Here is a 115343-nt window from a genome sequence, read left to right on the forward strand (position 1 = left end):
TGAGATTCGGGGTCGAAGATGCGGATACTGTCTACATCATTGCCAAACAGTTCAACACGGTAAGGCTTTTCATTGCCGAACGAATAAATATCGAGGATACCGCCGCGCAGTGCAAACTGGCCTGGCTCGTACACAAAATCGGTACGCACAAAGCCGTACATCACAAACAGTTCCAGTAAGCTGTCGAGGTTAATGGTATCGTTTGTTTTAATGTGGATGATATTGCCGCTGAGTGTTTTGGGCAGCACCACTTTTTCAAACAATGCTTCGGGATAAGTAACGATGATTTTCTTGGCTGCTTCACGATCGCCTGCAGATGCCGTAGCCAGCCTGGTAAGGGCCTCGGTACGCAGCATTACATGCGAGCTGTTGAGCAGCTTAAAGTTCTTCCTGTTTTTAAAAGAAGACGGGAAATAAAACAGGTCTAACGCGCTGGTAAGGTTTTCGAGCGTATTGTGAAAATAAGCCGCTTCTTCGGCATCATTTAATACCACCAGGTGGTTCAGTTGCTGTGTGTGGGCATGGGTAAATACCGATGTTACCACAAATTCTGCACTGCTGCCCTGTAAGTTTTTGAGAAAGATTTTCTGCGGATCGGCATACGTCAGCCTGTCCGCCAATTGAAAAAGGCGGGAATTCTGCTGATATTTTTCCAACAACACTCCAAGATTCATAACGCGATGGCGAATTTACGCATAAAGCACCAATCAGCAAAAGCCAGACCGCAGCCCCCCTTTTCGTGAATCTTCAGGCGTCAGTCGTCAGTGAGCTAAGCGAAGACTTTTCGAGAATCGACAGTCGGGACGATCTGGGCGGGTATTAAAATTGCGCCCGCCTATCGTGCGAATGTTGCCGGTGAGGACACCGGCAACGGCGGCTGTTTTATTCACTATTAACTATTCACTATTCACCCCGATGGCCTGACACTCACCACTGACTACTCACCACTCACTAATTGACGGCTCACGATGTTTCCTTATCTTCATAACAAACCTTGCGAAATGCTAGAGCCATGGCGTACCGGGATTGTGACCAAAATAGAACAGGCAGCAGCCAGCACCAGGCGTTTTTTTATACAGGTACCCGAACTGGACGTGTTTCATTTTAAACCCGGCCAGTTTGTAACACTCGACCTGCCCATCCACGAGCAGCGCAACAAGCGGTGGCGCAGTTACTCCATCGCTTCCTCACCCGATGGCACCAATACTTTTGAACTCGTGATTGTACTGTTGGAAGGCGGTGCAGGCACCAACTACCTGTTCAACCAGGTAACCACCGGCAGCGCGCTCAGCTTCCGCGGACCGCAAGGCGTTTTCTGCCTGCCCCAGCAGCTTGATAAAGACCTTTACTTTATTTGCACGGGCACAGGCGTGGCGCCCTTCCGGGCTATGTTGCAGCATATTGCCCGGCACAAAATACCACACCAGAACATCTACCTTATATTCGGCTGCCGCCTCACCTGCGATGCCTTGTACCGCGACGAATTAAAGCAGCTGGAACAGGAGATAGACGGCTATTACTACCTGCCCACCTTCTCCCGCGAGCCGGAAGAAAACAGGGAAGTACGCCGCGGTTATGTACACGCCATTTATGAAGAACTCATCAAAGGCATGCAGCCCCCGGGTTACTTCTTCCTCTGCGGCTGGAAAGACATGATCGACGAAGCCCGCGAACGCCTCCACACCCTCGGCTACACCAAACACGACATCCACCTGGAATTATACGGATAAAAAAATGCACGGAGTTCATCCGTGCATTAATAATTCGCTCTTATAAAACCTCCGCTTCGATAATAAATCTTCGCTCCAATCGCTAACAGCTAAAAGCTATCCGCTAATAGCTATTGCTGTAACTCGCTCCGATAAAGCTCGAAGCTCGTAGCTAGCAGCTCGAAGCCACCTCTATTGTATGGCTGCCAGTACAATCTCTTTCACTTTGCTCATAGGAATACGTTCCTGCAGCATGCTGTCCCTGTGACGGATGGTTACGGTCTGGTCTTCCTTGGTCTGGTGATCAATGGTTACACAAAACGGCGTACCTACTGCATCCTGCCTGCGGTAGCGTTTACCGATGGCATCTTTTTCTTCGTAGAAACATTTGAATGAATATTTACAATCATTCATCAGTTCTGTTGCTATTTCAGGAAGACCGTCTTTTTTAGTGAGTGGCAGAATGGCCAGTTTGGTAGGCGCAATCTTCGCCGGTATATGCATTACGGTGCGGCTGTCAGTAGTACCGTCATCCTTGGTAATCATTTCCTCTTCGTAGGCTTCGCTCAGTATCAGCAGGAACATCCTGTCCAAACCAATAGAAGTTTCTACCACGTACGGAATGTAGTTGCCGTAAGGCTTACCATTCTCGTCAAGGTCGTTATCAAAGTACTGCTGTTTCTTTTTGCTGTATTCCTGGTGGTTCTTCAGGTCAAAGTCAGTGCGGGAATGAATGCCTTCCACTTCTTTAAAGCCAAACGGGAATTCATACTCGATATCCAGTGCGGCATCGGCATAGTGCGCGAGTTTGGCGTGATCGTGGAAACGGTATTTTTCTTTAGCGATACCCAGGCTCAGGTGCCATTTCAGGCGTTCTTCTTTCCAGAAGTTGTACCATTCTTTCTGTGTGCCGGGGCGTACAAAGAACTGCATTTCCATTTGTTCAAATTCGCGCATGCGGAAAATGAACTGGCGGGCCACAATCTCGTTACGGAAAGCCTTACCGGTTTGTGCAATGCCAAAAGGAATTTTCATACGTGCTGTTTTCTGCACGTTCAGGAAGTTCACGAAAATACCCTGGGCAGTTTCAGGGCGCAGGTAAATGGTATCTGCTTCTTCAGAAATAGAACCCAGCTTGGTATCGAACATCAGGTTAAACTGGCGGATCTCCGTCCAGTTGCAGGTACCGCTGATACCGCAGCTGATTTTGTTTGTTTCAATCAGTTGTTTCAAACCGGCATAGTCATCCTTTGCCAGCAGCTGATCCATTTCAGCCAGCAGGTCACCGGCTTTTTTCTCGCCTTCATCACCCTGTTCTTTCAGTTTATCTGCAAACGCTTCAATCAGGTGATCTACCCGGTAGCGTTTTTTACTGTCCTTGTTATCAATCATCGGGTCGCTGAAATTATCAACGTGCCCGCTGGCCTTCCAGGTAGTGGGGTGCATAAAAATAGCAGCATCGATACCAACAATGTTATCGTGCAACTGCGTCATGCTTTTCCACCAGTAATCGCGGATGTTTTTCTTGAGCTCGCTCCCGTTGGGACCGTAATCATACACCGCACTTAAACCATCATAGATTTCACTGCTCGGAAATACAAAGCCATACTCTTTGGCATGCGAAATAATCGCCTGGAATTTGTTTTCTTGAATACTCATAGCAGCCGCAAAGATAGGCGTTTACCACACTTCTGCACCAACCTTTATCCCTGCTTTTTTAGCCGAAAATGCCCTTTACCAGGCGAAAGGCCGCCCAGAAATTCACCAGGTTGGCCAATAGCAAAATGATAGCTGCTGCCAGTACTACCGTGTTGATGGTTTTACTTTTCATATCAAATAAGGCCAGCAGCGCGCTCACCATACCGGCTGCAAACAGCACCGGTACGTCTTTCAACTGCGGGTGCCTGCTGCCCTGCCACAATAGTATAAATGCCAGCAGGTAAGCAGCAAACAGCCAGATAGTTATTTTAAAATAGGGATTCATCGTATTTCCTAAATTTGTTAAAGAGGCACAGGTGTTTAAACGCGGGAAATCACTGCTAGTCTTACAAATAAAGTACCGCTTTATGAAAAATAAACTAATCAAGCTCTTTAGCGTGGCCTTATTGCTTACAGCATTTGCAGTGAATGGTAATGCACAGCGTGTTTTTGTTTCCGTACGGCCCGCAGCACCGGTTATTGTACACCCGGCACAACCCTCACCAAGACATATATGGATAGAAGGCGAATATGTATGGCGTGGTAACAATTACATATACCAGCCCGGTTACTGGACGGTTCCCCCTCCCCGCTACCGCGTGTGGCACCCTGGTTACTGGCGCCAGACAAGAGGTGGCTGGTACTGGGTGCCAGGCTCATGGAGAAGATAGTTTAGTTTGAATAGTCTGATGTTTGCGTTTTGTAAGCCGGGTTATTATTGATCCGGCTTTTTTTGCGCCCCTGCTTCACCGGGATCAACCAGGGTTTCTACTTCTATCTGCCGCACATATACCGCGTATTCGTTGGGATGAATATGCCGCCCTATGTAATGCGTATATGCCCTGGTAAACGCTGCGCCAAAGTATAAAATGGTAGCGGAATAGTATACCCATAACAGGATGATCACCACAGAGCCGGCAGCGCCGTAAGTGCTGCTCACCTTGCTTTTGGCAAGGTAATAGCCAATCCCGAACTTCCCGATCATAAACAACACCGCGGTGGTTAAAGCCCCTACCCACACATCTTTCCATTTCACCCGCGCATCGGGCAGTACTTTAAAAATAATCGCAAACAAAAAGCTGATGGTGGCAAAGGTGATGATGTAATTGATGATGTATGCTGTATGCAACTGCACCTGTGGCAGGTAATGGGTAAGATAATCAAACAGGGTATCGAGCAATGTATTTATTACCAGCGATACCAGTAAAATAAACCCGATGCCTATCACCATCGAAAAGCTCAATGCCCGGTTCAGCAGCATTTTTATCCAGCTCTTTTTCGGTTTGGTTTTCAAACACCAGATTACATTGATCGAATACTGAATCTCCGTAAAAACACCTGTGGCGGCCAATACCAGCGACACAATACCCACCACACTGGCCCAGGTAATATCGTGCGAAACAGTTGCATTGCGCAATACCACCTGTATCTGCTGTGCGGCCTGTTCGCCCACAAAATCGCGTATCTGTTCATACACTGTGCCTTCTACCGCTTCATGCCCGTAAAACACATCGCACAGGCTGATGATCACGATTAACATGGGTGCCAGTGAAAAAATGGTGTAGTAGGCCAGCGCTGCGCTCATGCGCATCACGCGGTTATTGGAGAAATCGTTGATGGCCTGCCAGAATATTTTGCCGATGTCTTTTATGCCCAAACGCATATCACAGGTGCTTTAATTGCAGGCTTGCTGCAGTGGTACGGAATAAGGTGTTACAGTAATTTCTCGTTGTTTCTGTGCCGGCTGGCATCACGTATATTCTTCTTCTCAAAGTTCTTTTCCAGCGCAGCAGTTAAATCAACACCGGTTTGGTTGGCCAGGCAAATCAATACCCACAATACATCTGCCATTTCATCGGCCAGCTCCCTGCCTTTGTCAGATTCTTTGAACGATTGCTCGCCATAAGTGCGCACCATCAGGCGCGATAACTCTCCCACTTCTTCCATTAATATGCCAAGATTGGTGAGCTCGCCAAAGTAACGCACACCTACTGTTTTAATCCATGTATCTACCTGCTGCTGTGCTTCCTGGATGGTCATACCGTATAGGTTAAGACCGCTAATATCGGTTCATTTTGCTGCATTTCACAACTATTCCCTGTTCTTTGAATCAATAAAAATAGTCACCGGCCCATCGTTCAGCAGCGACACTTTCATGTCTGCACCAAAAATGCCGGTCTGTATGGGTTTGCCCAGCTCCTGCTCCAGGCAGGCAATGGTTTTCTGGTACATGGGCACCGCAAAACCGGGTTTGCTGGCGCATATATACGATGGCCTGTTGCCCTTTTTAGTGCTGGCATGCAGCGTAAACTGGCTCACCAGCAATAGTTCGCCGCCGTCTTCCTTTACGCTTACATTCATTACCCCTGCAGCATCGTTGAAAATACGCAGGTTCACTATTTTGCTGCACAACCAGCTAATGTCCTCTTCTGTATCTGCATCTTCTATGCCCACCAGCACCAGCAATCCTTTTGCTATGGCACCTGTTTGCTGCTCATCTACCACAACCGATGCCGAGGTTACCCGTTGAATAATCACGCGCATAACAATAATTTTTCAATACCCGGCACACTGCCTGGCAGGCTGCGCCGGTTTCTGTTCCGTATCTTTATGCAATGAAGATAGACATATCCCCCGAAATCAGTTTTCAAACCGCACGCAGCGGCGGCAAGGGCGGACAGCATGTAAACAAGGTAGAAACCATGGTGGAAGGCCGCTGGTATATTGCCACATCGGCCCTCGTGAGCGACTGGCAAAAACAGGTGCTCACCGAAAAACTGGCCAACCGCATTAACAGCGAAGGTGCGCTGCTGGTTAAATCGCAGGCCGAACGCACCCAGCTTGGCAATAAGGAAACCGTGCTGCGCAAAATGAACCTGCTGGTGAACCAGGCACTCGAAAAAAAGAAAAGCCGCATCGCCACCAAACCTACCAAAGCCTCCAAAGAACGCCGCATTGAAAGCAAAAAGAAAGACAGCGCCCGCAAGGAAGGCCGCAAAAAAGGCAATTGGCTGAACGGGTAAACACCGCGCAGGCTTTTTGTTAAATGGTGTTTTACCACTGCCGGCCGGTGTGTTAACAGAACTTTCAATCCCTTACTTTTGAACAAAATCGACAGGATTTGAGCAGCATCAAAAAATTAGCGAGCCAAACAGTGTACTACGGGTTAAGTAACATTCTGAGCAAACTGCTCAATTATTGTTTAACCCCCTTTTACCTGGGCGTATTATCTAAAACGGCATTTGGTGAAATGAGCAATGTGTTTGCCTGTATCCCTTTTGCCAACATCATCTTAACCTACGGCATGGAAACGGCCTTTTTCCGTTTCGCCAAAAAAGAAAACGCCACCAGCGTACTAAGCACTTCCACCATATCCCTGCTTTGTTCTACGCTGTTAAGCCTGCTGCTGTTTATGCTGCTGAAAGGCGCAGTGCTGGGCTCTTATACGGGCCAGTTATCCGGCCTGGCTGGTCATGGTGATTCGTACAACTACATCATTTTTATCATGGCTTTCGATACGCTCTCGGCCATTCCGTTTGCCCAGCTGCGTCTTGAAGAAAGGCCATTGCGGTATGCCGCCATCCGCGTTGCAGGTGTGGCCACAACTGTATTCTTTAATATCTTTTTCCTGACCATTTGTCCCATGCTGCACCACAAGGGCATGCACTTTTTTCCTGATGTAAACAACAGCAGCAACCCACTGGGTTATGTATACCTCAGCTATATGCTGGGCAGCGGCATTACTTTATTGCTGTTTATTCCGCAGATAGCACGTATTAAATGGCAGGCAGATGCCAACCTCTGGAAAAATATGGTGAAATACGCGCTGCCACTGGTTATTGTGGGCATGGCTGGTATGGTGAACGAGGTGTTTGACCGTGCCTGGTTTCTGCCGCAGTTTTTACCCGGCAACAGCATGACGGAGAAAAAAGAAACCATCGCCCTGTACAGCGCCAACTATAAACTCTCGATACTCATTACCATGTTTATCCAGGCGTTTAAGCTGGGTGCAGAACCTTTTTTCTTTAAACAGGCAGAAGGCGATAACCCGCAGAAAATGTATGCCCGCATCATGAAACTGTTTGTAGTGATGCTGTGTTTTATGTTCCTGTTTGTAGGCCTGTTTCTGAACGTATGGAAGATATTTTTACGCCAGCCCTTCTACTACCAGGGATTGCGCATTGTACCCATACTGCTTATGGCCAATATGTTTCTCGGCATTTACTACAACCTTACCATTTGGTTTAAACTCACCGACCGCACCCGCACCGGCGCCATTATCACAGTAGTTACAGCCGGTCTTGCCTTCGTGTTCAACTACTGGTGGATACCCATTATGGGTTACTACGGCGCCGCACTGGCTACCATGGTTTGCTACTTTATACAGATGGCAGTGTGTTACATATGGGGACAGAAATACTATCCCATTCCCTACCACCTGCCACGCATTGTAAGCTACATGGGTATTGCGTTTGCAACCTATTATGTGTTCACTTTTATCAATACCCATTTTATTACACCGGGTGATATTTATGCAGCCAAACCCATGTCGTTACTCGTGGGTTTACTGTTTTTTGCTGCATACGCCGCGTTTATACTAAAGATGGAAAAACGTGAATTTGCACGCCTGCCCATTATTGGTAAATACTTAAGATAATCGTTATACTACCGGTGGCGGCTCCCCACCGCCACCGCATAACGGGTCAAACGCGCATCCCGCCTCACTTCTAACCGCCCCGGCAGTTCTGGTACGTATTTTGGTTTTTATACACCAAACTATTGTATAACAAACTTCCCTGCATGAAACGTCTATTGCTTTCCTATGCTGCCCTGTGGCTTGCACTCGGGGCTTTTGCACAAAACACTGATACCGTAAGTGACAAACAACTGAAGGACAGGGTGTTGAACGAAATACAAACCAGCTTCGACAAGCGCAACAAACTGCTCGATTCTACCGTGTTTCACCTCGATGAACGCGTGAACGTATTGGACAAATCCATCAAGGATTCCAAAGACGTAAAAGAAAAGGCCGACAAACTGCTGCAACGTGTGCAGATACTGGAAGACAAGCAGAAAGCCATTGATCAGAATGAACTGAATATTTTCCAGGCCAACTACCAAAGCGCTGTGGTTAACCTTGTATCTATGGACAGGGAGATAAAACCGCTCGTGCTTTTCAATTCTACCAAAGAATTCTTCGGCTCTCTCAGCGAGGCAGGCAACCCGCTGAATTACCCGGGGTTTAAAGAATGGTACCAATCCTTCAACAATTACCTGCAGAAGAATAAAACACAAAGCCCCATGCTGGCCGTAACATCTAACCTGCTCACGTTTACCGGCGATGTAAGTAAAGGCGTACCGCTTACCGGGCCTATCACTTCGGCACTTTTCTCCAGTATGACCAGTTACATCGATAACATTGGCAAAAAAGAAAAAGACCTGAAGGCGCAGAGCGAAAAAATGATGACGCTCACCATGAAGATCAGCCAGTTTGACTACGACAAAGACCAGATAGAACACGAATGGGAAACTATTACGAAGGAACTGAAAGACCTGCAGAAAAAATACGACCAGTCCATCGCCGATAACCTCGGCATTCTCAAAATAAACAATGCCGATTTCGGTGCCAGTTTCTCTAAGGAAAACGATGCAGAAAAGCGCTACCAGTACCTTACCAGTATGCGGCAGAAAGCAGCTGATTTTGTCGCTGCTGAGCGTGCCGGCAATCCCAAGGAATGGAAACAGAAGATATTCTTCCAGATGAATGCCGTGCAGTCGCTGAAACTGCGTTTTGGTCAAATCACGTTCCGCATCAGCGAGAACATTGTCAAATATGCTGACCTCTTTACCAAATACCGCAACGATGAACAGCTGGGCGGCAAGGTAAAAGACCTTGAATTAAAACTGAAAGACCTCCAGGAAACGTTTGACAAAACCTTCGATCCGCTGGATTACATCAATTCCGCGTCAAAAATGTACAAGGTGAGTTAGCGGGCGCGTAGCTTATAACTGTCAGCCTTTAATCCCGGATCATGATTCGCCGGCTAAAAATTTTCTTTACAATTTAACCCCACTCCCCTACTTTTGCACCCCACTACTTGATGAGACAATTGACTTTAACATGGATGTGGCGAAATTGGTAGCACTACGCTACCGGTTTTCGCCACTCCGAATCTGCGGGCGTGGCGAAATTGGCAGACGCAACAGACTTAGGATCTGTCGCCGCGAGGCGTGTAGGTTCGACCCCTATCGCCCGCACTTGAGGGGATCTTTCGATCCCCTCTTTCATTTATATCTAAGAATAATAATCCCTTTGAACTAATTTTCTGATAGTTATGCATTAAAAAATCTAATGCGGTCGGGGTTCGATAACTACTGTTTTTATAGTATGATTGCTATCGAACCCCTGATTTATCAGCGTATGCTTCTGCATAATGGTAGCCCCTTCGTATATGCTTTTTAAGTCAGTCAGTCTATCCACATTCTTCATCAGAACCCGGTAAATATCTTCCTCTTGCCTGCTAAGCCTATCCACCTGGCTGGAAAGAGATGCCTGCGTCCGGGTCAGGTCGTTGTACCAGCGTTGATAGGTATCGTGCGTTATCAAATTTTTTATTCGCGCCTGTAATTCCTCACCTCCGGTGATAGTGCATAGGAACTTTGTCCCCCATGCGGTTAAGCTCCTGCAAAAAATCCTTGTTTTCTTTTGAGGGATGCAGCTCTTTTCGCTAAATCAAACAGGTTACCGCTTTGACCGGTGCCGAAATCTTTCCAGGTGTTCTTGATTATATCTACACTGAAGAACGCTGTACTCTCCAAATGTTTTATCGGTGAAATATATTTTCTAATTTGGCTGTTCACTTACATTCAGTTTGCGCCTGAATACACCAGCAGGGCAGATTTAAATCAGAGATTCAAGGCGCTCAAATCAAGCTTTACAGCAATTCCGAAAATGAAAGGAAAACTACCGGTATAACGTATACCAGATGATAGAATAAAATGAGTGATTTCACGGGTATAAAAGTTTGAAGTACCTGCTATCTTTAGCAGCATAAAAGCAAAACTAACTATGAAAAAATGGACATGGCTAACCGTTCCAATTGTTGTATGCGCAATCTTGTTCGCTTGGCCGGAAAAACACTACTGTCGAAGTTAACAATGGTAACGTACAAGCGAAATTATCAGAGCTACTAACCCCAAACACCGCGAGAAAAATTCTACTTTCAAAACAGCAGGTTATAAAGGACAACAACTTTCATTTGCTAATTTCCATGGTCAAAAAGTATCAACAGCCCTTCCAGCATGGGATGATGCAATTTCCTTCAAAAATGATTCTTCCATTTGGTTAGAGATGCCCTTCAAATTTTCAAATTCAAACTCCCCCAACATCATTTTTAAAGAAGAAAAAAGGAGTTTTTGGGGCCCTTTAGCTGTAATTGATTTTTGTATAAATTACGTGCATGGAAATTTTAGACTATTTGGGTAGCGCTCAACACATGGCAGATTTTGTCAACGCTCACTTTGAGCCTTATTTACTGAATAAATACAGTCGTCTCGCAAAAAATTCTCCAGTGATTTCGCTGGAAGCGAACAAGGTTGCAAGCGTTATTGACCTTACATTCCTTGCTAGGCCGATTTTGGAACTGTATGCTTTCATAGACGAAAAGACAACCGCCATTCATGTTATTACTCAATTTAATAAGATTTTTTTTAAAGACTTGTTGGCGAAAATGGATCATTTGATTCATCCGGATTTTGAAACATTGCAATCTGGAGATTTTGATTTTATAGAGTTCAGGTCAAATTCTTTGAAGGTATATGTTTTCCGTACCCATCGAATTGCAAACGAGGTTTGTATCACTATCTCAAACGTTGAACGAGCTCATTTGATCTCCCAGGAAGTACTTAGATAACATTATTGTGCTTCGCCAAAGAAGCCTGCAAAGGATGAAGGGTGGCCCGAACATTTTTGGGGCCACCCTTTCTTTACTTTTGAATTCTACCCAGACCGGTGCAACGATGTTGCTATGTCTCAATTCACTTATTCTCGGATAATCTATTATGCCGATTTTGATTGCCTAAATATTTGTTTTTTAGATTCACATTAATCACTTCAAATACAGAATAACCCATTGCCAAAATTTAATGTTAGAAACAGAATCATCTATATCAATTTAAACTTATATTTATTTTTCTTAATTCGAGTTCTAACAAACCAAACTTATGAGAAAAATGACCACTCAATTTATTGCGTTTGTATGCATTCTTTCGATTGCATTGATCGCGATAGAATGTAAAAAGAGCGATTCAACCGCTACCCCTCCAACGGCTATCAACCCAGTCCAAGCCAAGCTCCATTCAGCATTTGACACGCACAGTGCGGACCAAGATTTTTCTACAAAACTTCGCGGAGATACTAGCTTGAAATGGATGCCCAATTGGGATGGTACGACCTCTTCAAAAAAGGGTGATTCAATTACCTATTTTACACCGTTAATCCCCCAATTATTTATCAATGGTCAAGAAAATCGCTCGATAACTTTTAAGGTAGAGAATACAGCGAAGTATTTAATCGCCTATACTTATGATACAACATGCCAAATATTTCTTGGCACATATACTTCGCTGGATTCTGCCAACACGAGTTATGACAGCCCTGACTTCTTCAACGCATTTAGTGGAACACTTACCATAAGAGATCTTGCTACCAACCTAAGCTCCTATTATATATATTCAAATGGAAAAGTGACTGGCCGGTCTGCCGGCCGTAATGGCCGATATATAGAGAAGAGTGCGAATGCCTTCTAAATTAACACTTGCGGAGTTCCCACTACAACCACACAATGCGGCAATGCCTATGACCTAACGTTCACCACAATTCAAAAGTCTGTCAGCAGGTATAGGTAGACGATCCAGATGTACCCAGTGGCGGCGGTTGCTCTTGTCCTCTGCAGCAATTGGGCAGTCTAAAGACGTTTCGGGAATGTATCGACATATCGCTACGACTTTAATCGGGTAATTGCTACAGATATCACTCATCTAGTCTATCCACGGCAATACGCTGACTTATGTTTGCACTGATGCCCGATTCCCGTATGTTGCCATACAATTGTTTCACCGATACGTCAACCAGATAAAGGACTTTACGCATGTTAACGCGAATCGCCTGATCATCCGGATCAAGGCTAAAAAATAATTGGTGAATACTTTTACTTGATCGCGGGCCTCTATAGGAATATTATCTTTTCGGTCGGCTGCTTACGGCATCAGCAGATCAAAATAGATAACTGGTTAAAAAAAAGCCGGTCAGATACCAGATCTGCCGGCTATCGCTGATGGGCTGTCCTGACGAATGACCCGCTTTCAGCAAACCAGATTATTGGATGATGATTTTAAAAGTTTGTATACCTGTTTGCGTATCCACGCGCACCAGGTAAATTCCTGTAGATACTGTTGGTATTGTCAGCTGCGCTCGGTTATTACCTGCTGCCAGTGATACAGTCCGGCCAACAAGGGCCTTTCCACTCATGTCATAGAGTGTTATTCTTGCGACGGTTGATGTTTTACTAGAAAGCTGAATAACCAGTTTTTCCTGCTGATGTACAGGATTGGGAAAAACTGTTAACAGCGATATTGACTGTTCTGCAGAATCTTTTGCAGTCACTAATTTACTCGTCGCTACAGTGTTCATTACCCTGGCTTCGGCGCAACCGGCTGTACCGGAGAGTTGGATGCCATTGACATAGGAGGCACTCATTAGTCTGCCGATATAGGAAGTAGACAACCCGGCTGTAGCCACTGTGTCAATGCTTCCATTATCCAACGGCCAATAAAGCACCAGGTTTGAGACGTTGGGATGACAATTTCCCAATACCTTGTCTTTCCAGCTCATTATCGTGGAATCTGCCAATGCCTGTGACCACACCCGCACTTCATCAACGGTTCCGTCCAGGTAAGTTGAAGAATTTGCCACCGTGGAGGAACCTGCCACAAAATCAACAGTCGTAGTAGCACTACTGGTCGGCATTGTAGCGGCAAAAGTGAGTGGTTGGGAAATTCCATTAATGAAAATCTTTAGCTTACCGGCATTGGAACTTTGCGTTCCATCAAATACCGCTGCAAGATGATACCACTGACCGGTAGTGACCGCTCCGGCAGCCGTATATCCATAGCTGGAGCCGTTTCCATTGGCCACAATCATGTATACCCGGCCATCTGTGTTTACAGTCAAAGTGGTTCTGGTAGTGTTGGTTGCATTTTTAGACACAATAGAATTCCACGCGCCGATCGTATTAAGGTTTACCCAGGCTTCCATGGTGAATTTGCTGGCACCATTCAGCTGGGTAACATTGCCTCCGTCAATAATGCCATTGTTTACCCGAACAGCCCCCGCACCGGTACAACTGCTGATATCCGATGCCTGTGAGCTGGCCAGGTAATAACCATTCGTAATGGTGCCTGTATAAGCAGTACCTAATCCGGCCTGCGCCTTTGATGACTGGGTGATGTCATCTAACGGCCAGTAAACTACCAGACTGCTAATATTGGGATGACAGTTTCCTAATTGTCTGTCCTTCCAACCTGCAATGGTTCCTGCCGGTAATGCATCCTTCCACACCCTGACTTCATCGATCATGCCATCTACATAAGTACCGGAAGCCGCAACAGTGGAAGATCCTGCCACAAAATCCACAGCGGTATTTGCCGCGGTTGAAGGCATGGTGGCTGCAAACGTAAGGGATTGAGATACCCCGTTTACATAAATTTTTACCTTGTCCCCGTTTGCACTTTGACTGCCATCAAAAACACCCGCTACATGGTACCATTTGCCGGTTGTGATTACACCGGCTGCTGTATAGCCATAACTGCTTCCATTTCCATTGGCAACAATCAGGTAAACCTTTCCATCTGCATTTACCGTCATCGTGGTCCTGGCCGTGTTGGTAGCGTTTTTGGATACGATAGAGTTCCAGGCGCCAATCGTATTGAATTTAACCCAGGCTTCCATCGTGAACTTCTGCGTACCATTGAGCTCCGTGACATTCCCTCCATCGATAATGCCTGCATTTACTTTTACCGCATTGGTGGTACCTGTGGCAGCTGCGGTCGCCGCATGTTTCCAATAAAACAGGTCTGCTTTACCACCTTCCAGCGTATCAGTCATATGGTAGTGCGTGGCACTATCATGTACCAATGACACCATTTCAACCACTCCATCACTTCTTCTGACGCGATACAGCGTATCTGGACTATTGGCGCCAAAGTCTATGGACAAGGTGATTTTTTGTATTGCCTGGTTGGCTTTACCAGCCGTTGTATCCGTGGTAAGGCCACTGGTGCCAAGCGCATGGCAGCAACCGTTGGATTTAACCAGGCCATTCATCAACATGAAATAACGGGTGTCGACAGCCGGCACCGGTGACATGGTTATTCCCGGTGTGTTGTTGATTCCATCCACGGGCCTAAAATACCCCAGTGCCACATCCCCTCTTAGCCCATTATTGGTACCTGCCACAAGGTTAACTGCTGTTACCGCTTTTACATAAGGGTCGGCTGATGCATCAAAAGCCGCAATGCCGGCTGGCATCGCGTTGGCCGCGGCCGTATCACCGGAAGTATGCAAGCCAGGTATGAAACGCACATCTGTAGTTTGCAGGCGCGATAAGTGAGGCGACAACTGCTTTAACTCCTTTCCCAGACTGGCATACTGCCAATACTGGGGTGTGGGAACTCCATTACTGGTCCAGAAAAAAGTGTTCATATCTTCGCGGATATAGCGAAATATATTTAGCCATTTGGCTCCCATCAACAGATAACTGTACATGCCAACATTGAACTCCGATTCGGAAGGAATATAACTGTACCGCACACCGTTCCAGGTACCCTGGTAGCCCTGCAGGTAAGCACCAAATAAAATAGGCGATTTGCCCGTTCCGTCCCAACCTTCCAGGGCTAGCTTCCTATATGTTACCATATCTCCCAGTATCACACCATACGAAGTACCGGGGCCAGGGGACCGGTTAATGTAAAAATTGTAGAAGTCATAGGTCATAATATCCGGGTGTGCCGTCTGCATGTAGCTACGCAATTGTGATTCCGACCATTGGTTGATATATTGATTGCTATGCACCAGTACATCCGGGTATTTGCTGTGGAAAATATTGAACCAGTTTTTCCAGTAAGTGACGTTGGTAGAACCATTGGCGTCCTCATCACCTATACAAACGGAATAACACTTGTCAACGTTGGCCGTTTGCAGAGAATTAAGTACTCCATTACTTTGCTCAAAGGCAGATGGCCCCCGAAGCGTGCCACTGTACTGGGAATGGCCATAGGTACGGGCAAGGCTCCAGTAAAGACCTGGATCCGCTTGATTGAGCGTGTAATTGTAGTAGGGAGGTTCGTAATAACTGGGTGCGGTGATCTGTGAATTCTGTAATTCTGTAAGCGAGGGGCTTCCACCACCTGTCGTTGGTTCAATATAGTTAGATACCCCCGGTTGTGTAAGCAGCGTGGCTAGTGTGCTGCCGGTAAACGCATTATCAGAGACAAATAAATAGAAGCCATGCATTTGCAATACGCAACAATCCGTACGATTCCAGATTACCACTGAATCGATCTGTACAGAACTGCCCAGATCTATTTGCCACCAGGGCTCCATCTCGGCATTGCCAGTAACGGTTTGCGCAATGGACCCGTTAGCCAGCACGCCATCGGTATTGCCATCAACCGCGCGGTCACTGGTAGTGGTGCTACTAGCTGTTGAAGATTGCGAGGTGCTTTTGCCTGGAGCAATATTATTACCCCCGCTAAAAACTTGTAATTCGGCCAGGTTCAGGTTCTCTGTAAAAGGCAGCTGCAGCCGCAGGTACCTGCCAGTCCTTCCTACCGAAAGTTTAAGATTGGTAAAACCACTTCCCATGGGATTGTGATCGGTATACAGCCAAGATTGCATTTGTATACCTTTTTGAATAATGACCTGGTTTTGATGGGTCATCGTTTGAGCGTGTAATAGACCGCTGGCCATTACCAGTAGTCCAAGCAATAGCCGGGATGGGCTATTGCCATGCCTGCCCTTCAAAGAGAAGCATTGTTTCATATTCTTTGTTTTTTGGTGTGAGATAAGGAGCTAAATCCCGCGAGGGCAATGCGCTATACACACAACCTTACCAGGGCCAGCAAGAGGCCTGGTAGGTATCCTGGAAAGAAAAATGCTTCGCGGAAAAAACGAATTGATGATAGAAAGGGGGGACATAGGATAGCAGTTGAGAAGCAAAGCAACTGCAGCAGGGCCATAGGCTAGCCACAGTTGCTATCAGGGATTAATGTTACTGCCATCCGGGATTCTGGGTCAGGCTTTTATTGAGTTGAAGCTGATCCAGGGGTATAGGAGATAAGTAATCACGGTTCACATTAAAATGGAAACCGCCTGCTAATGGGGCAATGTTTTGATAGATTTCAATGTAACCAGCAGCATCTACCGGGTACTTAGCCAATGCAGAAGCGGCTGCTAAGGTGGTGAACTGGGCCTTTTTCGCGCCCTTTGGCTTCCAACCCACCAATACTTTGTCAGCAGCTGCCCACCGGTTGATATCATCGTGCCTGAAACCTTCGCATGCCAATTCCACTCTTCGTTCACGGCGTACCTCATTGATAATCCCACTCAGTGTCGGAAAGGTCCATTTGGGGTCTGTGATAATACCTGCCAGGTTGAGGTTGGGCATAGCAACCCGCTGGCGCAACTTATTAATACTCTTGTCCAGGTCTGCCTGGGAAATCGTACCCAGTTCAGCCTTTGCCTCAGCGTAGTTAAGCAGCACTTCTGCGTAGCGATACAGAATTAATCCCGTAATGCCAACGTCTTGTGCGTATTGCTGGTAGTAATCCGGATTATGTCCTTTGTACGTTTGATAACCTGTTGGGCAACTTGCTGTGCCGCCGCCATCTAATTCCGGTACCGTAAATAACGTAACAGCACCACTCGGAGCGTTGTTGGTGATAATGTGTTTACCATCCGGCACATAGATCGTCTGGGCCAGGCGCGGGTCACGGTTGGTTACAACCATTGTCAGGGAATCATCTCCTTTATACAGTGCGCTACGGGAAATAGGTTGCCCATCAACGCACAGGTAACTGTCCACCAAGTCCTTCGTAACACCACGGGCAGCACCAGCCAACGTGTACCGCGCCCAGTTCTGTGTGATAATACCTACCTGGTAACGGCGCCAGAACATGACTTCCTTACTGCTGCTAAAATCCGTCTGGTTAAAAAGATTCCAATAGCCATTGGCAGCGCCCACATTGTCAAGGGAAAATACGCCTGCGTCAATTAACGTACCGGCCACCTGTGCAGCCTTGTTTAAATATTTGCTGCCATCTGATCCTGCCACGCCAAAGGGAGTACCGGCATGATATTTTTCCCAGGTACCCTCGTACAGGGCAACCCGTGACGCTAAGGCCATAGCAAGTTCTTTGTACACGCGGGAAGTAGCCGCTTTTGACTTCGCAGGTAAATAGCTGATCGCGCTATCCAGGTCAGCAATGATCGAATCAGCAATAATTGTCCGGCTAACCCTGGCCGCATACAAGGCCGGATCATCCAATTGCAAAACCGGTTGATTTATCCATGGCAAATCGCCAAAGGTTTTGAGCATATTGAAATAAAACTGCGCGCGGAAAAACCTGGCTTCACCCACGTAGGGGGCAACGCTGGTCCAGGGTGCACTTACCCGGCTGTAATGGGTCAGCAAATAATTGATATTACGCAGGCTGGTCCACGTCCATCCACCACCGGAAGGCGGCACCACCGCTTCACCGTTCATAGTGGTATTGTATCCATCCCCCTGTATCTGGTTATCACTGCCCTGGTCTGCATCCAGGCCATAGATCCCAATGGTACCGTAGCCGGTATAAGAAGGAAACTCTGTATTGTAAAAGTTATTGCAGTATAACTGCAGGTCATTGGGTGACTTCCAGAACTCCGCGTCACTTACATTAGACAACGGCGCTCTTTCCAAAAAATCTTTTTTACAGGACGTTAGCGCCAGCGCCAGTGCACCGTAAAACAGTATATTGAGTTTTTTCATAAAATCGTATTTCAAGCATTAAAAGGTTACGTTAACGCCACAGGAAAAGGACCTTTGCAGCGGATAAATCTTACCGTCGCTGATAGATAGTTCCGGATCCATGGTCTTAATCAGCCTGGTAAATGTTGCCAGGTTTTCCACGCCGGCAAAAATGCGCGCCCGTTTGATGTAAGCCGCAGAAGAAAGCCTGATCGGCAGCGTATAACCCAACTGCACATTTTTGATGCGCAGATATGCCGCATTCTGTAAATAGCGGTCTGTAACCTGCTGGTTTTTGGCAATCTCAGTATTCATATATGGCCTTGCGAAATACCCGCTGGGATGATAAGTGGTCCAGGTATTGTTGATCTGCGCGGTAAAAGGCGAACTTTGAAACTCACTACTCTGCATACCCCAGAAATAATTGGAGTTGATAAACGCATCTCGCTTGGCGACACCTTGCGCAAAGGCATTGAAATCAAAATTTTTCCAGTTCAGATCAATACCAAAGCCAAACTGGTAGCGTGGCGTATTGTTGCCAATTACATGCATGTCACCGGAATTGGTAGCTGTGTTGGCTCCATAGTCAATTCGGCCACTCTTGTCGCGGTCAATGTAATGTACATCCCCTTCCTGCCAGCGGCCTGTCCAGAACTGTGCTGGTAAAGCCTGGCCCAGGTTCTTGTTATTGTAAAGCCCGTCAGAACTATAGCCCCAGATCTCGCCCATTTTTTGGCCGGCATACCAGGTGGACAGCAGTTTAGTGGGATTGGGGTACTTCACCACTTTGCCGGTGTAGTCAGATAAGGTGGCCCTGATGCCATATCCTACTTTTCCAATGTGATCACGCCACTGAACTGTAACTTCATAACCTTTGGTCTGAATGGTGGTGTTGTTGGCTTGCGGTACGCCCGTACCCAACACAGCCGGCAGTACCACGGAAGGACCAGCAAAATCTTTTGCATTGCGCACATACCAGTCGTACCGTACGTTCAACCGGTGATTGAGCAAACTGGCGTCCAAACCCAAATCATAAGAAGTGGTTGTTACCCAGGTCAGCTCATTGTTTACCAGCGGGGGCAGACCTACCGAAGCCTGTTGGCTGGTGCCAAACAGCCAGTTATTGCTGGTCGGTGCCGAAGTAGCTAAACTGGGATAGAACGGATACCAGGTAGACACACTGGCCACCCCCAGGAAACTTTGGTCGCCCTGGCTACCATAAGAACCACGGATCTTCAACGCATCGATAGTCTTTGCCACACCACCTTTCCAAAAGCCCTCTTTGTCTATATTCCAACCAGCCGAAACACCCGGGTAGAACTTCCAGCGTACATCCTTTAAAAAACGTGAAGTGCCATCATAACGGCCATTGAACTCTACCAGGTACTTTTCTTTGAAGTTGTAATTGAAACGACCAAAATACCCCTGTACTGCAAGCTCCCTGTTTTCATCACTGATCGTTGCCGTAGGATTGTAGGTAGTATTCAGCGAAGGAATGTCATCAGAGTAAAGATTATTGTTGCTGGCGCCAAAAGCAGTATAAGTTGTCAGTTCGCGCACAAAACCAGCCAGCAGTTTCATGTTGTGATTGCCAAAGCTTTTTTCGTAAGAAGAATAAAGGTTGGCAATGGTATGTTCATTACGGTTGCTGTTCCGGCTAAAACTATTGGGAGTTGATCCGCTCATGGGAGACAAGGTGCCGCTGGGCAGCTTGGTGTAAAGCGTCTTTACCTGGCTGCTTTGGTTGTTAAAGATGCCATCAAAAGTGTAATTGCTTACGATCTCCCAACCCTTAGCGGGTTTTAAGTTCACCTCACCGGTAACGATCGCATCATCTTCTGTTTGAATCACCCGGCCACCATTTTTCATCAATAAAATGTCACCGGGGTCAGAATAGCCGCCGTCAGGGTTTTTCAATGCAACGTTGGGAAACTTACGTGCTATCTGGTGCATGTAGTTACCACCTGTTCTGCCCGCATAGGTATTGGGTGTATTATTGATGGAGCGGGCCAGCATACTGCGCAGGCCAATCGTCATCCAGTTGGTCACGGTACTACTCAGGTTAGCACGTACACTGTAGCGTTTATAATCGTCATTGCCGTAGTTGTACAGACCACTGTGGTCATTGTAACCCAGCCCCACATAATAAGTGGAGTTATTGCCGCCGCCATTAATGCCCAGGTTGTGCTGTTGGCTGGTAGCGAAATCTTTGAAATACACTTTAAACCAATCGTGGTTAGCATTTCCCTCAAACCAGGATCCCCATGCATCCGCACCTGTCTTGGTAGGCACTGTTTCTGTTGAGATTTTGCCAGACTGGTAATCTTTCATGCGCTGGATTACATCATCGGTAAAAGCCAGTCCACGTCCTGCATTGGTGAACGCCTCATTGTAAATCTTTGCAAAGTCCAATGAGTTGACCATTTTAGGCAAACCGATAGGTTGCGCAAAAGCAATGTTATTGGTATAGGTGATGCTTGGTGGTGCATTCTTCCTGCCTTTTTTGGTATTGATCAGGATCACACCATAAGGAGCGCTGGAACCGTAAATGGCAGCAGATGCAGCATCTTTCAATACCGAAATGCTTTCTACGTCTGCCGGATTTACCGAGTTGATATCACCGCCCTGCACCCCATCGATTACCACCAACGGCCCACCCGTTACACCCAAACCAGTATAGCCACGAATGTTAATGGTTTGTGTAGCGTTGGGAGCTCCGCCTGCCGTGGTGGTTACCACATTCAGGCCGGCAATCTCACCCTGTAAGCCTTGCGCAATACGGGTAATTGGCCGGTCGGCCATGACTTTCCCTGACACCTGGTCTACCGCACCGGTGAGGTTAACCTGCTTCTGACTGCCATAACCCACTACTACCACTTCATCAAGCGCCTTGGTAGCAGACTGGATATGAACAGGCGCCATCGCCGCGCTTATTACTGTGGCAATTTGCTCCTGATAGCCTACTTTGCTAAAGGACAGCACATCGCCCTGCCGGGCATCGATTTTAAAGTTCCCTGTTGCATCAGTAACCGTACCTTTCTTGTTGCGGCTATTAAAAACAGAAACAGCATCTACCGCGTGGCCTTCACCGTCCAGTACCTGGCCAGTAGTCGTAAAAGTTTCAGCAGAGGAATTTTTTTGGGCGCAAAGCCGGCCGGAGGTAAAAATAACCAGCAAATATGCCAGGATCATTTTACTAAGCAGCCGCCCTACACCGAAAAGCTGACATCCGGAAAAGCTCTTTTTTCGCATAAACGTTTTCTTTAGAGTTGGTGAGACGAAGGGAAATGAAATTGATTTAAGCGAAATTATATTTCCTTTTAGGAAAATATCAGCATCCAACATTAACAAATCTTTATCTGTAAGACATATTTTTAAGATTCCTGTGTAATAAAATTGAAGCAAACGTTTGCGTAAAATTGTTTACAAGTATGTGTTTTCAAAACAATTCCGCCCAACCATGCAGTTTGTTTGTGATACTGCATTGTCGGGCGGACTTAAAAAAAGTGAAACACCAGGTATGGGCTAAGCGGTGGCCGTTGCTGTAATTACCAGTGGCAGTAGTTCCAGCAGATTGTCAATTACCGCAGCCGGGCTGGCACTTAAAAGTTGTTGTCTTGTCTGAGCACCGGTTGTGATACCCACATTAACCAGGCAACCCGCATTTATCCCTTCCGCAATATCAATAGCGGAATCACCCACCTTGGCAACCAGCGTAGCGTCCGGAACACCCAGTTGTTCCATGGCGAACCAGATCATATCCGGATGAGGCCTGTTGCGGGGCACATCGGTGGCCGTTACCAAGGCATCTATATCCCGGCCTACCTGCCAGCCAATTTTAGTGATCAATGATTCGGCTACCGGCCGACTGTAGCCCGTGTTAAGAACAACAAAGATCTTTCGCTCTTTTAAAGCCTGAAATAATTGGCCGGCACCCGGTTGCTCCTTGATTGGCATGGTGCGGTAAGCCTCATCAAGACTGGCTGCAAAGTTTTTAAATATTACCTGGGCCAGGGCTTCGTCCTGAACACCCTTAAGCGCTAACACATCTTTAATTGCCTGCAGCTTTTCCTTTCCCGCACCGGCTTCCAACACTTCCTCCAACGTAAAATCATATCCTTGTTCATTAATTGCCCGCTGCACGGTTTTATACACCACGTTATCTTCATCAACAGTGGTACCTGCCATATCGAAAACGACCATCTTGATCATAGTAATTTAGTTTTTATAATGGATGATTAAATAGCGGTCGGTTGTGGGGTTGCCGCCCTGGCATTGACCTGGTTGGTAAGCAGGATGGTAACCGCACTTAACAGGGCAATGCCAGCAACTGTAATAAAGATGATGGATTTGCTGGCCGTTAAATCAATGAGCTTGCCCATCAAAGGTTCGCCCAGTGCTGCAAACGCATAAGCGCACATGTTCATAACCCCGGTTCCTGTGCCCACGTAAGCATGGCCCAGTAACTCAGGCGACAAAGGCCAGAAATTGGCCTGCGGCCCGTAAGAAAAAAAACCTGCACAAAAAACAAGTACGCCAACCAACAGCGGTTGCCTTACTGGCAGCAAGTACAAAATCAGGGAAACAACTGCGCAGCAACTCATTCCCAGGGTGATGGATTTAATACGGTCTGACTTAAAAAGTTGATCAGAAATAAAACCAAAGCTAAAAGCCCCGATGGCCATACCGGTAGGCAGCAGCAATGTAATCCAGAGACCCCATTGCGCATTCGCCGAACTGCTTTGGAAAAACAATGGCACCCAAAAAATCAAACCATAGCGGGCCATACTCTGAAAGCCCAATGAAAGGCAGACCACCAAGAATCGCTTATTGGAAAGTACCGTTTGGTAAGAGTGTCGCCAATCCAATGCAATACCTTCATTGTTTCCGGTATGATCGGGCAATCCAATGTCCGATGGCTTGTTGCGTACCAGGAAGAAAAAAATCACCACTGCGCCCGCCAGGAACAATACCGGAATGCGAAACAGGTTGCGCCATCCCTCATGTACCAGCATGATAGAAAACAAATAGGTAATGATGGACGAAGTTCCCGCAGCCATCGTATAAAATCCAAAGGCTAGTCCCCGGCTTCTTTTATCCCCCCACCAATTAGAAATGATTCGGCTGCCAGCCGCCCAGGCCATGGATTGAAAATAACCATTTAGGGTCCAAAGAACCAGGATCGTAATAAAAGAATTGGAGAAGCTGATGAGTATATTTGCACCAACCGATAACAGCCCTCCGGTGGCAATCATATGTTTTGGGCTAAGCCGGTCGGCGAGGTTGCCGTTGATCAATTGCCCGGCAGCATAGCCTATCAACATGGCAAAACTGATCCAGCCAACCTTTTCGTAAGAGATCTGTAAAGTAGCCGCCAGCTGCTTTGCTGCCCAACCGAAATTGTGGCGCCCTGTGTAAAAGAACAGGTAGCAAAACATCGTCAGCAAAAGCATTTTCCAACGTTGCCGGTTAAAAGTGTGAGACTTGTTCATTTTTTTATCAATATTGCTTTTGCGAGCAGTAAGCAGGCATAAAACTAGTTTCTTTTAACGAAATTATTTTTCTTTTCAGTAAAAACGCAAGAACTTTAGTTTAAGTAATTATTAATTATGGAAGAATCAGTTGGACAGGGACAACTTGTTTATTATAAAATCGGCGGCCTTATCAGGAAATACCGTAAGGAAAAGGATATGAAACTGCTGGATCTTTCAGCCCTTACCGGCATCAAGTCGGCTATGCTCTCCAAAATTGAGAATGGTCGCATCATCCCTACCATTCCCACTTTATTTACCATTATTAACAAGCTGGGAATCCGGCCAGAAACATTTTTCGCCCAGCTTAATGCAGACAATGCCTTTCCAGGGTATTTTTTCCTTCCAAAGGAGGGTTTCGCGGCCTACGAAAAGGAAGAAGGGGCTATCGGCTTCCAATACCAGTCTATTTTGGAATACAACAACGATGGAGGAGCCTTTCAGATATCCCTGCTTACGCTTTTTCCAGGTTCAAACCGTACGCAGGTAACCACCGCAGCCTATGAATTTATTTATGTACTGGAAGGCACCCTCCAGTATCAATTGGAAGACAAAACATTCGATCTTACTCCCGGAGATGCGCTTTTCTTTGATGGCAATATTGCGCATACCCCCATCAATTATAAGAATATGATGGTCCGCCTCCTGGTCTTTTACCTGTTTGCAGATCAGAACAAGTAATGAATGACTTAGAAATAAAATTTCCTAAAAGGAAATTTTATTATGTTTGTAGGAATTATTTTCTTCAAACTTATGAATCATTATAACCCTGCCATCGGTCCCGGCAACCTCATTTTGTTCGAGGGCCCGGGCAAGGACTTTATTTTAAGAAAGTTCCCGGTTCGTGATCTGGCACCAGGGGAAATCCTGGTAAAAAATCTTTACACCACCATTTGTGGCAGCGATCTGCATACCTATTGCGGTCTGCGTCACGAGCCTTCGCCCACCGTACTGGGGCACGAAATCGTCGGCGAAATCCTGGCCATAGCACCCACTCATGCGGGTACAGACCTTAAAGGGCAGCCTATCAAGCCAGGAGATCGTATTACCTGGTCGATCTTTGCCAGCAATCCTGATTCTGAGCTTGCAAGGGCTGGTATGCCTCAAAAAAGCGATCACCTGTTTAAATATGGACATGCCCTGGCCAGTGAGCCAGAAGTATTTCACGGCGGTCTGGGCGACTATTGCATTTTAAAGCCGCACACGGCCCTTTTAAAGCTACCGCAAGATCTTCCCATGGAAGTTGCCGCTACCCTCAATTGTTCGGTGGCCACTGTAGCGGGCGCCCTGAGAATGGCAGGTACAATAGCCGGAAAAAATGTACTCATTACCGGTATGGGGCACCTGGGTATTACCTGCGCCGCGATGTGTCGGCAGGCCGGGGCCAATTGGATTGCCGCCGCTGATATCTCTGAAAAAAGACTGGAAGAAGCAATCACTTTTGGCACAGATGCTATCTTCGATCTCACCAATGGCGACGAGACAGCGCTTCACTACTTACGCACCCAGCTTCCGGACGGAGGCGTAGATATTGTCTTTGACATGAGTGGCTCTGCATCTGCCATGCAAACCGGCCTGCAGGCGCTTGCCGTTGGCGGAATAGCAGTCTGGATCGGTGCAGTTTTTCCCTCAGCTGGTCTTACCGTGGATCCGGAGCAGATTATACGCCGTTTACTTACTATACGCGGTCTGCATAATTACAACTATGACGATTTGATATATGCTTTCGATTTTATGATAGCGCACTGGCAACGTTACCCATTTCGGGAAGCTATTGAAAAAGAATTTTCCCTTTCACAAGCCCAGCAGGCTTTTGCTTACGCGGTAGCCCATAAGCCACTGCGCGTAGGTATCCGTATCTAACACCTAAGTAATTTACCATCGCATGAAACGTTATCTGTATACCACCCTCCTGACCGCCGGCCTTGCCCTATTGGCCATGCAGACTTACAGCCAGAAAATACAGCGTGTTATTGTACTTGGACTGGACGGTTTCAGTGTCCCTGGTTTTAAGGCTGCACGCCATCCACATATCGACAGTCTTTTTGCAAATGGGGCAATTTCCCTTACAACCAGGCCTGTCATGCCCTCGGTTACATTGCCTAACTGGACCAGCCACTTAACGGGTTCCGGGCCAGAAGAACATGGCGTAACAGCCAATGACTGGTTGCTGGACAAACATCCATTGCAACCCATCGCGCAGGATGCAGATGGTTATTATCCTTCCATCTTTAAAGTGCTCAAAGAGCAGGTAAAGAATGTACAGATCGGCTATTATTATAATTGGAAAGAGTTGATCAACTCGATGAATAGAAAGTATATAGATGAAGCCTCTTTTGAAGACAGCGACCGGTTTGCCGGCAACTATCAAAAGGCGGTCAATTTTGTTGTGCAGCATAAGGCGCAGCCTACTTTTGTATTCTTATACAGCGTGCACACAGATCATGCCGGCCATAAATATCATTGGATGTCGCCGGAATATATAGCAGCCATCGAACATGCAGATAGTGCAATAGGCGCATTTGTCAACGAATTGAAAGCGCAACGGACTTTTGAGGGAACGCATTTTTTACTCATTACCGATCACGGTGGCAATCCCGTTACCGGCCATGGCGGCGTTTCTATGGATGAAATGCAGGTGCCATGGGCTGTAACCGGGCCAAAGATTAAAACAGTTGGTGTGGTTGATACCTACAATAGTAATAAAAACACCGCCCTGGTAATAGCAAAGATATTCGGTGTTTCACAATTGCCATCTTGCTGGACTGGAGTTGTTCCCACAGGCATTTTTAAATAGCCCATATGCTAAGAAATTGGTACCTCTCCTGTGTTTTAGCCGCCATGGCCGCGGGGTCTGCGCTTGCGCAAACCGGCACTGGCTTTAAGTTGTACAACCCGGCTATTGCCACCTTTCCGGTAGTAGGGGGCAGGGAATGGCATACCGGTCTCGCTTCTTTTTTCGATCGGTTACCCCAGCGCATATCAGATAGCCTGCGCAGGCCCGTTTGGGACCTTTCACACAATTCCGCCGGGGAATACATTGATTTTACAACGGATGCGACCACTATCGATGTTTCGTATAAGGTAACGCATAAAACCATACTGGCCAATTTAACAACCATTGCGGCTAATGGTGTTGATCTCTACCTGCAGGATGTATCCGGGGTATGGTATTGGATACAGGGCGCCTGGGCATTTAGTAGCGACACGATCCATTTTCGATATGATCATATTCAAAGACCCGGCGCAGTGAAGCGTTTCCGGCTTTATCTTCCCTTGTATAGTAGTCCTGAGTGGCTCAATATTGGCGTGCCTTCTGTTAATTCGTTTTCTTTTGTGCCAGTGGATATTCGCCAACGGCCAATTGTGATCTATGGCACATCCATTCTGCAGGGCGCCAGCGCAAGCCGCCCCGGACTGGCCTGGTCGAATATGCTAGGCCGGCATCTGTCCTTACCCATTATCAACCTTGGATTTTCAGGTAATGGCCAGCTTGAAGTACCTGTTACCGGTCTTATAGCCACTATTGAAGCCTCTGCGTATATACTGGACTGCTTGCCCAATCTCTACGACGCTGAGAAATTTTCAGATACAGAGGTCAACCGTCGAATAACATTAGCTGTGGCTATGCTTCGTCGCGCACATCCGGCGACGCCCATTGTACTCACCGAACATGCCGATGGTCTAAGTAGCATTACACTTGATAGCACTTACCGTGCAAAATATAAACGCGTAAATACCATTTTAGACAGCACATTTACTGCCTTGGTTCGGCAGGGGTATAAAAGATTGTATCTGCTGACAGCTAAACAGATCGGCTTCACCGACAACAGCACAATCGATGGTACACATCCAGGAGATATCGGCATGGCAGCATATGCAAAAGCTTATGAAAAACTTCTAAAGGCAATACTCAGGCATTAGCCCAAAGCTGTTTGCCTTGTATCGTCGATCGTTGCCATAGTTTGGGTTGCAATTTCAATTGCTGAATGCCAGCATTTTTAGGAGTGAATGATGATTAGACCTTAACAGTTGACATCGCACAAAGCATTTTTAGAAAACAACGGGTGATTGTTGATGATGATGGATGGGTTTGGAGAAAACCGGCTTTTTGTGTAAAAAACCATGTATTTACTTCAAAAAATAGCACTGCCCGGCATATTTAAGCGTTTTTTTACAGTCAAAGCCCTAACTTTGCAGCCCGTTTAACTGATCGCAGACCCATTTGGACAGGCCCTGCTATAAGTTGAACAATAATTAAGTTCATTATCAATTAATTAAATACAACATGGCTACCATTACTCGTGAGAATATCGGTTTGCTGAACGACAAGCTGACTGTTAAAGTAGCAAAAGAAGATTATTTACCGGCTTTTGAGCAGAGCCTGAAAAAATATGCCAAAACAGCCAATATCCCCGGCTTCCGTAAAGGCATGGTACCTGCCGGACTGGTGAAAAAAATGTATGGCCAGAGCGTTTTTACCGATGAAATTCTGCGTACAGTTGAAAAACAACTGAATGATTATATGGTGCAGGAAAAACTGGACATTTTCGCCCAGCCCCTGCCGTTAGACAACGATGCTTCACAGCTCGATGTAAACAAAGCAATTGATTATTCTTTCCATTTTGAAATTGGCCTGAAACCTGAATTCAATGTTGATGTAAACGACATCAAGGTTACCCGTTATAAAATCAACGTAACCGAAGAAATGATCAACGATGAAATCGGCCGCCTGCAGATCCGCCATGGCAAAATGAGCGAGCCTGAAACCGTGACTTCTGAAGACAGCGTGGTGAACGTTGAATTTATTGAAGTTGACGCAGCCGGCAATACCATTGAAGGCGGTATCACCAAATCAAACTCGCTCCTCGTTAAATACTTTACTGAAGCAGTTCGCCAGGAACTGATGGGTAAAAAGAAAGATGATACCATTACCATCCAGCTGAGCAAGGCTTTTGAAGAAAAAGAAAGGGAATGGGTACTGAACGACCTGGGCCTGAGCAAAGACAGCGCTGCTGATGCAGACAAATTCTTCCAACTGCTGATCACCAAAGTAGGTTTTGTAGAAAAAGCTGAAATGACCGAAGAATTCTTTGAAACAGTTTACCCTGCACGCGGTATCAAAACCGAAGAAGAATTTAAAAACGCGGTAAAAGTAGAAATCGAGAACTACTACAACCAGCAGTCAAGCAGCCAGGTGCAGGACCAGATTTATCACCACCTGATTGATCATACCAACATGGAATTTCCTGCCGAGTTTCTGAAACGCTGGTTACAGAACGGTGGTGAAAAACCAAAATCTGCCGAAGAGGCAGCTACCGAATACCCCAATTTCGTTAACCAGCTGAAATGGACCCTCATTACCAGCAAACTTACCAGCGACTACCAGGTAGCTGTTGAGCCAGACGAGATCAAAGAATTTGCGAAACAGCAGATTATGGGTTATATGGGTGGCCAGAGCGTGGACGACGCTCCGTGGATGGATGAATACGCCAACCGCATGATGAAAGACCAGAAATTCGTAGAAAACACTTACTACCAGCTGCAAACCAGCAAACTGTTCCAGGCACTGGAAAGTAAAGTAAGCGCTACCGAAGAAAGCATCAGCGCAGAGGCGTTTGCAGAAAAACTGCATCACCACCACCACTAATCAGCACATTGATTCGTGTTATATACACAAAGGCCGGTTGAGTATTCAACCGGCTTTTTCTATTTTCGCCCTGCACAATCAAAACCACTTTGTATGCAAGAATTAGTGAACCGTTTAATGGCGCAGGGTTTAACCGAAGAACAGGCTTATAAAGCCATCGACGTGATTAAAGACTTCACCAAAGAGAAATTCCCCCTGTTTTCAGGCGCAATCGACAAACTGTTCAGTAAATACGGCCCGAAAGACGATGAGGAGGACATTATGCCTTAATCCGGTGCAATAAACAGGTGGTTAGCCTGCCCTTTTGGCGTATTCGCCTGTTTGCATGGTATTTGGGAATAAACAAAACGCAGCATTTTAAACCAACAAAGGGTTAGGGTTGTTCCCCTACTTCTTCGTTTTAAAATATGCAAAACACTTATCTTCATTATTCTAAATAACAGACTATGGATTTTGGAAAGGAATTTCAGAAATACGCAGTAGGCCATCACGGCATCAGCAGTGCAACCCTGCACAACTATACCAATCACATCACCAATTTAACGCCATACATTATTGAAGAACGCCCCCTGAACGTTGCCAGCATGGACGTGTTCAGCCGTTTAATGATGGATCGCATTATCTTCCTGGGTGAAGGTATTAATGACTATGTAGGTAACATTGTTACCGCCCAGCTGCTGTTTTTAGACAGTACCGACAGAACAAGAGACATCCAGATGTACATCAACAGCCCGGGGGGCAGTGTATATGCCGGTTTAGGCATTTACGATACCATGCAGTTTGTTAGCCCCGACGTGTCTACCATTTGTACCGGTATTGCAGCAAGCATGGGTGCAGTGTTAATGTGCGCAGGTGTTAAAGGCAAACGCAGCGCGCTGAAACATGCACGCATCATGATTCACCAGCCAAGCGGCGCTATCGGCGGCCAGGCTTCTGATATCAAGATCACCGCCAACGAAATCAAAAAAATGCGCAACGAACTCGACGAAGTAATCGCATTCCATACCGGCAAAGATGCAGCTACCGTTGCAGCCGACAGGGACCGCGACTTCTGGATGACAGCCACCGAAGCCAAGGAATATGGCCTGGTAGATGAAGTGCTGCTCACCAACCCGCGCAAGGAAAAGAAATAACCGCACACCACAAACGTGCTTCGTTACAACTTCTGTTCACTGCTGCCCACGGGCAGTACAATCAATCAAAACACAATGATACAAGCGAAATACATCAATCCCTTTTTAAGCGACGACGACGACGAGGATAACAACAAAGAGGAGAAACAGGAGCCCGCTTCGCCCTTACTGGTGAAGAAAATGGAAAAACTGTTTCTTGAAAAAAGAGCCGTGTATTTGTGGGGTGCGGTAGACGATAAATCTGCCCGCGACGTGGTAAGCAAATTATTGCTGCTCGATGCTGACAAACCCGGTGAAGAAATCAAGTTCTACATCAACAGCCCGGGCGGCATGGTTACCAGCGGCATGGTTATTTACGACACCATGCGCATGATACAGTCGCCGGTAAGCACCATTTGCATGGGTCTTGCAGCCAGTATGGGCTCGCTGTTGCTGAGCGCAGGCACCAAGGGCAAACGCGCTATTTACCCGCATGGCGAGGTAATGATTCACCAGCCAAGCCTTGGCGGTTACTACCAGGCAACTACAGCTGATATCGAAATACAGGCTGTTCAGATGGAAAAAACCAAACTGATCGGAGCTAAAATTTTAGCGGATAATTGCGGTAAAACCATCGAACAGATATTGAAAGATTTTGACCGTGATTACTGGATGGATGCCAAGGAAGCAGTAGCCTATGGCATAGTCGATAACGTATTAGAAAAATTATAAGCTGGGAAAACCTTAAATTTTTATATAAAAACCGCTGCCAGTCAGCGGTTTTGGTATTTTTGTATTCGATTTATGCCCGGCCCGGTTTTCAATTTTTTACCCGGGATTAAGAGGCGTGGATATAACATAGAACTATGGCAAAGCAATCAAGTTTACATTGCTCTTTTTGCGGACGAAGCAGGGATGAGGTGAAAATACTCATTGCCGGGCAGGAAGGGCATATCTGCGAGAACTGTGTAGAACATGCACAGGAAATCATCGCGCAGGAATTGCAGGTAAAACAGGAACAGCAAACCAACCAGTACCGTTTTACCATCCGCAAACCGCTGGAGATAAAATCCTTCCTCGATCAGTACGTAATAGGTCAAAGTGAAGCAAAGAAAGTTTTGTCTGTTGCAGTATACAACCACTACAAACGCATTACGCAGAAGCAGCAGCAGGATGAAGTAGAAATTGAAAAAAGCAATATCATCATGGTAGGTGAAACCGGTACAGGTAAAACCCTGCTGGCCAAAACCGTTGCCCGCCTGCTGAATGTGCCTTTCGCTATTGTGGATGCTACTGTGTTTACAGAAGCCGGTTATGTGGGTGAAGACGTGGAAAGCATGCTTACCCGCCTGTTGCAGGCCTGTAACTATGATGTGGCTGCTGCCGAAAAAGGTATTGTTTACATTGACGAGATCGATAAAATTGCCCGTAAAGGCGATAACCCATCCATTACCCGCGACGTAAGCGGTGAAGGTGTGCAGCAGGGACTGCTGAAAATGCTGGAAGGTACCGAAGTATTGGTGCCACCACAGGGCGGACGCAAGCATCCTGAGCAGAAAATGATCAAAATCAACACCAGCAATATCCTGTTTATCTGTGGTGGTGCATTCGATGGCATTGACCGTGTTATTGCACGCCGCGTAAATACCAATGCCATTGGCTTTAATGTAAACAAAGACCAGCAGGAAATGCAACGCAAAAACCTGTTGCAGTTTATCAATGCCCAGGATTTGAAAAGCTTTGGTTTAATACCCGAGCTGCTGGGCCGTTTACCGGTAGTTACACACCTCGATCCGCTGGATGTGGAAACACTGCGCTCTATTTTAACCGAGCCTAAAAACAGCCTGGTGAAACAATACACCCGCCTGTTTGAACTGGAAGGTATTGCCCTTACCATTGAGCCGGAAGTGCTGGACTTTATGGTAGGCAAAGCCATGGAATTTAAACTGGGTGCACGCGGTTTAAGAAGCATCTGCGAACATATCTTAACAGATGCCATGTTTGAATTGCCTGGCAGCGAAACAAAAGAACTGGTGGTAACACTGGATTATGCAGAAGCGCAGTTTAACAAGAGCAAGATGAGCATGCTGAAAGTAGCATAGCGCAACCTTCAATAGATTTTCAAAGGCCGCAAATACAGGAACCAGCCTGGTTTGCGGCTTTTTTTATTCAGGTGAGCGCAAACTTCACTGCAAGCACACTGCCCCTGCCCGGTTCGCTTTCAATAAGCAGGTCGGCCTCGTGTTTTTCCAGTAATTCCTGCACCAGTATCAAACCAAAACCACTGCCCTTTTCGTTGGCCGTGCCCTTGGAAGAAAAGTATTGACGGGCGTTGATTTTGGCAATCACATCTTTGGTCATACCCACACCGGTATCGCGTATCAATATATACGCATGTTCTTCATCAATCACAGAAGAAAAATACACATCGCCTTCAGACGGTGTAAATTTCAGTGCATTGGACAGCAGGTTGCGGAAAATGATCTTGATCATTTCCTTTTCTGCCAGCCATTGCAGCCGGGCATCGGTTTGGTTGGTTACACGCACATTTTTATTCAGCATGGGTACACGCTGTTCTTCAATAATGCTGGCGATAAGCTGGTTCATGTTCACCGGTGCGCGGTCTATTTTAAGGCCCTTCATCTGGGTTCTTATCCAGTACAGCAGGTTATCCAGCAACGACAGGCTGCGTACGTACTGGTGCTCCAGCTGTTCCAGCAACTCTTCTGTTTCGCGCGGGTTTACCAGTTTCAGGTTGATTAAATCGAGAATGCTTTTGGTATTTACCAGCGGGTGGCGCAAATCGTGGGAAATAATCGAGAGCAGTTTATCCTTCAGTTTGTTTTCTTCTTCCAGCTTCTGGTTTTGGCGTGAAATAGCTTTGTTGAGCTGATCGAGCGAGGCGGCGTTTCGCTGGATAATATTGTTTTTGCTGCTCAGCTCGGCCGTGAGCATGCTGGCTTTTTTATAATTGAAATAAATAGGCACGCCGGTAAGCAGCAGCAAGCCCAGTAATATGCCCACGATAATCAGCAGCCATTGCTGTGTTTTGGAAGTTTGCTGTACGCTGGCAATTTGCTGCAGGGCTGCCTGGTTCTTAAACTCCTGGCTTTTGATCATATCCACAAAACCAGTGGCATAACTTTTATCGGTATCGTATATGCGCTGCTGCAGGTTAATCATTTCTTTTTGCCAGGCCAGCAGCTGGTCTTTCTGTCCCCGCCGCTCATACACCTGCATCAGTAGCCGCACTGCATCGCTTTGCAGCTGCAATGCGCTTACAGCCGCAGACTGGCGATAAGCCTGCGTGGCATAATACAAAGCCGAATCGGCCATGCCTGCCTGCTGCGCAATATTCGCGAGCTGGATATTACACGCAGCCGTACCATAGGCATCGTGCATAGAATCGCTGAGCACAATGCTTGTCTTGAAAAAAGCCGCGGCCTTGCCGGGCTGTTCCTGTTGCATATACAACAAGCCCATGTTATAGCTGGCTTTCTTTTGCCCATACACATACCCCGCGGCTTTACCGGCAGTGGCAGCACTGTCGAAATACAGCAGGGCATCACCCCAGTTTTTCTTGTCCATGCTTATCAGTCCAAGACTGTTCTGGATGTTCACCACATCGTCGGGTTTGCGCAGGTTGCGGTATACGCGCATGGTTTGTTTCAGCAGTTGTTCTGCCGAATCGGTTTCCTTATTGTCTTTCAAAGCCAGGGCAATCTGCTGGTTGGCGCGTGCAGCATTGAATGTGTCTTTGCGTTCGCGGCTGATGGCGAGTGACTGGTAAAAAAGTGCCAGTGCTTTTTTGTTGAAACCGCTTTGCTGGAAAATACCACCCTGGTATAAATAAGTAATGGCCAGTCCGCGCTGGTACCCTGAGCGGATAGCCAGCTGCTCTGCGGTTGCCAGCAAAGCGAAGGCCTGGGTAACACTGTTGCGTTTGAGGGAGAAGGCTTTTTCGTTAAGTAAGTCAATGCGATGCTGCAAGGTATCCTGCGCTTGCGCGCTGCCATAAAAACACAGGCAACTGGCTAAAAGGCAGAATAATAATATTGACCTCATGGGCAAAGATTGACGATTGGCCGCTGAAGATAGCTAAAAACGGGTAAAAAAAAGCCCCGTGTTAACGGGGCCATATACTGAAAAACCAAGCAATCGTTAAACGTGCAGCACCTCGCGTGCTATCACTAATTTCTGTATTTCCGAAGTACCCTCGCCTATTGTGCACAATTTGGCGTCGCGGTAAAATTTTTCAACAGGAAAGTCTTTCGTATACCCGTAACCGCCGAATATCTGCACCGCATCTGTAGCAGCCTTTACGGCCACTTCACTGGCATAATATTTAGCCATGGCAGCTTCGCGTGTAACAGAGAGGTGTTCATGTTTGCGGTAGCAGGCCTGCAAGGTGAGCAGGTCGGCTGCATCTATTTCTGTAGCCATATCGGCCAGTTTGAAACTGATGCCCTGGAAGGAGGCAATGGGCTGGTTAAACTGGTGCCGTTCTTTGGCATATTGCACCGATGCTTCGTAGGCCCCTTTTGCAATACCGAGCGAGAGGGATGCGATGGAAATGCGCCCGCCGTCGAGCATTTTCATAGCCTGCTGAAAACCGTTGCCAATTTCACCCAAACGGTTTTCATCGGGAATGCGGCACTGGTCAAAAATCATTTCTGCGGTTTCGCTGGCGCGCATGCCCAGTTTGTTTTCTTTTTTGCCGCCGCTGAACCCGGCTGTACCCCTTTCTACCACAAAGGCTGTGCTGTTGTTGCGGGTGCGCGGCTCGCCGGTGCGGGCTATTACTACCGCCACATCACCTGATTTGCCATGGGTAATCCACGACTTGGTGCCGTTGAGTACCCAGTCGTTGCCGTCTTTTACAGCCGTGCATTGCATATTGCCTGCATCGCTGCCGGTATTGGGCTCGGTTAAACCCCAGGCGCCCAGCCATTCTGCAGTAGCCAGTTTAGGCAGGTAACGTTTCTTTTGTGCGTCATTGCCAAAAGCAAGGATGTGGCCGGTACAAAGCGAGTTGTGCGCAGCCACACTTAAGCCGATGGCGCCGCAGACTTTGGCTATTTCTTCAATAATTACCTTGTATTCAAAATAAGTGAGCCCTGCACCGCCCAGCTCTTCGGGCACCAGCACCCCCATCAGTCCAAGCTGGCCCATGGCCTTGAAAACTTCGAGCGGGAAGGTCTGGGCTTCGTCCCATTCCATTACATGCGGTTTAATATACTGCAGGGCAAAATCGCGGGCTGTCTGGGCCACCTGTGTGGTTATTTCGTTGGTTGTAAACTCCATGCTAACAATTGTTAGTTTCAAATCAAATATAGGATGGAAAGCTGACAAAAGAACAAAAGGAGGGAGATTTTTAACGAGTGGCGTTATTTACCTGTAGTTATATAAGGCGCTATTTTCTGGAAGAGTGCTGCATTTATAAAAACAATTTGCTGCACATCTGTAACCTGCCTGTACGGGCCATGCTGCTGCCTGTACAATAGAATGGCTGCAGCTACATCGGGTGGCAAATGCGGGTTGCTTTTAAGCTGGGCCAGCGTGGCTGTATTGATATTCGTTTTGCCTGTACCGGGCGTTTGCAGGCGCAGCCAGGGTTGCAGGTGTTTGTACAGGCTGTCGGCCACACCATACACCTGCCCAACCTGCTCAATGGAAACAAAGCCACCCTGCGCTTCGCGTTGCTGCACAATGCGCGCTGCCAGTACAGGACCAATGCCCGGCAATGCTGCCCATTGTGCCGTATCGGCGGTATTGACATCAACCGGCTGCGGTTGTGCAAAACGGGTATTGCCGTTGTTGTGCCAGGCAGTATGGAATAACGTGGTGTCAATACTTACAAAAGGCATCAGCCGTGCAGCAGCTGCAGGTGATAGTCCGTATAACTTCAGCAGGTCCTGCGGCTTTTTAAACAGGCCGCCCTTCCCGCGATAATGTAGTATGGTTTGAATGGTACGTGGTTTTAACCCGAGTTGCTGCCAGCCCTGTGCGGGCAGTGTGTTGGGATCAAAACGGAACAACTGCGCAGGTAGCACCGCTGCAGTATCTGTTGTGCCAACCGTAGTTGCGGAGGACAGCAGTTGCTGTTCAGCGGCTGTATCAATCTGCAGCACTGGCGTAACGCCGTTGTAAAACCTGGGCAGTACCAGTATCACTGCAAAACAGCAGAGTAATACCAGCAGGCCTGCGCGCTCGCGTTTGGAAAAGCGGAACAGTGCTTTCCATTGGTTGTTTTTCATGTTGTAAAAGTTAGCTAAGGATATGAGCAGGATTTGCCGGGAAAACAGGTGTGGCTAACCAAAAGAGACAGGATGATTGGCTGAATGGTTGGGAGCCCGATGGTTTGGTGCTTCGCCAGGGAGCTATTGCATTGAACTATTTGAACTGTTGAACGCCTGAACGGTGTTACACGCTGAGCTGCAGGCCGTCGTAGGCCAGGCGCATGCCGGTGGGAAGGGCGGCTTCTACCACATCGTGTTTGCCCAGCTGGTGGCTGATGTGCGTGAAATAGGCTTCGGGGATTTCGAGTTCCCTTACCAGTTGTATGGCTTCGCTGAGGGTGAAATGCGAAATATGCGGCTCATGGCGCAGCGTGTTGAGCACAATAATTTTAGAGCCTTTTATTTTTTCCTTCTGGTCTGCATCAATGCGGTTGGCATCGGTGATATAGGTAAAATCGCCAAAGCGGTAGCCATATACCGGCATTTTGTGGTGCCATACCTGTATGGGTATAACAGGTATATCGCCGATAACGAAAGGCGATTCGTCAATAGTGGTGAGGTTTATTTCTGGAATACCGGGATAGCGGTGATCGGCAAATACGTAAGCAAATTCTCGCTTCAGTGTTTCTTCGGTTAATGAGTTGGCATACACATCCATGGCCTGTTTCATAAAGTAGTTGTAGGCGCGAACATCGTCCAAACCGGCGATATGATCTTTGTGCGGATGCGTGTACAACACGGCATGCAGGCGTTCGTTACCAATACGCAGCATCTGGTAACGGAAATCGGGCGTGGTATCTATCACCAGCGTGGTGGTTGCTGTTTCTATAAGTATGCTGCTGCGCAGGCGTTTGTCTTTCGCATTGGTGCTGGTGCATACTTCACAATGGCAGCCAATCATAGGCACACCGGTGCTGGTGCCGGTTCCTAAAAAACGAATGTGCAAAGCTGGTACCATTGAATATGAATTGTGCTACTGGTTGTTGGAACTGTCTGCTTCTTCTCCTGTTGCGGAATCCGCTGTTCCGTCTGCGCGCATTTTCTTTACTGATTCGTACAGCTTTTGCGATTCACGGGTAAGCTTGTCAAAATGTATGTCCAGCTGGGGAATAATTTCAGACAAGGTATTGATGCGGCCTTCCACGTTTAGAAATTTATTCAGCACCACAATACGCTTTTGTTCAAGCAGGCACCAGCCGCTTTGAAAAGTGCCCCTTTCATAGCGAACAACATATTCAGATTCTCCGAGTATGTCTTCCAGTTTATCTAATGTAGCTTGTGTATATTTCATAACCTCTGCAAAATTAACACCTGAGCTCCCGTGCTGCCGTGCATTTTATCCACATTTACGGGTGCTATTTACTGGTCATTTTAATCACCGGGACAATCATTTCTTCCAGGCTGATACCCCCGTGCTGAAAGGTGTTGCGGTAATAACCGGCGTAGTAATTATAATTGTTGGGGTAACACAGGAAACAATCTTCCTTCGCAAAAATGTACGATGAATTAATGGTAGGCACCGGCAACCCGGCCTGTTTTGGCTCACGGAAGGCCAGCACTTCTTTGGGTTCGTAATTCAGGTTGCGGCCGTGTTTGTAACGCAGGTTGGTGGTGGTGAGTTTATCGCCTATTACCTTGCAGGGCGTTTTTACCCGCACGCTGCCATGGTCGGTAGTGAGCACCAGGTTTATTTTTTTATCAGCAATTTTCTTCAAAGCCTGGTTCAGCGGACTATGTTCAAACCAGCTGCGTGTAATGCTGCGGTAGCTTACTTCATCGGCTGCAAGCTCTTTCAGTACTTCCATTTCGGTGCGGGCATGACTTAACATATCCACAAAATTGTAGATGATGATATTGAGATCATTGTCTAACAGGTTGTGCATATTGCTCACCAGCTGCTGCCCGTCGGCATGGTTTACCACCTTGGTGTAACTGTATTTGATATCCGTTCGTTTCAGGCGTTTCAGCTGTCCTTTAAAAAACTCTTCTTCAAACAGGTTTTTACCGCCTTCGTCTTCATCGTTTTTCCATTGTGCGGGAAACTGCTTCTCTATTTCCAGCGGTGTTAAGCCCGCGAAAATGGCATTGCGTGCATATTGCGTGGCGGTGGGCAGAATGCTGTAAAAGCTGTCTTCTTCCAGTATGCGAAATGTATCTGCAAACAAGGGTTGTATGGCCTTCCATTGGTCGAACCGCAGGTTATCGATAAGTATAAAAAAAGTAGGAACACCTTTTTCTACATGCGGCAGCACTTTAAACTGGAACAGGTTATGGCTCATGACCGGCGCATCGGAAGTTTTACTGCTCATCCAGTTGGCATAATGCCTGCTGATAAATTTGAAGAACTCGGTATTGGCTTCCTGCTTCTGCGTTTGAAACACTTCGCGCATTTCAGGGCTGTCGCTCTTCTCCATTTCCAGCTCCCAGTACACCAGTTTTTTGTAAATATCCATCCACTCATTGTAATCCGGGTTGCTGTTCAGTGCCATAAACAGGTTGCGGAACTGCTGCTGGTAAGCTGTGGTAGTTTTCTCTGCCACCAAGCGTTTGTTATCGATGATTTTTTTGAGGCTCAGCAGCACCTGGTTGGGGTTCACCGGCTTAATCAGGTAATCGGTAATCTGGCTGCCGATGGCTTCATCCATCAGGTTTTCCGTTTCGTTTTTGGTGATGAGCACCACGGGCACCTGCTGGTTAATTTCTTTTATTTTGGCCAGGGTTTCGAGCCCTGTAATGCCTGGCATGGTTTCATCCAGCAGCACCACATCTACCATATTTTCCTTTACATAATCGATGGCTTCAAAACCATTGGTAAAAGTCTGCACCTCGTACCCTTTGTTTTCAAGAAATATTTTCTGCGACTGCAGGCTTTCGATTTCATCATCCACCCAAAGAATCTTTGCTATGGCCATAGTATGTATTGCTGCCGGTTGAGGCTGTTTACAGATATTAACAAGGTAGGTAAAGGGCTGTTAATGTACCGCCAAATACCTGTTACGCAGGCACCGGCCGTTACAAATTACCAAAAATTAGTCCATACCGCCCCTTAAACCCCAAGTTCGTGTTTCTTACGATGGTTTATACCCTACTTTAGCAAAAAATTCGGGGTATTCATGACCAAAAGAAAAATCATCAACGATCCGGTGCACGGTTTTATTACCATTAACCACCCCCTGATTTTCGATATTATTTCTCACCCCTATTACCAGCGCCTGCGCCGCATCAGGCAAATGGCCCTGGCGCAGCTGGTTTACCCGGGTGCGGTACACACCCGTTTGCACCATTCGCTGGGCGCCTATCACCTCATGTGCCTGGCCGTTACAGAACTGAAAAGCAAGGGCGCTGATATTACGCCTGAAGAAGAAGTGGCGGTAAAAGCCGGCATACTGCTGCATGATATTGGGCATGGGCCCTTTTCCCATGCACTGGAGCATGTGTTGCTGCCGGGTGTGCACCACGAACAAATGAGCCTGCGCATTATGCAGGCCATGAACGATGAGTTTGATGGCCGCCTGGAACTGGCGATCCGCATTTTTACCGGCCAATACCACAAACCATTTTTGCACCAGCTCATCAGCGGGCAGCTGGATACCGACCGTATGGACTACCTTACCCGCGACAGCTTTTTTACCGGTGTAAGTGAAGGTGTGATCGGGTACGACCGCATTTTGAAAATGCTGGTGGTACACAACGATGAGCTGCTGGTAGAAGAAAAAGGCATTTACAGTGTAGAGAAATTTTTGATCGCGCGCAGGCAAATGTACTGGCAGGTATACCTGCATAAAGTAGTGCTGGCTGCAGAGAAAATGATGGTAAAACTGATGGAACGCGCGCGGCAGATTTTTGATCCCGCCGATTCATTTTTGGTAACCAATTCACCGCTTGATTATTTTCTTGGTTCATCCAGCCACTGGCAACAGCATTTATCACTCGATGCCTTTTGTAACATGGATGATGAAGATGTGCTGTTTGCCATTAAGCGCTGGAGCCATCATCCGGACATTGTGTTATCTACCTTAAGTAAAGGCCTGCTGAACCGGAAATTATTAAAATGCCGCCTGCAGGCAGAAGAAGTAAACCCGGCCGAAGTAGCGCAGAAAACAAGGGAAATAGCGCAGCGGCTGCAGATCAGCGAAGCGGATGCAGGTTATCTTGTTTTTACCGGGGAGGCCATAAATACTACTTACCTGCTGGGCGATGAACGTATAAAAATTTTATTTAAAGACGGCCAGGTAAAGGATATTTCCCAGGTCGATAACCCGCTCATCCATCAAACACTTTCCACCCCTGTTAAAAAATTCTATTTTTGCACAATGGCCTGATTGTTGGGCTATTGCCTTTTTTTAACAGATTTTCGCATTAAACAATTCATTTGCAGGCAGGTCTATGCAGGCCACGCATGCAAACTAAAATAACATCTATGCAATTCAGTGCTGTTCAGATTGCCTTATTGATCAATGGCCGTGTAGAAGGAAATGGGGAAATCACCGTTAATTCCTTTGGTAAAATTGAAGAAGCTGCAGCTGGTCAGCTTACCTTCCTCGCCAACCCTAAATATGAGGATTATTTATATACCACGCAGGCTTCGCTTGTTATCATCAATGAATCGCTTGAATTAAGACAACCTGTAGAAGCCACTTTAATCCGCGTGGCAGATGCTTATTCTGCCTTTGCTGTTTTATTGAACAAATACCAGGAGCTGATGCAGCAGCAGCTCAATGGCATTCAGCAGCCCAGCTTTATTGCCCCTTCGGTTAAACTGGGTGAAAACGTGTATGTGGCGGCTTTTGCTTACCTCTCGGACAATGTAGTGATCGGTAACAACGTAAAAATATATCCCGGTGTTTTTATAGGCCCCAATGTTTCGGTGGGCGACAACTCCATCCTGCATCCCGGTGTAAAAATTTACAATGATTGTGTGATTGGTAAAAACGTAACCATTCACGCCAGCACAGTAATAGGCAGCGACGGGTTTGGTTTTGCGCCGCAGGCAGATGGTTCGTATAAAAAAGTACCGCAGATAGGCAATGTAGTGGTAGAAGACTATGTAGAAATTGGCAGCAATACTTCTATAGACCGCGCCACCATTGGCTCTACCATTATTAAAACAGGCGCCAAACTCGATAACCTGATACAGATAGCCCACAACGTTGAAGTAGGCAACAACACGGTAATTGCAGCCCAGGCAGGCGTTAGCGGCAGCACAAAAATCGGCAGCCATGCCCAGATAGGCGGACAGGTAGGTATTGTTGGCCATATTCAGATTGCCAATGGCACACGCATTAACGCGCAGAGCGGTGTTACCAAAAGCATTAAGCAGCCCAATACCGCAGTGACAGGCTCACCTGCCTACGATTATACCAGCTCGCTGCGCAGCCAGGCATTAAGCCGCAACCTGCCCGAAATTGATAAAAGACTGGCCGATCTTGAAAAGCTGGTACAACAGCTGCTTACAGAAAAAGTTTTATAGCCGCTATCCTTACCGTTTGTAAACCTTATTTTTGCCCGGCACAACCAGTGGCCTGAACGATATTGCATTGTTCAGGCCACAGCTTGCTTAGTGATGAAGCAGGCTCTTTGATAAATCACGAATTAAACCATGGACGTAAATTTTAATCCCGACAAGCAGCATACGCTTGGTTCATCTGTTAGCATCAGCGGCACAGGTTTGCATACCGGTGTTTTGGTAGATATGACGCTGAAACCGGCCCACCCGGGTTTTGGCATACAATTTCAACGTATCGATTTACCTAACCAGCCGGTTATTAAAGCCGATTGCGACCTGGTTACAGATACCAGCCGCGGTACCACCCTGCAGGTAGGTGATGCAAAAGTTAGCACGATAGAACATTTGCTCGCAGCACTGGTGGGCATGGGTGTAGATAACGTTCTGGTTGAACTGAATGGCCCCGAAATTCCCATCATGGACGGCAGTTCCATGCCTTTTATTGAGCTGATTGAAGAAGTGGGTGTTGTAGAACAGGACGCTACCAAGGCCTGGTACAGCATTGATGAAAACATTTATCACTACGACGAAGAGAAACGCGTTGAAATGGTGGCCATGCCTGCCATGGATTACCAGATAACCACTCTTATCGATTTCAACAGTCCTGTACTGGGTACACAGTACGCACAGCTGAAAAGCATGCGTGACTTCAAAAATGATATTGCCCCCTGCCGCACCTTCAGCTTTTTGCATGAGCTGGAAATGCTGCTGGAACACAATCTTATCAAAGGCGGCGACATCAACAATGCGATTGTGATTGTTGATAAACCTGTTACCCAACAGGAAATGGATCGCCTGGCCAAAGCCTTTAACCGCGAAAAAATAGAAGTTAAATCCGAAGGTTACCTCAACAACCTCGAATTGCGCTTCCCCAATGAACCTGCCCGTCACAAACTGCTCGATGTGGTGGGCGACCTGGCGCTGATTGGTTATCCTATCAAAGGCAGGATTATTGCCAACCGCCCCGGCCACAGCACCAACGTAGCTTTTGCGCAGAAAATAAAACAGTACATCAAAAAGAACAAACACGTAAAAGATGTTCCGGTGTACAACCCCAATATGCCACCTGTTTACGGACTCGATTATATTGAAAAAACACTGCCGCACCGCTTCCCGTTTTTGCTGGTTGACAAGATCATTGAGCTTACCGACAATACCATTGTGGGTATCAAGAATGTCACCTTCAACGAATGGTTTTTCCAGGGGCACTTTCCCGGGAACCCGGTAATGCCGGGCGTTTTACAGATTGAAGCCCTCGCGCAAACCGGTGGCATTCTCTGTATCAATGCCATGCCTGAAGGCAAGTACGATACCTACTTCCTGAAGATAGACAACTGTAAATTCAAACAAATGGTACGCCCCGGCGATACCATGATCCTGAAAATGGAACTGGCAGCGCCTATACGCCGCGGTATCTGTGAAATGAAGGGCACTGTGTATGTAGGTGGCAAACTGGCAACAGAAGCCCTGCTGGTAGCACAGGTCGTTCGCCGCAACGGATAATGCATACTATACGATATACAGCAACCGGCAGGAAAAACCTGCCGGTTTTTTATTGCGTTTCACCGATACGTATAATTGCACTATTCCGGCTTTCACTTGTATATAGAAGCGCCGGCATATGATGCATTGCGAATGTTGTGTATCTTGTGTATGACTGGCATTTAAGTTATACTGCAGCTATTGCTGGCCGCAGCCGGATTTTGTATCTTGGTTGCGGTAATCTAATATCAAAACCGGTGTATGATGTTTTCACTAGACGAGTTTGTAGCCACCCTGTCCAACACACAGCCTCCTGTGAATGTAAATGTGTATCTCAAAGCTTTGTGGTACGATAAAAAAGGCGACTGGGAAAAAGCGCATGACCTGATTGAAGATATCCCCGAAAAAAAAGCCAGCTGGATACATGCCTACCTGCACCGCAAACAGGGCGATCAGTGGAATGCCGATTACTGGTACAACAGGGCCGGCCATCCCTCCAGCACACTCTCCCTCGAAGATGAATGGAAAACAATTGTAAAGCACCTGCTGGAAGAGGTTTAAAAGTTTACTTGTTTAATAGTTCAATGTTTAAGCCTTGTGCGCCATGCCGTGCACTTTAGCATACTGCATCATATTTAACACCTTATCCGGGTCAGGGCAGTTGGCCAGGTATTGTGACCTGTGTGGTATTGCACAAACACCGGGATAATCTCCTTTCCTGCCTTCCATATCGCGTATCAGCTGAAAATGCAGGTGTGGCGGCCACTGGCCATTCTCGTGTAAATCTCCAAAGTGCGCCAGTAAGCTACCCCTGGCAACAGGCATTCCTTCTTTTAAAGATGTAAGATCGCGCAGGCTCATGTGCCCGTACAAAGTATGAAACACCATACCGCTCACCGCGTGTTGCAGAATAATGGTAGCGCCATAATCACCTGCGGGTTCATTAAATGCGAAGCTGTGTACAGTTCCATCAAATGGTGCATATACAGGTGTGCCTGCAGGTGCCCATATATCTGTTGCCAGGTGAATGCAACGTGCGGTTTCTTCGCTGTTGTTGTCAAATAAATTTTTCTGCGCATAAATGGCGCGGTGTTCATTATAACCACCAATGCCATACCGTGCACCGGCTGTATCTATTTGCTGCTGCACATATCTGGAAAACGCGGCGGCATCTGCCAGCAGTGCTGCATTCAATGCTTTGTTGGCCGCAGTAAAATCCAGGTGCAGCAGTTTGTCTTGCGCAGGGTTAAATGCTACTACCTGCGCGAAAGGTTGCAATTGTTGTAAAAGCGCTTCAAAGCCGGCATTGTTGTTTTCCATTGATTGTTTGTGTTTGGGCTTTATTGATGTACGTCTCTTATACCTGCTGCCATTTCGGGCCAGTACAAACCTGTTGTTTTTCGATCGAGAATGGATAGTATGCGTTCGCGCAATTGTTCAGAATTTGACAACATATCGCCCATCCTGCGTCCTATTACACGGGCACTTACCAATAGCAGGTAATCTGTATCATCGGTGCTGTAAAATTCCATTACATCAATGTATTCTTCATAAATCTCCATATCCTTCAATTCGAAATACACGGAAATGATGTGTACGATATCGGTTATATCCTTGGTTCTGCCCGGTTTGTCATCGTTGGCAATCAACTTCAATAAAACAAGCCCCTCCAATGGACAAACCATTAATGTGTTTTCGCCAATGGAATAATTCTTCGCTTCCGGAAACACCTCTTTAAAGCCGGGCACATCTATTACAAACAATCTCGGCTGTTCCAGCTGCGTTTCCCTGTATTCATTTTCGATGCCTCCGAATGGCAGTAAATCCAGCTCAACAGCATGCTTGTAGAACAGTTTTATGCTTTCTGTTTCATGTGCCGTAAAGTGACCGGTTTCAAGCAAGGCCTGCTTTGCCTGGTAAAATTGCTGCTCGCTTGCAAGCAATATGGCAACATCTACATCATTGGTTTTTCTTTGCGGCGCAAGGTTTGGGTTAGCAGAAAGCGCGATATCCCTGGCCAACGCACCTACCAGATAAAAATCAATTTCCAGTTTCCGCAGTACTTCTTCAAGCGCGGCCAGCATTTCCAATGCAGCACCGCTAACAATATCACTCGCCATTTAAGTATGTTGTTTTAATTCTTTCAGCCAGTTCTTTATTGCGGCTGTCCAGCCCGTGCGCTAAATCTGCATAGATCAGCAATGCAGGTGCTGTACCCGGTGCCGCCCCCGGTAATGTACCCCAGCATTTATCCAGCAATACAATGTTGCCGTTATTGTCGGGCACCATGCCCAGCAATTTCAACAATTCGTTTCCTGGTTTCCCTGAGTACAGGGTAAAGTTTTCAGGCGTTATATGGCCGGTAAGCAGGGCAGCTCCAGGCTCTCCCCCCCAGTAAATATCTGTATCATTTATATCCTGCCATGTTGCAGCATTTTCGGTTCGCAGAAACCGGAACCTGCCTTTTTGCAATTTGGGGCGTATGATGGCATGGAACATTTCTGTCCACCGGGTAATCAATTTATCGCGGCTCACCAAACGTTCAACATTTCCCTTTGTGTTTGTATAACCACCTTGCTGCAATTCATCCAGCAGTGGACCTATATTACCCAGGGCAATGCCGGCTGCCGTTGCAATTTCCCGGTAAGAAGCGTTGAGCAATGCAGGGTTATTAATTACAGCCATCATGAATTTTAACCCTGTTGCATTCCAGAGTTTCCCGGTAGCTGCTTCACGGGTGGGCGTTACTTTCTGATCTGCTACATAAATAAAGATGCCTTTCGCCTGGATGTAACAATTGCCCGCGGCTTCCAGGTAGTTTATGCCAAGGCTTTTAAAATTATCCTTTAATGGCTTGGGAATATACCTGGCAATCAGCAACCATTGGTCTTTGTTCTTGCCAAATTGCGCTATTAAGTCCAGCACCTGGTTCTGCCTGATCTCCCCTTTAATTGCTACGTTAAAATGGTGTTCTACCCCAGCCAGAGCGATTGTTATACGGGCGTTGGCCTCATTGCCGTTGGGCAAGGCTAATTCTTTTACCCTGCTGCCTGTTTGGCTGCTTAACAGCTTAATAGCTTCGGTAAGTAGCTGTTTTTCAGCAGATTTATATTTTATCTTGTTCATTTTTAAGCATTGTTCATGAATCATGAACAATGTAAAATAATGAACAATTAGTAATTTTCAAAGAAAGCGTTCAAGAATTTACCACTGTTCATGAACCATGAACGTAAATAAATTCTGAACAATCTGGCCGCCAGTCATACAAAAGCCCTGGCCGGTTAAGGCCAGGGGCTTTTGTATGTGTTGTTCCGGTGTTATTTACCAATCTTTCCCAGGATCAATTCAATGGCTTTATCCAGTTGCGGATCACGGCCGTTAATTTTATCCTCGAAGGTATTGATCACACGTACATCGGGCTGCACGCCGTTTAGTTCAAGGTCTTTGCCATCGAGGGTATAACAACCCCAGGCAGGTATGCGTACAAATGAGCCATCTACCAAACCGGCACCGCTCGTAAAAATAATCCAGTGGTAGGTTTCGTTGCCCACAATGGTGCCCAGCTTTAATGCTTTAAAACCGGCTGAGGTCATTTCCGCATCGCTCAGTGACTGTTCGTTGGTGAGCAGTATAATGGGTTTATCGCTTGGCGCAAAATTGGGCTGCGGTGTTAAATGGCCATCGCGGTATTTCCATTGCAGGTAGGTACGTTGTGATAAAAAGTTCAGCACCTGGTCGTGCACATTACCGCCTGTGTTGTAACGCAGATCAAGTATCAGGGCATCTTTGCCTGGCAGCTGCCTGGTCATGTCCATAATAAAATGCTGCAACTCGCCTGTACCCATGTTTTTCATGCAGGAGTAAGCAATGCGGTTGCCGCTTTTTTCATCTACACGTTTTTTATTGGTGGCAATCCACTCGTCGTTCAGTTCATCTGCTACAGAACCGTCAGGGTGTATTTTTACATTTATTTCCTGCGCGCCCCGTTTAAAGGTCAGCTGCAATTCCTTATCCAGCGAGGGTTTGGTAAAGTAGTAGTAGCGGTCTATGGCAGCATCTACTGTTTCACCGTTTACTTTTACAAGTTCGTCACCTGCCTGCAGCTGAACAGTTTTATTATCGGCCGGACTTTTAGGCAAGATGTATTTCACCTGGTAAGGATGTTCCCTGCTGAATACAATACCGGTTTCCATGGTGCTGTTGCGCAGGGTTACCGTTTCTTCACTGCCATTGGAGTAAAAGCCCTGGTGCGACGAGTTGAGCTCGCCCAGCATATCGTTTAACAATATGCGCAGATCAGCGCGGTTGTTGAGATATGGCAAAAACTGCTGGTAATAGGTTTTGGTTTTATTCCAGTCGAGCCCATGAAATTTGGGATCGTAATAATTCTCATCCAGCTGTGCCCATGTTTCTTCAAACAGCTGGTTAAACTCAGCCTGCAGGTTGCGCCTGAAAGTATAACCGATATTCACCGGGTCAATTTTGTTGCCATCCAGATTCAGTTTAAACAGGGAGCCGTTCTGCAATACAAAGTATTTATCATCGTTGGCTGCAAAATCAAAACCGTAGGCTTCCGCACCGGCAAAACGTTCTGTTTTGTTAGGCTCAAACGGTTCAATGGTTGTTTTGTACAAAACAGTTTTACCTTCTGCCTGGTTGCCTGAGTAGAGCACAAAAGTTTTACCCTCCTTCTGCAATACGGTTAACAGGTAGTGGTCGCCTGCATCAGGACTTACCTGTTCAATCCTGTCTTCTATGTTAATGGTGTCAATAGCGATGGAGGCTACTTTATCATCCGGCTTGTTTTTAGCGGTGTCTTTACCCTTTGCCTTGTCTTTATCCTTGTCGGTATCCTTTTCTTTAAACAGGTCGGCAAATTTATCGGAGCGGAAGGGCTCGCTTATTTTCTCCAATGCTACACGATAAATCTTGGGTTGCTGCAAACCCGTTGGGTACGCGGGTTTCAGGCGAGATGAGATAAAGTAAATATACTTACCATCGGGCGACCATACAGGCTGTGTTTCGGTGATGGAAGTGTTGGTGAGGTTAATGGTTTTGCCGGTTTTGGTGTTGTACACAAATATGTCCTGCTCAAAATGCCGGTAGGCTGTGTACACCACGTATTCGTCGTTGGGTGAAAATCCGGGATCGCCATTCTGGAAGCCCCATATTTCATCGTGTGCAATGGTTTTGCTTTCAAATGATTTCAAGTCGAGCAAACGCACTTCATCGCGGCCGGAAAGATACACAGCCTGTGTACGTTTTTTGTTCAATGCCAGCGAACGGTTATTGCCTTTGTCATTGGTTAACTGTTTCGCCTTACCGCTGCCATCTGCAGCAATGGTGTACAAATTCAGGTAACCGCCCTGTGTTTGGTTGTACAGCAGGGTTTTATTGTCGCTCAGCCATTTTACTTCACGTACACGTTCTTCACTGGTGCGCTGTACCTGTTGAATAAACTTGCCTTCCACATCACTTACAAACAGTTCACCGCGCGATACCAGCGCCAGCTTTTTACCATCGGGCGAAACATCAACGGCAGAGATATTGCCTTTTACATCAAAGTCTTTTTCCTGCGGCAATACATTGTTGCGGGTAATATTCACCGCCAGTTTGCTTGTTTTTTGCGAAGCCACATCGTACAGCCACAACTGGTAATCTTTCTCAAAAACAATTTTACCACCTGCTGCATTCACATTCGCTGCTTTAATGGAAGAAGTGAAACTGGTGAGCGCCTGTTTTTTGCCACCATTAAAAGTGTACAGGTTGTATTCACCGTTGGCTTCGTCTGAAAGAAAGTAGATATTACCGGCCTTATCAATGGTAGCCGCAAAATCTTTACCCTGCCAGTCTGTATAACGCTTGTATTGTTTGGTAGTTGGGTTATACGATTGAATATCGGGATTAAACGGCCCTTTGTATCGTTTGCGCTGGGCCTGGAAACCGCTTTCCCAGGTATCGTTAAAAAACAGTTCACCGCTGGTGGGGTGTTCTATTACATTGTGATCATAGAGATAAAAATAATCACCAAAAACACGTTTGGCAGTACCGCCTTCGATGCCCACTTTATAGGTTGATACCTGCCCCATGCGGCCACTGGCAAAGTACACACTTTTTGAATCCCAGCTCCACGAGCTTACTTCATCTGAGCCACTGTACCAGGTAAGCTGTTTTACTTCGCCGCCATTTACGGGCACAATAAATACATCGGAATTGCCGTACTGCCGCCCGGTAAAGGCAATCCATTTACCATCGGGAGATACTTTGGCATTGGTCTCATATCCCTGCATAGCGGTGATGCGGGCAGCGTTTCCGCTTAGCACATCTGCTTTCCAGAGGTCGCCTTCAAAGCTGAACACGACCGATTGCCCATCGGGCGTTAATGCAGGTTGTGATAAAAAACTGGTATTGCCTGGCTGGGCTTTTAAGGTAGCGGTGCAACACAAGGCAGCCGCAAGCAGCCATTTTAGTTTTGGGGAGAAAGGTAGATATTGCATATCTCCAAGATATGCAATATCTGAGAATGTTGTTATACTACTACGTTCACCATTTTACCTTTTACAAACACGAATTTCTTTACCGGTTTGCCTTCCACCCATTTCTGCACAATTTCGTTTGCCAGCACCAGCTGTTCTACAGCTGCCTGTTCGGCGCTGAGATCGATGTGCATGGTTGTGCGCAATTTGCCATTTATGCTAACCGGGTATTCTTTCGTTGTTTCCACCACATATTTCTCCTGGAACACAGGGTAGGCTGCATCCAGCACAGACCCCGTATTACCCAGCTCGTGCCACAACTCTTCAGCTACGTGCGGCGCATAGGGTGTTAACAGTATCAGCAGTGATTCAAGTATTTCTTTTTTGCTGCATTTCAGCTCTCCCAGTTCGTTTACACAAACCATGAAGGCACTTACTGCCGTATTGAAAGAGAACCTTTCGGTATCATCTTCAATTTTACGGATGGTTTTGTGCAGCACTTTCAGTTCTGCATCGGTGGCCTTATCGTTTGTCCACACAGCGCCTTTCACTTCGTCAAAGAACAAACGCCAGAGTTTGCGCAAAAAGCGGTGTACGCCTTCAATGCCCTTGGTATCCCAGGGCTTGCTTTGCTCAACCGGGCCCAGGAACATTTCGTACATGCGGAAGGTATCTGCACCATAACGTTCAACGAGGTCGTTGGGGTTTACCGTGTTGAATTTGCTCTTGCTCATTTTCTCCACTTCCACACCGCAAATGTATTTGCCATCTTCAAGTATAAACTCAGCATCTGCATAATCCGCACGCCATTTTTTAAAGGCTTCGGTGTCCAGTTCCACACCATCTACTATGTTTACATCCACATGCAGCTGGTTGGTTTCATACTGGTCTTTCAGGCCATACGATACGTATTTATTGGTGGTTCCCTGCACACGGTACACAAAGCGGCTGCTGCCCTGTATCATGCCCTGGTTTACCAGTTTTTTGTAAGGCTCATCATGACCAATATGCCCCAGGTCGAACAATACTTTTGTCCACAAACGGCTGTACAGCAAATGACCTACTGCGTGTTCGGTACCGCCGATATATAAATCTACCTGGCCCCAGTAATCGCTCACTTTGCGGTCACAGAAAGCCTGGTCGTTATGCGGATCCATATAACGCAGAAAATACCAGCTGCTGCCTGCATAACCGGGCATGGTGTTGGTTTCGAGGTGCCGGGCTGTCCATTCGGGTATATTGGCCAGCGGGCCTTCACCTTCCGGACCAGGGCCATATTTTTCCACATGCGGCAATTGCAGCGGCAATTCCTTTTCATCCAGCGGGTAAGCAATGCCGTTGATCCATTTGATGGGGAACGGCTCGCCCCAGTAGCGCTGGCGGCTGAATGCAGCATCACGCATACGGTAGTTTACCTTGCGCTTGCCAATACCCATCTCTTCCAGTTTGCCAATTACCACGCCAATGGCATCGCGCATCACCATGCCGTTGAGAAAATCACTGTTCACCAGTTTGGCATCTTTGGTGGCATTGGCCTCTTCACCGTTAAATGCATCACCGATGATATTGGTAATGGGAATATTGAAATGCTGTGCAAACTTAAAATCACGTTCATCACCACAAGGCACCGCCATAATAGCGCCTGTACCATAACCGGCCAGTACATATTCCGATATCCAGATAGGTATTTGTTTACCATTGAAAGGGTTCACCGCATAAGCACCCGTAAAGCAGCCGGTGATCTTTTTCTCAGCCATACGTTCCCGTTCACTGCGGCTTTTTACATATGCAATATAATCTTCCACTTCCTGTTTCTGTGATGCAGAAGCGATCGTTGTTATCAATTCATGCTCGGGTGCCACCACCATAAAGTCTACACCGAAAATGGTATCGGGGCGGGTAGTGTACACGCGCAGGTTGGTGCCGGCAGACTGGCCCTGCACCTGGAAATCTATTTCAGCACCATAGCTTTTGCCAATCCAGTTGGTTTGCATTTCCTTCATCGCATCGCTGAAGTCAACATGTTGCAGGCCATCGAGCAGCCGGTCGGCATATTCAGTAATGCGCAGGTACCACTGGCGCAGTTTCTTTTTCACCACCGGGAAGCCACCGCGTTCACTAACGCCGTTAATCACCTCGTCGTTAGCCAGTACAGTACCCAGGCCTTCGCACCAGTTTACTTCACCATAGCCGCAAAAAGCCAGGCGGTATTCCATTAAAATGCTCTGCTGCGTAAATTCATCAAACGCCTTCCATTGTGCTGCAGTGAATGTGTTGCCGCCACCGGGCAGCTGGTATTGTGCGCCGGGTATGGGATGTACGCTGTTGCCTTCCTTTTCAAAAGAGGCAACCAGCACATCAATAGATTCAGCTTTGCTGCTGGTGCGGTTATAAAAGCTTTTGAACAGCTGCAGAAAAATCCACTGCGTCCATTTATAATAACCGGCATCGCTGGTACGTACTTCTCTTTCCCAATCAAAACAGAAACCGATATTATCCAGCTGTGCCCTGAAATTTTTGATATTGTGGTCGGTACTTACCGCCGGGTGCACACCATGATCAATGGCATACTGTTCGGCAGGTAAACCGAAGGCATCATACCCCATGGGGTGCAGTACATTAAAACCCTTGAGGCGTTTAAAACGCGCGAAAATATCGCTGGCAATATAGCCCAGCGGATGGCCCACATGCAACCCTGCGCCACTGGGGTAAGGAAACATGTCCAGCACATAATACTTGGGTTTGGTGCTGTTGTTTAACACCCTGTAAGCATTTGTATCTTTCCAATGCTGCTGCCATTTTTGTTCTATCGAACGAAAATTATATTCCATAATGCTGTTTACCTATGCTGTTGTGGAGATTGCCGTTTGCGGGACACAAAACAATATGCATTGTGCGGTGTTGTACCACCTGTGCTGCGGCATTGCTAAAAAAGCTGCCGGGCATACTAATCCCGTGAGGCAATCGTTTAAATGTGTGTGCAAATGTAAGCGAATAAGGTTGCAAAACCCCTAAATTTGCCACGTACCAAACCCAATAAATCAATCGCATGGCTCAATTCGGCAAATCAGCTGCCAGGCGCAGCAAGCCCAGCTATATTTACAGTATCATCGGCGTGGCCGTGGTATTGCTTATTATGGGTATCATGGGCTGGATATTTCTCAACTTCAGACAGGCCAGCAATGCCTTCAAGGAAGATATCCGTATCAGTGCCTACCTGCGCACCCTCAACAAAGACAGTATCGCCCAAATTCAGCAATATATTACTGCACAGCCGTTTGCCAAAGATGTAAAATACATCAACAAAGAAACAGCCAAGGAAATCTGGAACAAAGACAACAATGAAGACTGGTCTAAGTTTCTCGACGTAAATCCGCTGCCCGAAAGCATTGATTTTTACGCCCGTGCATCGTATGTGAATAAAGACAGCCTCCAGAAAATAGCCACGCAGATCATGGGCGCCTACGGCAACCAAATCACCGATCTGCAATACCCGCAATCACTGGTAACCAGCCTCAGCGAACGATCCAGCAAACTGGGATTGATATTCCTGGTGGTAGCCGTGGTGCTCTGTATCATCATCATTGTAAGTATCGATAATACCATACGCCTCGCCATGTTCAGCAACCGTTTTTTAATTAAAACCATGCAGATGGTAGGCGCTACCCGCAGTTTTATTGCACGCCCTATGGACCTTCGGGCTGTTGTAAACGGGTTACTCAGCGCACTCATCGCCATCGCGGTGCTGTTCGCCATCATACAATGGGCCGAAACCCAGTTCCCGCAAATGAAAGCCATTCACGACAACCAGCTTACCCTCACTCTTTTTGGCGGTATGATACTGGTAGGTGTAGGCATTTCACTGTTCAGCACACACCGCAGCGTAATGAAATACCTGCGCATGAAACTGGACGACCTGTATTAGGCTAAAAAACGCCTTTTAACAGGCAATTTTAATGGAAAACCCCTATTTTGCAGATTCTAAAACCAGTATAATGTCAGAAAAGAAGCAACCGGCTGCCATTCCGGTGTTATTTACCAAAGAAAACTACAAATGGATGATCATTGGCGCTGTTGTGGTGGCATTGGGCATGCTGCTGATGGCCGGCGGTAAAAACCAGGATCCTAACCAGTTCGATTTTAAACTGGTGTACAGCACAACCCGTATCACTATTGCACCTATTGTAATTATACTGGGTCTCGTGATCGAAATCTATGCAATTTTCAAAAAGCCCAAACAGCAGTCGCTGTAACCTGGCTTTCAACATACGCAAAGCGGTGGCACTCCCATCGCTTTTTTTTTGTTTCCCTTTTCCAAACCAATTCCTCCTTGTATGACCAGTTTTCAAGCCATTGTGATTGCCATCGTAGAAGGCATCACCGAATTTTTGCCCATCTCCAGCACGGCGCACATGAAATTTACCAACCCATTCCTGGGTGTGCAAAACGATCCTTTTGTAGATATGTACGAAGTGGTGATTCAGCTGGCCGCTATTTTATCGGTGGTGATATTGTACTGGAAAAAATTCATCGACTTCAAGCACATCAGCTTTTATATCAAACTGATCATTGCCGTTATACCTGCCCTGGTAGTAGGCGCACTGTTTAAAAAACACATTGACAAAGTGCTCGACAACCTTACCGTGATTGCCTGTGTAATGCTGGCCGGCGGTATTGTACTGCTGTTTATTGACAAGCTTTTTAAGAACAATATTATTAACGACGAGGAAAGAATCACCTACCCCAAGGCCTTTACCATCGGCTGCTTCCAGGTATTGTCTATCATCTTCCCCGGTCTCAGCCGCAGCGCTTCTACCATTATCGGTGGCATGAGCCAGCGCCTTACCCGCAAGCTTGCTGCAGAGTTTTCTTTCTTCCTGGCGGTGCCTACCATGTTCGCCGCATCGGTAAAAAGTTTCTGGGATGTGTACAAAGAGCATCCTGAAGTACTGGTAAAAGACAATATGAGTACACTGGGCATTGGCGCGCTGGTATCGTTTATTGTAGCGCTGATTGCGGTAAAATTCTTTATCACCTACCTGCAGAAACACGGTTTCCGCGCATTTGGCTGGTACCGCATACTGCTGGGCGCTGTAATGCTGTTTCTCATATACAGCGGCAAAATATAATTAACCATCAATTCATTGATATAGAAATCCTGCCACTGGCGGGATTTTCTTTTTTCGCTTACATTTGATACGCCTGATGAACAACAGGCATTTAAAACCACCCGCATGCCTACCGCCCCTAAAAAAGTAATCAATGCCTGGGCCATGTACGACTGGGCCAACAGTGCGTACAACCTGGTTATTACTTCTACGATATTCCCGGCCTATTACGATGCCATTACCACCACACCGGATGGCGGACATAAAGTACAGTTTCTCGGCCGCAGTTTTGAAAGCGCCTCACTTTACAATTATGCACTGGCATTTGCTTACCTGGTTATTGCCATACTCTCGCCCATCCTGTCATCTATCGCCGATTACAAGGGCAATAAAAAATCGTTCATGCGCTTCTTCTGCTACCTCGGCAGCGCAGCCTGCTGCAGCCTGTTCTGGTTTAAGGCAGATACTTTAAGCCTTGGTATCGGCAGTTGTATACTCGCAGCCATTGGCTATTGCGGAAGCCTGGTGTTTTACAATGCCTACCTGCCCGAGATTGCCGCAGATGCTGACCAGGACCGTGTAAGCGCCAAAGGTTTTTCTTATGGCTATATCGGCAGTGTGTTGTTACAGGTTATCTGTTTCGTATTTGTACTGGCCAAACCATTTGGTATGAATGAAGGCAGTGCATCGCGCTTTTCCTTTTTGCTGGTAGGCATCTGGTGGATCAGCTTTGCACAAATCACTTTCCGTTTCCTCCCCAAAAGCACACCATCCGGTACAGACCGGGAGCACAATATTTTCACCAACGGCTTCAAAGAACTCGGCAAAGTATGGCAGCAGGCCAAACACATGCCTGTATTAAAAAGCTACCTGTTCGCGTTTTTCTTTTACAGCATGGGCGTGCAAACTGTTATGCTGGCAGCCACCTTGTTTGGCAGCCAGGTGCTGCAGCTGAGTACCAGCAAGCTGATTGCCTGTATCCTGATTATACAACTGGTGGCCATTGCAGGCGCTTATATCATGGCGCGCCTGTCTGACCGTTTTGGCAATTTCAGGGTGCTGATTTTCGTGGTGCTGATATGGATCGGCATTTGTATCGGTGCTTACTTCATTACCACCGAAATACAGTTCTATATCATCGCCACACTGGTAGGTATTGTAATGGGTGGCATTCAATCGCTCAGCCGCTCTACCTATGCGCGTATTATGCCCGAAACAAAAGACACTGCATCTTTCTTCAGCTTTTATGATGTAACCGAAAAACTGGCTATTGTAATAGGCATGTTCAGCTTTGGTTTTATACAGGAGAAAACAGGTAATATGCGCAATTCCATCATCGGACTGGTAGTGTTTTTCCTTGCAGGTGCCATTGCCTTGTTGATCACCCTGCAGAAACAAAAACAACATACAACTGTTACTGCCTGATATGAAACTTTACTCCATCGATACGGAACTGTTTAAACTCGACGGCGGCGCAATGTTTGGCGTGGTACCCAAAACTATCTGGAACAAGCTGAACCCTGCAGATGAAAACAATATGTGCACCTGGGCCATGCGACTGCTGCTGATTGAAGATGGTAAACGCCTGATACTGGTGGATACCGGCATCGGCAACAAACAGGACGAAAAATTCTTCAGTCATTACTACCTGCATGGCAATGCAACGCTGCACAGTTCATTGGCCAAACATGGCTTTACTGAAGATGATATCACTGATGTAATACTCACCCACCTGCATTTTGACCATTGCGGCGGCGCAGTAACACGTAACGGCGAAAAGCTGGAGCCTGTATTTAAAAATGCAGTATACTGGAGCAACGAACGGCACTGGAATGCCGCCATAGCACCCAATGCACGCGAGAAAGCTTCTTTTTTAAAAGAGAATATACTGCCTATACAACAAAGCGGCCAGCTGCAGTTTATTGCCCCGTTGCCCAATGCACCTGCAGGCCATGCCATTGACATGCCGGTGCCATTCAGTGACAATATATCCCTGCTGTTTGCACAGGGCCACACCGAATCCATGATGCTGCCGGTACTGCAATACAAGGGCCATACTATCGTGTACATGGCCGATCTGTTACCAAGTATAGCACACCTGCCTTTACCGTATGTCATGGCCTATGATATGCGCCCGGAGACAACGCTTACTGAAAAGGAAATATTCCTGGATAAAGCCATTGCCGGCAATTACATCCTGTTTTTTGAGCACGACGCCCAATACGAATGCTGCACCCTGGAGCAGGGTGACAAGGGAAGAATAAAACCAAAGAATATTTTTACGCTAAGTGAGTTATAACCGTAGGGCTGCCATACCTTGACCAATAGATGATCGAATCATAAGCCCTAACGCTCTGTTCATCAACAGGCTATGAAATTTAAAATAACTATTTCAGGCATAATCAGTGCATATCGAGTAAGTCAAGAGGCATGTGCCTTTTTATTCACTATTGACTATTCACTACTCACTCATGAAGAAGCTGCGCAGCCTTCCCCTTACTCCCTTATTTCCAGCTGATCATGGATGACAACGGATGACGCAGGTTGCGGTACTGCATCATATCTACTTTTACAGAGCCCACTACAATAGGGCTTTCCACGCGAACAGGTATGTGATTGGCATCATCCGTTACCCATACCGTCATTTTTTCACCGCCCTGGAAAATAGTGCCTTTCAGCAGCAGCGGCTTAAACTTGAACGTATTGAATTTTCCGTACTTGGTCTTCACCACATCTTTACCCAGGTAACGGATATACAGGCTGTACACCTCGTTATCGAGAAACATGCTGAAAGGTATTTTGTCATCTACCTTGTACTTGTTGAAATCAATATTGCGGGCGTAGTATAAAGAACTAAGCACATCCTGCACACATTGCGGTACTTTAAACACACCACCCGATGTAATGGCCGTATTGGCTTGCTGGTTAAAGCTGATGTTCTCGTATTTCTTGTAACCGCCTTCATTTACATTACGGATAAACTTAAGCGGCTGCATATTGGCCGTATCGATGAACGATTCATACTTATCACGCACCTTAAAAATCCAGTCATAACTGGAATTGGAGGTGCCGGTACCCGTTACATGATATACAGGCCTGTTGTTAAGTTGTTCAAGAGCTGTTACAAAAGTGGCGGTACCGGCATTTACATAAATGCCTGCCACATTGTAAAATACATTGTAGGTAATGGATTCGCCCGGCTGGAACGAGTAGTTTCGTATACCGCAAAATTCATCATCTGCACTGAGGCGCACACAGCAGAGTATACCCAAACACAGCATTAGATATTTTTTCACGTATTATTTCTTGAAGAGTTTAATACTCAATATAAACAAACTTCCGGCCAACGCCGGTACAATTATATTTATACACCAGATACCCGCTGCGGTTAAAAGTATGCCCGTTGTATTGCTGCTTATTAGCCCAAACAACTGTATACCTACCGCTCCTCGTACGCCCAGTTCGGCAATGGGTATGGTGGGCACAATGGCCAGCACCAGGAACAGCACACAAACCAGCCACACGCCCGTTGTAACGGGCATGGTCACAGCAAAAACGGATAACAGTAACAGGTATTGGACAATAAAGACAACAAACCTCCCTATCGATAAAACCAAAATTCTTGTTAATTCGCGCCAGTGGAAATTTTCCAGCTGCTCGATAAGGAATCTGTACTTGTAAACAAACGGAATTTTCTCGAATAAAGTTGTTAGCCAGGCCAATTTATAATAAATCAGTAACAATATGAGTACCCCGAATGCCGTTACATACAATAAGCCATCCAGCCAGAATGAAGGCAATTGCCGCAGGTTGTCGTTCACCGGCAACAGGTATACGCGCAGGTAAATTAAACCGCCTAAACCGGCTGTTAAAGTCACCAGCAGCTGACTGATGCTGCCCACAATGGTAAGCGAAACAGAGCGCAGCCGGTTGCCTTCGCTCATGTATAAAATACGGCCCACATACTCACCCGCCCGGTTGGGAATAAACAGGGAAAAAGCAAGGCCGGATAGTACAGCTTTAAACGCCTGCCATAGCCCCACCCGCTGAATACCCTTGATGAGCAGTTGCCATTTTCGTGCCTCGATACCCCAGTTTACAAGGCTTAATGCCAGCACCAGCCAGAACAACAGGCTATGTTCGCCGGTAACTGCAGATTGCAGGGTAGAAAGGAAAGAATGAAGATTGGGCTGTGTTTGAATTTTGCGGTAAATACCCCAGCACAACACGATAAACAATAAAGGCCCGATCACATAATTCAATAATATCTTATAACGCTGCTTCAGTATCGTAAATTTGTTCAAACCTAAATACTTATTTTCACCCGTCCATGAAAAAAGCAGATGCAGTAATACTTGGAGTTGACCCCGGCAGCCTTATTATGGGCTATGCCGTTATTGCCGTGTATGGCAATAAGGTTGAACTGGTGACGATGGATGTGGTAAAGCTTTCATCACACAAAGACATGTATGTGCGGCTGGAAATGATTCACACCCGCATTACCGAACTCATTAAACAATACGCCCCCGATACCTTTGCCATTGAAGCACCCTTCTTTGGTAAGAACGTTCAAAGTATGCTAAAGCTGGGCCGCGCGCAGGGTGTAGCCATTGCGGCTGCCATGCAGCATACGCTCAGCGTTACAGAATATGCTCCCAAAAAAGTAAAGCAATCTGTTACCGGCAATGGCAACGCTGATAAGGAGCAGGTATGGAAAATGCTGCAGCGCGTATTGTCTATCGAAGAAAAACCACAGTTTTTCGACGCCACCGATGCGCTTGCTGTAGCCATGTGCCATCACTACCAAACATCTTCGCCCCTTTTCAATACAGGCGCCCAAAAAGCCAAAGGCTGGGAAGATTTCATCGCCCAAAACCCCGGCCGCATCAAGCTGAAATAAGGCACGATGGCTTAATTGTTTGATGGTTCTTTGGTTTTAAAACAATCAATCAATAGAACCATTAAACCATTTTCTCTAAGATCTTCTTCTGGACTTCGGTCAGTTCTTCCGGCGTAGGTTTCGATTTCTTGGTAAGGATATCGGCATCACCCATATCATCCATAGGCACCAGGTGAATATGTGCATGGGGTACTTCAAAGCCAATGGTAACAATGTTTACGCGGTTATAGCCAAACGCTTCCTGTATGGCGTGGGCAATGGGTTTGGCAAAGGTGAGAATGCCATCGAGATAGGTATCGGGCAGATCGAATATTTTATCTACTTCTATTTTAGGTACCACCAGGGTGTGACCCGGCTGCGAGGGAAAAATATCCAGAAAGGCATAGAAGCGGGCGTTTTCAGCCAGTTTATACGAAGGTATTTCGCCGGCAATGATTTTCGAGAAGAGCGTCATAAGGCTTGCTTGGAATGATGAAATAAGTTGCAATAAAAATCCCGGTTTCAGCTGAATCAGAAACCGGGAATAATATAGTGAAAATACTTATGCGGTTAAATGGTAATCTCTTCAATCTTGAATTTGATTACACCGGTTGGCGCCTGCACTTCAGCCACATCTCCCACTGCCTTGCCCATCAAACCTTTACCAATAGGCGAACTGATCGAAATTTTACCTGCTTTCAGATCGGCTTCTTTTTCACCCACCAGCTGGTAGGTAACAGTCTTTTTAGTGGCTACATTGGTAATGGTAACCTTGGTTAATATCGACACTTTGCTGGTATCCACATTGTCGGCACTTACAATACGTGCAGCGGCAATATGCGATTCAAGCAAAGCCATTTTTGCTTCCAGAATTCCCTGGTGTTCCTTGGCGGCATCGTATTCGGCATTTTCCCGCAAATCGCCCTTTTCACGCGCCTCAGCGATAGCCCTTGAAGCAGCGGGGCGGTCAACGGTTTTCATTCGGTGTAGCTCCTCCCGCATTTTCTCTAGGGTTTCCCTGGTAACATACATAACTTCACTCATAGTCATTCTGTTTTATACAAGAGATAAAAAAAATACAACGCCACATTTCTGTAGCGTTGCAGAAATACAAAAATACAAATTTCCGTCAATGGCAAAATGCTTTTTTGACCTGTAAGCCGTTGTTTTAACGGATATCCAGCTTGTCCAGCACCACTTTAGCCATCAGGTAAAAGGCTTCATGGCTGTAACCTGCAATATGGGGAGTAACGATTACCCCGGGTCTGGCGCACAGCCATTCCAGCTGCCGGCGTTGCTCAGGGGTATGCGTATCAAGTTTTTCATTTTCAATAACATCTATACCGGCACCACGCAGCAAACCCTTGTCCAGCGCACGTATCAGGGCAGCAGTATCGGTTACCTTGCCCCTGCACGCCGTTAAAAACCAGGGCTTTTTTTCCAGCTTTTCAAAAAAGGCATCGTTTGCATAGTGAAAGGTTTCCTCTGTTAGCGGCAGGTGCATGCTTACCACATCGGCATAACGGGCTATCTGTTCAGGCTGCGCTTCACGGATATAATCATGCGAAAAATCGCTTTTGTACTTATCATGCGCCAGTACGGTTACATGAAAGGGCGCCAGCAAACGGGCAAAAGCCCCCCCGGTATTGCCAAAGCCAATCAGGCCAACGGTTTTACCGGTAAGTTCAGTGCCACGGTTTTCATTGCGCAGCCATTTGCCCACTTTTACCTCGTCAAAGGCAGTGCCTATCTTGTTCATCAGGTTTAACAGCAGGCCAAGCGAATGTTCGGCCACGGCGTTGCGGTTGCCTTCGGGACTGCTTACACAGGTAATGCCCTTGCTTTGCGCATAGGGTACATCAATCAGCTCCATACCACTGCCCAGGCGGCCAATCCATTTTAGTTGTACGGCCTTATCCAGCATGGGTTTGTCAATCTTCAGGCGGGTAGTGATAATCAAACCTGTTGCATCAGGTATCAGTGCGCCCAGCTCATCGTAGGTAATGGCGGGCAGGTATAGTACTTCGTAATCGTTGCGCTGCAAGGTTTCTGCCAGGTAATCGTGTACTTTGGCAGTGATAATTACTTTTTTCTTTGTAGCCATTTATCGGTCTTATTTCATTTGAAAGGTAAGGGCTGCGAAATCATCCAGGCTTAACTGTTCCGCGCGCTTGTTGAATATTTCCTGTTGCAGGGTTTCGTCTGTAAACAACGACCGTGTGGCATTGCGCAGGGTTTTACGGCGCTGGTTAAAAGCAGCTTTTACCAGTCGTGTAAAATGACTATGGCTTTTTACATCCAGCGCCTGCGCTTTGCGGGTTAACCGTATTACACCACTCATTACTTTAGGCGGCGGGTTAAAACAACCCGGCGGCACATCAAACAGGTAATGCACTTCATAAAAAGCCTGTATCAGCACGCTTAAAATGCCGTAGGCCTTGGTGCCCGGCTGCGATGCGGCCCGTTGTGCCACTTCTTTCTGGAACATGCCGATAATCTCAGGCACCTGGTCTTTCCAGTCGAGTATTTTAAACAGTATCTGTGAAGAAATATTATACGGGAAATTGCCGATCACGGTAAAGCTGCCCTCAAAAGGGGCGTCAATATCCAGGAAACTCCGGTGAATAATTTTGCCTTTAATAGCCGGGTAAGTAGCCTCGAGATAGGTTACTTTCTCCGTATCCAGCTCTACCGCCTTAAAATCGATACCAGGCAATTGCAGCAGGTATTTGGTAAGTGCACCGCCACCAGGCCCCACTTCCAGCAGCTGGCCATTTGCAATGCCACCCGGTTTCTCCTGCAGGGCGGCTACAATGTTGCGGCAAATGTTCTCATCCCGCAAAAAATGCTGCCCCAGCGATTTCTTCAGCGTATATTCCATCGGGCAAAAATACTATAAAGCGGCGAGCTGTTGCCCCTCATCGCTGCCGCCACCCCATCTTTCCACGCAACCGCGCTTCCCGGCTCATATCTAAGCACTAACGTCTCGCTATTTTTCTTATTTTTACAAGTAAAATTTGTCCGAATGAGTAATGAACTGCAAAAACCCGTGATAGGTTTTAGCTGTGGCGATCTGAATGGTATTGGCCTGGAACTGATCATCAAAGCCCTGTCAGACACCCGCATCCTCGACATTTGCGTGCCCGTTGTGTTTGCCAGCAATAAAAGCATCAACTTTTACCGTAAAGTAGTGCCTGATGTAAATTTCAGCTACCAGTCTACCAAAGAATTCGGCAAGTTTCACCACAAGCAGGTCAACATTTTCAACTGCTGGGAAGAAGAAGTTCAGATTACCCCCGGCCAGTTAAATGAAATAGGCGGCAAATACGCCCTGCTGTCGCTGGAACAGGCAACAGAAGCTTTAAAAGCAGGCCATATACAGGGCCTGGTTACTGCCCCCATTCACAAAAAGAACATCCAGAGCGAAACATTCAACTACAGCGGCCATACACCCTACCTCAAAAGCATGTTCAATGCCAATGATGTGCTGATGCTGATGACTGCCGAAAACATGCGTGTAGCCGTGGTTACAGAGCATGTGCCTGTAAGCGATATTGCCCAATACATTACCCGCGAAACCATCAGCAGCAAACTGGCCATACTGCACCAGAGCCTGCAACGCGATTTTGGTATAGACAAACCCAAGATTGCCGTGCTTGGACTAAACCCGCATGCAGGTGACGAAGGTTTGATTGGCAATGAAGAAGAAACCATTATCAAACCTGCCATTAAAGACGCCAAACACCAGAACATCCTGGCCTTTGGCCCTTACAGCGCTGACGCTTTCTTCGCCCGCGGACAATATGAAAAATTTGATGCAGTACTGGCCATGTACCACGACCAGGGTTTGATTCCCTTCAAATCACTCGCCATTGGCGAAGGCACCAACTTCACTGCAGGCCTGCCTGTAGTGCGTACCAGTCCCGACCATGGCACTGCCTTTGACATAGCCGGTAAAAACAGGGCCGATGCCTCCTCCTTCCTGTCATCGGTATTCACCTGTATCGACATCATCCGCCAGCGCGCCGCCTACAGTGAAAACCGCGCCAACCCGCTGAAGAAAATCAGCGCACGCGTACTGGCGAATGTAGAAGACGAACGCATTGTGGAAGACGACCAGTAAACCGGCACAGTTTACATACAGCATTGCAGAACCTATTGTTGCAGCCCCTTTACGCAACAGGTAAATCTTCTAATCATGATACATCTGGAGAACGAACTGCTCAAAGTAAGCATAGCAGAGAAAGGCGCAGAATTGCAAAGCATTATCCGCAAAGACAACGGACTGGAATATATGTGGAGCGGTGATGCAACGTTCTGGGGTAAAAAAAGCCCGGTACTGTTTCCCATAGTTGGTGGCTTGAAAAACAATGCATACACGCACAACGGTAAAACCTATCCGCTGGGCCGTCATGGTTTTGCACGCGACAAAGTATTTACCGTAAGCGCGCAAACAGCCAATACCATTGCGTTTACGCTTGAATCAACTGCCGACACATTACAGGTATATCCATTCACTTTCCGTTTTACGGTACAGTACCAGCTGAACAATGCATCGTTGCTGGTAACGTATAAAGTAGAGAACACAGGCAATGAAAACCTGCTGTTTTCTGTAGGCGGCCACCCTGCATTTAAAGTGCCGTTAACTGATGGCGGCAGCTATGAAGATTACTACCTGCAATTCGATACAGCAGAAACAGCAGGTCGCTGGCCGCTGTCTGATGAAGGCCTGATTAAAACAGCTACAGAACCATTGCTGGAAAACACCGATACCCTGCCGCTGAACAAGCCGTTGTTCTATGGCGACGCACTGGTGCTGAAACACCTGCAATCAAAAAGTGTGACATTGAAAAGCAAAACCCATGCACACGGCCTGCGTTTTCATTTCGACGGTTTCCCGTTCCTCGGTATATGGAGTGCAAAGAATGCAGACTTTGTTTGTATAGAACCCTGGTGTGGCATCGCAGACAGCATTACAACCACCGGCCGCTTAGAAGACAAGGAAGGCATAGAAACCCTGGCACCACAAGGCTCCTTCGCCAAAACATGGAGCGTGGACCTGTTCTAAAACCAGGTGAATAGTGAATAGTCAATAGTGAATGATAAAGCGATGAAAGCCGCATGATTACTGGTTGTGCGGCTTTTGTATGTAACCACAAAACAAAGAATTGAGCAATTGAACCTTTTGAACTTCGTTGAACAATAAAACCATCAAACCAAAGAACCATCTGAAACCTATTGCTTCCCCACCTGCAAGTATTGCTGCAACGCATGCACATATGCTTCAAACGCCTGTATCCCTTCGGGCGTAATTTTACAGGTGGTTTGCGGGTAGTTGTCTTTAAACTGTTTGTTCACCTCAATATACCCCACATCCTTCAGCTTCTGAATCTGCACACTCAGGTTACCAGCGGTGGCGTTGGTCTTCTCCCTGATAAAAGTGAACTCAGCTTCTTTAACACTGATCAGCAGGCTCATTACAGCCAGCCGCAGTTGTGAATGCAATATGGGATCCAGGTCTTTAAACATTCGTGCCTTTCGTTTTCAGATACTTTTTTCTCAAAATAAAACCGGGAATCAGCCAGTTGAAAATACCGGCAACAGCCATCAGCAGCATATCGTAGGTGAATGAAGTAAAGAACGACACAAAGAACAATACATAACACAGCAAGGCCCCGTAAAGCATCGGTTTAAACTTGCGGGCAATACCGGTTACCAGTGTGGGCATGCTGTACAGCAGCAGGAACAAAGATGTTTGTCCTACCACATAGGGTTTCAGGTGTTCTGTTTTACCGGTTGTAAGATTGTGCTCCAGCCATTCTACCCCATCGGCTCTCAGCAACTGGTCACTAACAGATGGCATCACGTTAATGTATATCACCAGCAGCATAATGCTGAAACCATAGGTAGTCCATACGGCATTCATAACCGATTCATCGTGCGACACCGCCTTGCGCCGCCTGCCTTCCCTGATGGAGATAAAGATCTGCGGTATAATTGCAGCCAGTGTAAGCAGCCATATATCAAAACCGATATAGAAGTTCCATTTTAATTCAGCAAAACTGATGAAGCCGGGAATGGCTACTGCCGATCCCCACAAAATAGCACTGGTGCCGGTTTCGTGAAAGCCGCCTTTGGCTTTGTGAATCATGGAGGCAATTAACCGCAGGCTCTCCTGCTCGCTCAATTCTTTTTCTTCCCCTGTCATAATAGTTTTGGTTGTTGGTTGATAGGTACAGCCCGGGCCGTAGAAACGGAAAGTTACTGTATATATTGCATCACTGCCCGGCCTGTAACACTGTTCACCGCTGCAACGCATACAGTCACCCAACCGGTAAACGCCTGTAGTTGCGTTGTACTGCCGGTTAGGTGACCGCTGCTGCTTCCGCTCAAAAAACTGTTAAAATACTTTTATTCGCATTTCGCCAGCATATCCGCAGCTTCTTTTGAACCCCAGTTAGGATACATGGGTTTCGGTGTAAACGATGCATACAAATCAACCGCTTTCTGGAAAATAGGTTTCGCTTTTTCTTTACCACCGCCAAATGCTTCCGGTGTGCCAAATACGCTCATACCCTGCAGGTAATACAAACGCGGGTTATTCGGCTCCAGCTGCATGCCTGATTGAAGTGCTGCCTGGGCCTGCTGGCCGTAAGTCTGCCAGCGGCTTTGCGGGTCTACCAGCATTTGTATGGTTGCTGCCATATTGCGCAGGCAATACAGTTCTGCATTTTTCTCGATGGCCTCGGCTTTATCCAGCAGTTGGTTGGCCTTATCACCAATTTTATCTTTATCGGCATCCTTATCGCTGAAGCCTATTCTTTCCTGTGCCAGGGCTGCATAATAATAAGGCAGCCATTGTGTTTTTTCAGCTTCTGCAATGCGTTCAAAAGAGGCAGATACGCCCTGCAGGTCTGCCGGTGTTTTTGCGGCTTCAAGTGCATCGAGGTTCTTTTGCATGGCAGCAGCAAATTTGTCTGTTTGTGCAGATGCTGCAAAAGACAGCAGTATGGAAAAGGCAACGAGTACTTTTTTCATTTCAATTCAGTTTTATGTTTATCAGTTTGTTGTTATAGTTGTTTGTCTTCCTGCTCTACCAGGCGCTTGTATTCTTCTTCGGTAGAGAATAAGGTATTGCCGTGATAGGCCTGCACGTACTGCATGGCAATGCCAAGGCCCCAGCCCAGCATAGACCAGATAGGCCAGAAATAGCCGTATGGACCAGTTGTAAAATACCATACCGCAACCTCCAGTGCATTTACCAGCACATACACCGTGAGCGCAATTTTAAACGCAGCTCTTTTTTTGGCAACTTTCCAAAGACGGTCATCCTGTTGTTGTGTTTGCATAACATCAATATTTATGTTGGAAGATGGCATAACAAATGTTTTTAAATATTACAGGTTGTTGTTAATTACATCATCGGTTCTGTCAACACCCCAGCTGATAAAACAGCCGATAAAATAACCGCGGTTGGCAGGCGGGGTAATGGGTTGCTTAATCAACCCGCTGTATGAATAATTGTAGCCGTAAATCAGCTTGTTGCCAAGTATGTTGTTGGCGCTGGCAAACAACACAATGTTCGATTTGGCATTTGCTTTTCCTATAGAAGGTACATATTCCATACTAAAGTTCAGCGTATTGTAGTCTTTTGTTTTACCCTGATCGGCCAGGTTATACTTGCCGTTGTTCAGCATAAAATTGTAATAAGGGCGGCCGGTTGCATAAGTATAGGTAAAATTGAAACCGCATTTAATGCTCGTAAAAAAGCGCTTCAGCACAACAGACGCCGTATGTGTGGCTGCATAATTGGGTTGCAGTTCGGTGGTATAGTTCAGGTAATTGCGTTTGGTATCCACATATGAATAACTGATCCAGTAGTCGAGGTTCTTTACGCTTTTCTTATCGCGCCAGAACAGTTCAAACCCGCGCGCATAACCTGTTCCGCTGTTGTCGTAAGTGGAGTAGTAATAGTTTACCGGTACCGCTTTAACCAGGTCGTGGTACTTTTTATAGTAGGCTTCTACACGCAGGGTACGACTGTTGTTCATTTTCAGGTAATTCACGATGTAGTGTGCAGCCCTGGTAAAACCCAGCTGCCTGGTATAATACAGCTGCATGTTTTCTGGCTTCTGGTAAAACTCACCGTAAGCAACAGATACCTGTGCGTTCTTACCTGTTTTGTAAGCCAGCGAAGCGCGCGGCGCAATATCCGATTTCCCGATAATGGAAGAATGTTCGTAACGCGCACCAACAGTAGCAGCCAGGTCGTTGGTTAAAAAGATATCCGATTCTGCATACAACGCATTGTAGTGGTCATCCAGCTTGCGCAGGGTATCGTTGTAATAACCATTGTTGTAAGAATACCAGTAATCGGTTCCAAAACGCAACGCGCTTAAGCCCCCGAGTTTCTTTTCCAGCACTATTTTGGTTTGCGTTAAATCCTGCCTGTTTACAAAACGGAAGTTCTTATACTGCATCCAGAATGCGCTGTTGTCAAACTGTTTCGGCTGGTTCGAAGCATCCTGTATCTGCTGGCTGATATCATCGCGGTTGGTGCTGTAACCCACACCCATATTCAGTTTCCAGCCATTGTTCAGGTATTCTTTATAACTCAGGTTATTGTACCAGTTGTGGTTGGTTAAGCCGAAAGCATTTTTCAGATACAAGCTGTCAATATCCGGCCGGCGCAAGCCAAGCTCGTTATAGCCAAACGTAGTGTAGTATTTGATAATGCCACCGCGTTTGGTTTTGATGCGGAAATTACCTTCCACATTGTGGTAGCGGGGCATGCTGTAATAATCTGGTGTTTGTTTTACCAGCTTAAAGTATAAACCCACATTCACATAGCTGTAGTTAATACCCCAGCTTGATTTTTTATCTTTCGCTACCTGCTGTGTGCTTACGCCCCAGAACAAGGGTGATACAGATAAATCAATCTCAGATTTCTCAGGCACATCAATTGATTCGAGCAACAGCACGCTCGATAATGCCTGGCCATACAAGGCAGAATAACCACCGGTGCTGAAGACGGTACCTTTAAACAGGAAAGGAGAAAAACGGCCACGCTGCGCAATATCCGGCACACTGGTGTTGTAAAAGTTATTTACCATGGTACCGTCAATAAACTGCTTGGTTTCGTAGCCTGCACCGCCGCGTACAAACAAGCCTTCCTGCTCGCCTACCTGCTGGGTGCCGGGCAGTGTTTTTAATGCAGCAGTAATATCGGCATTTGAACCGGCTGTAGTGGCCACATCCAGTGAGCTCATCACCGCACCTTTTCTGGCCCCGGTTGAAAAGGCGCCGGCTGTTACAGTTACTGCACGCAACTCGTCCAGCTGTTCTTTCAATGATATGTTCAGCGTAATGGCTGTGCCGGTGAGTGAAACAGGTTGTTCTATTGTTTTAAAACCCATGCAGGTAATGCTGCATACCAGGTTGCCTTTCTCAGTGGTTGTAAAATGAAAAGCGCCGGTTGAATCAGATACAGCACCATCATAAGTATCTTTTAAGGTAATACTTGCACCGGGTAAGGGTTTGTTGCGGTGATCGCGTATTACACCACTCACCACCGTTTGTGCATGAACCGCAGCACTCAAAATAAAGCAGCAAAAAAACAGGAGGGATCTCATAAAAGCGTTTTGATAGCTCTAAGGTAAACTGGTTTATAATATAAACCAAACTATTTTATAAATATTGTTATGAACGGCGGTAACCACTTATCTATTTTATAGCAACTTCTCAGGATCAAAACACCCTATTTTGTGCTCATTTCAATATTATCAGCCTATTATGCATAAGATCAGTGTGTTTTTTATCGCCCTGGCGCTTATTTCCGGTACAACGGCTTCGCTTGGACAAACGGATGGAGACAAATTATACCGGCTTATCCGCCGGGCAGATTTTACCGGAGCGGAGCAATTACTACAGTCGCCAGGCACCCAATTAACAGTCGCTGAGCACCATTTTTACCAGGCCCTGGTGTACAACAGCTTTAATGATCCTGCCCAATCCAATCAATTATTGCTGAAAATCAGGAAAGACACTGCCGCTTTTCTCCCGAACGATACACTGAAGAAATTATACCAGGCAACCTTATATGACAACTACGTAAAGCTGTTTGACTATAAAAATGCGTACCGCACAGGCGATGCATTGATTAAACGCTTCGCACATTTGTACACGCCCACCCAGCTCGACGATGAGCAGCAGGCCCTGGCCATTCAAAAAGCATTGGTGCAATACCAGCCACAGCGCCTCCGCAAAAAAGGCAGTGCACAATTAAAAGTAACCAGGGATATTGCCGGACTGATGAATATACCCGTTGTAAACAACGACAGCACCTATGCCTTCATATTCGATTCCGGCGCAGGCATGAGCACCATTGCAGCGTCATTCGCACAAAAGCTGGGCTTAACACCAGTAGCCTCCCCACCCATCGCCATCAAAAGCGGGTTGGGCATTGCTTCCATGGTACAGCTCGCCATAGCGCCGAAGCTAACACTGGGAAATAATATCGAAGTATACAACACCGTGTTTCTCGTATTCCCCGACAGCGCCCTGAGCTTTGCAGACGGCGCTTATAAAATCAACGCAATACTCGGTTTCCCCGTGGCCAAGGAACTCGGTGAAATGATTTTTGAAAACGACAGCCTGCTTATCCCCGAAAAACCGCAATACGCCACAGGCAACAAAAACCTGGCGGTAGATGAGCTGAAGCCTGTTCTGTTCCTTACCTGGAACCAGCGGCAACTGCCTTTTACTTTCGATACAGGCGCAGGTTCCAGCCTGTTCAGCGACTTGTTTCATCATGCCTATATGGAAACAGGCGATACTACCGCAACCCCCAAATCCATGTCCGTAGGTGGTGCCGGCGGCAGTAAAGACCTGCAGGGCATCAGCATTCCCACACTTACCCTGCAAAACCGGCAACAGCCAATTGTGCTGCGCAATGCCTTTGTAAGTAAGGAACCGCTAAGCATTACGGAAGACAAATATTACGGAAACCTCGGCCAGGATATCATCAGGCAGTTCCCTAAAATGATCATCAATTTTACCGGGGGATACCTGCTGTTTAGTAAGTAACAGGCCGGGAATCGTTAACCGTTGCAAGTACCATTTCGGGTGTCACCGATCGTATTGGGAGCAAATCTGCAGTGATCATGAACCACTCTTTGCCATCTTAAAAAATTAAAAAAACGTGCCATAACGTTTAAAAAATGTTTCACAGTAGCCACTTGTTATATGCTTCAGGCCCGGTACGTGCCACAAAACAAAAAGCCCCCGTTTAACGACGGGGGCCTCTCTATTGGTTGTTTTAACGATGTGCGATTATTTGTACTGAGGTATCAGGCTTTTAGCCAGCTCAACCATTTTCTTCACGCCGTCATCAGGCAGGTTGCCTTTTTTAAATTCGGCCAGTACATCAGGCAATTTATTGGTCATTTCCAGCAGGAAGTGATCTTCAAATGCTTTTACTTTTTTAACGGCTACTTCGCGCAGCAAACCTTGTGTACCCAGGTAAATGATCGCTACCTGGCGTTCTACAGAGAACGGAGTGTACTGGGGCTGTTTCAGGATTTCCACGTTGCGTGCACCTTTGTCAAGTACCAGTTTGGTTGCAGCATCCAGGTCACCACCGAATTTAGAGAACGCTTCCATTTCACGGTACAGGGCCTGGTCAAGTTTCAGGGTACCTGCTACTTTTTTCATGGATTTGATCTGGGCGTTACCACCTACGCGGCTTACAGAGATACCTACGTTGATCGCAGGACGGATACCGGCGTTGAACAGGTTACCTTCCAGGAAGATCTGGCCGTCTGTGATAGAAATTACGTTGGTAGGGATGTAAGCAGATACGTCGCCGGCCTGTGTTTCAATGATAGGCAGAGCGGTTAAGCTACCACCACCTTTCACCAGGTGTTTGATTGATTCAGGTAAGTCGTTCATGTTTTTGGCTACTGCATCATTGTTGATGATTTTAGCAGCACGTTCCAGCAAACGGCTATGCAGGTAGAATACGTCACCAGGGTAAGCTTCACGTCCCGGAGGCCTTCTCAGCAACAGTGACACCTCACGGTAAGCCACGGCTTGTTTGCTCAGGTCATCATAGATAATCAGCGCAGGACGACCGGTATCGCGGAAGTATTCGCCGATCGCAGCACCTGCAAACGGCGCGTAGAACTGCTGGGGAGCAGGGTCAGCTGCAGAAGCGGCTACGATGGTTGTGTAAGCCATTGCACCATTGTCAGACAGGGTTTTCATCACACCGGCAATGGTAGATGCTTTCTGACCGATGGCTACATATATACAGTATACAGGTTTACCTGCATCGAAAAATTCTTTCTGGTTGATAATGGTATCAATACAGATGGCAGTTTTACCGGTCTGACGGTCACCGATTACCAGCTCACGCTGACCACGGCCAACAGGGATCATCGCGTCGATCGCTTTGATACCGGTCTGCAGCGGTTCTTTAACCGGCTCACGGTAAATTACACCCGGTGCCTTACGTTCAATAGGCATCTCGTATAATTCGCCGGTAATGTGGCCTTTACCGTCAATAGGTTCGCCTAGGGTATTGATTACACGTCCTACCAGGCCTTCACCCACTTTAATAGAGGCAATTTTACCGGTACGACGTACTTTATCGCCTTCTTTGATACCTGTACTTTCACCCATCAATACAACACCCACGTTGTCTTCTTCCAGGTTCAGTGCGATGGCTGCAGTGCCGTTTTCAAACTCAACGAGCTCGCCGGAACGTACATTGTTCAAACCATATACACGGGCAATACCATCACCCACCTGGAGCACGGTGCCTACTTCTTCCAGATCAGCGGAGGCATTGAAATTGCTAAGCTGCTGCCTTAATATCGCTGAAATTTCATCTGGCTTAATTTCTACCATATCAGTAATACAGTTGAAGGATTTTAAATTTGGCTGCAAAGGTAAGCGTTGGCACATGCATATCCAAAGATCGGGCGCAGGTATTTTTACAATTTATTTCATTCAGCAGGGCAAAACGACAGAAAAACCTGCATTTATACCCCTATCGGGCAAATAACGGTGAACAGGCAGTATTTTTTGGTGAACGGGCAACAATACCGGTTATTTGCTGATCTTTTACAAAATGGTGTTAAAAAACTTGTCATGATAAAAAGCGCTTTTGGCAAGGTTTTCCTGGTATACGCCCCGCTATTGTGCATCTTGTTTTGGGCATGTACCAAAAATGGCAGCGATACCCCGGGTAAATCCTGGTCTGTTTCGTTTACCACCGGCACCGGGAACATCGTTTTCCCACAGGCCGCCGTTATTGCTCAACCCATCGGTAATGTTCATACCACGCTTATATCAGGCGGGTATGCCGATACCTCCCGTAAACAAGGCAGCATCAGCATTCGCGTTATCGGTGGCGATACTACCACCCGCTATACGCAGCCCAATGTGCTGGTCACTTATACCGACAGCACGGGCGCTACCTGGACGAGCACCACAGACACTACCAACGCGGTTACCTTTTACCAGTTTGGCAAAACACCCGGCGCACAGGTACACGGCAGCTTCAACTGCATTGTAAGCAATAAACAGGGTGCTACGCTTATACTGAACAACGGCAATTTTACCGCTCCGTACACCTATTAAGCTTTTTCAAACCGGCACAGCCGGACAGCCCGTACACGCATGTCCGCTTTGATTATAATCATCGCAGGTAGGCTGTTATACCTATGAATTACCCGTACCATATAGCTATACATACAATTTTCAGATAAGTAAACACATACCCGGCCTAGGCCTGTTTTATGAACAAAGGTTACCCCGCCAAAACCCAACCGGATGAAATGCCGGCGCCCGGCTCACCTGCCGGACTGGAAGCTTATTCCGGTGAATGGGACACCCTGCAGGTGGTGCACCTGCTGAAACGTACGCTGTTCGGCGCACGCGCAGCAGATATCACCTACTTTAAATCGCTCACCATGGAGCAGGCTGTGAACGAACTGCTGCAACCTGCACCACTACCTGCCGAGCCACCACTCAACAATTACATGACCGACCCCACGGGCGTTGCTCCCTGGCAAACCTGGATTGACACCGGGCTGCTGTTTGCCGACAAGGAGCTCAACGAAAACCGCGTGCGCTCATTGCAATGCTGGTGGACAGGCCAGTTGCTGAACCAGGGCCGCTCCATACACGAAAAGATGACGCTGTTCTGGCACAACCATTTTGCCATGGATGCCACCGCGCATTTTGAAGACATCAACGCAAGATTGTGGTACAACCAATACCTTACCCTGCGCGCCAATGCACTCGGCAATTTTAAACAGCTGGTGAAGAGCATCACGCTCGACCCGGCCATGCTGCTGTTTTTAAATGGCAGCACCAACCAGAAAAAATCACCTAACGAAAACTTTGCCCGCGAACTGCAGGAGCTGTATACCGTAGGCAAAGGCATTAATTCTAAATATACCGAAGATGATGTGCGCGCCGCCGCACGCGTACTCACAGGGCATAGTGTAGACGTTAACTTTAATTACGTTTTCCTTGCAGGCAACCACGACGATGACAACAAGAGCTTTTCTACTTTTTACAGCAACCACACCATCACAGGCCGCTCAGGCGAGCCGGGCGCTACAGAAGTAGATGAACTCATTGATATGTTGCTGGCCACAGATGAAGCTGCCCGTTTTATCTGCCGCAAGTTGTACAGCTTTTTTGTGTACTACCAGCTGGATGATGCCATTGAAACCAATATCATTGGCCCACTCGCTGATATATTCAGGAAAAGCGGTTACAATATCACCGAGGTGTTGCGCACATTGTTCACCAGCCAGCACTTTTACGACCTGGTTAATTCCGGCGCCTGTATTATTAAAAGTCCGCTCGACTTTTTAATCGGCCTGGTACATGAATACAATGTAGCCCTGCCCGCTGCAGACGATGCTGCCGGCCGTTATGCCATTTACAAAATGCTGCTGCAACGCGCTACAGAACTGCAGCAGGAAATACTGGGCATTGATGAAGTGGCAGGCTGGTACCCGTATTACCAGGCGCCCAACTACCATGAATTATGGATTAACTCGGTTACCTACACACAGCGCAATTTTTATACAGATCTGCTCATCAGCACCGGCGATATGATGGACGGCGCACAGCTCACCATTGACCCGCTGGCCTTTACTAAACTGCTGCCCAATCCCGGTGATCCCAACCAGCTGGTAACCGATGCAGTGAATATTTTGCTGCGCACAGGTTTAAGCGACAGCTCCAAACAGCTGCTCAAGCAAACCATTCTGCTCTCGAACCAAACCAACGACCTGTACTGGACGCAGGCCTGGCAGGCATACCTCAACAACCCGGCAGATATGAATGCGGCAGCCATTGCCAAAACACACCTGCAGGCTTTGTACAAATACCTGATGAATTTACCTGAATACCAATTGTCTTAACCCTGCAACACTAAGAACATGCAAAGAAGAAAATTTTTACAGAACGTGATGCCGGCCGCGGCACTGTTTCCCGGCCTGCTCAATGGCTTCAGCGTGCAGGCGTTTGGTTCTTCTGCTTTTTTGAGAGGACTGGATGGCGCTGCTGATAACGACCATGTACTGGTACTGGTACAACTGAACGGCGGCAACGATGGTCTCAATACACTAATACCGCTTGAAACATACGGCGACTACTACGGACTGCGCTCTAACATTGCCATACCGGAAGGTAAGGTGTTAAAGCTGAACAAATTTGATAAAGCCGGTCTGCACCCTGCTTTCACAGGCATGCAGCAATTATACAATGAAGAAAAGCTGGCCGTTATGCAGGCGGTTGGTTATCCATCGCCCAATGGCTCGCATTTTCGGTCAATGGATATCTGGTTAACTGGTGCAGACAGCAACCAGTACCTCAACACCGGCTGGGCAGGCCGCTTCCTGGGTGAAACCTTTACCAACTTTCCCAATGGTTACCCCAATGAAGTAATGCCCGATCCCCTGGCCATACAAATAGGCTCCGTGTTGTCGCCCGTGTTTATGGCGCCGGGTGGTTTAACAGCCATGGCTGTTCCTTCTGATACTGACTTTTACAATCTCATCAATGGCATTACCGAAGCCGTGCCCAACACACCAATGGGTACTGAACTCACTTACCTGCGCACTGTGGCCAGGCAAACCAATAAGTATGCAGATGTGATTGTGGCTGCTGCCAAAAAAATAACCAGGCAAGGCCCCTACCCGGCCAATAACAGCCTCGCCGCACAGCTTAAAACGGTGGCACGCTTAATTGCAGGCGGACTTAAAACACGGGTGTACATGGTAAGTATGGGCGGCTTCGATACCCATGGCGGGCAGGTAGAAGCAGGCAACACAGTGAGTGGTTCGCACGCCAATTTGCTGAAACAGCTCTCCGATGCCATTACCGCTTTTATGGGCGATATCAAACAACTGGGCGTTAGCCAGAAAGTAATGGGCATGACCTTCTCTGAATTTGGCCGCCGCATTCGCTCCAACGGCAGCGCAGGCACCGATCATGGTACGGCACAACCCGTGTTTGTGTTTGGTGATTATGCCAAACAAGGGGTACTGGGACAAAACCCCGACCTCTCCGCTTCGATAGATGTGGGCGGCAATGTAGCCATGCAGTACGATTTCAGATCGGTATACTCCACCATACTGCGCGATTGGTTTTGCGTGGCACCCAACGATGTGCAAACCATGCTGCTGAAGAACTACCAGTATCTGCCCTTCATTAAAACAACAGCCTGTAACAATACTATTGACGACCTCAACAATATTGGCGACAAGCTGATCATGAACTACCCCAACCCGTTTGACCAGTATACCAAAATCACCTTTAAAACCGGCGGCGGGCATACCCTGGTGCAGGTATTTGATACAACCGGCAGGCTTATCATGGTTCCTGTTGATGAAGATTACCTGGCCGGCACTTACACTATTACGGTGAACACCAGCGGCATGAGCTCGGGTATTTACTACGCACGTTTCCAAAACCAATCCGTACAACAGGTACGAACCATGCTTAAGGTGAAACAATAATGAATCAGATTAAAGGTTTCTTACGATATTTTCTATGCCTGTTACTGGTGTTGGTGTTACACGGGCATGCACAGTCGCAGACTGCACCCGATACCATCAGTCACAACAGTACCTGCAGCAATACGTTGATTACATTCGGTTCTTCTGTATTTGATTTTGACCAGGCACCCAACCCTTCCAAAATTATCTGGAATTTCGGCGATCCTGCCTCAGGCATTTACAACAGCGCGGGCATACGCTCGCCCACACATAGTTTTACCACACCGGGTACTTACTACATCTCCCTGTATGTGCTCAACTATTCGGCCGATACCATTAAAGTATTCGACACGCTGCAGGTAGTTGATCCCATGCCATATGATTTTGGCCCGGATATATTTCTCTGTAACAAGCAGGACACCCTGCTCACAGCTCCTGCTGTGCCGGGTGCAGTGTATGCCTGGAGCGATGACAGCACCACCGCCACCGATACCTTCCGCGTAAAAGAAAGCGGCGTGTACACCGTAAGTATCAATGGCTGCGCAGTGAAAGACAGCATTGGCGTATTTATCAGCGATACCCCGCGTATTAAACTCGGTGATGATCACATTATGTGTACCGGCGAAAACATTACACTGGACGCCACCGCGCAAAACGGGCAGTACAGCTGGTTCTTAAACGGCAACCCATTACCCAACGATAAATCACAGCAACCGGTAGAAGAGCCGGGAGGTGAATACATGGTATCGGTTACCGTACCGGGTTGCGGTGTATACCGCGATACAGCGAACATCACCTTCTCGCAGCCACCCGCGCCGCCTTTCACTTTGGGAGAAGACACCTTGCTGTGCCCCAAACAAATTATCACGGTGCCTGCCGTGGTAAAGGGCGCTACGGGCTATTTGTGGAGCACCGGATCAAAAGACAGCGCCATCACTATTAAACAGGCCGGTACCTACTGGGCCTTTGTAAAAGTGAGTAATCAATGCGAGGTGGTAGACACATTCATTGTGCGTTACAGGGGCGATAAAAACCTCGACTTTAACGATACCGCTATTTGCAAAGGCAGCACCCTGGTGCTGGATGCTGATTTTGGCACCGGCGTGTACAACTGGCAGGCCATTCCCCCGCAGCGCGACGACCAGAACCAGACAGGTCAGAGCACCTATTTTGTTTACCACCCCGGCACTTACAGCATTACCGCCACTGTTGGCCAATGCATTTATAAAGACACGCTCACCGTTACCTTCGACGATAGCCTGAACACTTACATGATACAAGACACCACACTGTGTTTTGGAGAGAACTACGTACTGCAGGTAAAAGGCAATGCCAATACTTATGTTTGGCAGGATAGCACGGTAGGCCCCAGCTACCCCATTACCAAAGAAGGTAAATACACGGTGATTGCCACAAACGGTTGCGGCAGTGATACGCTGAATACCACCATACAGTTTAAAACCTGCGCCTGCAACCTTATTCTGCCCAATGCCTTTACACCCAACGGTGATGGGCGTAATGATACCTTCAGGCCCTTGCATGCCTGCAGCATGTCGCACTATGAAATGAAGATCTTCAACCGCTTTGGCCAGCTGGTATTTCAAAGCACCAGCCCAGATATTGGCTGGGATGGCAGTTACAAAGGCAAAATAGTAAACACCGGCACTTTTGTATACACCGTTGCCTATATCAATGCCGACACGCAGCAACCCATGCAGGCCAAGGGCTGGGTAGTGGTAGTGAGGTAGTGGTTATAAATGCCGGTGAGGACACCGGCATAGGCAGGATGGTTGGATAGCTTGATGGCTGAGTGGATTTACATAAATGCCCGTGGCTGTGTCCCCACAGCCACTTCTCTAAAGCCCACTCACTTCAATCACTCACGACGATGAACAAGCTGCAATAAAAAAGCCCCCGGCAAAACCGGGGGCTTTTTTATTGTGCCAGGGCACCAATCACTTTATCTGATATTGTGAACAAACAGGTTCGTAGAGAACTGTTTCTTGATATCTTTCAGGTCACGCAAAATAGACGCATCAATCAGGTTGTTGTTGTACTCGAGTACAAAACCACCGATGAGGTCAGGATTTACTTTAGACTGCAATTCAACCTTGGTAAAACCGGTATCTGCTTTCAGCTGGCTTACCAGGCGCTGTTTAATGGTGTCATCCACTTCAACAGCTGTAGTCAACTGTACAATGTGAATACCTTTTACTGCATTGTACTGGTCAATAAAAGCAGCGATGATTTCAGGTAAATCAGCCTCGCGGCCTTTGTTAATGAGCAGTTTGATAAACGCAGTGGTAATTTCGCCCGTTTTACCGTTAACAACCGCATTAATAATCGCCTGCTTTTTGTCGGCTTTTATAACGGGGCTGCGCAGCAGGTTTACAAAATCCTTGCTGGCACCGGTAACAGCTTTCAAAAACTGCATATCGGCATACACATTTTCCAGCGCACCTTTTTCAGTAGCCAGGTCAACCAGGCTTTTGGCATATCTTGATGCTATACGTAAGTTGGGCATAGAAGAATTTGAGAATTTGTCCGGAGAACAACCCCGGTTAAGACGTGCGTGCTGTGTGCCACAGCATCACATCCGGCAAATTGAATTAGTTTAATTTAACGCCGTCTGCCAGCTGCTTGATGTAGCTTTCCTGCTCAGCTTTGTTAGCCAATTCTTTACGCAGTACTTTTTCAGCCACTTCAATAACAAGTGTGCCTACCTGGTTTTTAACGTCGGTGATGGCAGCATTTTTCTGCTGTGTAATAGCAGCCTGCGCGTCAGCCAGGATACGGTCGTACTCAGCTTTTGCCTTGTCTTTTGCGTCAGACACCATTTTATCGGCAGTGTCTTTTGCTTCTTTCAGCAAAGTAGCTCTTTCTTCACGTGCTTTGGCAAGCAGGGCTTCGTTTTCGCTTTTCAGCTGGGCCATTTCGGCTTTCACTTTCTGCGCGCTGGAAATAGATTCAGCAATGCTTTCTTCCCTGTCTTTCAAACCTTTCAAAATAGGTTTCCAGGCAAATGCTTTCAAAATCAGGAACACGATAACAAACGCAATCAGTGTCCACACAATTAAACCCAAACCAGGTAATAACAGTTCCATATGAGAATTTGAAAATTTGTGAATTTGAACAATCAGCACGCAGCTATCTGCATTCACCAATTGCTGTAAAAACCATTGAAAAGGGCATTGAAAAGGTGCCTTTCATTTGCACACTTTCAAATTACCACATTTGCAAATTAGAATACTGCATCCTCCGCCCTGTGCTTTGGATGCAGTAATCAGTTTGTGCTATTTCAGTACAGCCAGGATACCTGCGATAACTGCGAACAGGGCAACACCCTCTACGAACGCAGCAGTCAGGATCATGTTAGCACGGATGTCGTTGGCTGCCTCTGGCTGGCGGGCGATGCTTTCTACAGCGCCTTTACCAATCTGTCCGATACCGATACCGGCACCAATTGCCGCTAAACCGGCACCAATCGCACCACCCAAGTTGCTCAGGCTGGCATCCATTAAAACGCTCATTAATGACATAATGATCAGGTTTTTGATTTATATATAAAACTTAAAGAACTTACTATTTCAAGTGAGCTTACCCTTCCTTGTTTTTACTTCACCGGTTCGTCACCGGTCTCCTTTCAAATAATCACCGCATCATCGTGACCGCCGTTGGCATCGCTGTGCTCACCTTCCAGCGACTGGCCGATAAATACTGCGGTAAGATTGGTGAAAATGAACGCCTGGATAAATGCTACCAGGATTTCAATCATATAAATGAAAACAGTAAATGCAATAGATACAGGAGAGAAGCCCCAGCCTGCTACCGTGTTCATTGAGCCGAAGATGAAGATCAGCAGAATGAAACAGGTAATTACGATGTGACCGGCAATCATGTTCGCAAAAAGACGAATGGCCAATGCAGCGGGCTTAATCAATATAACACCCAACAACTCAACCGGGATCAGGATCAGTTTTACCAGGAAAGGCACGCCGGGAGGCCAGAAGATATGACCCCAGAAATGACCGTTGGTGCTCAGCAGTATCACGATCAGTGAAATACAAGACAGTACCAGTGTAAAGGCAATGTTGCCGGTTACGTTGGCAGTACCTGGGATAAGACCTACCAGGTTATTGATCAGGATAAAGAAGAATACAGTTAACAGGTAAGGCATGTATTTTTCGTAGAAGTGACCGAGGTTGGGTTTGCCTACTTCGTCTCTGACAAAAGTGATAACAGGCTCAACCGCATTCTGGAAACCGGTTGGCGCTTTACCTGCATTCTTTTTATATTTCTTCGCAACATTCAGCATCAGTACCACCAGCAATACCAGTGATAACAGCATCTGCATTACGTTACGTGTTAAGCTGAAATCGTATACTTTAACGGCTTCGTCAACTTTACCGTCAGCATCAACCGCTACAATGTGACCTTCTTCGCTTTTATAACCCTCGTAAGCAACTTTACCTTCTTCAAAACGGCTGTATGAGAAGAAAGAAACGCCACGCTGCGGAGAATACAACAACACAGGCAAAGGAATAGCAATAGCATGCTCACCAATGGTTGCAAAGTGAAACTCATGCGCATCCATTACGTGCTCCATGATGAGTTTGGAAGGATTGAACCCTTCTTTCTTCTCACCTGCAGCTTCTGTCTGCTGAGTTTGATCGCCGGTTTTATCCTGCGCGATGCTTACATTATAAAAACTTGTTATAAGCAGGCTGAAAGCCGCAACCAGTAAGTATTTCATGCTCCTAAAGGCCATAGTCGTCCTCGAATTTGGCGGCAAAGATAGGAGTTGCAGCCTGAAAAAGCGAATCTGCCACTCGGTAAATGTGAAAAAAGTTAAGGTGAACGGGGACGCGGAAGATATTTTACCGCAAAGAGAACAGAAAAACAGCCGCAAGCTGCCAGCTACGAGCTGCAAGCCCTGCTCTCCGGCAATACTTAATAATACTCGCTAAGATCATCTCGACTGTCGATTCTCGATTCTCGTTAGTTCTTCCACTCACAACTGACGACTGACGGCTCACGATGACGATTCCCGCTCACGAAACCGGCACCTGCTTCTCAAACTGCATGCTGTGCAGCTTGGCATAAAAACCGCCCAGGGCCACCAATTGCTCATGTGTGCCTACTTCCTTGATTTCGCCCTTGTCCAGCACAATAATCTGGCTGGCCTTGCGGATGGTACTGAGGCGGTGGGCAATAACAATAGAAGTACGGCCTGCAATCAGCGTGTCAATCGCTTTCTGGATCAGCATTTCGCTTTCTGTATCGATGGAAGAAGTGGCTTCGTCCAGTATCAGTACCGACGGGTTGTACAGCAGCGCACGAATAAAGGAGATCAGCTGGCGCTGCCCAAGACTTAATGTATTACCCCTTTCCATTACATCGTAGCTGTAGCCGCCGGGGAGCTGCATAATAAAATCGTGCACGCCAATGAGTTTGGCGGCAGCAATTACCTGCTCTTTGGATATATCAGGATTGCGCAGGGTAATATTGTCCATTACAGAGCCGGAAAACAAAAACACGTCCTGCAGCACCACGCCAATGCTGCCGCGCAGGGCATCCAGCTGGTATTCTTCAATGTTTACGCCGTCCAGCGAAATGGTGCCTTTCTGAATATGGTACAGCCTGTTCAGCAGGCTAATGATCGATGTTTTACCGCTGCCCGTATGCCCCACCAGTGCGATGGTTTCACCGGCTTTGGCCTGCAGACTGATATTCTTCAGCACATAATTTTCGTCGTTGTAGGCAAACCAAACCTTGTCAAACTGAATTTCACCGCGTACTTTTTCCGGGTTATAACTGCCTTCTTTTTTGATGTAATCTTCGTTTTCCAGCACCTTAAACACACGTTCAGCGGCAATCATACCCATTTGCAGCACATTGAATTTATCCGCAATTACGCGCAGCGGGCGGAAAATCTGGTTGAGGTATAAAATAAACGACACCAGCAGCCCCGCATCCAGTCTCCGGTCGGTAATATACCAAACCAGTATGCCGGTGCTCAGCGCCAGCACCACTTCCACCACCGGGAAAAATACCGAATAGGCGAAAATGGATTTGATATTGGCATTGCGGTGCTCCTGGTTAATCTTGCGGAATTTGCCAAACTCACGGTCTTCTGCCGCAAAAGCCTGCACCAGCTGCATACCGGTAATATGTTCCTGCACAAAAGCATTCAGCGCTGCCACGGCATTGCGCACACGGATAAAGCTCTTGTTCACGCTTTCTTTGAAATAATAGGTGGCCACAATCATAATCGGGAACGGCACCAGGCTTATCAGGGTGAGTTTCCAGTTAATCCAGCACATGGTAGCCAGGGTAATAACAATCGAAAGCAGGTCGGCAATAATGGGAATCAGCCCGTCACTGAAAATGTCATTGATGCTTTCTATATCGTTAATGGTACGGGTGGTGAGGGTACCGATGGGCGTGGTATCAAATTGTTTGAGGTTGAGGCCCAGTATTTTACGAAAAACCTGGATGCGCATGTCGCGTACCACGCTCTGCCCCATCCACGAAGTGAGAAAAGTAAACAGGAAGCGGACAAAAGTTTCAATAAAAATAAATACCACCTGGAAAATGGTTACCGCGATAATAAAATGCAACGGGTTGCTGGTATCGGTGTTCAATATAGCCCAGTGTACCCATTGCGGTATGTGTACCGCCTTGGAGGGATCTGTTTTGTCGATGGTGAGCTGAATTAAAAACGGGCGAACAGGCGTAAACACCGCCAGCACAATGGCCAGCACCAGGCTCATGTAAAACTGCCACCGGTAAGGTTTAACAAACCGGAACACCTTTCTTAACAGCGAAAAATCGAAAATCTTCTTTTTTACTCGTTCACTCATGATAGAAACCAAAGGTAAGGAGAGATAGGCAAAACCGTGAATCGGGAGCCGTCAGTCGTGAAGAACCAACGAGAATCGAGAATCGACAGTCGAGATGATCGAAGCGAGTATTTTATAACTGTCGCCAAAGGCGACTTAAATCCAACAGGCTGGCAGCTTGTAGCTTAATCTGTTTTGTGTCGACCGTCGCCCCCATCTCCCTCGTGAACTTTTCGTAAATTCGTAGAACGTATGGATCAAAAGCAAGCAATCGTAGCAGAAACAAACACTTTACCGAAATACACTTTAACTGAGGAGCAGGAACGCAAAGAAATTCTGCGGCAGTACCGTGCCCTGTTGCGAGGCTTACGTCCCAAATTGAAAAGAGGCGATAAGGAACTCGTGCGCCGGGCTTTTGAAATGGCTGCAGAAGCACATAAAACCATGCGCCGCAAAAGCGGTGAACCATATATTTTACATCCCCTGGCCGTAGCCCATATCTGCGTGGAAGAAATTGGCCTGGGTGTGCGCTCTACCATCTGTGCGCTGCTGCACGATGTGGTGGAAGATACCGACATTACACTCGAAGACCTGGAAAGGGAATTTGGTACCGAAATAGCCCGTATTGTAGATGGGCTTACCAAGATCTCGAATGTGATGGATACCAATACCAGTCAGCAGGCCGAGAATTTTAAAAAGATATTGCTCACCCTTACCGACGACCCGAGGGTTATCCTGATAAAACTGGCAGACAGGCTGCACAATATGCGCACCCTCGATTCCATGAAGCGGGAGAAGCAGCTTAAAATTGCCAGTGAAACCATCTGGGTATATGCCCCGCTCGCTCACCGTATGGGTTTGTATACCATCAAGACCGAGCTGGAAGACCTTTCCATGAAATACATGGAATCTGACCAGTACAAGGAAATTGCACGCAAACTGGCAGAGACCAAGCGCGAGCGAACGCGTTACATCAACGAGTTTATCAAGCCGCTCAAAGAAAAACTGCAGCGTGCAGGTTTCAATTTCGAAATCTACGGCAGGCCCAAAAGCATTCACTCTATCTGGAATAAAATACGCAAGAAGGGCGTGGCATTTGAAGAAGTGTACGACCTGTTTGCCATCCGCGTTATTCTGGATTCAACCCCTGAAAAGGAAAAAGAAGAATGCTGGAAAGTGTATTCCATGATTACCGATGAATACACGCCTTCACCCGAGCGCCTGCGCGACTGGCTCAGCAACCCCAAAAGCAATGGCTACGAGGCTTTGCACACCACCGTAATGGGGCCGCAGGGTAAATGGGTAGAAGTGCAGATACGCACCAAACGCATGAACGAGATTGCGGAAAAGGGCCTGGCAGCGCACTACAAATACAAGGAAGGCGGCACCAGCCAGGAAAAAGATGAAGACCGTTTTGATAAATGGTTTACACAAATCCGCGAGGTGATCAGCAGCCAGGATACAGACAGCGTGGACTTTCTGCAGGATTTTAAAACCAGCTTTCTTGCAGAAGAAATTTACGTGTACACACCAAAAGGTGATGTAAAAATGCTGCCTGTAGGCTCTACGGCATTGGATTTTGCCTTCTCTATACACTCTGCTATCGGCAGCAAGTGTATTGGCGCCAAGGTAAACCACAAGCTGGTACCCATTAGCCACAAGCTACGCAGCGGCGACCAGATAGAGATTATCACCAGCAACAAACAGAAGCCTACCGAAGACTGGCTGAACATTGTTGTTACTGCCAAGGCCAAGAGCAAGATCAAAGATTCGCTGAAAGAAGAGAAGCGGGCTATTGCCGAAGATGGCAAGTACATTATGCAGCGCAAGCTCGAAAACATGGGCGCTGCCTTTAACCAGCACAACATCGATGAACTGGTTAATTTCTACAAAGTACCCTCCCAGCTTGACCTGTTTTACAATATTGCCGTAAAAACCTTCGACCTTAAGGAGCTGAAGGATTTTCATGTGCTGGGCGATAAGCTGGAGCAGCCCAAACCGGTAAAACCGGTGGCAGAGCCAACCGGCAAAACCCAGGAAACAGAGTACAAACCCAGCAAAAAAGATTCCGAGCTCATTATTTTCGGTGAGAGCAGCGACAAAATCATGTACTCCCTGGCCAAATGCTGTAACCCCATCCCGGGAGATGACGTATTTGGCTTTGTAAGCACCGGTAAAGGGCTCATTATACACCGCATTAACTGTCCCAATGCGGCGCAGATGATGGCCAATTACGGGCACCGTATCGTTAAAACCAAATGGGCCAAGAACAAGGAGATTTCGTTCCTTACCGGCATCAAAATCATTGGGATGGACGATGTGGGAGTTATTAATAAAATTACCAATGTTATCAGCGGCGAGCTGCGGATAAACATCTCTGCGCTCACCATTGAATCGAAAGAAGGACTGTTCCAGGGCTCCATCCGCGTGTTTGTGCACGACAAGGAAGAACTGGACGAACTGGTGAACCGTTTAAAGCAGCTGGAAGGCATTCAAACGGTTGACCGATTCGATATTGAATAAACCGATTTGCAAAACAAGGGCTACTGAGCTATTTTTGCCACTCATTTTCAAAATTCAATTCAATGGTTGACGTAATTCTAGGCCTGCAGTGGGGTGATGAAGGGAAAGGTAAAATAGTAGATTATTTTGCTCCCAACTATGATATCATTGCCCGTTTCCAGGGCGGCCCCAACGCAGGTCATACGCTGTATGTAGAAGGTAAGAAAATAGTGTTGCACCAGATTCCTTCCGGTATATTCCACCAAAACACCATTAATCTTATCGGTAACGGTGTAGTACTCGACCCTGTAACACTGAAAAAGGAGTGTGACGCCGTAGCAGCTTTTGGAATTGATGTAAGAAAAAACCTGTTTATCTCTGAACGCACCAACCTTATTCTGCCCACACACCGTGCACTCGACAAGGCTTCCGAAATGCAGAAAGGCGACAGCAAAATCGGTTCTACGCTCAAAGGCATCGGACCTGCCTATATGGACAAAACAGGCCGTAACGCCATCCGCGTAGGTGATTTGCTCGACAAGAATTTTACTACACAGTATATCAAACTGCGCTTAAAACACCAGAAACTGCTCGATAACTTCCATTTCAATGAAGATATTTCTGCATGGGAAGAAGAGTTTTTTGAAGCACTGGAGTTTTTACGCACGCTGAAAGTGGTGAACGGTGAATATTTCATCAACAACCTCATCGGCAGCGGTAAAAAAGTACTGGCCGAAGGCGCACAGGGTACCATGCTCGACATTGATTTTGGTACATTCCCGTTTGTTACCTCTTCCAGCACTATCTCTGCAGGTGTTTGTACCGGCCTGGGTGTTGCCCCGCAAAAAATCAAAGACGTACTGGGTGTTACCAAAGCCTACTGTACGCGCGTTGGCGGCGGCCCATTCCCTACCGAACTGCACGATGCCGTAGGAGAAGAGCTGCGCAAAATAGGCAACGAATTCGGCGCTACTACAGGCCGTCCGCGCCGTTGCGGCTGGATTGACCTGGTGGCCCTTAAATATACCTGCATGATCAACGGCGTTACCAAAATGGTGATGACCAAAGCTGATGTGCTGGATACATTTGAAGAATTAAACGTTTGTACTTCTTACAAGGTAAATGGTGAAGAAAAAGCAGAAGTGCCTTTCCAGATGACCAAAGTGAACATTGAACCAACCTACAAAACGTTTAAAGGCTGGCATGCCGATTCAACCAAAATAAAAGAAGCAGCTGCAATGCCTGCTGATATGGCTTCTTACATTAAATTTATAAATGAATACACCGGCGCTCCTGTGAAGTACGTTTCTAACGGTCCGGGAAGAGAACAGATTATTCATTTGTAGTATATTGCCTGCTGCTAAATGCGGTATATTCAGGCATTGAATTTGTGAGGGAAAAATTTTTTTTGTTGATTAAAAAACTCGTTGAAATTTTACGAAGTTAATTTTCACGGATTATGGCAGCAAAATCAGATAAAGAGAAAAAAACAACCGGTCGCAAAACCGCACCAGACAACGACAATGAGAAGTCATCACCCAAAGCAACTAAAAAAGAAGCTGATGACGATGATGATGATTTTGAAGACGAGGATGACGACGTGGATGAAAAGCCATCCAAGAAACCGTCTAAATCTGCTTCAAAAAAATCTAAAGACGAAGAGGACGATGATGATGACGATGACGAAGATGCAGAAGAAGATGATGACGATTGGAACAAAGCTGAAGATGATGAAGACAGCTGGGACCCTGATTTTGACGAATTTGATATTCCTAAATCAAAAGGCAAAAAATCAACCGGTACCGGTACAGGCGCAGGCAAAAAAGGCGGCGATGAAGAAGATGATTTCAAAGTAGATGAAGACTTCAAAGAATTTGATCTCTTCAACGACAATGAATTTAATGATGATGAAGATGATGATTTCTAATCATCCCTGAATGAATTGTGCCAAGAGAACAAGCATCATTTCCGATAAACGATTTTGATGTATTCAAAAGACAAATGTTGAACTGGGCCAACCGGTTCAACATTTGTTGTTTTTTGGATAACCATAACTATACGCATACGCCCAACAGGTACCAATGCCTGCTTGCAGTTGATGCAATAGATACCTTTCGTGTGCCTGTAAGCAATCCCGGCACCATGCAGGCTTTGCAACAGTTTTTACAACAGCACAACGACTGGCTTTTTGGTCATTTCAATTTCGACTTCGGGCATCCCTCTCATTTGCCCGATACCATTGGTTTTCCTGATGCGTTTTTATTTCAGCCGGCCACGGTGATAGAACTGCAGCAGCATACAGTACATATTTCCTGTTACCACCACACACCCGAACAGGTGTTCCGGGTCATTAGCGCCGAAACGCCGGCCTCTGCACAATCGCCGGCTATAACACCTGCATTTACCCCCCGCATCAGCCAGGCCGATTATATAGCCAAAATACAGGCATTGCAAAAGCACATACTGCGGGGCGATTGTTATGAAATCAATTTCTGCCAGGAATTTTATGCGGCAAGCGCGCAGCTAAACCCGCTCGCTACTTATCTGCGCCTTGCAGCTGCATCACCTGCCCCTTTTGCAGCTTACTACAAAACAGGTGAACATCATTTGCTGTGTGCAAGCCCTGAACGGTATGTATACCGCGAAGCGCAAACCCTGTTATCGCAACCTATTAAAGGCACTGCACGCAGGGATACAACCAATGTGCACGCCGATGAACTGTTACGACAGCAATTGTTCAACAGCAGTAAAGACCGCAGTGAAAATGTAATGGTGGTAGATCTTGTGCGCAATGATTTCAGCAGGCTTTGTTTGCCAGGCTCTGTGCATGTGCAGGAGTTGTTTGGCGTATACAGTTTTCCGCAGGTGCACCAGCTCATTTCTACCATCACAGGCACATTGCCATCACAGGCAACCTTTGCAGCTATATTGGAAGCAACCTTCCCCATGGGCTCTATGACGGGTGCGCCCAAGCAAAAAGTACTGGAGCTTACCAGCCGTTACGAAACAGTAAAACGGGGCATTTATTCCGGTACGGTTGGTTATATCAAACCAGGTGGTGATTTTGATTTTAACGTAGTAATACGCAGCCTGCTGTACAATGCGCAAACGCAATACCTGAGCTACCTGGTAGGCGGCGGCATTACGTTTTACAGCGATGCGGCAAAAGAATACGAAGAGTGTTTGCTTAAAGCAGCAGGCATTAAAAAAGCCCTGCTGTAAACAGGGCTTTAGTTCTTCATAGCGTAAATTCTTATCGGCCTATGCATTGCCTTTGGCTACATCAACCGGTGGCTGAGGAGACAGCAGCAACTGCACGCTTTGCTGTAAAATGAGTTGTTTCTTTTCCTGGAAAAGCGACATCTTATCGTTGGGCAAACGCAACTGGTACGTTTTACCTTCTGAAATCATTTTTTCAAAACCGGGGTTCAGGCGGTTAAAATCTTTATCGTTCAGTGATAAAGTTTTAATAATTACACCTGCATTGTATTTACCGCTCAATGATACGGTTGTGGTGGTGCTCATTTCTGCATCAGTCAATATGGGTGCTGCCGTTGAGGATGAAACCATCATGGCATCGATATTGGCTTTCTGCAGGGCTGTTTCCTCGGCAGTAAGGCAAGTCCACCCGCCGCCACCTTCCAGTACATAATGTACGGCTATGAATTTCTTCACGTGGTTACGGGTTTCTTCGCGCAGAAAATACTGCAGATCCCAGAAATTACTGCTGCCGGCTTTTTTGATGGCTCTTTTAACACCACCAACGCCGCCATTGTAAGCAGCTACTACCAGCAGCCAGTCGCCAAACTCATCATAGAGTTCGTTGAGCAGTTTTGAGGCTGCCACGGTGCTTTTGTAAAAATCGGTACGCTCGTCCTTTGAACCCTTTCCCATTTTGAGACCATAGCGTTTTGCCTCGTCGGGCATCAGCTGCCAGGGGCCCACCGCACCTGCGTGCGAGCGAAGGGTAGAACTGAGATTGCTTTCAATTACGGATAAATATTTGAGTTCCGTAGGTAAGCCATTTTGGGCAAGCACTTTATTGTAAATGTTAAAATAAGGCTTCCCCCATTCTCTCATTTTTTCCAGGTCATCCTTTTCACGGGCAATATATCCTTCCACGAATGCAACTGCCTTTGGATTTAACTGGAAAAGATAGGGTTTATCCGGGTCGTAATTACCGCCATTGAACAGGGTTCTGAATCCTTTTGCAGAAGCAGAATCCTTGTCGGATGTTTTACGCCCCCCTTTACCAGTGCCGTCAATTGTGAACGACATGATGGTAAAACTGGCTATCAGTAGAATAATGGTTCCCAGCAGGTACCTGGCAAAGCGGGCCAATAAAAAGCCTCTTACAGAGAAAAACTTTCCTTGCATCAAGTATCGCTTTTTTATGATTATCAAATAGCAGTTCGCTGTGAAACTGCGTTTACGCGTATTGATCGGGTGTGTAAAACCCTGTTGACCAGTTGCTTTGGCTCAATTTTAAAAGGGAGGTAATGCTGTTGTTGCGTTTCTGGTCTAAACTTCCTGACTAATCTTTCGCTGCTATTTGCATGAACGTTTTTGAAAGGCTCAGCAAAGTTACTTCATTCATTTGAGAAGTCATCACCTGAATACCAAAAGGCATGCCAGAAGGGTGGGTGAACAAGGGAAGGGATATGCCCGGAATCCCTGTGAGATTGGCGAAAACCGTGTAAATATCCGCCAGGAAAATTTCTATCGGATCACTTTTTTCGCCGATTTTAAAGGCAGGGGCTGGCACGGTTGGGGAAATAATGGCATCAAATTCCCCGAAAATGGCAGTCGTTTTTTGGGTCAGCAGTCTTCTTACCTGCTGTGCCTTAGTAAAATACGCATCATAATATCCTGAGCTAAGTACAAAAGTACCTAACATGATCCTTCGTTTTACTTCGGCTCCAAAACCCTCGCTGCGGTTCTGTTTATAAAAATCTGTCAGATCGTCTGTCGCTACCGGTGACCTGTACCCATATTTAACGCCATCATAGCGCGATAAATTGCTTGAGGCCTCTGCAGTTGTTAAAACGTAATAAGCGGGCACTACATAGTCAAGCAAATCAAAATCAACAGCTTGCACTAAATGGCCTGCAGCTGTTAAAGTTTCGATAAAAGCTTCTGTCTGCTCTTTGATCGCGGGGTCTAAACCCGGATGTTCGAGTGCCTGTTTAAAATAGGCAATGCGATACGGCTTTTCAGGCTGTGTTTGCAGCTGTTCACTGTAAGCCGGCACAGGGGCAGTGCTTACGGTGCTGTCGAATGCATCTTCACCTGCAATTACTTCAAGTGCAAGTGCAACATCATTCAGGTGCAGACCGAAAATACCAATCTGGTCAAAGGAAGAGGCGTAGGCAATTAAGCCGTAACGGGAAACGCGACCATAAGAAGGTTTGAGGCCGATAATGCCGCAGAAATCGGCTGGCTGGCGTACAGAGCCGCCCGTGTCGCTGCCCAGGCTAAGCATGCACATATTGCCTTGTACGGCAACGGCAGAACCGCCTGATGAGCCACCGGGCACCCTTTCGGGATCGGCAGCATTGCGTACAATACCGTAGGCAGAGTTTTCATTGGCACTGCCCATGGCAAATTCATCACAGTTCTGGCGACCTATGATAATGGCACCTGCATCGAGCAGGCGTTGTACAGCTGTGGCGTTATAAAGGGAAACAAAATTTCTGAGAATGCCGGAAGCGGCTGTTAGTCCGTGATCCTGGTAGCTGATCACATCCTTGATACCGATAACTACCCCATACAATGGTTGTAAGCTTTGCTGGCCGGGTAAAGCTGCATCGAGCATGGCTGCGCGTTGCAACGCTTCTTCTTTGTATACTTCGATAAACGCATTGAGGTGCTGTTGCGCAGCTATCCCGTTTAAATAATAATGAACGGCCTCCACACAGGTGGTTTGGCCGTTCAATAATGCGTTATGATAGTCTTTGATTCCGGTAAAGCTAAACAAAGGCTAAACAAATTTGGGGTTGTAAGAAAATTACTGCTGAGTGGTGCCAGTAGTAGTAGTTGTCTGCTGAGCAGGCGCTGCGGGCGTAGTATCTTTTTCGCGCATGCCTTCTTCCAGTTCTCTCTTCACGTTTGTTTTAGCATCGTTGAATTCGCGGATGCCACGGCCCAATCCTCTCATGAATTCAGGGATTTTGCGACCGCCAAACAATACCAGCACTACTAATGCAATCAGTAGAATTTCTTGGAAACCTAGGTTACCCATATTATTTTGTTTGATGTGTGAAAAACAAAGTTATTTATTAATTCGTTGCTGCGAACTTTAATTACCGTTAAGACGGAATAAAAAAGCGGAAGTTTATCAAGCAACTTCCGCTTTCAAAAATATTACAGCAACTGTTAATTTATTTAACACGTTTTTCCTTAATCCTGGCACTTTTACCACTGCGTTCACGCAGGTAGTAAAGTTTGGCGCGACGTACTTTACCTACTTTGTTCAGCTGGATGCCGTCGATGTTTGGAGAGAAGAAAGGGAACAACCTTTCAACGCCTACACCGTCAGAAATCTTGCGAACGGTAAAAGTAGCGGTAGAACCGGTACCCTGGATTTTAACCACATCTCCGCGGAAGCTCTGGATACGTTCCTTGCCACCTTCCACAATTTTATAGTTAACGGTAACGTTGTCACCGGCTTTGAATTTAGGAAAATCCTTTTTTGCTGTCAGTTGCTCATGCACAAATAGAACTGCTGCGTTCATGGCTTAAAATTTAAGGACGGCAAAGGTAAGTACCAATGCTATCAATTCCAAAGAAAATATTTTCGTTTCGGGGGCAAATTTAGCTCATTTCTGTCGCATTTCCCTGTAAAACACGCAGCATCAGGTATTTATTCAGGTAAAAACGCTGCTATTTCTTTCAAAAAAAATTCCGGCACCTTGCGGGTGCCGGAACTGTATATGTTTAACCAGCAGGCTGATTATCGTGCTACGTTTACTGCCCTTTTCTCGCGAATTACGGTTACTTTAATCTGGCCGGGATAAGTCATCTCGGTCTGGATTTTCTGCGCAATTTCGAAGCTCAGTTTATCGCTTTCGCTATCGGTTACTTTTTCCGCCTCAACAATTACACGCAGTTCGCGACCGGCCTGGATGGCGTATGCCTTCTCTACGCCCTGGTAGGCCATAGCGAGGTTTTCAAGGTCTTTAATGCGCTGCAGGTACTGTTGCATAATCTCCCTTCGTGCACCGGGGCGGGCGCCGCTAATGGCGTCACAGGCCTGCACAATGGGTGAAATCACATACTGCATCTCCATTTCATCGTGGTGGGCACCAATGGCATTTACCACGGCAGGGTTTTCACCATATTTTTCGGCTAAGCGCGCACCCAGCAGGGCATGGCTCAGTTCAGTTTCTTCGTCGGGCACTTTACCAATGTCGTGGAGCAGACCGGCACGTTTGGCCAGTTTGGGGTTAAGGCCCAGTTCAGCTGCCATAATACCACACAGGTTGGCTACTTCACGGCTGTGCATCAGCAGGTTTTGACCGTAAGAAGAACGGAAGCGCATTTTACCTACAATACGCACCAGCTCTTTGTGTAAACCGTGGATACCCAGTTCAATAACGGTACGCTCCCCTATTTCCATTACCTGCTCTTCCAGCTGTTTGCGGGTTTTCTCTACCACTTCCTCGATACGGGCCGGGTGAATACGGCCATCGGCTACCAGGCGCTGCAGTGACAGGCGGGCGATTTCCCTTCTCAACGGGTCGAATGAAGAAAGCACAATGGCTTCAGGGGTATCATCCACAATCAGGTCAACACCTGTTGCCGCTTCAATGGCGCGGATGTTACGGCCTTCACGGCCAATGATCTGCCCTTTTATTTCATCGCTTTCCAGGTTGAAAACGGTAACTGTATTCTCGATGGTTTGCTCAGCAGCGGTGCGCTGAATGCTCTGGATAATTACTTTGCGGGCTTCCTTGTTGGCTTTCTGCTTGGCATCTTCAATAATTTCCTGCTGCAGTGCCAGGGCCTGGGTGTGGGCTTCCTGTTTCAGGCTTTCAACCAGTTGTGATTTGGCTTCTTCGGCTGTAAGACCGGCAATTTTTTCAAGGCGGCGGATATGCTCTTCCTGGTGTTTTTCCAGCTCGGTGCGTTTGTGGCTCACCACTTCAATCTGGCGGTTCAGGTTTTCCTTGATGGCCTCGTTTTCCTTGATCTGCTTTTCGATAGCAGCCTCTTTCTGGTTAATGGCAATCTCTTTCTGCTTGATCCTGTTCTCTGTTTCGCCGAGTTTTTTATTTCTTTCGAGCACATCTTTATCGTGCTCAGCTTTTAATTGTACAAATTTTTCCTTCGCTTCAAGTTGCTTTTCCTTCTTAATATTCTCTGCGCGTATCTCTGCTTCTTTTAAAATACTCTGAGCCCGGGCCTCTGCATCATCTACCTGCTTCTGTGTATTCTTGGCAAAAATGAACTTACCTGCAATAATCCCGACAGCAATCGCTATTACACCAATTATTATATACATACCTGTTTGATCCATGCTTTAATGGCGTTTTTAAATTTAATTCATAATCCTGTACCCCGCTCACTCTTATAGGCACACAGTGCGCGGTAAGGTAAGTTGCGAAGATAATTAAAGCGAATCAAATTTTCAGAAAGAGTAAATTTCCCTTATTAAGACCAATAATTCCAGTTATGGGAAATGCAATACTTGTTATAAAATATTAACATTCTGATTATCAAAAAATTACAGAAAATTAATACTTGGCACTATACTTGGCTATAAGTTGGTACCCGTTTTTATTCCGACGAAGTCCCGAAAACAGAACGTTTACCCGTAAACGTTTCAACAAAAAAATCCGGTATAAGCTACCGGATTTTTTTATGCCCCTGTGAGAATAAGATCAATTATACATTAAACAGCGCTTTATCTAACATAAGCTCCAGGGCTGCCAGTTTGTTGATGGTTTCTTCGGTACGGATAAGGTCTTCACCGGTTTTGTTCTGCTCCATGGCAAACCAGATGAGTACCATGGCCACGTAATCCTGCATGTCTTTCCCGGCGAAGCTGGTTTTAAATTCAACAATTTTGTCGTTGATCAGCTTGATGGTTTTACGCACCAGCTCTTCGTTAGACGGTTCTATTTTAAGGCGGTAACTTCTGTCACCGATAATAATATTGACTGGTATTAATTCAGGCTTCATGTGTTATGCATTCAGCAGTGACAGGCATTTTTCTATTTCTTTGAGATATCCGTCTATGCGTTTTTCGAGGGCTTTTTTTTCTGTGCCGTTGAGGTTACCGGTGCTGATTTGTACAATATCCAGCTGTTCCTGCAGCTGCTGCACTTTATCTTCCCGGGTTTTCACCACTTGTTTGGCTTGTTGCAAATCGGTTTTCAGCTGCAGGTTTTCTTTCTGCAATACCTGGTACTGCCGCAATAGTTGCTGCAACTTATCGTGTACTGCCTTTAATTGTGTTTCCAGGTCTGCCATAATGGTATAGGGAAATCCCGCACAAGTTGTACCACAATTTTGTGCGGGATGTAAAAAATTATTTTCTGATTTCTGCGCTCAGTTCTTTTTCAAAACCGGCTACAAGTTTACCAATCATTCCATCAATTTCTTTATCCGTCAGGGTTTTTTCTTCATCCTGGAAAGTGAAATTAACGGCCATTGATTTTTTGTCGGGGCCGAGTTTGTCGCTTTCGAAAATATCGAAGAGGCGCACCTGCTGCAGCTTAGGCAGTTTTGTTTTCGCAATCACTGCCTGCAATGCTTCGTAGGTAGTGCTGCGCGGAACTACCAGGGCCAGATCGCGCTGAACTGCCGGGAAACGCGGCACTTCGCGGTAGGTAATTTTTTTCTGGCCTGCCAGTTCGAGCAACAGCAGAAAATCAATATCGATAAAATACACCTGTTGTTTAATATCAAACGCATTGAGCTGCTCACGGCTTACCTCGATAATGGTGGCAACGGTTTGTTTACCGGCCAGTACTTCCAGCTCTATGGCGTGTTTGCTCTGCGTTTTGTGCACATAGCTGAAATTTCCGATGCCTGCACTTTGCAACAAGGCTTCTGCTACACCTTTGGCAATATAGAAATCAACTGCCTGTGCTTTACCCTGCCAGCTGTCTGTTACGATATTGCCGGTGAGGTAGGCGCAGAAATGTTCTTTCTCGCTGTAATTGCCCACACCGCTTTGGTGGTAGGTTTTACCTGTTTCAAAAAACAGCAGGTTGCTGTTTTTGCGGTTGCTGTTGTAGGCAATGGATTCCAGGCCGGTTTCCAGCATGGAGGGGCGCAGTACATCGAGCTCAACGCTGAGGTTGTTGATCATTTTCACCGAACCGGCCAGCACTTCTTCTGAGAAATATTTGCTGTTGGTGATAGAGTTGGTGAGTATTTCATTAAAGCCTTTGCCTACGAGGTAACCTGCCAGCTTTTCGCGCATGCCTTCTTTAAAACCAAGCGATTCAATAGCAGGAGAAATGGTAATAGCTGTAGGAATATCAATGTTGTCGAGGCCATCGATACGCAAAATTTCTTCTACGATATCTGCGCCCAGGCTAATATCCGGTTTACTGTACGGAACTGCCACCCACAATTCGTCCATGCCTTCTTTTACAATCTCGAAACCAAGGCTGGTGAGAATACGTTTTACTGCATCGGGGTGATAGTTTTTACCGCTGAGCTTTTTCAGGTAGTGGTATTTCAGGGCCACCTGTTTTTTTGCTTCGGGGTTTGGATAGATGTCAATTATATCTGATGCTATTTCACCACCGGCAATTTCCCTGATGAGCAGCGCGGCACGTTTCAGCACATTGACCGTATTGGAAATATCCACACCTTTTTCAAAACGAGTGGCTGCATCTGTACGCAGGCCATGCCTGAACGATGTTCTGCGCGTAGTGATGGGATTAAACCATGCACTTTCGAGAAAAATATTCGTTGTGGTATTTTTAACGCCACTGTATAAACCGCCAAACACACCGGCAATACACATGGGGCCTTCAGCATTGGCAATTACCAGGTCTTCTGCATCCAGCCTGCGTTCTTTTTCGTCTAATGTAACGAACGGTGTGCCTGCAGGCATGTTCTTTACAATTACGGTGTTGCCGGTAATGGCATCTGCATCAAAGGCATGCAGTGGCTGACCGGTATCGTGCAGCACGAAGTTGGTGATGTCGACAATATTATTGATCGGGCGCAGGCCAATAGCCAGCAACCTGTCTTTCAGCCATTGCGGCGATTCCTGCACGGTAACACCCTTGATGCTTACACCGGCATAGCGCTGGCAGGCATCGGTGTTTTCGATGTGCACTTCAATGGGTTGCCCTCCCTGATCGGGTTTAAACGTTGACGGAAACGGGCTTTTCACCCTTGCGTCTTTGTTATTGTGATGCGTTAAATAAGCACAAACATCCCTGGCGACACCGTAATGGCTCATGGCATCCATGCGGTTAGGGGTAAGACCGATTTCATAGATCCAGTCTTCATAAGGCTGAAAGTACGAAGTGGCAGACTGGCCAACCTGTGCTGTTTCGGGCAGCACCATAATGCCGGCGTGGCTTTGGCCCATACCGATTTCATCTTCGGCACAAATCATCCCGAAGCTTTCTTCCCCGCGGATTTTGGCCACTTTCATGGTCAGCGGTTCGCCTGTGGAAGGATAAATGGTGGTACCAACGGTTGCCACCACTACTTTCTGGCCTGCAGCCACATTGGGTGCACCGCAAACAATCTGCAGCGGGGCTTCGCCGCCAACATTTACTTTGGTTACCCTGAGCTTGTCTGCATTGGGATGCGGAACACACTCCAGTACTTCCCCGATTACCAATCCGCGCAGGCCGCCTTTAATACTTTCATATTTTTCAAGGCTTTCCACTTCCAGGCCAATGCTGGTTAAAATTCTGGATAATCTTTCGGGATCCACTCTCTCGGGCAGGTATTCCGCCAGCCAGTTATAAGAAATCGTCATGCATCAAACTTTTGAAATAGGCTGCAAATATAGTTGATAAGTTGACTGTTTAGCCCGTTGCACAAGGTATTGCGCGGAATAGCAGCCTGCATTGGTTTACAGCCTGTTAAAACAGCCTTCCCTGGCTGCCCGGCCGCCTGAACTGGGTACAATCCAACTCCCAGCGTTCGGCGTTGAGCTTGTACAACTTATTGTATTTTATAAACTGTTGCCGCACCAGGTCGCTGATGGGCCCTTCGCCGCGCATGCGTACACCCCAGCGGCTGTCGTTTACCTGGCCGCCATGCCCGTTTTCGATCAGGTGCCATACCTTATCGGCCCTGTCAGGGAAGTTCTTGTACAGCCAGTCGTGAAACATGATTTTGATAGCCCCGTTCAGCCGGATAAATGTGTAGGCAGAGAAAGTAGCGCCGTTTTCGCTGGCTGCCAGCATTATGCGTTGCATTTCGTGTTCGTTTAACCCGGGTATCATGGGCCCGAGCATTACCCCCATGCGTACGCCCGCCTCGCTCAGTTCTTTGATAACCCGCAGGCGTTGTTTGGCTGTGGTGGTACGTGGCTCCATTACACGGCGCAGGTCTTCATTAAACGACGTGACAGACACCAGTACGCTCACCAGCTTTTTCGCAGCCAGTTTGGTAAGCACATCCTTGTCGCGCAAAATACCTGCGTTTTTGGTAATGATACCAACCGGCTGGTTAAACTCGAGGCAAACCTCGAGCAGCTGGCGGGTAATTTTAAACTGCTGTTCGGCAGGCTGGTAACAATCGGTGTTACCGCTAAGTGAAATGGGCAGGCATTCCCATTTCGGGTTCATCAGAAACTTGCGCAGCAATTGCGGCGCATTCTTTTTTACGATGATTTTCTGTTCAAAATCCAGCCCGGCGCTGTAGCCCCAGTACTCGTGTACATTGCGGGCATAACAGTAGATACAGCCGTGTTCGCAGCCCTGGTAGGGATTCATGCTGTAGAACATGCCCACATCCGGACTGTCTACCTTGTTAACAATGGTTTTGGCTTGCTCTTCGATAAACTGTGTAGCGGGGTTGGATTCTGTCCAATCGTCAATGGATTCAATCTGCTCCCGCACTTTTTCATTTTTCAGAAAGCGGTTGGGAGTGTTGATTTGTGCACCGCGACCTTTCAGGTACTGTGCTTCTTCCGGCATATTGGCCGGTGTAGGTTTTGCATTGGGATTATGCTGCATGTTTTTCATACGCTGCTGTTTTTCTTGCTTCAACAAATCATAAACATCGGTACAGGTTAGTAGTATTACAGCGTACGAAGCGCGGCCTGGCTCGGGCATGCGAGCCAGGCCGGCCCGTGAAAAAGAATAATTTAGCCGAACAGATCGCCTTGCGTAGGCTGTGCCAGCGCAACGGGCTGCGCGCCGCAAAGCTGCATGTGCTCTACTGTTTGGTAATAGCTTTTATTGCCCATGCGGCGTTTTAACAGCAGCAGATCGTTGGCCATAAAACGGCCGGTGAAATTGCGTTGCGAAAACTCCTGCCATGCTTTTTCGTACTGCCAGGGCTGCAGTTTGCGCGCCAGGGTAATGTGCGGCGTAGTGATAAAGTGCGGTTTGTTGTCTTTATCGAACTGCAGCAGCCTTTGTGTATCGCGGAGTGCGCGAACGGTTTGCACGATAGATGTTTTGGAAGTAACATTGATGTAGATGGTATGCGATGGAAAGCTACCAAAGTTACCCAGCTCTACCTTGAAAGGCTGCAACTGCGCTGCGATAGAGCGAAACCGTTGCAGGATGCGTGCTTCCGCAATTTCGTACTGGATAAATTTCACCAGCGTGATATGCGGTAAGGATTTGGCCGCCAATTCACAATCATAGCGGGCAGCAAATTCTTTTTTCAGGTCGATAATTTTATGCCATAAATCTTCGTGCGGGTGCAGCACCATGAGGTATTCTGCAACGGGGTATCCGGGTAATGCTGAAATGATCTTTTCCATGGTTTTTCATTTTACTGTTCGGCCGGCAGCAGCCTGAAAACATTGATCTCGCGGCCTTCTTCAAACTGGTTACGGCGGCGCAGCAGCACCAGTTCCGTAACCTCAAAAGTTTCGTGAAAAGTTTGCCGTGAGTATACGGGAATGGCTTTTTCATACACTTCACCGGTGAGCTGCCCGGCAATATTGAGGTGTGGTTTAGCGGTGAACTGTACGGGCGCACAGGCACAACTTTCAATATACCCGCTTACGGCTTTGAGCTGTGCGGCCAGCTGCGCAAAAGGCAACGGATCCTGTACACGCAGGTAAATGGTATGCGGGGGCAGGCTGCTGTAATTGTTGAGCGTTACAGCAAACCCCGGCAATACACTGGTAATGCGATGCATCCAGCGAATGATGGTTTCTTCCATTTCTTCCCTGGCTGTAAAAGAAGCCACCACAATATGCGGCGCTCCTGTTGTGCCCTTATGCCCGAACTGTACAGCAAACAATTGTTTTTCTGCCAGTACCTGCGCAGCCACTGCCGCGCCCGGGCGAACAATCAACTGGTATTCGTATCCTGCCTGCCTGCCTATTGCTGAAGCGGCAGCCGGTTGCACCCATCCTGTATTCATAAAACAAATTTTATCAGGCAATAAATTTAGCATAAAATTGCTAATAATATTAGTAAAAACAAAATTATTTATATGCAGCCTGAATCTATTTACGGGAGCGTTTACAAAGGCTCCAAAGCATTTAACCAATGGGATGTGCCTACTGCCAATGCCACCGGCTTCGGTGCAGCTGCAGATGATTACATGGAGCGTGGTATAGATTTAAATGAGCAGCTGATACGCAATAAACCGGCGACTTTCTTTTTCCGCATGTGCGGCGATACCATGACGGGTGCCGGCATTTACAAGGGCGATGTGCTGATTGTAGACCGGAGCATTAAAGCAGTGCCCGGCAAAGTGATTGTAGCTGTGCTGGATGATGAAATGCTGGTGCGGCGGCTGGAATACACGCCGGATAAAATAAGACTGGTGGCCGATGCTGCCCGGTTATCTGCACTTGAGGTTAACCACCAGTATGAACATTTTGCCATATGGGGCGTGGTAACTTATGTAATACACAGCCTGTAGTTATTGCTTCAGGTAAATGGTAAAGCTGGCACCCTTGCCCGGGGTGCCTTGTGCAGTAATATAACCCTTGTGGTTGTTGGCAATGCTTTTGCAAATGGCCAGGCCAATGCCTGTTCCCGCATATCCTGTTTTACCATGCAGGCGCTGGAACAGCTGGAAAATGCGGTCTGCATACTCCTGCTCAAAACCAATACCATTAGCAGCAAACAGGCTTGCGGCAAGTGAAGAAAGAAGTCGCCGGGATAGTTGGGTTGCGCGAACATCAGGGATATTGATTGTTTACCTGCAAGGTAACTCACCTGCAGGCCTGGTACGGTTAAAAGGCACTGTATGCAATATAAAAAAAGCTTATAAGGTTGGCAAGGATATTAAAACAGCGTTAATTGATTGTTTACCGGGGGCTGCTCTTTTCCAAACACGGTGCGGCCGCCATATTTCCAGCTATCTGCGCGTTCCTGTTCAATTACCTGCTGCAGGTTACCGCCTGCAATAAAATCTTTTTCAGCCTGCTGCGCCAGTGCACTTAACTTTTTAATGGCTTCCTGCTTGTCGCTCTCGCCTATGGAAGCCTTGTGTACAGCGGTTTGCAGTATTTGTATGGTTTCGTCGTACACCTGTATGGGAACAGGAAAGGGATGACCGTCTTTGCCGCCATGCGCAAATGCAAAACGTGCAGGATCTTTAAAACGGGAAGGCGTGCCGTGTATTACTTCGCTTACCAATGCGAGTGATTGCAAGGTGCGCGGACCAACACCCTGCAATAACAACAGCTCTTCAAAATCAGCGGGCTGCTTGTCGCGTGTTAGCCATAATACGGAACCGAGGCGCTTGAGATCAACATCTTTTGCACGAACATCATGATGCGCAGGCATAATAAGGCGTTGATAATCGCGGATTACATTGTCGGGGCCATCTTTTGAAAATTGTACAATGGCGTTGCGTGCAGGTGCGGCCTGCATATCGGTCATATTGAGTATTTGTCCCTGGTTAGCACCGCAAATCGCCGCGTGCGGATTTTCTACAAACGAAGTAACGGAGGCTGCATGCCAATGATAACGCCGTGCAGTTTTGGTACCTGCCTGCATACCCTGCTGCACCACCGTCCAGTCACCTTCATCACTTACAATAAAATTGTGCGTGTACAGCTGAAACCCGTCCTGTACAGCCGTATTGTCCACCTTTGCACTTAGCTTGCTGCAACGCACCAACTGGTTCCCGTTAAGTCCTGTTTGTTCTGCAACAGCGAGCAATTCACGTGGCGCTTCTGTTGAATGTTTGCCTTTGCCGCCGCAGATATAAATGCCGAGTGTTTTGGCATTGGGGTTAATGGCGCGTTTGAGTGCGCCCATTACTGAAGTGGTGATGCCTGACGAATGCCAGTCCATACCCATTACTGCACCAAGACTTTGAAACCAGAAAGGGTCACTGAGGCGGCGGATAACTTCTGCCTTGCCGTAGTCTGCCAGTATGGTTTCGGTAATAGCCAGTCCCAGTTTGGCCATGCGCTGGGCAAGCCATTGTGGAACATAGCCGTAATGTAAGGGAAGATCTGCACTGCCTGACCGCTTCATGCTAACAAAGTTAGCGAATCTTTTGCTTGTGTTTCATGCAAGGCTGTAACGAACAAGGCCGCAAAAAGAAAAATCCTCCCATTGTTGCGGGAGGATTTACCGATAGCAGGTCAGGATTATTTTTAAACAGCCTTTACGGACGACTGGCTGTGTTTTACTTTCCCGTGGTGGTGCGAAGGTTTCATTTCGCTGATAAGCCGCGCTACCAGGGCAGTCCAGCCGCTTTGGTGACTGGCACCCAAGCCGCTGCAATTATCGCCATGGAAATATTCGTAAAACAGGATCAGGTGCTCGTTACCGGGTTGCTGGTAAAACCAGTTGTATTTGCCGTGCAGCGGTCGTTTGCCTGATTCGTTTTGCTGGAATAAGCCAATTACGCGTTTGGTTAATTCATTGGCCACTTCGAGCAACTCCATGTAATTGCCGGAGCCGGTAGGGTACTCGATGGTGAATGTGCCATCGTAGAACTCACCATATTTTTTAATGGACTGGATGATGAGAAAGTTGATGGGCATCCAGATTGGTCCGCGCCAGTTGCTGTTACCACCGAAGAAATTAGAAGTAGAATCGCCCGGGTCGTATTGAATGTTGTAATCCGTTCCTTCAATGTTTACCGAGTAAGGATGTTCCTCATGGTATTTTGACAAGGCGCGTATACCGCATGGCGCCAAAAATTCCGATTCATTGAGCATGCGTTGCAGCAAGGCCTGCAGCTTTTCTTTCGGAATCAACGAGAGCAATATTTTTTCACTTTCAGCCCGTTCTTCATTGGGCCAGAACTTATTGTTCTTTAACCGGTAGTTTTCAAACCAGGTAATGCGTTTGGTGAAGTCTTCCAGCTTGTGCAATACATTGCGCTGGATGATAGACACCGCGAACAGGGAAGTTAAACCCACGATAGACTGGATACGCAGCTGCAAAGGCTTGGTGCCTGGTGCGCCGAGAATATCATAGAAAAACTTGTCTTCATCGTTCCACAAACCCATTTCGTTTAATGCAGAGGCAATGAGCACAAAGTGTTCGAAGAACTTGGTGGCGGTATCTTCAAAGGAAGTATCCTGCATGGCGATTTCGATAGCCATATCCATCATGTTGAGTGCATACATGCCTACCCAGCTGGTACCATCGGCCTGCTCCAGTTCCATTTGCCCATGCAGCTGTATGCTGCGGTTAAACACGCCGATGTTATCCAAACCAAGGAAACCGCCTTCAAAGATGTTGTTACCGTTGGGATCTTTGCGATTGATCCACCAGGTGAAGTTGATAATGAGCTTCTGGAAGATGCGTTTTAAGAACGTGATATCTCCCACACCTGTTTTTTCCTTTTCAATGTAGTACACCTGCAATGCGGCCCATGCGTGTACCGGTGGATTTACATCACTGAAATTCCATTCGTAGGCAGGCAGCTGACCATCGGGTTTCATGTACCATTCGCGCATCACCAGTATAAGCTGATGCTTTGCAAAATTGGGATCAATCATGGCCATGGGAATGCAGTGAAAAGCAAGGTCCCACGCGGCATACCAGGGATATTCCCATTTATCGGGCATCAGGATAATATCCTGGTTTTTGAGGTGCTGCCAATCATGGTTACGCCCCCACCGCCGCTGATCGCTGAGCGGGGAAATGCCATCGCTGTTGGAGATCCAGCGTTCAATATCGAAGTGGTAATATTGTTTGCTCCACAGCAAACCGGCAAAAGCCTGGCGTTGTACCTGCTTTAATTCTGCCGGGATATTTTTGGGCAGCACTTCGTTGTAAAACTCGTCTGCTTCCATTTTGCGCTGGGTGAATGTTTCTTCAAAGCCATGTGCAAACGGCTGATCCATCAACACATCTGACAAGCGCAGGTAAATGGTTTGCGTGCGGCCTGCGGGTATTTTGTATTTGTATACCGGTGCAAATTTGGTACCCTGTGATTGTGCCTTGATGTACTCTACATTCTGCTGGTGAACAATGGCATCGTTGAATGCATCTTTTACCAGCGGGTTGGCATTGGGCTTACCGAACAGCTTTTCGGTATTGGTTTCATTTTCTGTAAAAAACTGTTCATTGGTTTTGGGGAAGTAGAGATAGTAATTACCCAAACGTTCATGATTGGCTTTTACGGTATAACTGTTTACACGGCTGATTACCGGTTTGCTCATTACACCACCGTACTGCCAGCGGTTATAGAACCAGATGGTAGGCAGCAGTGTAATGCTGGCAGCGGTTTTGTAGCGGTTGGTGATGGATATTTTGATGCCGATATCGCGCTTATTACATTTGGCGTAGGTGATGTGCACATCAAAATAACGGTTATCGTTAAACACACCGGTATCCAGTATTTCATACTCGGGTTCGAGTTTGCCGCGGCTCCTGTTTTTTTCGATCAGGTCATCGTAAGGAAAAGCCTGCTGCGGGTATTTGTACAGGAACTCCATATAGTAATGCGAAGGAAGATTGTCGAGGTAGTAATACAATTCCTTTACATCTTCACCATGGTTGCCTTCGTAGTTACCGAGGCCGTAGAGACGCTCTTTTAAAATAGGATCTTTACCATTCCACAGTGATATACCAAAACAGAGATTCTGAAAAAAGTCGGAGATACCGGCAATACCATCTTCACCCCAACGGTAGGCGCGGCTATGTGCATGACTGAAAGGAAAATAATTCCACGCATCATTGTTCTCGCTATAATCTTCACGTACGGTACCCCACTGGCGTTCGGAAACATAAGGTCCCCATTGCTCCAGCGGTACTTTCTTGGTGGCATTTACATTCAGCCTTTGTTGTTCTGCAGTCATTACAATTACTTGCGTTAATCAATAGCATGCACAGTTTACCTCAGCAGTAAACGGGGTTGACAAACTGTGGCACGGGCAAGCAAAACAAGAGATAAAATTAGCACGAACTTGCCAAACGCAGTGTTTACAAGTATAAATGCAAAATACTTTAATGTTTTTTAAAGTTGTTTCACAGTGTGTTAGGATTAAACACAGGCGGGTATTTTTTTGATAAACAAGGGTTTCCGAACAGTAACGGCTGATCCATGTGCCAATAATACCGAGCTGGGTTGTTGTTGAAAGTAAGGTACGAAATCCTTTCCATATAAAGCGGCTACGTCAACATCGAGTTGCCAGTTGTGCACGGGAAATGTTTGCCAGCGCACATGTTCCACTTCATATTCAATAGTAGTATTCGCGTTGTATTTGTTGTAGCCCCAGTAGTGTTCAAAAATAAATTCTTCTTCAGAACCGGGCAGTATATCCTGTAATGTATTGCCGGCTTCAACCAACAGCGACTGCCATTTGCCTTTGAACTTCCATGCATATGCAGCCTTAACAGCACCGGCAGTTTCGTTTAATGTTGCGCGCATGGGCATGGCCTTGTAGGGTTCACGGTACAGGATATTGGCCGTGTAAGCAATAGCGGGGCGTGGAACAATCTCGCTTACAAAGCAAACGCCCCGTTTCCATTCTTTCCCGTTAAAGTGCTTTACGTAAAAACGGAGATTTACTTCCGGGAAACTGGCGTGAAACGGCCAGCGCACCCCTAACATGCGGGTATCCATAAAATTAAAGCCGACCAGGCTTACCAGCACTTTTCCGTTAAATGTGTCTAATTCTGTGTAGGCAGGCAACCAGGGCTGCAGAATTTGCGCATCTACTGCATAATTGAGCATCGCGAGGTGTGTCCAACGGGCTGTTAAAAAAACTTTATGCATAATTTAAATATAATCAGCTTAACAAAACCCGGCAATGAAGTGTTTATTCTATAGCAGTCATTGTCATTTAGTTAGCACCAACGGTTGCGCATGCAACACAAATGCCCGGAGATATGCGCAAAGCCTGCAATGCCAAACCACATACTACAAAACCATGCAATCAGCCACAGCACATAAAAGGCGCCTGTACCTGGAGCGCTCTACCCTGCAGTTGCTGCGCATCCCGTTTTCTGTTTTCCTGATGCCGGTGTATTGGTTTGCGTTAAGCAATATACAGCACATACAGGTATGGCATGCAGTGCTGGTATTTTTTATTTTGCATGTGCTTGTGTATCCATCCAGCAACGGTTACAACAGTTATATGGACCGCGATACCACACCTGTGGGCGGCATAGCCAATCCTATGCAACCCACCCGGCAGTTGCTGTATGTTACACTGGTGATGGATGCGCTGGCCCTGTTATTGTCTGCAACAGTTGCACTGTATTTTGCGGCTGGCATTGCCTGTTACATACTCTGCTCCAGGATGTACAGCTACCGCGGCATACGATTGAAGAAATATCCCATCATCGGCTTTCTTACAGTAATACTTAACCAGGGTGCACTTGTGTTTTTGCTGGTGTATATCGGTTGCAACCAGGATACCACAATTGTTCCCTGGCAACCGGTGGTTGCATCAGCATTGCTCATAGGCGGTTTTTATCCCATTACACAAGTATACCAACACAAGGCCGATGCGGCTGATAATGTATATACGATCAGCATGCTGCTGGGCATTAAAGGCACTTTTGTGTTTTGTGCATTGGTGTATGGACTGGCCTTACTGCTACTATTCAATTTTTACGCTGCCCTGCAAACACTCACGCCCTTTTTAATTGTACAGTGCTTTTTTATACCGGTGATTGTTTACTTTATCGTTTGGTTTACAAAGGTGCTCAGGAATACCGCTGCAGCTGATTTCAGGCATACCATGCGCATGAATTTACTGGCCTCTGCCTGTACTAACCTTGCCTTTATTTGTTTACTCATATTACACCAGCTTTGACAAACATTATTTCCATAGGAACCGCAACACCTGCCTGGTGCCATTCGCAGCAGGACATACTGGGTTTTATGCAGCAGCTGTATCAACTGCCTGCGGAAGAGCAACGCAAACTGGCCTTTTTATATAAGCACAGTGGCATTGATCAGCGCTATTCCGTGATAGCCGACTATGGCTTACCCAGGGAGCAATGGCAGTTTTTACCAAAGCAGCCCGGCGAAGCTTTTCCCCTGCTGGAAGAACGCATGCAACTGTACCAGCAACATGCATTGCCGCTTTCTTTACAGGCCGTAGAAGGATGCCTGAAGGGACACCTGGCACCGGAAAACATTACGCACCTGGTTACCGTAAGCTGCACCGGCATGAGTGCACCCGGACTGGATATACAGGTGGCAGAAGCACTTCAGCTGCCCGGCAACACCTTTCGCACTTCCGTTAATTTTATGGGGTGCTATGCGGCCATACATGCCCTGAAGCTGGCACATTTAATCTGCGCCGGCAATGAGCCAGCCAATGTACTGATTGTTGACACCGAGCTTTGCACCCTGCATTTTCAGCAAGCCTATACACCCGACAACGCAGCAAGCAGCCTGTTGTTTGCAGACGGCAGTGCCGCTGTATTGCTATCGAATACAACACCCAGGGGCAGGCATGTTGCAATACAGGATTTTTATTCCCTGGTAGCTACCCGCGGCAAGCAGGACATGGCCTGGGAATTAAGCAGCAAGGGCTTTTTAATGACGCTGAGCGGTTATATTCCGCAGCTGATACAGCAAGACATTGTGCCACTGGTACAACAGGCGCTGGCGCATAGCCAACTGCCACGCGAAGCGGTGATTAACTGGTGTATTCACCCTGGTGGTAAAAAAATACTGGATGTGATAGAAAGACAATTACAGCTGCCGGAAGACGCCCTGTGTTTTTCGCGCAGGGTATTGCAGCAATACGGCAACCTGTCGTCACCCACTATTTTATTTGTGCTGAAAGACATGCTGCAGAGCGCGGCCCGTGGCCCTGTTTTTGGAGCGGCATTCGGCCCGGGATTAACGATGGAAACCTTTACCGGCAAACTCATATGAACCTTCGCCTTCGCTCATACCAGCCAGAACTGCTTGATGCAGACGACCTGCCATTTGAAGACATACGGCGCAACATGCACGAACTGCAGGTGATTAACCAATGGCTGGGCGGTCATGATATTACCCTGAAAGGTTTTAAAGCACTATTGCCCAAAGCTGCAGACAAAAACAATATCCATATCTGCGAGATAGGCTGCGGCGGCGGAGATAACCTGGCGGCCATTGTGGCCTGGGGCAAACGGCATGGCATCAACATTCAATGTACAGGCATAGACATCAAACAATATTGCATTGATGTGGCACAGCAGCATCCATTGCTGCAACAAAACATGCAATGGATTACCAGTGATTACCGCGCTGTTGATTTTGCCCGGAAACCCGACATTATTTTCTGCAGCCTGTTCTGCCATCATTTTACCGAGCAGGCGCTGGTGCAGCAATTGCAATGGATGCAGCAAAACAGTACAGCGGGCTTTTTTATCAACGATCTGCACCGGCATCAACTGGCCTATTTTTCTATCCACTGGTTAACGCAATTGTTTTCCCGCTCCTATCTGGTAAAAAACGATGCACCGCTTAGTGTTGCGCGCGGGTTTATAAAAACAGAATGGCAGCAATTGCTGCAGCAGGCGAACATTCATCATTACAACCTGCGCTGGCAGTGGGCATTCCGTCATTTACTGGTATATACCCATGACTGAAAACCAGGTGTACGATATGGCCATTACCGGGGGCGGACTGGCCGGTCTTTCGCTTGCCATACAGTCAGCAAACGCCGGTTACAGCACGGTATTATTTGAAAAAGAACACTACCCGTTTCACAAAGTATGCGGGGAGTACATCAGCATGGAAAGCTGGCCATTTTTAGAGCGGCTGGGTATACCGCTGGGGAATTTACAATTGCCGCGTATCAGTCAATTGGAGGTAAGCGATGTAAAAGGCCGGTTGTACCATTTTCCCCTTGATACGGGCGGGTTTGGCATCAGCCGGTTTAAGCTGGATCAACTGCTATACCAGGCAGCGCTGCAAAAAGGTGCCACCATACACACACAAAGCAAAGTAAACAGCATCAATTTCAGCGATGATACCTTTACCATACAAACCGCGCAGCACACCGTACAAGCCAGGCTTGCTACGGGCAGTTTCGGCAAACGCAGCAACCTCGACATTCAATGGAAACGGCCATTTATACAAAACAGGCCGGGTAAACTCAATCAATACATCGCCGTAAAATACCATATCCGTTACCCGCAACCGGCAAACACCATTACATTGCACAATTTTGAAAACGGGTATTGCGGCATATCCCGTATAGAAGACGACACCTGCTGTTTGTGCTATCTTACCACTGCTGCCAACCTCGCAGCCGGGCAATCCATTGCGGGAATGGAAGAACGCTTTTTATTCCATAATCCGCACCTGCAGCGTATTTTCAGCGAAGCCATTTTTCTGTATGAGCAACCGCTGACCATATCGCAGGTAAGCTTTCAACAAAAAGAGCAGGTATTGAACCATGTATTGCTTACCGGCGATGCAGCGGGTTTAATTACACCGCTTTGCGGCAATGGCATGAGCATGGCGCTGCATGCATCCAAACTGGCATTTGAAGCTGCCATACCGTTTTTAAACAATACCTGCAGCCGTGCAACAATGGAAGCCGTTTACACCACACAATGGCAGCAGCAATTCGGCAAACGCCTGGCCACGGGAAGAGCTGTACAACGCCTGTTTGGCGGTAATATTACCACTTCGTTATTTCTTGGTTTAATGGGCCTGTGCAAGCCTGCTGCACGCAGTTTAATACGCGCTACGCATGGTCATACTTTTTAATAGCTTATATTTAACGCTCCGGAAACCAATTGCAGGATGAATACACTATACAAAAACTGTTTACGCTTTACCACCGTTGCCGCATGTATGCTGCAATGGAGTTGTGCGCATACCCCTTACGCCGCGACCAACAAACAATACAAACAGCAGGCAAAAACCTACGCACAAACCATACGCGAAGTGCCGCCGCCTACCGGCTTCGATTCACTGAAAGAGGCGCCGGATTTCACCGGCACCATCAATTTCAACATGCGTAAACCCAATTTTGTAATTATTCACCATACTGCCCAAAACAGCTGCGAGCAAACACTGAAAACATTTACTACCGTTAAAACACAGGTAAGTGCGCATTATGTGATTTGCAAAGACGGCACGGTTCACCATATGCTGAATGACTATCTGCGCGCCTGGCAGGCGGGTATCAGCAGATGGGGTAACGTTACAGATATTAATTCCGTTTCAATAGGTATTGAGATAGACAACAATGGATTTGAAGAATTTACAGCCGACCAGATTACCAGCCTGCTGCACCTGCTGAAAGGCCTGAAGAAGACCTATGGCATACCGGCAGCCAACTTTATCGGTCATGCTGATATTGCCCCTACCCGCAAAAACGATCCCAACGTACATTTTCCCTGGAAATTACTTGCAGACAATGGTTATGGCCTTTGGTACGGCGACACTACACAGGTAACCGTACCTGAAAGCTTCAGCAATCTGCAGGCGCTGCGCATTATCGGGTACGATATTAGAGATAGCAGTGCAGCCATACAGGCGTTCAAACGCCATTTTTTACAGCAGGATACCAGCAAAGTATTGTACGAAGAAGACCGCAAAGTGTTATTTCTGCTGGAGCACAAATACGAATAAGCGTTTGTACCACTCATCAGTTTTTTACTCCCACTGATGTATTGCGTTTTGGAACACAAGCTATGTTGCAGCAATTTCGCATACCAATATTTATAAAAAATTGTTATGAGAAAGATTTACATGCTGCTCACGCTGGCTTTGCTAACTGGCTTTTGTGCCGGTGCGCAGACCATTTCGGGATCAGTAAAGGATGCCGAAGGGAAAACAGTAACTAATGCAACCGTTTCACTTTTACGTGCAAAAGATTCAGTTTTGGTTAAACTGAATGTAACCGATAAAGATGGTGCTTACAAATTTTCCAATGCCAAACCAGGCAATTACCTTATCAGCGTTGCCTATGTGGGCTTTGATAAGGGTTATTCCAAAACATTTGAACTGGGCACAGATGCCGTTACCGTACCCGCTATTGCGCTGGCAAAACCAACCGCACAACTGGGCGGCGTAACCGTTGTGGCCAAAAAACCAATGGTGGAGGTAAAAGCAGACAAAACCATTGTAAACGTAGAGAACAGCATTAATGCCGTGGGTAACGATGCGATGGAACTGCTGCGTAAATCGCCCGGCGTACTGGTTGACAAAGATGATAACCTGAGCCTGAGCGGTAAAAACGGTGTGCAGATATACATCGATGGCAAACCTTCGCCGCTGACCGGTAAGGACCTGGCCGATTACCTGCGTACCATTCAATCATCACAGGTTGAATCTATTGAGCTGATCACCAACCCTTCTGCCAAATTTGAAGCAGCAGGTAATGCAGGTATCATCAACATTAAACTGAAGAAAAACAGGTCGTACGGCACCAATGGTTCTGCTACTGCCGGTTACAACATTGGTACATATGCCAAGTACAATGCCGGTTTATCACTGAATAACAGGGGTAAAAAAGTAAACCTTTTTGGTAATTACAACTACAACAAGAACCTGAACGAGAACTTTTTTCACCTGAACCGTTCTATCAGCGATACGTCGTTTGACCAGCATTCTACCATGACGCAGCGCAGCAACACGCATGGTTTTAAAGCCGGTGCGGATTATTACGCTACTGCGCGCAGCACTTTTGGTGTGATGGTGAACGGCACCTTATCAGACAACAGCTCAGGCACACGCAGCTTAACACCGATTGTGTATATACCAACCGGCGAGGTAAACCGCTTACTGCTGGCGCGCAATATTGCAGACGGCAAACGCAATAACATTAACGGCAACGTGAATTACCGCTTCGCCGATACATCAGGTCATGAACTGAATGTTGATGGTGATTACGGCTGGTACCAGATAAGAAGCAACCAGCTGCAGCCCAACTATTATTACACACCTGACAATGCGCACCTGATTAACCAGATTGTGTACAATATGATTGCGCCTACCGACATTAACCTGTACTCACTGAAAAGCGACTACGAACAGAACTTCAAGAAAGGCAGGCTGGGTTTAGGCTTTAAAACATCGTATGTAAAAACGGGTAACGATTTTCAGCGCTACAATGTGTATTCCAGCTCAAAATTCCTGGATACCCTGCGCAGCAATAATTTCGATTACAAGGAAAACATCAACGCGGTGTATGCAAACTATAACCGCCAGCTGAAAGGCGTAATGTTCCAGGTTGGTTTACGCGTTGAGAACACCAATTCAAAAGGCGAATCAAACGGTTATAAAATGCTGGGTAATGACTATGCTACTTATGATTCAACTTTTAAACGTCATTATACGGACTTCTTCCCAAGTGCGGCCCTTACGTTTAACAAGAACCCGATGAACCAGCTGACCTTTTCGTACAGCAGGCGTATTGACCGCCCTGCATACCAGGATCTGAACCCGTTTGAATTTAAACTGGACGAGTACACTTACCAGAAAGGCAATACGCAGTTAACGCCGCAGTATACCAACAGCTTTTCGGTAACGCATATGTACAAATACTTTTTGAACACTACTTTGAGCTACAGCCATGTGAGTGATGTATTTGCACAGCTGGTAGATACTGCTGACAAATCAAAATCGTTCATCACCAAGAAAAACCTGGCAACCCAGAATCTGGTGAACCTGAACATCAGCGCACCATTAACATTTAAATGGTACAGCGCCTTTATCAATGTGAACTCCAGCTATTCACATTATAAATCAACCGACCCCAGCCCAGACAGGAACATTAACCTGGATGTGGTGAACTTTAACTTCTATGCGCAAAACACCTTTAAGCTCACCAAAACATTCAGCACCGAGATAAGCGGCTTTTACAGCTCGCCTTCCATATGGCAGGGTACGTTTAAAAGCAAGCAAATGTGGAGTGTAGATGCGGGTGTACAGCAACAGGTACTGAAAGGCAAGGGTACAATTAAAGCAACAGTAAGCGATGTATTCTTAACCATGCGCTGGGCTGCTACCAGTGATTATGCCGGTCAGCACATACGCGCCAACGGTGGCTGGGAAAGCCGCTTGTTAAAACTCAACTTCACTTACCGCTTTGGCAGTAACCAGGTGAAAGCTGCACGCCAGCGCAAAACTGCAGCCGATGAAGAAAGCAAACGCGTAAACGGCGGAGGCGGCGGAATCGGCAACAACTAAGATCAACTGCATAAACAAAGAGCCACCTTCGGGTGGCTCTTTTTATGCGGTTATATGGTTATATGCTTTGATTGTTGGAAAACCGTTGTGTTATCAATTTGATATTCTTTAACAGAAGTGTGGAAGAAATGGCACAAGTTTGGAACTATATGAGGCAAAACAGTTTCCACATGAAAAAAATATTAATCGCTGCAGTATTGTTCGCCGCAGCCGGACTTGTATCAAAAGCAGATGCACAGGTTAGCGTTGGAGTAGGCATACATGTAGGCATTGGTTCACCCGCTTATTATGCACCTCCGCCACCACCTCCAAGAGTGGTTGTATACGAACAGCCGGTTTGCCCGAGACCTGCAGTGGTATACGAACGCCCTTGCCCAAGGCCGGTAGTCGTATACCGCGAACCTTACCCCAGAAGGGTTGTAGTGGTTCGTGAAGACAGGTACCGTGGAGGCTACAGGGACAATGGCCGTCATGAAGGATGGTACAAACACGATCGCGATCATGGTCGTGGTGGCTATGGCGGTGGTTACAGCCGTGATATTTACCATAACTAAGCAGGATATTATAAAACAACCATACAGCGTCACAAAAAAGCTCACCTGAACAGTGGGCTTTTTTTATGCACCTGCTCCTGTTGCTATACTAACTTATTTATTTTTTATAGACCTCTCCTTCTTTCATTACCCAGCTTACCTGTTGCAAGAGGCTGATGTTTTGCAGCGGGTTACCCTTCACTGCAATAATATCTGCCCAGGCACCGGCTTTTATTTCGCCTATTTGTCCGGGCATATCGAGCAATTGCGCGGCAGTGATGGTAG

The 115343-nt window shown here is 47.0% G+C and carries 99 protein-coding genes, 1 tRNA gene and 1 pseudogene (2 of these 101 cut by a window edge); 46 read left to right on the plus strand and 55 right to left on the minus strand.

What is annotated here, in order from left to right; translation table 11 throughout:
* Positions 1-620: the 5' portion of a transcription-repair coupling factor gene (mfd, locus tag DXN05_RS01900; RefSeq protein ID WP_245975091.1), read on the minus strand. The gene continues 2755 nt to the left of window position 1, outside the view; only the first 620 of its 3375 coding nucleotides appear in the window; the start codon lies at positions 618-620; the stop codon falls past the left edge of the window.
* Between the two features lie 381 nt (positions 621-1001).
* Here mfd and DXN05_RS01905 point away from each other — a divergent pair, with 381 nt between their 5' ends.
* Positions 1002-1730: a ferredoxin--NADP reductase gene (locus DXN05_RS01905; protein ID WP_116845513.1), complete on the plus strand. Its 729-nt coding sequence runs from the start codon at positions 1002-1004 to the stop codon at positions 1728-1730.
* A 171-nt stretch (positions 1731-1901) separates the two neighbouring features.
* Here the strand turns inward: DXN05_RS01905 and DXN05_RS01910 are convergent, their stop codons facing one another.
* Together DXN05_RS01910 and DXN05_RS01915 are read right to left on the minus strand one after the other, a co-directional pair.
* Positions 1902-3368, minus strand: coding sequence for a glycine--tRNA ligase (locus DXN05_RS01910; protein ID WP_116845514.1), 1467 nt, complete (start codon positions 3366-3368; stop codon positions 1902-1904).
* A gap of 58 nt (positions 3369-3426) precedes the next feature.
* Positions 3427-3693, minus strand: coding sequence for a hypothetical protein (locus DXN05_RS01915; protein WP_116845515.1), 267 nt, complete (start codon positions 3691-3693; stop codon positions 3427-3429).
* Positions 3694-3775: 82 nt separating this feature from the next.
* On the opposite strand from DXN05_RS01915, the gene DXN05_RS01920 reads away from it, so the two are divergent.
* Positions 3776-4078 (plus strand): YXWGXW repeat-containing protein, encoded by a 303-nt coding sequence (locus DXN05_RS01920; protein WP_116845516.1) that lies wholly within the window; start codon positions 3776-3778, stop codon positions 4076-4078.
* Between the two features lie 44 nt (positions 4079-4122).
* Here the strand turns inward: DXN05_RS01920 and DXN05_RS01925 are convergent, their stop codons facing one another.
* The 3 genes from DXN05_RS01925 to dtd are packed head-to-tail and all read right to left on the minus strand — an operon-like array spanning position 4123 to position 5951.
* A complete protein-coding gene (locus DXN05_RS01925; protein WP_116845517.1) occupies positions 4123-5070 on the minus strand; it encodes a YihY/virulence factor BrkB family protein in 948 nt (315 codons plus the stop codon).
* A 50-nt stretch (positions 5071-5120) separates the two neighbouring features.
* Complete coding sequence (locus DXN05_RS01930; RefSeq protein WP_116845518.1) at positions 5121-5447, minus strand: nucleotide pyrophosphohydrolase; 327 nt, start codon at positions 5445-5447, stop codon at positions 5121-5123.
* A 51-nt stretch (positions 5448-5498) separates the two neighbouring features.
* On the minus strand, positions 5499-5951 hold the full coding sequence (dtd, locus tag DXN05_RS01935) for a D-aminoacyl-tRNA deacylase (protein ID WP_116845519.1): 453 nt from the start codon (positions 5949-5951) through the stop codon (positions 5499-5501).
* Positions 5952-6031: 80 nt separating this feature from the next.
* Between dtd and arfB the strand changes: the two are divergent.
* The 6 genes and pseudogenes from arfB to DXN05_RS01980 all read left to right on the plus strand — a co-directional run.
* Positions 6032-6430, plus strand: a pseudogene (gene arfB, locus DXN05_RS01940) (alternative ribosome rescue aminoacyl-tRNA hydrolase ArfB); the annotation flags it as partial.
* Between the two features lie 98 nt (positions 6431-6528).
* The gene (locus tag DXN05_RS01945; protein ID WP_116845521.1) at positions 6529-8064 is read left to right on the plus strand and encodes an oligosaccharide flippase family protein; all 1536 of its coding nucleotides are present in this window, start codon (positions 6529-6531) and stop codon (positions 8062-8064) included.
* Positions 8065-8207: 143 nt separating this feature from the next.
* Positions 8208-9398 carry a hypothetical protein gene (locus tag DXN05_RS01950; protein ID WP_116845522.1) on the plus strand — a complete coding sequence of 397 codons (1191 nt, stop codon included), beginning with the start codon at positions 8208-8210 and terminating at the stop codon, positions 9396-9398.
* Positions 9399-9583: 185 nt separating this feature from the next.
* Positions 9584-9665 (plus strand) — tRNA-Leu (locus DXN05_RS01955).
* A gap of 1202 nt (positions 9666-10867) precedes the next feature.
* The gene (locus DXN05_RS01975) at positions 10868-11320 is read left to right on the plus strand and encodes a hypothetical protein (protein WP_116845526.1); all 453 of its coding nucleotides are present in this window, start codon (positions 10868-10870) and stop codon (positions 11318-11320) included.
* A 310-nt stretch (positions 11321-11630) separates the two neighbouring features.
* Positions 11631-12215 carry a hypothetical protein gene (locus DXN05_RS01980; protein ID WP_116845527.1) on the plus strand — a complete coding sequence of 195 codons (585 nt, stop codon included), beginning with the start codon at positions 11631-11633 and terminating at the stop codon, positions 12213-12215.
* 568 nt (positions 12216-12783) lie between these two features.
* Here DXN05_RS01980 and DXN05_RS01985 read toward each other — a convergent pair.
* From DXN05_RS01985 to DXN05_RS02005, 5 genes are all read right to left on the minus strand, one after another.
* A complete protein-coding gene (locus DXN05_RS01985) occupies positions 12784-16362 on the minus strand; it encodes a LamG-like jellyroll fold domain-containing protein (protein ID WP_158559099.1) in 3579 nt (1192 codons plus the stop codon).
* Positions 16363-16735: 373 nt separating this feature from the next.
* Positions 16736-18493, minus strand: a complete 1758-nt coding sequence (locus tag DXN05_RS01990) for a RagB/SusD family nutrient uptake outer membrane protein (RefSeq protein ID WP_116845529.1) — start codon at positions 18491-18493, stop codon at positions 16736-16738.
* 18 nt (positions 18494-18511) lie between these two features.
* The gene (locus DXN05_RS01995; protein WP_158559100.1) at positions 18512-21664 is read right to left on the minus strand and encodes a SusC/RagA family TonB-linked outer membrane protein; all 3153 of its coding nucleotides are present in this window, start codon (positions 21662-21664) and stop codon (positions 18512-18514) included.
* A gap of 333 nt (positions 21665-21997) precedes the next feature.
* Complete coding sequence (locus DXN05_RS02000) at positions 21998-22684, minus strand: phosphonatase-like hydrolase (protein WP_116845531.1); 687 nt, start codon at positions 22682-22684, stop codon at positions 21998-22000.
* 26 nt (positions 22685-22710) lie between these two features.
* A complete protein-coding gene (locus tag DXN05_RS02005; protein WP_211329958.1) occupies positions 22711-23964 on the minus strand; it encodes an MFS transporter in 1254 nt (417 codons plus the stop codon).
* 117 nt (positions 23965-24081) lie between these two features.
* Here DXN05_RS02005 and DXN05_RS02010 point away from each other — a divergent pair, with 117 nt between their 5' ends.
* The 9 genes from DXN05_RS02010 (at position 24082) to clpX (ending at position 32867) form a co-directional block, all read left to right on the plus strand.
* On the plus strand, positions 24082-24684 hold the full coding sequence (locus tag DXN05_RS02010; protein ID WP_116845533.1) for a helix-turn-helix domain-containing protein: 603 nt from the start codon (positions 24082-24084) through the stop codon (positions 24682-24684).
* 42 nt (positions 24685-24726) lie between these two features.
* Positions 24727-25866 carry a zinc-binding dehydrogenase gene (locus tag DXN05_RS02015; RefSeq protein ID WP_211329959.1) on the plus strand — a complete coding sequence of 380 codons (1140 nt, stop codon included), beginning with the start codon at positions 24727-24729 and terminating at the stop codon, positions 25864-25866.
* A 22-nt stretch (positions 25867-25888) separates the two neighbouring features.
* Complete coding sequence (locus tag DXN05_RS02020) at positions 25889-26800, plus strand: alkaline phosphatase family protein (RefSeq protein ID WP_116845534.1); 912 nt, start codon at positions 25889-25891, stop codon at positions 26798-26800.
* Between the two features lie 5 nt (positions 26801-26805).
* Positions 26806-27927, plus strand: a complete 1122-nt coding sequence (locus DXN05_RS02025; protein WP_116845535.1) for an SGNH/GDSL hydrolase family protein — start codon at positions 26806-26808, stop codon at positions 27925-27927.
* Between the two features lie 364 nt (positions 27928-28291).
* Positions 28292-29653, plus strand: a complete 1362-nt coding sequence (gene tig / locus DXN05_RS02030) for a trigger factor (RefSeq protein WP_116845536.1) — start codon at positions 28292-28294, stop codon at positions 29651-29653.
* Positions 29654-29746: 93 nt separating this feature from the next.
* Complete coding sequence (locus DXN05_RS24825) at positions 29747-29923, plus strand: hypothetical protein (protein WP_170148860.1); 177 nt, start codon at positions 29747-29749, stop codon at positions 29921-29923.
* Between the two features lie 176 nt (positions 29924-30099).
* Positions 30100-30786 (plus strand): ClpP family protease, encoded by a 687-nt coding sequence (locus DXN05_RS02035; protein ID WP_116845537.1) that lies wholly within the window; start codon positions 30100-30102, stop codon positions 30784-30786.
* A 75-nt stretch (positions 30787-30861) separates the two neighbouring features.
* Complete coding sequence (locus tag DXN05_RS02040; protein WP_116845538.1) at positions 30862-31497, plus strand: ClpP family protease; 636 nt, start codon at positions 30862-30864, stop codon at positions 31495-31497.
* 134 nt (positions 31498-31631) lie between these two features.
* Positions 31632-32867: an ATP-dependent Clp protease ATP-binding subunit ClpX gene (gene clpX / locus DXN05_RS02045; protein WP_116845539.1), complete on the plus strand. Its 1236-nt coding sequence runs from the start codon at positions 31632-31634 to the stop codon at positions 32865-32867.
* A 67-nt stretch (positions 32868-32934) separates the two neighbouring features.
* Here the strand turns inward: clpX and DXN05_RS02050 are convergent, their stop codons facing one another.
* The 6 genes from DXN05_RS02050 to porX form a co-directional block, all read right to left on the minus strand.
* Positions 32935-34830: a tetratricopeptide repeat-containing sensor histidine kinase gene (locus tag DXN05_RS02050; protein WP_116845540.1), complete on the minus strand. Its 1896-nt coding sequence runs from the start codon at positions 34828-34830 to the stop codon at positions 32935-32937.
* 96 nt (positions 34831-34926) lie between these two features.
* Positions 34927-36069, minus strand: a complete 1143-nt coding sequence (locus tag DXN05_RS02055) for an acyl-CoA dehydrogenase family protein (RefSeq protein WP_116845541.1) — start codon at positions 36067-36069, stop codon at positions 34927-34929.
* A gap of 83 nt (positions 36070-36152) precedes the next feature.
* Entirely contained in the window at positions 36153-37022 is an 870-nt protein-coding gene (locus DXN05_RS02060) for a helix-hairpin-helix domain-containing protein (protein WP_116845542.1), read from the minus strand.
* Positions 37023-37188: 166 nt separating this feature from the next.
* Complete coding sequence (locus DXN05_RS02065; protein ID WP_116845543.1) at positions 37189-37962, minus strand: MBL fold metallo-hydrolase; 774 nt, start codon at positions 37960-37962, stop codon at positions 37189-37191.
* Between the two features lie 15 nt (positions 37963-37977).
* Positions 37978-38295 (minus strand): hypothetical protein, encoded by a 318-nt coding sequence (locus DXN05_RS02070; protein ID WP_211329960.1) that lies wholly within the window; start codon positions 38293-38295, stop codon positions 37978-37980.
* 64 nt (positions 38296-38359) lie between these two features.
* The gene (porX, locus tag DXN05_RS02075) at positions 38360-39916 is read right to left on the minus strand and encodes a T9SS response regulator signal transducer PorX (RefSeq protein WP_116845544.1); all 1557 of its coding nucleotides are present in this window, start codon (positions 39914-39916) and stop codon (positions 38360-38362) included.
* A 201-nt stretch (positions 39917-40117) separates the two neighbouring features.
* On the opposite strand from porX, the gene DXN05_RS02080 reads away from it, so the two are divergent.
* The 4 genes from DXN05_RS02080 (at position 40118) to DXN05_RS02095 (ending at position 44553) form a co-directional block, all read left to right on the plus strand.
* Positions 40118-41326 (plus strand): HD domain-containing protein, encoded by a 1209-nt coding sequence (locus DXN05_RS02080; protein WP_116845545.1) that lies wholly within the window; start codon positions 40118-40120, stop codon positions 41324-41326.
* Positions 41327-41424: 98 nt separating this feature from the next.
* Positions 41425-42474 (plus strand): UDP-3-O-(3-hydroxymyristoyl)glucosamine N-acyltransferase, encoded by a 1050-nt coding sequence (gene lpxD, locus DXN05_RS02085; RefSeq protein ID WP_116845546.1) that lies wholly within the window; start codon positions 41425-41427, stop codon positions 42472-42474.
* Positions 42475-42603: 129 nt separating this feature from the next.
* Entirely contained in the window at positions 42604-44013 is a 1410-nt protein-coding gene (locus tag DXN05_RS02090) for a bifunctional UDP-3-O-[3-hydroxymyristoyl] N-acetylglucosamine deacetylase/3-hydroxyacyl-ACP dehydratase (protein ID WP_116845547.1), read from the plus strand.
* A gap of 240 nt (positions 44014-44253) precedes the next feature.
* Complete coding sequence (locus DXN05_RS02095; RefSeq protein WP_245975092.1) at positions 44254-44553, plus strand: hypothetical protein; 300 nt, start codon at positions 44254-44256, stop codon at positions 44551-44553.
* A 27-nt stretch (positions 44554-44580) separates the two neighbouring features.
* On the opposite strand, the gene DXN05_RS02100 is transcribed toward DXN05_RS02095, so the two are convergent.
* From DXN05_RS02100 to leuS, 5 genes are all read right to left on the minus strand, one after another.
* The gene (locus DXN05_RS02100) at positions 44581-45312 is read right to left on the minus strand and encodes a peptidoglycan DD-metalloendopeptidase family protein (RefSeq protein WP_116845548.1); all 732 of its coding nucleotides are present in this window, start codon (positions 45310-45312) and stop codon (positions 44581-44583) included.
* Between the two features lie 20 nt (positions 45313-45332).
* Positions 45333-46112, minus strand: coding sequence for a nucleotidyl transferase AbiEii/AbiGii toxin family protein (locus DXN05_RS02105; RefSeq protein ID WP_116845549.1), 780 nt, complete (start codon positions 46110-46112; stop codon positions 45333-45335).
* Complete coding sequence (locus DXN05_RS02110) at positions 46102-47118, minus strand: type IV toxin-antitoxin system AbiEi family antitoxin (protein WP_158559101.1); 1017 nt, start codon at positions 47116-47118, stop codon at positions 46102-46104. The genes DXN05_RS02105 and DXN05_RS02110 overlap by 11 nt, the downstream gene beginning before the upstream one ends.
* Before the next feature lie 191 nt (positions 47119-47309).
* Entirely contained in the window at positions 47310-50489 is a 3180-nt protein-coding gene (locus tag DXN05_RS02115) for a S41 family peptidase (RefSeq protein ID WP_116845551.1), read from the minus strand.
* Positions 50490-50521: 32 nt separating this feature from the next.
* Positions 50522-53299 carry a leucine--tRNA ligase gene (gene leuS, locus DXN05_RS02120; protein ID WP_116845552.1) on the minus strand — a complete coding sequence of 926 codons (2778 nt, stop codon included), beginning with the start codon at positions 53297-53299 and terminating at the stop codon, positions 50522-50524.
* A 218-nt stretch (positions 53300-53517) separates the two neighbouring features.
* Here leuS and DXN05_RS02125 point away from each other — a divergent pair, with 218 nt between their 5' ends.
* The 5 genes from DXN05_RS02125 to DXN05_RS02145 all read left to right on the plus strand — a co-directional run bounded on the left by DXN05_RS02125 (position 53518) and on the right by DXN05_RS02145 (position 57875).
* Positions 53518-54393 carry a cell division protein FtsX gene (locus tag DXN05_RS02125; RefSeq protein WP_116845553.1) on the plus strand — a complete coding sequence of 292 codons (876 nt, stop codon included), beginning with the start codon at positions 53518-53520 and terminating at the stop codon, positions 54391-54393.
* Positions 54394-54463: 70 nt separating this feature from the next.
* Entirely contained in the window at positions 54464-54721 is a 258-nt protein-coding gene (locus tag DXN05_RS02130) for a DUF3098 domain-containing protein (RefSeq protein ID WP_116846361.1), read from the plus strand.
* Positions 54722-54802: 81 nt separating this feature from the next.
* The gene (locus DXN05_RS02135) at positions 54803-55597 is read left to right on the plus strand and encodes an undecaprenyl-diphosphate phosphatase (protein ID WP_116845554.1); all 795 of its coding nucleotides are present in this window, start codon (positions 54803-54805) and stop codon (positions 55595-55597) included.
* A 105-nt stretch (positions 55598-55702) separates the two neighbouring features.
* Positions 55703-57001 carry an MFS transporter gene (locus DXN05_RS02140; RefSeq protein WP_116845555.1) on the plus strand — a complete coding sequence of 433 codons (1299 nt, stop codon included), beginning with the start codon at positions 55703-55705 and terminating at the stop codon, positions 56999-57001.
* Position 57002: 1 nt separating this feature from the next.
* A complete protein-coding gene (locus tag DXN05_RS02145) occupies positions 57003-57875 on the plus strand; it encodes an MBL fold metallo-hydrolase (RefSeq protein ID WP_116845556.1) in 873 nt (290 codons plus the stop codon).
* Positions 57876-58080: 205 nt separating this feature from the next.
* Here the strand turns inward: DXN05_RS02145 and DXN05_RS02150 are convergent, their stop codons facing one another.
* Together DXN05_RS02150 and DXN05_RS02155 are read right to left on the minus strand one after the other, a co-directional pair.
* Complete coding sequence (locus DXN05_RS02150) at positions 58081-58872, minus strand: DUF3108 domain-containing protein (protein ID WP_245975093.1); 792 nt, start codon at positions 58870-58872, stop codon at positions 58081-58083.
* Positions 58873-58875: 3 nt separating this feature from the next.
* Positions 58876-59880, minus strand: a complete 1005-nt coding sequence (locus DXN05_RS02155) for a lysylphosphatidylglycerol synthase domain-containing protein (protein ID WP_158559102.1) — start codon at positions 59878-59880, stop codon at positions 58876-58878.
* A 26-nt stretch (positions 59881-59906) separates the two neighbouring features.
* Between DXN05_RS02155 and ruvC the strand changes: the two genes are divergently transcribed.
* Positions 59907-60476 (plus strand): crossover junction endodeoxyribonuclease RuvC, encoded by a 570-nt coding sequence (gene ruvC / locus DXN05_RS02160; RefSeq protein WP_116845559.1) that lies wholly within the window; start codon positions 59907-59909, stop codon positions 60474-60476.
* Between the two features lie 61 nt (positions 60477-60537).
* Here ruvC and DXN05_RS02165 read toward each other — a convergent pair whose 3' ends face one another.
* From DXN05_RS02165 to rsmA, 4 genes are all read right to left on the minus strand, one after another.
* Positions 60538-60930, minus strand: coding sequence for an HIT family protein (locus DXN05_RS02165; protein WP_116845560.1), 393 nt, complete (start codon positions 60928-60930; stop codon positions 60538-60540).
* Positions 60931-61025: 95 nt separating this feature from the next.
* On the minus strand, positions 61026-61499 hold the full coding sequence (gene greA / locus DXN05_RS02170) for a transcription elongation factor GreA (protein ID WP_116845561.1): 474 nt from the start codon (positions 61497-61499) through the stop codon (positions 61026-61028).
* A gap of 124 nt (positions 61500-61623) precedes the next feature.
* Complete coding sequence (locus DXN05_RS02175; protein ID WP_116845562.1) at positions 61624-62559, minus strand: NAD(P)-dependent oxidoreductase; 936 nt, start codon at positions 62557-62559, stop codon at positions 61624-61626.
* A 9-nt stretch (positions 62560-62568) separates the two neighbouring features.
* Complete coding sequence (gene rsmA, locus DXN05_RS02180) at positions 62569-63336, minus strand: 16S rRNA (adenine(1518)-N(6)/adenine(1519)-N(6))-dimethyltransferase RsmA (protein WP_116845563.1); 768 nt, start codon at positions 63334-63336, stop codon at positions 62569-62571.
* Between the two features lie 144 nt (positions 63337-63480).
* Here rsmA and pdxA point away from each other — a divergent pair, with 144 nt between their 5' ends.
* Together pdxA and DXN05_RS02190 are read left to right on the plus strand one after the other, a co-directional pair.
* Complete coding sequence (pdxA, locus tag DXN05_RS02185; RefSeq protein ID WP_116845564.1) at positions 63481-64578, plus strand: 4-hydroxythreonine-4-phosphate dehydrogenase PdxA; 1098 nt, start codon at positions 63481-63483, stop codon at positions 64576-64578.
* A gap of 75 nt (positions 64579-64653) precedes the next feature.
* Positions 64654-65523, plus strand: a complete 870-nt coding sequence (locus DXN05_RS02190; RefSeq protein WP_116845565.1) for an aldose 1-epimerase family protein — start codon at positions 64654-64656, stop codon at positions 65521-65523.
* A 167-nt stretch (positions 65524-65690) separates the two neighbouring features.
* Here the strand turns inward: DXN05_RS02190 and DXN05_RS02195 are convergent, their stop codons facing one another.
* The 5 genes from DXN05_RS02195 to DXN05_RS02215 all read right to left on the minus strand — a co-directional run bounded on the left by DXN05_RS02195 (position 65691) and on the right by DXN05_RS02215 (position 70087).
* Entirely contained in the window at positions 65691-65984 is a 294-nt protein-coding gene (locus DXN05_RS02195; protein ID WP_116845566.1) for a winged helix-turn-helix domain-containing protein, read from the minus strand.
* On the minus strand, positions 65977-66663 hold the full coding sequence (locus DXN05_RS02200; RefSeq protein ID WP_147313811.1) for a hypothetical protein: 687 nt from the start codon (positions 66661-66663) through the stop codon (positions 65977-65979). Before DXN05_RS02200 ends, DXN05_RS02195 begins: the two co-directional genes overlap by 8 nt.
* A 203-nt stretch (positions 66664-66866) precedes the next feature.
* Positions 66867-67493 carry a hypothetical protein gene (locus tag DXN05_RS02205; RefSeq protein ID WP_116845568.1) on the minus strand — a complete coding sequence of 209 codons (627 nt, stop codon included), beginning with the start codon at positions 67491-67493 and terminating at the stop codon, positions 66867-66869.
* Positions 67494-67525: 32 nt separating this feature from the next.
* Complete coding sequence (locus DXN05_RS02210; RefSeq protein ID WP_211329961.1) at positions 67526-67804, minus strand: 2TM domain-containing protein; 279 nt, start codon at positions 67802-67804, stop codon at positions 67526-67528.
* Between the two features lie 48 nt (positions 67805-67852).
* Positions 67853-70087, minus strand: coding sequence for a TonB-dependent receptor (locus tag DXN05_RS02215; protein ID WP_116845570.1), 2235 nt, complete (start codon positions 70085-70087; stop codon positions 67853-67855).
* A gap of 160 nt (positions 70088-70247) precedes the next feature.
* Between DXN05_RS02215 and DXN05_RS02220 the strand changes: the two genes are divergently transcribed.
* The gene (locus DXN05_RS02220; RefSeq protein WP_116845571.1) at positions 70248-71540 is read left to right on the plus strand and encodes a pepsin/retropepsin-like aspartic protease family protein; all 1293 of its coding nucleotides are present in this window, start codon (positions 70248-70250) and stop codon (positions 71538-71540) included.
* 246 nt (positions 71541-71786) lie between these two features.
* Here the strand turns inward: DXN05_RS02220 and atpA are convergent, their stop codons facing one another.
* Positions 71787-73364: a F0F1 ATP synthase subunit alpha gene (gene atpA / locus DXN05_RS02225; RefSeq protein ID WP_116845572.1), complete on the minus strand. Its 1578-nt coding sequence runs from the start codon at positions 73362-73364 to the stop codon at positions 71787-71789.
* Between the two features lie 243 nt (positions 73365-73607).
* Here atpA and DXN05_RS02230 point away from each other — a divergent pair, with 243 nt between their 5' ends.
* The 4 genes from DXN05_RS02230 (at position 73608) to DXN05_RS02245 (ending at position 79227) form a co-directional block, all read left to right on the plus strand.
* A complete protein-coding gene (locus DXN05_RS02230) occupies positions 73608-74099 on the plus strand; it encodes a hypothetical protein (RefSeq protein ID WP_147313812.1) in 492 nt (163 codons plus the stop codon).
* A 158-nt stretch (positions 74100-74257) separates the two neighbouring features.
* Positions 74258-75901: a DUF1800 domain-containing protein gene (locus tag DXN05_RS02235; RefSeq protein WP_116845574.1), complete on the plus strand. Its 1644-nt coding sequence runs from the start codon at positions 74258-74260 to the stop codon at positions 75899-75901.
* 18 nt (positions 75902-75919) lie between these two features.
* Positions 75920-77500 carry a DUF1501 domain-containing protein gene (locus DXN05_RS02240; protein WP_116845575.1) on the plus strand — a complete coding sequence of 527 codons (1581 nt, stop codon included), beginning with the start codon at positions 75920-75922 and terminating at the stop codon, positions 77498-77500.
* A complete protein-coding gene (locus tag DXN05_RS02245) occupies positions 77500-79227 on the plus strand; it encodes a T9SS type B sorting domain-containing protein (protein ID WP_116845576.1) in 1728 nt (575 codons plus the stop codon). The genes DXN05_RS02240 and DXN05_RS02245 overlap by 1 nt, the downstream gene beginning before the upstream one ends.
* Positions 79228-79439: 212 nt before the next feature.
* Here the strand turns inward: DXN05_RS02245 and atpH are convergent, their stop codons facing one another.
* From atpH to DXN05_RS02275, 5 genes are all read right to left on the minus strand, one after another.
* Positions 79440-80003 (minus strand): ATP synthase F1 subunit delta, encoded by a 564-nt coding sequence (atpH, locus tag DXN05_RS02250; protein ID WP_116845577.1) that lies wholly within the window; start codon positions 80001-80003, stop codon positions 79440-79442.
* A gap of 85 nt (positions 80004-80088) precedes the next feature.
* Positions 80089-80583, minus strand: coding sequence for a F0F1 ATP synthase subunit B (gene atpF, locus DXN05_RS02255; RefSeq protein WP_116845578.1), 495 nt, complete (start codon positions 80581-80583; stop codon positions 80089-80091).
* Positions 80584-80772: 189 nt separating this feature from the next.
* A complete protein-coding gene (gene atpE, locus DXN05_RS02260; protein WP_116845579.1) occupies positions 80773-81018 on the minus strand; it encodes an ATP synthase F0 subunit C in 246 nt (81 codons plus the stop codon).
* 104 nt (positions 81019-81122) lie between these two features.
* Positions 81123-82247 carry a F0F1 ATP synthase subunit A gene (gene atpB / locus DXN05_RS02265; RefSeq protein WP_116845580.1) on the minus strand — a complete coding sequence of 375 codons (1125 nt, stop codon included), beginning with the start codon at positions 82245-82247 and terminating at the stop codon, positions 81123-81125.
* A gap of 283 nt (positions 82248-82530) precedes the next feature.
* Complete coding sequence (locus DXN05_RS02275) at positions 82531-84342, minus strand: ABC transporter ATP-binding protein (RefSeq protein ID WP_116845582.1); 1812 nt, start codon at positions 84340-84342, stop codon at positions 82531-82533.
* Positions 84343-84573: 231 nt separating this feature from the next.
* On the opposite strand from DXN05_RS02275, the gene DXN05_RS02280 reads away from it, so the two are divergent.
* The 4 genes from DXN05_RS02280 to DXN05_RS02295 all read left to right on the plus strand — a co-directional run bounded on the left by DXN05_RS02280 (position 84574) and on the right by DXN05_RS02295 (position 90045).
* The gene (locus DXN05_RS02280; RefSeq protein ID WP_116845583.1) at positions 84574-86844 is read left to right on the plus strand and encodes a RelA/SpoT family protein; all 2271 of its coding nucleotides are present in this window, start codon (positions 84574-84576) and stop codon (positions 86842-86844) included.
* Between the two features lie 62 nt (positions 86845-86906).
* Positions 86907-88169 carry an adenylosuccinate synthase gene (locus DXN05_RS02285; RefSeq protein WP_116845584.1) on the plus strand — a complete coding sequence of 421 codons (1263 nt, stop codon included), beginning with the start codon at positions 86907-86909 and terminating at the stop codon, positions 88167-88169.
* Between the two features lie 113 nt (positions 88170-88282).
* Entirely contained in the window at positions 88283-88750 is a 468-nt protein-coding gene (locus DXN05_RS24540) for a hypothetical protein (RefSeq protein WP_158559103.1), read from the plus strand.
* Positions 88751-88863: 113 nt separating this feature from the next.
* Positions 88864-90045, plus strand: coding sequence for an anthranilate synthase component I family protein (locus DXN05_RS02295; protein WP_245975094.1), 1182 nt, complete (start codon positions 88864-88866; stop codon positions 90043-90045).
* Between the two features lie 39 nt (positions 90046-90084).
* Here DXN05_RS02295 and DXN05_RS02300 read toward each other — a convergent pair whose 3' ends face one another.
* The 11 genes from DXN05_RS02300 to DXN05_RS02350 form a co-directional block, all read right to left on the minus strand.
* Positions 90085-91200, minus strand: coding sequence for a lytic transglycosylase domain-containing protein (locus DXN05_RS02300; protein ID WP_116845586.1), 1116 nt, complete (start codon positions 91198-91200; stop codon positions 90085-90087).
* A gap of 157 nt (positions 91201-91357) precedes the next feature.
* Positions 91358-92800, minus strand: coding sequence for an Asp-tRNA(Asn)/Glu-tRNA(Gln) amidotransferase subunit GatA (gene gatA, locus DXN05_RS02305; protein WP_116845587.1), 1443 nt, complete (start codon positions 92798-92800; stop codon positions 91358-91360).
* A gap of 30 nt (positions 92801-92830) precedes the next feature.
* Positions 92831-93064: a Sec-independent protein translocase subunit TatA/TatB gene (locus DXN05_RS02310; RefSeq protein WP_116845588.1), complete on the minus strand. Its 234-nt coding sequence runs from the start codon at positions 93062-93064 to the stop codon at positions 92831-92833.
* A gap of 139 nt (positions 93065-93203) precedes the next feature.
* Entirely contained in the window at positions 93204-93557 is a 354-nt protein-coding gene (gene rplS, locus DXN05_RS02315) for a 50S ribosomal protein L19 (RefSeq protein WP_116845589.1), read from the minus strand.
* 218 nt (positions 93558-93775) lie between these two features.
* Entirely contained in the window at positions 93776-95326 is a 1551-nt protein-coding gene (rny, locus tag DXN05_RS02320) for a ribonuclease Y (protein ID WP_245975096.1), read from the minus strand.
* 383 nt (positions 95327-95709) lie between these two features.
* Positions 95710-96006, minus strand: coding sequence for a cell division protein ZapA (locus tag DXN05_RS02325; protein ID WP_116845591.1), 297 nt, complete (start codon positions 96004-96006; stop codon positions 95710-95712).
* Positions 96007-96009: 3 nt separating this feature from the next.
* Positions 96010-96297, minus strand: coding sequence for a hypothetical protein (locus tag DXN05_RS02330; protein ID WP_116845592.1), 288 nt, complete (start codon positions 96295-96297; stop codon positions 96010-96012).
* Positions 96298-96355: 58 nt separating this feature from the next.
* Complete coding sequence (pheT, locus tag DXN05_RS02335) at positions 96356-98782, minus strand: phenylalanine--tRNA ligase subunit beta (RefSeq protein WP_116845593.1); 2427 nt, start codon at positions 98780-98782, stop codon at positions 96356-96358.
* 106 nt (positions 98783-98888) lie between these two features.
* Positions 98889-99998, minus strand: coding sequence for a PA0069 family radical SAM protein (locus DXN05_RS02340; RefSeq protein ID WP_211329962.1), 1110 nt, complete (start codon positions 99996-99998; stop codon positions 98889-98891).
* Positions 99999-100120: 122 nt separating this feature from the next.
* Complete coding sequence (locus DXN05_RS02345; protein ID WP_245975097.1) at positions 100121-100747, minus strand: 2'-5' RNA ligase family protein; 627 nt, start codon at positions 100745-100747, stop codon at positions 100121-100123.
* Positions 100748-100758: 11 nt separating this feature from the next.
* Positions 100759-101358, minus strand: a complete 600-nt coding sequence (locus DXN05_RS02350) for a 2'-5' RNA ligase family protein (RefSeq protein WP_158559104.1) — start codon at positions 101356-101358, stop codon at positions 100759-100761.
* Between the two features lie 72 nt (positions 101359-101430).
* On the opposite strand from DXN05_RS02350, the gene DXN05_RS02355 reads away from it, so the two are divergent.
* Entirely contained in the window at positions 101431-101865 is a 435-nt protein-coding gene (locus DXN05_RS02355; protein ID WP_116845595.1) for a LexA family protein, read from the plus strand.
* Here the strand turns inward: DXN05_RS02355 and DXN05_RS25190 are convergent, their stop codons facing one another.
* From DXN05_RS25190 to DXN05_RS02375, 4 genes are all read right to left on the minus strand, one after another.
* Positions 101866-102141: a sensor histidine kinase gene (locus DXN05_RS25190; protein ID WP_116846364.1), complete on the minus strand. Its 276-nt coding sequence runs from the start codon at positions 102139-102141 to the stop codon at positions 101866-101868.
* Between the two features lie 92 nt (positions 102142-102233).
* Positions 102234-103436 carry a DUF763 domain-containing protein gene (locus DXN05_RS02365; protein WP_116845596.1) on the minus strand — a complete coding sequence of 401 codons (1203 nt, stop codon included), beginning with the start codon at positions 103434-103436 and terminating at the stop codon, positions 102234-102236.
* A 122-nt stretch (positions 103437-103558) separates the two neighbouring features.
* Entirely contained in the window at positions 103559-106222 is a 2664-nt protein-coding gene (locus DXN05_RS02370) for an MGH1-like glycoside hydrolase domain-containing protein (protein WP_116845597.1), read from the minus strand.
* A 185-nt stretch (positions 106223-106407) separates the two neighbouring features.
* Positions 106408-107142 (minus strand): YqjF family protein, encoded by a 735-nt coding sequence (locus DXN05_RS02375; RefSeq protein WP_116845598.1) that lies wholly within the window; start codon positions 107140-107142, stop codon positions 106408-106410.
* 154 nt (positions 107143-107296) lie between these two features.
* On the opposite strand from DXN05_RS02375, the gene DXN05_RS02380 reads away from it, so the two are divergent.
* The 7 genes from DXN05_RS02380 to DXN05_RS02410 all read left to right on the plus strand — a co-directional run bounded on the left by DXN05_RS02380 (position 107297) and on the right by DXN05_RS02410 (position 115079).
* The gene (locus DXN05_RS02380) at positions 107297-108187 is read left to right on the plus strand and encodes a UbiA family prenyltransferase (protein WP_245975098.1); all 891 of its coding nucleotides are present in this window, start codon (positions 107297-107299) and stop codon (positions 108185-108187) included.
* The gene (locus DXN05_RS02385) at positions 108184-109263 is read left to right on the plus strand and encodes a type III polyketide synthase (protein WP_116845599.1); all 1080 of its coding nucleotides are present in this window, start codon (positions 108184-108186) and stop codon (positions 109261-109263) included. The genes DXN05_RS02380 and DXN05_RS02385 overlap by 4 nt, the downstream gene beginning before the upstream one ends.
* Complete coding sequence (locus tag DXN05_RS02390; RefSeq protein WP_116845600.1) at positions 109260-109964, plus strand: methyltransferase domain-containing protein; 705 nt, start codon at positions 109260-109262, stop codon at positions 109962-109964. The genes DXN05_RS02385 and DXN05_RS02390 overlap by 4 nt, the downstream gene beginning before the upstream one ends.
* A complete protein-coding gene (locus DXN05_RS02395; protein ID WP_116845601.1) occupies positions 109957-111093 on the plus strand; it encodes an NAD(P)/FAD-dependent oxidoreductase in 1137 nt (378 codons plus the stop codon). Before DXN05_RS02390 ends, DXN05_RS02395 begins: the two co-directional genes overlap by 8 nt.
* A 36-nt stretch (positions 111094-111129) precedes the next feature.
* On the plus strand, positions 111130-111963 hold the full coding sequence (locus tag DXN05_RS02400; protein WP_116845602.1) for an N-acetylmuramoyl-L-alanine amidase: 834 nt from the start codon (positions 111130-111132) through the stop codon (positions 111961-111963).
* Between the two features lie 105 nt (positions 111964-112068).
* The gene (locus DXN05_RS02405; protein ID WP_245975099.1) at positions 112069-114525 is read left to right on the plus strand and encodes an outer membrane beta-barrel family protein; all 2457 of its coding nucleotides are present in this window, start codon (positions 112069-112071) and stop codon (positions 114523-114525) included.
* A 170-nt stretch (positions 114526-114695) separates the two neighbouring features.
* Complete coding sequence (locus DXN05_RS02410) at positions 114696-115079, plus strand: hypothetical protein (protein ID WP_211329963.1); 384 nt, start codon at positions 114696-114698, stop codon at positions 115077-115079.
* A 97-nt stretch (positions 115080-115176) separates the two neighbouring features.
* Here the strand turns inward: DXN05_RS02410 and DXN05_RS02415 are convergent, their stop codons facing one another.
* Positions 115177-115343, minus strand: the end of a protein-coding gene (locus DXN05_RS02415; protein ID WP_116845604.1) for an amidohydrolase family protein. Its footprint extends 1111 nt past the window's final position; 167 of the gene's 1278 nt are visible here — the last part of the coding sequence; the start codon falls outside the window, past its right edge; the stop codon is at positions 115177-115179.

Origin of the sequence: Deminuibacter soli (assembly GCF_003412455.1) — a bacterium.
Lineage (GTDB): Bacteria > Bacteroidota > Bacteroidia > Chitinophagales > Chitinophagaceae > Deminuibacter > Deminuibacter soli.

Coding starts and splice junctions, on each gene's coding strand:
- DXN05_RS01905 (WP_116845513.1), top strand. CDS start 1,002: ATGCTAGAGCCATGGCGTACCGGGATTGTGACCAAAATAGAACAGGCA.
- DXN05_RS01910 (WP_116845514.1), bottom strand. CDS start 3,368: ATGAGTATTCAAGAAAACAAATTCCAGGCGATTATTTCGCATGCCAAA.
- DXN05_RS01915 (WP_116845515.1), bottom strand. CDS start 3,693: ATGAATCCCTATTTTAAAATAACTATCTGGCTGTTTGCTGCTTACCTG.
- DXN05_RS01920 (WP_116845516.1), top strand. CDS start 3,776: ATGAAAAATAAACTAATCAAGCTCTTTAGCGTGGCCTTATTGCTTACA.
- DXN05_RS01925 (WP_116845517.1), bottom strand. CDS start 5,070: ATGCGTTTGGGCATAAAAGACATCGGCAAAATATTCTGGCAGGCCATC.
- DXN05_RS01930 (WP_116845518.1), bottom strand. CDS start 5,447: ATGACCATCCAGGAAGCACAGCAGCAGGTAGATACATGGATTAAAACA.
- dtd (WP_116845519.1), bottom strand. CDS start 5,951: ATGCGCGTGATTATTCAACGGGTAACCTCGGCATCGGTTGTGGTAGAT.
- DXN05_RS01950 (WP_116845522.1), top strand. CDS start 8,208: ATGAAACGTCTATTGCTTTCCTATGCTGCCCTGTGGCTTGCACTCGGG.
- DXN05_RS01975 (WP_116845526.1), top strand. CDS start 10,868: ATGGAAATTTTAGACTATTTGGGTAGCGCTCAACACATGGCAGATTTT.
- DXN05_RS01980 (WP_116845527.1), top strand. CDS start 11,631: ATGAGAAAAATGACCACTCAATTTATTGCGTTTGTATGCATTCTTTCG.
- DXN05_RS01985 (WP_158559099.1), bottom strand. CDS start 16,362: ATGCAATCTTGGCTGTATACCGATCACAATCCCATGGGAAGTGGTTTT.
- DXN05_RS01990 (WP_116845529.1), bottom strand. CDS start 18,493: ATGAAAAAACTCAATATACTGTTTTACGGTGCACTGGCGCTGGCGCTA.
- DXN05_RS01995 (WP_158559100.1), bottom strand. CDS start 21,664: ATGATCCTGGCATATTTGCTGGTTATTTTTACCTCCGGCCGGCTTTGC.
- DXN05_RS02000 (WP_116845531.1), bottom strand. CDS start 22,684: ATGATCAAGATGGTCGTTTTCGATATGGCAGGTACCACTGTTGATGAA.
- DXN05_RS02005 (WP_211329958.1), bottom strand. CDS start 23,964: ATGAACAAGTCTCACACTTTTAACCGGCAACGTTGGAAAATGCTTTTG.
- DXN05_RS02010 (WP_116845533.1), top strand. CDS start 24,082: ATGGAAGAATCAGTTGGACAGGGACAACTTGTTTATTATAAAATCGGC.
- DXN05_RS02015 (WP_211329959.1), top strand. CDS start 24,727: ATGTTTGTAGGAATTATTTTCTTCAAACTTATGAATCATTATAACCCT.
- DXN05_RS02020 (WP_116845534.1), top strand. CDS start 25,889: ATGAAACGTTATCTGTATACCACCCTCCTGACCGCCGGCCTTGCCCTA.
- DXN05_RS02025 (WP_116845535.1), top strand. CDS start 26,806: ATGCTAAGAAATTGGTACCTCTCCTGTGTTTTAGCCGCCATGGCCGCG.
- tig (WP_116845536.1), top strand. CDS start 28,292: ATGGCTACCATTACTCGTGAGAATATCGGTTTGCTGAACGACAAGCTG.
- DXN05_RS24825 (WP_170148860.1), top strand. CDS start 29,747: ATGCAAGAATTAGTGAACCGTTTAATGGCGCAGGGTTTAACCGAAGAA.
- DXN05_RS02035 (WP_116845537.1), top strand. CDS start 30,100: ATGGATTTTGGAAAGGAATTTCAGAAATACGCAGTAGGCCATCACGGC.
- DXN05_RS02040 (WP_116845538.1), top strand. CDS start 30,862: ATGATACAAGCGAAATACATCAATCCCTTTTTAAGCGACGACGACGAC.
- clpX (WP_116845539.1), top strand. CDS start 31,632: ATGGCAAAGCAATCAAGTTTACATTGCTCTTTTTGCGGACGAAGCAGG.
- DXN05_RS02050 (WP_116845540.1), bottom strand. CDS start 34,830: ATGAGGTCAATATTATTATTCTGCCTTTTAGCCAGTTGCCTGTGTTTT.
- DXN05_RS02055 (WP_116845541.1), bottom strand. CDS start 36,069: ATGGAGTTTACAACCAACGAAATAACCACACAGGTGGCCCAGACAGCC.
- DXN05_RS02060 (WP_116845542.1), bottom strand. CDS start 37,022: ATGAAAAACAACCAATGGAAAGCACTGTTCCGCTTTTCCAAACGCGAG.
- DXN05_RS02065 (WP_116845543.1), bottom strand. CDS start 37,962: ATGGTACCAGCTTTGCACATTCGTTTTTTAGGAACCGGCACCAGCACC.
- DXN05_RS02070 (WP_211329960.1), bottom strand. CDS start 38,295: ATGAAATATACACAAGCTACATTAGATAAACTGGAAGACATACTCGGA.
- porX (WP_116845544.1), bottom strand. CDS start 39,916: ATGGCCATAGCAAAGATTCTTTGGGTGGATGATGAAATCGAAAGCCTG.
- DXN05_RS02080 (WP_116845545.1), top strand. CDS start 40,118: ATGACCAAAAGAAAAATCATCAACGATCCGGTGCACGGTTTTATTACC.
- lpxD (WP_116845546.1), top strand. CDS start 41,425: ATGCAATTCAGTGCTGTTCAGATTGCCTTATTGATCAATGGCCGTGTA.
- DXN05_RS02090 (WP_116845547.1), top strand. CDS start 42,604: ATGGACGTAAATTTTAATCCCGACAAGCAGCATACGCTTGGTTCATCT.
- DXN05_RS02095 (WP_245975092.1), top strand. CDS start 44,254: ATGATGTTTTCACTAGACGAGTTTGTAGCCACCCTGTCCAACACACAG.
- DXN05_RS02100 (WP_116845548.1), bottom strand. CDS start 45,312: ATGGAAAACAACAATGCCGGCTTTGAAGCGCTTTTACAACAATTGCAA.
- DXN05_RS02105 (WP_116845549.1), bottom strand. CDS start 46,112: ATGGCGAGTGATATTGTTAGCGGTGCTGCATTGGAAATGCTGGCCGCG.
- DXN05_RS02110 (WP_158559101.1), bottom strand. CDS start 47,118: ATGAACAAGATAAAATATAAATCTGCTGAAAAACAGCTACTTACCGAA.
- DXN05_RS02115 (WP_116845551.1), bottom strand. CDS start 50,489: ATGCAATATCTACCTTTCTCCCCAAAACTAAAATGGCTGCTTGCGGCT.
- leuS (WP_116845552.1), bottom strand. CDS start 53,299: ATGGAATATAATTTTCGTTCGATAGAACAAAAATGGCAGCAGCATTGG.
- DXN05_RS02125 (WP_116845553.1), top strand. CDS start 53,518: ATGGCTCAATTCGGCAAATCAGCTGCCAGGCGCAGCAAGCCCAGCTAT.
- DXN05_RS02130 (WP_116846361.1), top strand. CDS start 54,464: ATGTCAGAAAAGAAGCAACCGGCTGCCATTCCGGTGTTATTTACCAAA.
- DXN05_RS02135 (WP_116845554.1), top strand. CDS start 54,803: ATGACCAGTTTTCAAGCCATTGTGATTGCCATCGTAGAAGGCATCACC.
- DXN05_RS02140 (WP_116845555.1), top strand. CDS start 55,703: ATGCCTACCGCCCCTAAAAAAGTAATCAATGCCTGGGCCATGTACGAC.
- DXN05_RS02145 (WP_116845556.1), top strand. CDS start 57,003: ATGAAACTTTACTCCATCGATACGGAACTGTTTAAACTCGACGGCGGC.
- ruvC (WP_116845559.1), top strand. CDS start 59,907: ATGAAAAAAGCAGATGCAGTAATACTTGGAGTTGACCCCGGCAGCCTT.
- DXN05_RS02165 (WP_116845560.1), bottom strand. CDS start 60,930: ATGACGCTCTTCTCGAAAATCATTGCCGGCGAAATACCTTCGTATAAA.
- greA (WP_116845561.1), bottom strand. CDS start 61,499: ATGAGTGAAGTTATGTATGTTACCAGGGAAACCCTAGAGAAAATGCGG.
- DXN05_RS02175 (WP_116845562.1), bottom strand. CDS start 62,559: ATGGCTACAAAGAAAAAAGTAATTATCACTGCCAAAGTACACGATTAC.
- rsmA (WP_116845563.1), bottom strand. CDS start 63,336: ATGGAATATACGCTGAAGAAATCGCTGGGGCAGCATTTTTTGCGGGAT.
- pdxA (WP_116845564.1), top strand. CDS start 63,481: ATGAGTAATGAACTGCAAAAACCCGTGATAGGTTTTAGCTGTGGCGAT.
- DXN05_RS02190 (WP_116845565.1), top strand. CDS start 64,654: ATGATACATCTGGAGAACGAACTGCTCAAAGTAAGCATAGCAGAGAAA.
- DXN05_RS02195 (WP_116845566.1), bottom strand. CDS start 65,984: ATGTTTAAAGACCTGGATCCCATATTGCATTCACAACTGCGGCTGGCT.
- DXN05_RS02200 (WP_147313811.1), bottom strand. CDS start 66,663: ATGACAGGGGAAGAAAAAGAATTGAGCGAGCAGGAGAGCCTGCGGTTA.
- DXN05_RS02205 (WP_116845568.1), bottom strand. CDS start 67,493: ATGAAAAAAGTACTCGTTGCCTTTTCCATACTGCTGTCTTTTGCAGCA.
- DXN05_RS02210 (WP_211329961.1), bottom strand. CDS start 67,804: ATGCAAACACAACAACAGGATGACCGTCTTTGGAAAGTTGCCAAAAAA.
- DXN05_RS02215 (WP_116845570.1), bottom strand. CDS start 70,087: ATGAGATCCCTCCTGTTTTTTTGCTGCTTTATTTTGAGTGCTGCGGTT.
- DXN05_RS02220 (WP_116845571.1), top strand. CDS start 70,248: ATGCATAAGATCAGTGTGTTTTTTATCGCCCTGGCGCTTATTTCCGGT.
- atpA (WP_116845572.1), bottom strand. CDS start 73,364: ATGGTAGAAATTAAGCCAGATGAAATTTCAGCGATATTAAGGCAGCAG.
- DXN05_RS02230 (WP_147313812.1), top strand. CDS start 73,608: ATGATAAAAAGCGCTTTTGGCAAGGTTTTCCTGGTATACGCCCCGCTA.
- DXN05_RS02235 (WP_116845574.1), top strand. CDS start 74,258: ATGAACAAAGGTTACCCCGCCAAAACCCAACCGGATGAAATGCCGGCG.
- DXN05_RS02240 (WP_116845575.1), top strand. CDS start 75,920: ATGCAAAGAAGAAAATTTTTACAGAACGTGATGCCGGCCGCGGCACTG.
- DXN05_RS02245 (WP_116845576.1), top strand. CDS start 77,500: ATGAATCAGATTAAAGGTTTCTTACGATATTTTCTATGCCTGTTACTG.
- atpH (WP_116845577.1), bottom strand. CDS start 80,003: ATGCCCAACTTACGTATAGCATCAAGATATGCCAAAAGCCTGGTTGAC.
- atpF (WP_116845578.1), bottom strand. CDS start 80,583: ATGGAACTGTTATTACCTGGTTTGGGTTTAATTGTGTGGACACTGATT.
- atpE (WP_116845579.1), bottom strand. CDS start 81,018: ATGTCATTAATGAGCGTTTTAATGGATGCCAGCCTGAGCAACTTGGGT.
- atpB (WP_116845580.1), bottom strand. CDS start 82,247: ATGGCCTTTAGGAGCATGAAATACTTACTGGTTGCGGCTTTCAGCCTG.
- DXN05_RS02275 (WP_116845582.1), bottom strand. CDS start 84,342: ATGAGTGAACGAGTAAAAAAGAAGATTTTCGATTTTTCGCTGTTAAGA.
- DXN05_RS02280 (WP_116845583.1), top strand. CDS start 84,574: ATGGATCAAAAGCAAGCAATCGTAGCAGAAACAAACACTTTACCGAAA.
- DXN05_RS02285 (WP_116845584.1), top strand. CDS start 86,907: ATGGTTGACGTAATTCTAGGCCTGCAGTGGGGTGATGAAGGGAAAGGT.
- DXN05_RS24540 (WP_158559103.1), top strand. CDS start 88,283: ATGGCAGCAAAATCAGATAAAGAGAAAAAAACAACCGGTCGCAAAACC.
- DXN05_RS02300 (WP_116845586.1), bottom strand. CDS start 91,200: ATGCAAGGAAAGTTTTTCTCTGTAAGAGGCTTTTTATTGGCCCGCTTT.
- DXN05_RS02310 (WP_116845588.1), bottom strand. CDS start 93,064: ATGGGTAACCTAGGTTTCCAAGAAATTCTACTGATTGCATTAGTAGTG.
- rplS (WP_116845589.1), bottom strand. CDS start 93,557: ATGAACGCAGCAGTTCTATTTGTGCATGAGCAACTGACAGCAAAAAAG.
- rny (WP_245975096.1), bottom strand. CDS start 95,326: ATGTATATAATAATTGGTGTAATAGCGATTGCTGTCGGGATTATTGCA.
- DXN05_RS02325 (WP_116845591.1), bottom strand. CDS start 96,006: ATGAAGCCTGAATTAATACCAGTCAATATTATTATCGGTGACAGAAGT.
- DXN05_RS02330 (WP_116845592.1), bottom strand. CDS start 96,297: ATGGCAGACCTGGAAACACAATTAAAGGCAGTACACGATAAGTTGCAG.
- pheT (WP_116845593.1), bottom strand. CDS start 98,782: ATGACGATTTCTTATAACTGGCTGGCGGAATACCTGCCCGAGAGAGTG.
- DXN05_RS02340 (WP_211329962.1), bottom strand. CDS start 99,998: ATGAAAAACATGCAGCATAATCCCAATGCAAAACCTACACCGGCCAAT.
- DXN05_RS02345 (WP_245975097.1), bottom strand. CDS start 100,747: ATGGAAAAGATCATTTCAGCATTACCCGGATACCCCGTTGCAGAATAC.
- DXN05_RS02350 (WP_158559104.1), bottom strand. CDS start 101,358: ATGAATACAGGATGGGTGCAACCGGCTGCCGCTTCAGCAATAGGCAGG.
- DXN05_RS02355 (WP_116845595.1), top strand. CDS start 101,431: ATGCAGCCTGAATCTATTTACGGGAGCGTTTACAAAGGCTCCAAAGCA.
- DXN05_RS02365 (WP_116845596.1), bottom strand. CDS start 103,436: ATGAAGCGGTCAGGCAGTGCAGATCTTCCCTTACATTACGGCTATGTT.
- DXN05_RS02370 (WP_116845597.1), bottom strand. CDS start 106,222: ATGACTGCAGAACAACAAAGGCTGAATGTAAATGCCACCAAGAAAGTA.
- DXN05_RS02375 (WP_116845598.1), bottom strand. CDS start 107,142: ATGCATAAAGTTTTTTTAACAGCCCGTTGGACACACCTCGCGATGCTC.
- DXN05_RS02380 (WP_245975098.1), top strand. CDS start 107,297: ATGCAATCAGCCACAGCACATAAAAGGCGCCTGTACCTGGAGCGCTCT.
- DXN05_RS02390 (WP_116845600.1), top strand. CDS start 109,260: ATGAACCTTCGCCTTCGCTCATACCAGCCAGAACTGCTTGATGCAGAC.
- DXN05_RS02395 (WP_116845601.1), top strand. CDS start 109,957: ATGACTGAAAACCAGGTGTACGATATGGCCATTACCGGGGGCGGACTG.
- DXN05_RS02400 (WP_116845602.1), top strand. CDS start 111,130: ATGAATACACTATACAAAAACTGTTTACGCTTTACCACCGTTGCCGCA.
- DXN05_RS02405 (WP_245975099.1), top strand. CDS start 112,069: ATGAGAAAGATTTACATGCTGCTCACGCTGGCTTTGCTAACTGGCTTT.
- DXN05_RS02410 (WP_211329963.1), top strand. CDS start 114,696: ATGAAAAAAATATTAATCGCTGCAGTATTGTTCGCCGCAGCCGGACTT.